Below are 112,641 nucleotides of genomic sequence, written 5' to 3' on the forward strand. Positions count from 1 at the left end.
GACGGACGTGCACCGATCCTGGCCGAGGTGGTCGGGTTTCGCCAGGGGCGCACCCAGCTGATGCCGTTCGGCGAGATCGACGGCCTGGCTCCGGGGCAGGAGATCCGTGCCTGCGAGCGTGCCCTGGAAGTGCCGGTCGGCGACGCCCTGCTTGGCCGCGTGGTGAATGCACTCTGCGAGCCGATCGACGGCCGTCCACTGCAGTGCGCGCAACGCTACGCGCTGCGCCGGACGCCGATCAATCCCTTGCACCGTGCGCCGATCGACACGCCGTTGCCCACGGGCATCCGTGCGGTCGACACCCTGTTGACCCTGGGCGAAGGCCAGCGGATCGGCATCTTCGCCGGCAGCGGTGTTGGTAAAAGCACGTTGCTGGGGGCACTTGCACGGGAGGTACAGGCCGACGTGACTGTGCTTGCCCTGATCGGCGAGCGGGGGCGCGAGGTGGGCGACTTCCTGCGCCACTCCCTGGGCGATACCGGACTGCGCCGGTCGGTGGTGATGGTGGCGACCGCCGATGAGACGGCCGTGACCCGCGTGCATGCGGCCCACGCCGCCCACGCAGTGGCAGAGTACTTCCGCGACAGCGGCCGTTCGGTGCTGCTGGTGGTCGATTCGATGACCCGCTTTGCGATGGCGCAGCGCGAGATCGGCCTAGCGGTCGGCGAGCCACCCACGTTCCGTGGCTATACGCCATCGGTGTTCGCGCAGCTGCCACGGATGCTCGAGCGCTGCGGAAAGCTGCAGGCGGGTGGCTCGATCACAGGCATCTACAGCGTGCTGGTGGAAGGCGATGACATGAATGAGCCGGTGACCGACCATATGCGCGCCATCCTCGACGGCCACGTCGTGCTGTCCCGGGACCTGGCCGCGCGCGGACACCATCCGGCCATCGATGTGCTGCACAGTGCCAGCCGGGTGATGGATGCGGTGGCCAGCAGCGATGAGCTGGCACTGGCACGTGAAGCGCGACGCCATCTGGCGCTGTATGAAGCGTCGCGCGACCTGATCGAGCTGGGGGCACACCAGAAGGGCGCCAATCCGGCACTGGACCGGGTCATCGAGCAGCGGCCGCATCTTGAAGCCGTGCTGCAACAACCGCCTAGCGAGGCGACCCCGCGCGAAGCGGCCTACCGCCGCCTGGCAGCCGCATTGCAGGGGGCGGCATGAGCATTCCGCGCAGCAAGGGCCTGCATGCGCTGCAGCGCTGGCGCAGTTTCGGTGAAGACCGCGCTGCGCTGGCCCGCCAGCTGGCACTGCGCGCGGTTGCGGAGGCGACCGCTGCGGTCGCGGCCGTGCAGGATCGTGCGCAGGCGGCCAGCGAGCAGCGCCTGAGGCTGCTGCAGAGTCCGCTGCTGGATCTGGCGCGCTTGACCGCGAGCGCGGGCATGGAGGAAGCCGCATGGCGGCAGGTACAGGCGTGCCAACAGCGCCTGAAGCACGCCGAGGATGATGCCCTGCTCGCGCGCGAACAGCACGAAACGGCGCACCGCATGGCCCGCGCGGTGGCGCACCGCGCAACGCGTGTGGTTGCGATCGAACGCGATGCGGCCGAGAAGCATGTCTTTGATTCGCTGGTGGAGTTGCGTGGCCGCCTGCGCGGAGGCCCGCATGATTGAACGCATGCCAGCGGGCATGGGGGCACGCGAACCCGACGCGGTGCCGCGCCTCGTCCGCCCCTCCGCGGCTGGCCCTGCGCGTGATTTCCGCGAGTCCGTGGACGCCAGTCCATCGCGTCCAGATCCTGAAATCACTGGGGACGCTGGGCCCATTGCGCGCGATGTCGCGGCTTCCGATGAGCATGGCGCTGGCCAGGCCATGCTGCTGGCGTGGCAGCTGCTGCCCAACAACGCCTTGTCGCAGATGCTGGCCGGCACACGAGTGGCTGCAGAAGCGATGCAGCCCTCGCGCATGCCTCTCGCGGCATACCCCGGTTCCTCTGCAGGCAACCCGGGCATGGCAGCTGCCAACGCCGCGCAGGCGGTGGCTGCCATGCCCGGCAAGAGCGCGACCGCGGCTGTCGCCGCTCCGAACGCGCGGGTCACCGCAGCCTCTACTGCTGCCGATGCAGTGGGCACCAGCGCTGCGCTGTCTGAACTGGGCGAGCGATGGCAGGCGCGCCTGCTGCGCTGGGGCAGGACCGCAGGCGAGGGGCTGAGCATCCGCATCCGCGATTACCGCCTGGATGCGCAGGATGCGCAGGCGCTTGCAGAGCGGTTGCTGGCGTTCGCCGGACAACACGGTCTGCAGCTGCAGCGGATCGTCATCAATGCGCGCGAGCTTTGGCGTGCAACCCCCACCTATCCTCAACCGACCGGAGATGTGCATGGCCGTTGATGCAATCGGAAGCTCACTGGGCACCCAGCAGAACTCCGCACTGGCACAGAGCAGTACGATCGACCAGGAAGATTTCATCCGCCTGTTCCTTGCACAGCTGCAGTTCCAGGACCCGCTGGAGCCGGTTGACAACCGCGAGTTCCTGGCCCAGCTGGCGCAGTTCTCCGCACTGGAACAATCCCGCCAACTCAGCGAGAACACCGCGTCGATGCTGGCGATGAGTGCCTCCGACCAGGCCGTAGGCCTGCTCAATCGCCAGGTGGACCTGACCAATCTGGGCGTGACCCGCTCGGGCACGGTGGTGGCGGTGCAGTTTGGCAGCGCCGGTCCGGAGCTGAGCGTGCGCGATGCCACCGGATCAGTCAGCACAGGCATCCGCTTGTCGCAGATCTCCCTCGTCAAACCCTGACCCAGGCGGACCTCCATGTTCCAAGCCCTGTTCAACAGTCTTTCCGGCATGTTCAGCTTCTCGCGAAGCCTGGATACGGTGTCCAACAACGTATCCAACATGAACACACCTGGGTTTCGTGGCAGTGATGCGTTCTTCACCAACGTGGAAGGTGGCTATGGCTCGCGCATCACCGGTGACGACATGCGAACCAACCCCGGTGACATCCGCCAGACGGAGAACGCCACCGACCTGGCGGTGAACGGCAACGGCTACTTCGTGCTGCGCGACCCCGCTGGCGACCTGCATTACACCCGCGCCGGCCAGTTCCGCTTCGACGAGCACAGCCTTCTGGTGGACAGCGTCAATGGCTACCAGGTGATGGGCCTGGATGGCAGCGGCAACATGGTCGCGATCGACCTGGACAGCTATCGCAACATTCCAGCTGTCGGGACCAGCCAGGTGCGCGTCACCGGCAACATCGCGCCGTCCTCGACCACCACCAACATCAATGCGGTGACTGTGTTCGACGCCTCCGGTGCATCACGCGTGCTCTCGGTCAAGTTCACCAACAACACCGCCAACACGCCGGGCAGCTTCCTGGTGACCGTGACCGATTCCTCGGGCAAGGCCGTGGGCAGCGGCGAAGTGCGCTTCCGTACCGACGGCACGCCATTGACCGGATACGCAGGGATGGACGTGGTACTGCAGGGGCCGGGGGGCGCGCAGGCGATCCGGCTGGATTTCGGTACCCCCGGAACATTGACCGGCATGACCTCGTTGAGCGGAACCACCAGCAGCTTGTCGGCCAAGGTGACCGACGGCCACGGCATTCTGGCCGTCAACGGCATCACCTTCGATGACAAGGGCGTGATGCAGTTGACCTACTCCGAAACGGAAAAGCGCAGTGGTCCGCAGGTCGCACTGGCGTTGTTCCCAAACGAAAGCGCATTGAACCTGGAGGGCGGGCGCCTGATCGCAGGCGCCAGCGTGCAGGAACGCGATATCGGGCGCCCGGGCGATACCGGCTTTGGTCGCATCCGCGGTTTCAGCCTGGAGATGTCCAATGTGGACCTGACCCGGGAGTTCGCCGACATGATCGTGATCCAACGCGGCTACCAGGCCAGCTCGCGGGTGATGACGGTCAGCAACGAAATGATTGAACAGCTGTACAACAGCACGCGGGGCGGGTGATGACGGTCCTTCCGTTCCGGCGGCACGGCGTGAGGCGCGTTGCGCAGATCGAAGCAGCATTGCAGCAGCGGCTGGACCATTGGCGCGCCCAGTGGGCCGCCGAGCCTGGCCATTGCGAGGTGCAGGCGGCGGACATTGCGCTGCCACCATCACCGGGGCAGTGGTGGCACTGCACGGGAACCAGCGCCTTCGCGATCCTTGGCAACAATGGCTTGGAGCGGATTGCAGCCGCTCTGGCCGCAGTTCCTGGCCGGGAGTCCAGCCCCATCGCGGCAGGAATCGGCCGCCGTGCCTTTGCCGATCTGTTGCGTGAACTGGTGCCCTCGGCTGCAGAGGCAATCGCCGACGCTGCGCCGATGGCGGCCTTGTGCGATGCGCGTCATGGCGTGTTGTGCTTCAGCGTGTCGCTGCCAGGCGCCGAGGCCCTGCTGTATCTGCCACTGGCTGCCTGCGACGCACTCGTGCCGATCCCGGTCGGTGTCTCCCGGCCCGTGCTGGCATCGCGTCGCAGCGCGTTGCTGGCATCCACCGTGAGCCTGTACGCCACCCTGGAACTGGGTAGTGCCGACCTGGATGTTGCCAGCACCCTCAGGCCCGGTGAAACCCTGCGTACCTCGCGTATCGCCGACGCCGTGGTCAAGCTGCAGTCGGCCGACGGCCATACCGTGTTCAGCGCGAGCCTGCATTCGTCCGAGGGCCGCAAGGCACTTCGCTGTATCAATGACACAACCCAGCCAGGAATGAAGTAATGGAACGTACATCGGTGTTGGAAGCGGTGCGCGCCGAGCCGGCGCAGGTGGAACAGGGCGATGCGGCTGAGCGTAGCATCGCGCTGATCCGGCATGTGCAGGTGGCGCTGAGCGCGCAGATCGGCACGGTCGATATGAGTGTGGACCGGCTGTTCGGCCTGAAGGCAGGGGATGAGGTGGTGTTGAACGAGCAACTGGAAGCACCGGTGACGCTGCTGCTCAATGGCAAGGCGGTCGCACGCGCGGAGCTGGTGGCGATTGATGACCACTTCGGCGTGCGGATCCTGGAGATCGCATGACCGCTGCGCTGTTCATTCTGGCCGCGGCGCCTATCCGCTTCAAGAGCGAGGCGGGCAGCGTTGGTACGACGCTGGTGGCGCCGCTGATCATCACAAGCCTGCTGCTTGCGCTTGCTATAGCGGCTCTCTACGTCGCGCGTCGGAAAGGTTGGTTGCAGCGTTGGAGCGTGGTGCCGGCCGCAACGGACATGCCAATGGGCCTGAGGGTGGAGCAGGTGGTGCGGCTCAGTCCGCGCACGCGGCTTTACCGGGTCAGCGACGGTGTAGCGGTCTTCACCGTGGTGGAGTCCACCGCGCATGCGCAGATTGTGCTCGGAACGGGACGCGCTGAGCCGGAGGCTACCGATGCAGCCTGACCGCCGCTGGCGCGTACTACCGCTGGTCGCTGTCCTGATGCTGGTGGCCGGGCAGGCGTGGGCGGGCCCGACCGAGGACGCCGTGGCGGAGGCGCTGAAGCAGGATTACTCACCCGCACTGCGCAACTTCGTGATCCTCACGATGTTGTCGCTGATTCCGGTGCTGATGATCGGCATGACCGCCTTCACCAGGATCATCATCGTGCTGTCCCTGCTGCGGCATGCGCTGGGTATTCCGCAGACGCCGCCCAACAGCGTGGTGATCACCCTGGCGATCTGCATGACCTACTTCACCATGTCGCCGGTACTCGATCGCATGAACCATGATGCGATCGCACCCTACATGAGTGAGCAGATCACCGCCCAGCAGGCCATCGAGCTGGGCAGCCGGCCGCTGCGTGAGTTCATGGTGTCGCAGACGCGCGAATCAGACCTGCGCACGGTGATCGAGATGGCCAAGGCGCCGGCGCCCAATACCATGGACGACATCCGCTTCGGCCATCTGGTCACTGCGTTCCTGCTGAGCGAGCTGAAGACCGCCTTCCAGATCGGCTTCGTGATCTTCCTGCCTTTCGTGCTCATCGACCTGGTGGTCGCTGCGGCGCTGATGGCGCTGGGCATGATCATGCTGCCACCGACCACCATCAGCCTGCCCTTGAAGATACTGCTGTTTGTACTGATCGATGGCTGGGTGTTGCTGTCCAAGGCGTTGCTGGGCAGCTACTGGAACTGACATGGACACGCATGCCACGGATGGCGAGGCGGCACTCTGGTCCCAGCTCAGGGAGCAGCGCTGCCCGCAGGCGCGTGATGCCCTCTATCTGCGCTACAGGCCGTGGGCGACTGCCATCGCGCGGCGGGTACATCGCCGCTTCCCACGGCTGGGCGCGGACCGGGACGACTTCATCCAGAACGCCAGCATAGGATTGCTGGAGGCGATTGATCGTTTTGATCCGGCACGCGGCATTGCCTTCCAGGCCTATGCAATGACCCGGGTACGCGGCTCTGTTTTCAATGGCCTTCGCGTGATCCTTGGGGGCGCATCGAGCGAGCGCTATCAGGAGCGGCTGGACACCCTGCAGGGCGGTTCCGATGACCCCTTCAATGAGCTGGTCGCTTCGATCGTCGGGTTGGGCCTGGGCTACATGCTGGACGATGCGGCCAATCCGCTGGCCATCGACAGTCACGATGCACTTCACTTCGCAGAGGATCAGCAAGTCGTTGGCCAGTTGCTGGCCGGAGTAGAGCAACTGCCGCCGAGGTTAAAAGCGATCATCGTGCGCCACTACTTCGAGTTCACACCCTTCATCGAGCTCGCCCAGCAATGGGGGCTGAGCAAGGGGCGCATATCGCAGTTGCACCGAACTGCCCTCAATTCATTACGACTCAGCATGCAGACGGCTCATTGAATAGCGCTCTCTTCACTGGAGCCGAAAAGCGGTCGGATGCGTAAGACCCACGTCGGCCTTCCATGCGCGATTAAATTCTCGAATGATGTTGTCACCAGATCCAAAGTCTGCTTTTGGCCGAAAGCGGACATCGATTGCCAGAGTGTTTAGCCAGACTGACGGATGTCGAAGCAAGAGTCGATTCATTGATCAAATGGGCGCGTTGCGGATACCAGCCCATTCAGGGCGGAGGCGGCAGGACGATCCCTCCGCTCCTACCTTTCAGGGCATCAGAGCCCGCGCTCTTTGTTACCGTAGTGACATCCAGCGGTAGTTGAGAGTACAAGATGCAACCGAACTCGAATTGAACGTCATGGACAGGACTCGGCGACTACTGGCAGTAGGCCACTTCCCAACCCAGCTACCCCAGGATTCCATACTGGTGACTTCTCGGACCACTACCAGAGCTTCTTGACTGGATGGAGAGGTTTGAAGGACCCAAATATCCAGGGGAGGCAGAATATTCAAACCCCCAAAAAGGCGCCGACGTCCAAGATTGAGACGTTCAGCGTCGCCCGTGCCGGACATCGCAGAAGGATGACGGGCATCACCAACCCGGTGGCCCAACTCTACCTGTCCGAGTACATTTCACAGCACTGGGGAAGCCTTCTCAAGCATTACAGAAAGAGCAAGTTGAGCGCTAGCCGACCCCGCATAAGACACGACTCTCCTCGAGGCGCGACGATACCGAGCATGAAACTTCACTCGGAGACGCTGCTTCATCGGTCGGCCGGCTACAAGTACGTACTAAGGACGGATATATCCCGTTTTTTCCCTACAATCTACACCCATTCCATCCCGTGGGCGCTGCACTCTAAGTCGGTCTCAAAGACAGAAAGGAGTCGTGCCCGTCTGTACGGGAATCTTCTCGATGAGACTTGCAGGCAGTTGCAGGATGGGCAGACGATCGGCCTTCCCATAGGACCCGATACGTCGCACATCATCGCCGAAGCAATCGCATCTGCGGTTGATGTTCAACTTTTCGACCAGTTCGCAGGGCTGAGTGGATTCCGGTTTGTCGATGACTACTACTTGTTCTTTCACACGCGTCAAGAGGCTGAATCCTGTCTGGCGTCGCTGGCTCAGGCACTGAGTCAATATGAGCTCCAGATCAACTTTGAGAAAACAAGGATCTGTGAAACGGTCGAGCTCTCTGACGATCTTTGGAGCCATCAGCTAAGAGCATTTCCAATCTCGAACCGGAGCAAAGCTCAGGCGAGAGACCTTCATCACTTATTCGAGCTCGCGAAACGCTTGGCGCGTGAAAACACAGACGAGAGTGTAATGCTCTATGCTTTAAAGCGAGCATCCTCGATCGTCGTCAGGCCTGAGAATTGGGCCACCTTTGTAGCCCATCTCTGCCATGTGGCAATTGCTTATCCAAATACGCTACAGCAGATTGAGACCATGATTTCGACATACGTCGACATCGGGTATCCGATCAAGAAGGAGCCATTGGGGCGGCTAGTCAACTCGATCATCAAGGAGCACGCACCGCTGAGCCACCACAGTGAAGTTGCGTGGTGCCTATGGATGTGCAAGAAGAATGAACTGATGCTCGATCATGAGAACGTCGCCCCTGTTACAAAGATGAAGAGCTCGGTCTGCAGTCTCATCTTGTTAGACATGGAGAAATGTGGATTGCTGCCTTGCAATATCGACTGCACTGTCTGGGATTTGTTGCGAGATCGTTCGAGCTTGTGGGGTGAACAATGGTTGCTTTGCTATGAAGCTGGTGTACGTGGCTGGGCCAACTTTTCACCAGACACGGTGGCGGCAGATCAGCATTTCAAACTGCTCGCGGACCTTACAGTGCGTTTTTACAATTCAGACGCTTCAAGCACCCCAATGTTCACCTTCGATCTAGACGCAATTCTCCGAGCGAAAGGAGAGATTCCAGAGAACCTACTGAAGCTATTGGAGGAAGATGAAGCGGAGGAGTATGTAACCTTCAAACAAGATCATGGCGCGTACCAGAGCACGGCATTCTTGGATTTCGCCAGTCTTCTTGAAGCATTGGTAGATGAGTCCCGTCCCAATGAAAGCGCGGGCGATGATTAGGATCAGGAAATCTGTAATCCCTATGTTGAATCGCCCAGGCCTTGTAGACAGCGTCGGCTGCTACGGACGTCCGGTTCTGGCCAAAAGCGGACGTCGATTGCGAGTAGCCCATTACGTCTGGGGGCGAATCATCTTGATCCGGGCTTATATAGATGGCGTAGAGCCCCTCAATGGCGATCGTTGGCTATTGCAGTAGCATCAGACGAGCCCTTAATACGTTCGTGCGAGGGGCTGTAACAGATAGATTTGACCGTAACCGGCACGTGTTACGGTCAAATATTAATGTTACGGTCGCTTGTATGAACGACCTCGACGCCACGGTTCGCTACCTCCAGGAACTGCTGCCCGATGTAGTGAGCTCGAACACTGGCCCAGTTCCACGGCGCGCTCCCGGCCCCGCTTCTGCCGCTGATCCCCCAAAGCCACATGAGGGCCTCTCCATTTGTTAAGGGTCCATTGTTGGACCCGCATCTGGAGGCCCCCCTGGGCCGCTGGCGAGGGCCAATGCGCTGTGGACGCCAAACTTACCTCTGGGTTCCTGCAACGAAAGGTTTTTCACCCGTTGCGCAACCATAGGTTGAGCACAAGTGCAAACCTATGGTTGCCCGTCTATACGCGCCGCATCGAGAGTTCCCTGAACAGGAACCTTATTCATGTACCGGTCAGTTCAATATTCAGGGCCGATTTCATCAACAAACGGATAATTCACACCTGTCGAACGCCTCTCCTCCCTCCCCTCCCGAGGGGCGTTCGACGAAACCAAAATAATGAAAGGTGTATCCCGATGATCAAGAATTCGCTGCTTGCCCTGGGTCTGTTGGCCGCGCTGCCGTTCGCCGCATCGGCTGCCGATGGCCTGTCGTACAACTACGTTGAAGGCGGCTACGTGAACACCGATGCCAAGGGCGGCGACGCTGATGGCTGGGGCGTGAAGGGCTCGGTTGCCGTGCACCCGAACTTCCACATCTTCGGTGATTACAGCAAGCAGGAAACCGACACCTTCAAGAACGATGTCGACCAGTGGCGCATCGGTGCCGGCTACAACTACGGCATCGCACCGAACACCGACCTGGTGGCTCGTGTTGCATACCAGAAGTTCGACATGAAGCACGGCCTGGACTTCAACGGCTACTCCACTGAAGTGGGCGTGCGCACCGCGTTCAACCCGTACCTGGAAGGCTATGCGCTGGCCGGTTACGAGGACTACAGCAAGAAGCACGGCATCAACCCGGACGGCGAGTTCTACGGCCGTGTCGGCGCCACCGCCAAGTTCAACCAGAACTGGGGCCTGAGTGGCGAAGTGAAGCTGGCCAAGGCCGGCGACCGCGAGTGGTTCGTGGGCCCGCGCTTCAGCTGGTAACAAACGCCTGTCGTTAGTGCGTGTAACTGGCGTGTGATCTCTCTCCCACACGCCAGCGAAGCCCGGCCTCGTGCCGGGCTTCTCTTTTTCCGAAGCCCGCAGCGCGCTTCACTCATTGCAGCTGCGCTTCCAGATCGGCAAGACGCGCCAACCGTCGCCGCCGCCGCCCCCCCGCCCAGGCACCGGCCACGGCCGTCATCAGCACAACTGCGGCATTCAGCCACAGGTTCAGTGCCCAGGTCTGTGGGGAAAGAGCGGTAGGTGCCTCGGGGCCGGCCTGCATCGCACTGCGTGCGATCAACACCAGCCCCGCCCACACGACCAGCGACAGCCAGATGTTGACCCGCCATATGAGCATCGAAATGCGCGCGCGCTGACGTTCGAAGGCCAGCAGCGCTGCTGGCGGCAAGCCCCGGCTGCGGCACTGCCGTCGCCGTTGCACGAAGACCCACCCGGTGACCACCAGCACGAGCGCCATCAGACTCCAGAGAACTTCATGGGCGATGAGCTTGCGCGGATCCAGCAGGACGCGAATGCAGTTGCCCAGAGCTGCCGTAGCGACCAGCAGCTCCAGCGCCGAGCGCAGGCGAATCCAGCGGCTGCGACGCTCGGCCTCGCGCTGCAGGGCGGTCCAGTCCATCACGGGCAGCGAGGACGTCTGCTGCCACAGCGCCTGCAGGTCGTTCCATCCGTCATTATCGGTTGCAGGGTTCATCGTGTACCTCCCATCCGTTCGCGCAGCTGCCGGCGCGCACGGCTCAGGCGCTGTGCGACGGTGTTCTCTTCCAGCGCCAGCGCCTGCCCGATCTCGCGCTGGGTGAATCCTTCCAGGCCCAGCATTACCACCTGGCGCAGCCCCAGGGGCAGCTGCCGCACCGCTTGCAGCAGGCCATCGTGCCGCTGGGCGTTTGCGGTGTGGTGCACTGGATCTGCGTCAGGGTCGGGCAGATGCTCGTGCAGGGCGCTGCTGTGATGGCGGCGTTCGCCAGCCAATGCATCCATTGCGCGGTTGTGCGCGACCCGCGCGATGAAGGCGCGCAACGTTCCTTCCTCGCCCCGCCAGCGCGGCAACGCCTGCCATAGTGCGATGCTGATTTCCTGCAGCAGGTCATCACGATGCGCGCGATCGGCTGCATAACTGCCGGCCATGCGCGCGAGCATCGGCCAGTGCGCCTGCAGCACTGTGGCTATGTCGATGGACGGCGTGGTGCCCAACCGTGCTGTTCCTCAGCCCAGCCGGTCCGCGAAGGCATCGCGGTAAATCCAATAGGATACGTAGCCCAGCAGCAGGATCGGCACGAGCAGCCAAGCCTGGTAGGGCATCGCTACCAGCAGCCCTGCGGTGAGCAGCAAGTAGGCGCCGAGCGGCCGCCATGCCTCGCGCAGCAGGCGAAGGTTGTCGCGCAGGCTCACCACAACTGGCACGTCGTCCAGCAGCGCGCGTGGGGAGGAGGTCAGCAACAGCATTCCCAGCGGCAGCCCGCTGGCCAGAACCAGTGAGATCTGTGGACGGCTGACCATCATGGCCAATGTGGCGCTGTCGCCCAGAGCGAAAGCCGCTGCTGCTTCAGGTCCGACAAGAACGCCAGCCGCAATCACCTGGCCCACGAACACCAAGGCCGAAAGCAGCGACAGCGCAATGGCCGTTGCCGGTCGGGCGCGCAGCCGCCGGCCCGCCTGCATCGGCGCGAAGCGGCCGGTGCGGTTGAACTGATCCAACATCAGCAGGGTCCACAGCGAGAAAAGTGGTACCACGAGTTTGGACAGCACCACCCCGGCCGCGGGAATGCCAAGCTGCAGCACGATCTCCACCAGCATAGGCACCAGAGCCAGCAGCAACAACCGCAAGGGGGCGTGCCGCAGCATGCGCCAGGTGAGGCCAAGCCAGTGCAGCAGACGGCGGGCGGGCCATTGCCGGGCGTTCCGGGTTGCAGTGCTTGGGATATCCGTGGCGTGCATGTGGTCTCCAGGGGCGGTATGTAAAAGTCATAGACGCCGCAGGCAAAAAAAACCTGACATCCACCTTGCGCCATACCGGCAGGTGGGTGCACCCGGGAACCGAGAACCGCTTCGTTGCCAGCACAGCAGGCGCACGGGCATTGCTCTGGTGCGCGGACCTTGCCGACGCGCAGCAGCGCATCCTCGCGGCTGGCGGCGAGATCGTGCAGGCGGTGTTCGCCTTTCCCGGCGGCCGTCGCTTCCATGTCCGCGATCTGGACGGCTACGTGCTGGCGGTGTGGAGCGACCAAGGCTGAGCCTTGGTCGCGCCCGTGCTAGCGGACCGGCCTGCCGTACATCTCTGCAAGCGTGGCCTTGTACTGCGCCAGCGGCTGCAGCCCCATCGCCTCGCGGCGCGCGTCCAGGCCTTCCAAGTCCTCGGTGGGGCGCAGTTCCATCGCGCCATCACCGGCCTGTGTGAACTGGCTGCCATAGCGCTGCGGTCTGCCCTGCGCCAACAGCACGCGATCCGTCAGCAGCGCCAGATCGGCTCGATCAGCTTGACCGGCTTTGGCAGCGCTCTCGATCAGCGGCAACATCTCGGCCTGGAACACGGGATCGTGATCGGCGTGCTGGACTAGCAGCCACGCGGCCTTGGCACCATCACGGCCTGCAAGGGCATAGGTCGGCCAACCCTTGTCGGCGACCACCGATCTCAGCCAATCGGTGTTGGCCTTGATCACTGGAGCCGCTGCCCTGAAGGCATCGCCGCCGCCAGCGTCGACGGCCGCGTGCTGCGCGGCCTGGTCGCGCTCGGCGCGCTCCAGCAGTTCCTTGCGCAAGGGCTCGTCCAGCAACGCCATGCGCTGCTGCTCGACGGCCATCACGCGCTTGCGCATGTCCGGCCAGGCTGGGCCGTTGCGTAGCGCATTCAATCCTGGCCGATCCGTGTGCAGCAGGTCATCCGTCGACAGCCGGCCGCTGGCGAGCAGGGTGGTCAGATGGTCCATCGCACTTCCACGGTCGCCGGCTGCCGCCGTACATTCGACCAGCAGCAGCTCGCCCCCCTCTGGGAAATGGCCTCCACGTTGCAACAAGTCATCCAGCAAACGCGCACAGCCGCTGAAATCATCGGCACCATAGCGCTCAAGTGCGTCGAAGAAGGACCCTTCGTCTGCGGCGCGCGCCTACAGCGGGGCAATCAGCAGCAGCGCCAGCGCTGCAGCAACGTGCACATGTTTCCATTGCATCGATGAGTAGAGCATCGATTGCTTCCTCCGTGAAGTGCGTGGATGACGAGCCTCTGCAGGCTGCACATCCGCAGGCTAGCAGTGTCATGGCCAGGCCTCAAATGAGCGATCGGCCAGCAGCCAGTGCGAGTGGGCTGGCGCTGCCTCTACAATCCGCCGATGGGAACGCATATCGATGCCTACGTAAGGCAGGCCGACGGCAACTGCATCAAGGTGATGCTGTTGAATGACCGTCCGCGGGCTGCGCTGAAGGCGCTGGGATTCAGCGCTGGCGAGGGAGACACCCTCACCCTGCCTGCCACCGACGATGCAGCCAAGGCCGCCGTCTTCACCCGCCTGCGTGATCTCGGCGTTGCCTTCTCGGCGGGCAGGGAGTGGTGTCCGGCCGACGTGTTCGAACACTTGCGCGACCGTGGCCTGCTGGCGGGTCCCTATCTCCGGCTTGGGTGGCACACGCCGCAGCAGCTCACCGTGGCCCAGGACTAGCCGCCGCGCTCGGTCACCGACAGCGGACGGCAGTGACTGGCGCTTGCTGGGTGACCGCACCGCGAACTGAGAACCGCTCCGTCGCCGGCAAGGTCGTTCCGCTATGATCGCCCGCACATTGCCGCAGGCGATGTGCCCGCCTCAAGCCAGCAGGAACCATCGTGAACGCCCAGCCCGCACCCATCACCGCCCTCAACCACACGCTCGACAACGAGCCGCAGCAGATCACCGCGCCGCTGACCCATTCGGCCGCGTTCCTGGTGCTGACGGTGAAGGACGATGCGGCATCGCTGGCGAAAGTGCGCGAGGTACTGGCCAGCACCGATGACCTGATCAAGAACACCGCCATCCGCGAGATCGAGCGCACCTTCACCTGCAACGTGGCCATCGGCCACCGCGTGTGGGCGCCGCTGGTGGGCAGTACGCCGCCGCGCGAGTTGAAGCCGTTCCAGGAAGTGAAGGGTGCGACCCACACGGCAGTGTCCACGCCGGGCGACCTGCTGTACCACATCCGTGCACGCACGATGGATCTGATCGTGGCCTTCGAGCGCAACCTGCTGATGGCCTTCGGTGACGCGGTGGAGGCGGTGGATGACGTGGCCGGTTTCCGCTACTTCGACGGCCGCGACCTGCTCGATTTCGTCGACGGTACCGCCAACCCCGAAGGCCTGTCATTGCCGGAGGCGACCCTCGTCGGCGACGAGGATCCCGACCATGCCGGTGGCAGCTACGTGGTGGTGCAGAAATACCTGCACAACCTCGATGCCTGGCGTGCGCAGAAGACCGAGGCGCAGGAAGCGATCATCGGCCGCACCAAGCACGACAACATCGAACTGGACGACGCGCCGGCCGATGCGCAGAAGTCGCACAAGACGCTGTGCACCATCGAGGATGCCGACGGCGAGCACGAGATCCTGCGCGACAACATGCCCTTCGCCAATCCGGGGCGCGGCGAGTACGGCACCTACTTCATCGGCTACACGCGCCGGCTGTGGGTGATCGAGAAGATGCTGGAGCGGATGTTCATCGGCAATCCCGCGCCGCTGCACGACCGCATCCTCGATTTCTCCATCGCGACCACCGGCGTCACCTTCTTCGCCCCCTCGCGCAAGGTGCTGGCCGACCTGGGCGACTGATCACGCCGGGTGGGGGCAGCCAGGTAGATCCACGCCATGCGTGGATGGATCAACCGGTTGCCCGGAACAGCCACGCATGGCCAGGCGCTACTGCGCCGCCATCTGCCTGTCATCTGCGGCGCCGACCATGAAGCGTTGGCATGGACGTGGAGATGTGGGTGATGGCTTCTGCAGGAAACAAGCGCACCTCGCGCCGCGGCTGGCGCCCGTTGGCATGGTTGCTGGGCCTGTTGGCGCTGGGCAGCGCCAGCGTTTCCGCACAGGACGCACCTGCGCATTGGATGGCCTATGCCGCCTCCGTCAGCGGCGAGTTGCAGCAGCGTCTGCAGCAGGAGCAGGATCCGCACGCGCAGCGCCTGCTGGCTTGGCTGCAGGAGCATCCCGATGCGCCGGCGCCGTTGGTGGTGAGTGTGTGGATCGCCGGCGATGGCGCCATCTCGAAACTGGAATTCGACAGCCTGGGTGATGCACAGGTCGATGCCGATCTGCGTGCGGCGCTGCAGGCCACGCCGTTGCCGGCGGCGCCGCCGAAGGACATGCGACAGCCACTGCGATTGGGGCTGACCCTTACCCAGTAGAGCCACGCCATGCCTGGCTGCCGGGCATCGGTAGACGCCAACCTTGGTTGGCGCTCACCTGCCGAGCAAGGTCGGCATCTACCAACGCAGCCACGCATGGCGTGGCTCTACTGCGCAGGTACTGCCTGCGGCTCGCGCGCGGCGGCGCGCCACGCACGCAGCCCGAACAGTGCCAGGCCCAGGAAGAACACGTACAACGCAGCAGTCACGTGCAGCGATTTGAACAGATAGGCGCCCACGTAGACCACGTCCACCACGATCCACACCCACCAGCAGGCCGTGTGCCGGCGCGCCTGCCACCATTGCCCGACCAGGCTCAGTGCGGTCAGCATCGCGTCCAGCCACGGCAACGCTGCATCGGTGAAGGTGTGCATGCCGGCGCCAAGCGCCACGCCGCCACACAGGCCGATGGCCAGGTCGCGCAGCAGCTTGCCGCGCGCCAGCGGCACGATGCGGATGCTGCCTTCATCGGCGGCGTGCTGGCGCCAGTTGATCCAGCCGTAGACCAGGAAACCACCAAAGGCGACCTGCAGCAGCGTGTCCGAGTACAGCTTGGCTTCGGCGAACACCGCGCCATACAGCGCGACCGACAGCAGGCCGACCGGCCACGCGGCCAGCCGTCGCTTTGCCATCAGCCACACCCCGAGGATGCTGAAGAGCGCGGCAGTCCACTCGAGCGCGACGCCGCTCACAGCGCGAACGTCACCGACAGGCGCGCCTGTCGCGGCGCACCCGGGAACAGGTAGTAGTCACCGCCGCTGCTGCCGGTGTCGCGCCAGTAGAAGCGGTTGAACAGGTTGTCCACCGACAGGTTCCAGCTGACCGCACGGTCGTGCAGGCGGTGCTGGAAGCGCAGGCCGGCGTCGAACACCGAGTAGTCCGGTGCGCGCACACCGCCGTCGGCGCGGGCCACGTTGGAGGAGGCATAGCGCCAGCCACCGGTCACATCCAGGCCTTCAACGAACGGCAGCGCGTAGGCCAGGTGCACGCTGGCGCGCACCTTGGGCACGTTCACCAGCTGATGGCCTTCATAGGCCGGGGTGCCGGTGTCGCGTGCGCGCGCCTGCAGCACGCTGGCGCTGGCGACGATCTGCAGCGCGTCGGTCAGCTGGCCGTTGGCGGTCAGTTCCAGGCCAGTATGGGTCTGCTGGCCTTCTTCGACGAAGGTGTAGCCGACGTCGCTGCCGTCGGGCTTTGCGTACTGGTAGGGCTGGGAGGTGCGGAACACGGCCGCGCCCAGGGTGAGGGCATCCACTGGCACGTACTTCACGCCCACTTCCAGCTGCCGCGACTGCATCGACGGCAGGAAGGTATCGGCGTTGGACGTCCAGAACGGTGCTTCCTGGCCCAGCGAAATGCCGCGCACGTAGCTGGCGTAGGCGTTGAGCTGGTCGGTGGCCTTCCACACCAGCGCGGTCTGCGGCAGGAAGCGCGACAGGCGGCTGTGGCGCTGCGGCGTGCCGCGCTTGTCGTAGGCGCGCTCGTCCAGGCGCACGAAGCGGCCGCCGGCCAGCCACTGCCAGTCATCGCCGAAGCTCATCCGGTCCAGCGCGAAGAACGCGGTCTGCCGGCTGTCCAGGCGCCGTGCCGATGCACCCGGCATCTTCGGGGAGGGCTCGAACACCGGCACCTGCACGTCGTGGATGTTGCTGGTGCCGACGTACTCGTTGACGCTCGGGCGCTTGTCGATGGTGCGGCGGAAGTAGTCGGCGCCGATGCTCAGCTGGTGGCCGACGCTGCCGGTCTCGAAACTACCGCGCAGTTCGGCACGGGCCTGCTGGTTGCGGCGGGTGTCATCCGGGCTGCGGTAATCGTAGATGTCGTAGTCGCCGTTGGGGGCGAAATAGTTGCCCGGCACGCTGCCGTCTGCGCACCCTGCGGTGTAGTAACAGCCGTAGGCGAAGGCGACGTTGTCATCGATCACCGAGCGGCTGTGGCCGACCGAGACGCGCGACTGCCACGCATCGTTGAAGTCATAGGTGTGCAGCGCGGTGATGTTGGTGCTGGCAATGTCCACCGGCCGCTGCCACGGCTGGTAGCCGAGCAGGCGTTCGCGGTCGACGCCGCGCGGCAGGTCGCGCGCGCCCAGCAGCTGGAAGCCGGACACCGAGCGCTGCGCGCTGGTCTGGTAGTTGGCATCCACTTCCAGCTTGCCGTGTTCGCCGATCAGCCAGTCGGTGGCCAGCGAATAGAAGTTGCGGCGACCGTCGGCATGCTCGACGTAGGAATCACTGGCATCCCAGGCGGCGTTCAGACGCACGCCGAAGCGCGGGGTCAGCCAGTGGCCGACATCCACGGCCGCATAGCGCGAGCCCTCCGAATCGGTGCCCAGGGTGACCGTGCGCACGTCCGCCGGGCGCTTGCCCACGTAGTTGATGATGCCGCCGGGTGCCATCACGCCAGCCGCTAGGCCGGCTTCGCCCTTGAGGATCTGCACTTCCTGGATGTTCTCCAGCGCCAGGCGCTGCTCGCCGGCGATGGACATGCCGTTGAAGCGGTAGCCGGTGGCTGCATCCAGCGCGAAGCCGCGGATGGCGATGTTCTGGTAGTAGCCCACCGGCGCATAGGCATCGCCCAGCGAGGCATCATTGCTGGCCAGCTCGGACAACGAACGCACCTGGCGGCGGTCGAGGTAGTCGCGCTCCAGCACGTTCACCGAGGCGGGGGTGTCCTTCCACGAGCCGCCGCCGAAGGCGTTGACGCGCGAGGTATCGGCCTTCGGTTTGCCGGCCTGCACGCGCACCGCCGCCAGTTCGGTAGGAGAGGACGGCGGAGCATCAACGGCGTCGGTGCCTGCCTCGCTGGCGTACAGCGGCAGGGCGGCGCACAGGGCGAGGGCGAGCAGTGTGGGGTGCAGGCAGCGGTTCATTCGATTCGTCTTCAGACAACAAGGGAGACGAAGCGACGGCGCGCAGGTGCACCGGCCCATGACGGGGGTGTGGCTGCGGCTCAAAGCTCCCTACGCCGGTGCAAACCGGATCAGGTTCCAAGGGACTCTCTCAGCCTGGCAGATCCAGGCACCCCCGCTTCAGGTGACCATTTCACTACAAATGGTACGGATTTGCGAGCTACCGCTCTTCAGCCGGGCTCAGATCCCTCTCCAGCGGAATGGGATCTGACCCCGGCCGAGCGCATCATCGACGCATGGTGTCGATCTACTGAGTACCCCGCGTGTTTGCTGGCTCGCAGCTCACGCGGCGGCGTGCAGGGCCGCCAGCAGGGCCTGGCCGGGGGCCGTGGCGAACCACGCCGGATGCCCGAGCATGAACGGCTGCCAGGCCACATCGGCGTTCGCGGTCGATCCGGTGACGCCCTCGAAATACTCCACTTCGGACAGAGCGAAGTCGAAATGCACCATCGGCAGCAGGTCGGCCAGCAGGTGCACGCGCGTGGGCGACAGCGGCAGCTCCTGCCGATAGCCGTCCAGCAGGGCCAGGGCGATGTCGATGCGAACAGCATCGGTGCCGCGCTCCAGTTGCAGCCAGGCCACCGCGTTGCGTTCGATCGCGGTGGCCAGGTCGAACAGCGCGCTGGTGGGCGAGGCCAGGCCGAAATCGAGCACCGTGGCAATCGTGCCGTCGTCGTTCCACAGCAGGTTGGAGACGTGCCAGTCGTTGTGCGCCCACAGCCGCGGTTCGTCCTGCAGGCGCGCGGCCAGGCCGTGGTGCCAGGGAAGCACATCGCGGCGCAGCTGTTCTTCCCAGGGAATGCGCGCCAGGTAGCGGCCCAACCCGGGGCGATTGTCGAGGTCGGCCTTCAGCGCGGCGATCGGGTCATCGGCGCGGATCAGGTCGTCGCGTGCCACCAGCAGATGGGTGCCGCGCTGCGGGGCGTGGTAGCTGGCGGCCGCGCGGTGCAGCGTGGCCAGCATTCTTCCTGCCTGGTGTGCCTGGGCGATGTCGGTCAGCGGTGACCATGACGGCAGCTCGCGATACAGGTCCTTGCCGGCGCCCACCGCATGCAGTTCGTAGGTCCACTGGCCGTGTTCGAGTGCGGTGCGGCCGTCGTTGCTGGCCAGCACCTGCACCACCGGCATGCCGGCAGTTGCCAGATGCGCGATGAAACGGTGTTCTTCTTCCAGGGTTCCAGCACTGCGCACGCTGTGGTGGTGGCGCTTGATGAAGACCGGACCGCCGGTGCCGTCGACGATGGCCGCGGCCGACAACGGACGCGGGCTGTGCCAGCGCAGCGTGCTGTCCGCGCCCAGCTGCGGAAAGTGGCCACGCAGCCAGGTGATCTCCTGCACGTCGATTGCCGGCCAGTCGGCGACGACCTCGTCGTTGTTGAGGCCCTGCACGCGATGGGGGGAAGAAGTCATGCCACGGCCGCTGGTGAGTAATGGAACATCCAAGGCTGCGCATTCAACGCCATGGACGCCACAGACGCAAACGGGCGGGTCATCGACCCGCCCGTCAGGGACGCCACGTGCGGCCTGTGGCCGGGGCGCTTACCAGCCGCGATGGCGGCCGCGGTCGTGGTAGTAGCGGTTGTCATGGCGACCGCGGTGCCAGCGACGGTCATCGCGGCGGTCGTAGCCATAGCCGCGGTTGTACCCACGGTCATAACGGCGATCGTAGCGACGATCGTAGCGGCCGTCGTAACGGCGATCATGGCGGTCGGAGGTGGTCAGGTTTCCGATGGCGCCGCCGGCAACCGCGCCGCCGACAGTGGCAGCCGGGTCGCCGTTGGAGATCAGGTGACCCGCCACGCCGCCGACGACGGCACCGACCACGGTGCGCTTGTCCTTCCTCGACATCGCGCTGGCATCACTGACCACGGCCACGCCGGCAAGAAGTGCCAGGGCCATCGCCAGACCACGGAAGCTGAGTGCGGAAGTGCTGAGCATGTTGGGTTCTCCTGTGAGGTGCATGCCACGGTGGGCAGGGAGGGCGCTGGGCACCCCGGCTGCCGTAGGGACCACGCTGGTGCCCGGACATTGCCGGAACATTGCGCGTGATCCCTGTGCGGCTTGCGCATTCATCTAGCGTCAGGCGGCATGAAGCGAGGCTGAAAGCGCGGCGGGCGCTCAGCTGGCAGAAAGGAAAGGGTCAATGCACGGCCTCGGTATCAGCCAGCGGCCGATTGCGTGGCGGGCAGGGGCCGCCGGCTTATGCAGAAGCACCGCGGGGCGAAGAATCTCAGATCCTGCCGTCGCGCAGGTAGTCGAACAGCTCGGCGTCGCCCTTCAGGCCCAGTTTGAGCATGGCATCCCCCTTCTGGCGGCTGATGGTGCTGACGCTCTTGTGCAGCTGCAGCGAGATTTCCTTGACCGTCATGCCGGTGCCGAGCAGGCGCAGCACCTCCACTTCGCGCGGCGACAACGGCTTGCCGTCACCCTCGCGCATGCGCCAGCTGCCCGCTTCCTCCACCCGTTCGCGCAGGCTGCGGCTGATGTAGGACTGGCCGCGATAGACCGCCTGGATCGCCTGCGGCAGTTCATCCATCGACGAACTCTTGTCGACCAGGCCGAGCACGCCGCTGTCGAGCACCATGCGCAGGATCGCCAGGTTGTTGGAGACGCTGAGCATGAGCACCGGCAGGTCGGGATGGCGGCGGCGGATCATGCCGATCATGGCGAAACCATCGGCCTGGGGGCTGCCGGGCATCGAATAGTCGGTGACCAGCAGATCACAGGGCTGGGTCGTCAGCAGGGTCATCAGCGCCTGGGCGTTGTCGGCCTCGCCAACGACTCTGCCAACGCCGCTGGACTCGATGACGGCGCGGGTACCGATGCGGACCACGGGGTGATCGTCTGCGATGATGATGCGCAAGGTCATGCTCTAGTATGGCCACCGGCACGCCGGACCGCGACCGTCGCGGTCCCTGGCAGGACTTCCAGGAGATCGTTGCAGATGCGCAGCTGGGCGGCCCGTGGACTGATCCTGTTGGCGACCCTGCTGGCGCTGCCGGCGCTGGCCCAGCCTGCGTCCACGCCGGGGCCGTTGCCACTCAGCCCCCTGCAGCGCGAGTACCTGGCCGCACATCCTGTTGTCGTTGTTGGACAGTATGACAGTGGCTGGCCTCCTTTTGAGTCGATCCAGGACGGGAAGCAGGTGGGCCTCGGACCGGACTACCTGACGCTTTTGGCCCGGCAGCTTGGCCTGAAGGTGGTAACGCGCCGGTTTGCGGACTGGCCCTCCGTGCTGGATGCGGCATGTCGTGGCGAGATTGACGTGGTGATGAACATCGCGCTCAGCGCCGAGCGTACCCGTTGCATGGTCTATACCGCTGCCTATGCCGAAGCACCATTGGCCCTGGTCGGGCGTCCACAGGACCTGCGTGCCTCGGAAGCACCTGACCTGGATGGGTTGCGCGTGGTGGTCGAGCAGGACTTCATGACCGGGGCGCAGGTGCGCGCGCGGTTCCCGAGGGCACGGCAACTTGTCGCAGACAACACGCTGACAGCCTTGCGTATGGTCAGAGACGACAAAGCCGACATTTTCATCGGCAATGCCTACGTGGCCACGGAACTGATCGCCGCCGCCGGACTGAAGGGAGTGGCCCTGCTGCGGCCCAGCGACCTGCCCCCGGAGCGGCTGCACTTCGGCGTGCCCAACAGCAAACAGCCGTTGTCTGAAGCACTGGATCTGGCGCTTGCCGCTGTCAGCGAAACCCAGCGCGATACCCTCGCCCAGCGCTGGCTGCCGCCGCCGCAGTGGTCGGCGTCGGCGCAGCTGGCGTTGAGCCAGGCCGAAAAACGCGTGCTGCAGCAACCGTTGAAGATCGGCTTTGCGCCCAACGCCGCTCCCCTGTCGTTCGCCGACAGGAATGGCAAGCCCAGTGGCCTGACCAATGAATACCTGCAGCGCCTGCTGCAGGCCGGCGCCAACCTGCAGGTTGAATACAGCCATGACTGGTACGAGGTGCGCGAGAAGGCGCGTCGCGGGGAACTGCAGGCGGTGATCGGCATTCCTGCCGATTCGAGCTATCTGGGGCCGGAATGGGTGTTCAGCCAACCCTTCATCACCGTGCCCAATGTGATCGTCACCCGCACTGACAGCCCGTCGATGCTGGGCCTGCCGGACCTGGACGGCAAACGCGTGCTGTTGTCCGATCCGGAGCGCATCCGTGGCTACCTGCAGCAGCAGGCGCCGTCGGTGAAGATCGTCGCCGCGCGCAGTGCCGAGCAGGCCCTGCAACGCCTGGCTGATGGCGAGGCCGATGCCTACGTGGGCAACCTGGCGCTGGTCGACCAGCTGCTGCGCAACCGCTTCCCGGGGCGCCTGCAACTGGCAGCGCCAGCTGGCTTCAACGACCAGCTGGCGCTGGCGGTGGAGCGCCGCCATGCGGCCTTGGCCACCACCTTCGACCGCCTGCTGCTGCAGTTGGGGCCGCGCCGGCGTGAGGCCCTGCGCGGCGATTGGCTGTCGGTGGAATACCGCGATGGGGTGGACTGGAGCACCCTCCTGCGCTGGGGCCTTCCGCTGCTGCTGGTGCTGACCACTGCCGTGGCGGTGCACGGCCTGGGGCATTGGCGGTTGCGCCGCGAAGTAGCCGGCCGCCGCGAGCTGGAGCAGCGCCTGGCCGAGGTGACCGACAACCTGCCTGCCATCGTCTACCAGGCCCGCCGCGAAGCGGACGGCACCTTGAGCTTCCCCTTCATTGCCGGCGATGTGCAGTCGATGTTCGGCATCAGCCGGCAGCAGGCGGAGTCGGATGGCCAGGCGCTGCTGGCATGCATCGATGCCGACGACCGCGAAAAGGTGCTGCGTGCGATGGAGCTGGCGGCGCGCAATTTTGCCCCGCTGTCCTTCGAGTTCCGTATCCATCGCGACGGAAGTGCGCCCTGCTGGGTGCGCAGCCAGGCGCACCCGTATTCAACCGAAGCAGGCGCGGTGACCTGGAGTGGTTACTGGGTGGACGTGAGCCAGGCGCGCGCGCAGGCCGACGCGTTGGCCGCGGCGAAGGTCGAAGCCGAGCAGGCTGCGGCAGCGAAATCGCGCTTCCTGGCCACCATGAGCCATGAAATCCGCACGCCGATGAGCGGTGTGCTGGGCATGCTGGAAGTGCTGGCGCATTCGCCGCTGGACGCCGAACAGCAACGCATCCTCGGCGTGATCGAAGACTCGGCGCAGATGCTGCGGCAGATCCTGGACGACATCCTCGACTATTCGCGGATGGAAGCGGGCGCGCTGCGCCTGGAGCCGGTGCCGCTGCCGGTGCGGCCACTGCTGGAGGGGGTGCATCGATTGTTGTTGCCGCAGGCCACGGCGCGGGGCCTGGACCTGCAGCTGGACATCGACGAACAGCTGGCACAGGCCCATGAGGTGGACGGCGTGCGCCTGCGCCAGATCGTGTTCAACCTGCTCAGCAATGCCATCAAGTTCACCGTGAAGGGCTCGGTGCGGCTGCAGCTGGAAGTGTTGGGGCCTACTGCCGAGGATGGCAGCCAGCCGCTGCGCCTGAGCGTCACCGACACCGGCATCGGCATCGCGCCGGAGCAGCTGCCGACCCTGTTTGAACCCTTCACCCAGGCCGGTGCGTACATCCAGCGAGACCATGGGGGCACCGGGCTGGGCTTGAGCATCTGCCGGCGCCTGGTGCAGAAGATGGACGGCGAACTGAAGCTGGAAAGCACGCTGGGCGAAGGGACGCGGGTGGAGGTGCTGCTGTCGCTGGTGGAAGCGCGCAGCGAGGATGTGATCGCGCTGCAGGCCGAGCACCAGCAGATCGCGCTGCTGCCCCCAGATCTGCGCCAGGCACGGGTGATGATCATTGAAGACCATCCCACCAACCAGGCGATGATGGCCTGGCGCCTGCAGCAGCTGGGCGTGCCGCATGTGCTGGTCGATGACGGGCAGCAGGCACTGGACCGGCTGGCGGAGGAATCCTTCGATCTGGTCATCACCGACTGCCGCATGCCGGTGCTGGATGGATTTGGTTTCACCCGCCTGCTGCGCGAGCGCGAGGGGCGCAACGGCCAGCCGCGGATGCCGGTGCTGGCGCTGACCGCCAGCGTGCTTGACGATGACGCACGCCGCTGCCGCGAAGCCGGCATGGACGACGTGCTGGCCAAGCCGTTGTCGCTGGCGACGCTGCGGCAGGCGCTGCTGCGCTGGTTGCCGCGCGCCGAGGGTGCTGAAGATGAGCAGGCCGCGGTGGACAGCGACGATGAGCCCGAGGGCGACGAGGGGCTACCCGACCTGGCGACTCTGCAACGGCGCTTCGGTTCGCGCGAGATTGCCCAGCAACTGCACGACAGCCTGGTCAAGGCCAGCAACGAGGACGTCGCGGCCCTGCAGCGCGCGCTGCACGAAGGCGACCGGGTGACGGCCGCGCTGCACCTGCATCGGCAGGCCGGTGCGCTGGGGGCGGTGGGTGCACGCGGCCTGGCCGATCGCGCCAACGCGCTGGTGGAACGGTTGCAGGCCGCGGGCGATGCAGAGGTCGCATCGGCGGTTGCCGACGCCGGGCAGTTCGTGGCGCATCTGCAGCACCAGCTGCAGCGCCTGGCTCACTGAGCCGCGTGCTCCTGCAGGTAAGCGATCACCAGCGCGCGACGCTCGGCGCTCGGGAAGGCGTTGTACATGCGCGTGCCGGGTACCAGATGGGTGGGCGACTGCAGGAAGGTGTCCAGGGTCTGCGCACTCCATACGAAGTCGGCGCGGCGCATGCCCTGCGAGTACCCGTAGTCGGGCAGGCTGCCCGCGCGGCGGCCGATCACCCCATGCAGGTTGGGACCGAAGCGGTGGATGCCGCCGGCATTGACGGTATGGCAGCCCGCGCACAGTTCGAACGCGCGCTGCATCGCCTGCTGGCGTGCTTGTTCGGGCGTGCTGGGCGCAGCGGGCGGGCGCTGGCACGCACTGGCGACCAGGATCGTGGCAACAGCGGGAAGCAGGCGAAGGGCACGCATGGGCGAGCAGGATAACGGGCGCACGCGCCGTGGGGCTGCGACCGGCCGTCGCAGCCCCATCGCCGGTCACATGCCGGAGTAGTTCGGTCCGCCGCCGCCCTGCGGGGTCACCCAGACGATGTTCTGGGTCGGATCCTTGATGTCGCAGGTCTTGCAGTGCACGCAGTTCTGCGCGTTGATCTGCAGCCGCGCATCGTTGCCGTCGCCGACGAATTCGTACACGCCCGCCGGGCAGTAGCGCGCTTCCGGACCGGCGTACTCGGCCAGGTTCACCTTCACCGGGATGCTCGCATCCTTCAGCGTCAGGTGGCTGGGCTGGTTCTCGTCGTGGTTGGTGCTGCTGAGGAACACCGAGCTGAGGCGGTCGAAGGTCAGCACGCCATCGGGCTTGGGATAGGCAATGCGCGTGTGCTTGGATGCCGGCTCCAGGCAGGCGTGGTCCGGGATGCTGTGGCGCAGGGTCCACGGCGGGTTGCGCACGCCCAGCTTGGGCAGCAGCCACTGCTCGATGCCGGTCATCAGCGTGGCCACCGTCTGGCCCTTCTTGAACCACTGCTTGAAGTTCTTGGACAGCTTCAGTTCGTCGTGCAGCCAGCTGGTTTCAAAGGCGGCCGGGTAGGCGCTGAGCTCATCGTGCTGGCGATCGGCCACCAGCGCGTCGAAGGCGGCATCGGCGCACAGCATGCCGGTCTTGATCGCAGCGTGGCTGCCCTTGATGCGGCTGACGTTGAGGTAGCCGGCTTCGCAGCCGACCAGTGCACCGCCCGGGAACACGGTCCTGGGCAGCGACATCAGGCCGCCCGCAGTGATCGCACGCGCGCCGTAGCCGATGCGGGTGCCGCCTTCCAGATGCTTGCGGATCGACGGATGGGTCTTGAAGCGCTGGAATTCCTCGAACGGGCTCAGCCAGGGGTTCTTGTAGTCCAGGCCGACCACGTAGCCGATGGCGACCTTGCCGCCGTCGGCGTGGTACAGGAAGGCACCACCGTAGGTGTCGGTATCCAGCGGCCAGCCGGCGGCGTGCACCACCAGGCCCGGCTCATGCTTGGCCGGGTCGATCTGCCACAGCTCCTTGATGCCGATGCCGTAGGCCTGCGGATCCTTGCCTTCGTCCAGCTTGAAACGGCTGATCAGCTGGCGGCCGAGGTGGCCGCGCGCGCCTTCGGCGAACACCGTGTACTTCGCATGCAGGGCCATGCCGCGTTCGAAGGCCGGGCCGATCGTGCCGTCCTTTTCGATGCCCATGTCGCCGGTGGCCACGCCGATCACCGCGCCGTCATCGCCGTACAGCACTTCGGCGGCGGCGAAGCCGGGGAAGATCGCCACTTCCAGCGCCTCGGCCTGCTGCGCCAGCCAGCGGGTGACCTCGCCCAGGCTGATGATGTAGTTGCCTTCGTTGTGGAAGCACTCGGGCAGCAGCGCGTGCGGGGTGGTGCGCGCGCCGGTCTCGCTGAGGAACAGGAACTCGTCGCGGGTGACCTTCTGCTTCAGCGGTGCGCCGCGCTCGGCCCAGTCCGGGAACAGTTCGGTCAGCGCGCGCGGGTCCATCACCGCGCCGGACAGCACGTGCGCGCCGGGTTCGGAGCCCTTCTCCAGCACGCATACCGACAGTTCGCGGCCGGCGTCGATTGCACGCTGGCGCAGGCGGATCGCGGTGGCCAGGCCGGCCGGGCCGGCACCGACGACGACCACGTCGAATTCCATGACTTCACGCGGGGGCAGGGCGTTGGCTTCAGCACTCATCGATTGCATGACTCGTGGGTAGTGCCGGCATCGGGGCCACCGGCGGTTGCCTGGGAATCGCGCGTGCAGCCACGGGCGAAACGGTTGTTTGAATGTGTCAGGGTACCGGGACGGGCGTGATCGAGCTAGATCGCCGATGTTCACATCGCAATTGCTGCAATGCAGCGTAATGCGCGTGGTCTGGCAGGTGCCAACCTTGGTTGGCGTGAGCGGAAACACCCGCGCCGACCAGGGTCGGCCTCTACCCGCACACCAACGCCGCCCGGATGGCCGACAATGGCGGCAGTCCCGACTGCGTGTGAGTGCCATGGCTTTGGATCCGTACGACCTGTTCGATGTCCGTTCCCTGCTCAGCGAGGAAGAGCGCGCGGTACAGGAGAGCGTGGCCCGCTTCACCAACGAGCGCGTGCTGCCGATCATCGGTGATGCCTTCGACCAGGCACGGTTCCCGTCGGAACTGGTGCCGGAGATCGCCGCGCTTGGGCTGCTCGGCGCCACGCTGCCGGCCGAGTACGGCGGCGGCGACCTTGGCGCGGTGAGTTACGGGCTGATCTGCCAGGAGCTGGAGCGCGGCGATTCGGGCCTGCGCAGCTTCGTGTCGGTGCAGAGCTCGCTGTGCATGTACCCGATCTTTGCCTACGGCAGCGAAGAACAGCGCCGGCAATGGCTGCCGGCGATGGCCCGCGGCGAATTGATCGGCTGCTTCGGCCTGACCGAGGCACATGGTGGTTCCGACCCGGCCAGCATGAAGACCCGTGCGGTGCGCGATGGCAGCGACTGGCGCATCAACGGCAGCAAGATGTGGATCACCAGCGGACCGGTGGCCGACCTGGCCATCGTCTGGGCACAGACCGAAGACGGCATCCAGGGCTTCGTGCTGGAGAAGGGCATGCCCGGCTTCACCACGCAGGAGATCAAGCACAAGATGAGCCTGCGCGCGTCGCTGACCGGCGCGCTGTTCTTCGACGACGTACGCGTGCCCGACAGCCACCGCCTGCCGAACGTGAAGGGGCTGAAGGGGCCGCTGGGCTGCCTGACCCAGGCGCGTTTCGGCATCAGCTGGGGCCCGATCGGCTCGGCCATCGCCTGCCTGGATGAAGCGCTGGGGTATGCCAAGGAGCGCGTGCTGTTCGGCCGCCCGCTGGCCGCGACCCAGAGCGCACAGATCAAGCTGGCCGACATGGCCCGGCGCATCACCATGGCGCAGCTGCTGGCGTTGCAGCTGGGCCGACTGAAGGAAGCCGGGCAGGTGCAACCGCAGCAGGTCAGCCTGGCCAAGTGGAACAACTGCCGCATGGCCATCGACATCGCCCGCGAATGCCGCGATCTGCTGGGCGGCGCCGGCATCACCACCGAGCACGTGGCGATCCGCCATGCGCTGAACCTGGAATCGGTGATCACCTATGAAGGCACCGAGACCGTGCACCAGCTGGTGATCGGCCGCGAGCTGACCGGCATCAACGCGTTCTGAGCGGGGCGGGGAACAGCCATCCACGCATGGCGTGGATCTACTGAGCGGCTGTTGGTTCCGCCTTGAAGCGAGCCGAGGAGCGCAGGGTACCGGTGCGCAGCACCGGCTCGCGGATGGCGGCGCGTTTCTTTTGGTTACTTTTCTTTCCGCGCGGAAAGAAAAGTAACGCCCATGAACGCATGCGCCCGCCACAGCAATCAGGCGGAAGAGAGACGCGTGGCGTTACGCCCCGCCGGCAAACCCATGCTGGCGCCACGCCTCGTACATCACCACCGCAACGGTGTTGGACAGGTTGAGGCTGCGGTTGTCCGGCCGCATCGGCAGGCGCAGGCGGCGGCCGTCGGGCAGGGCATCCAGCACGTCCTGCGGCAGGCCACGACTTTCCGGGCCGAACAGGAAGGCATCACCGTCGTCGAACGCCACGCTGTCATAGCGGACGCTGGCACGCGTACTCAGGGCGAACAACCGCTTCGGTGCGATCCGCGCCAGCGCGGTGTCCAGGTCCGGATGCACCTGCAGGCGCGAGTACTCGTGGTAGTCCAGGCCGGCGCGCTTGAGCTGCTTGTCTTCCAGTGCGAAGCCGAGCGGCTCGACCAGGTGCAGCTGCGCGCCGGTGTTGGCGCAGAGCCGGATCACATTGCCGGTGTTGGGCGGGATTTCCGGTTGGAACAGGATCACGTGGAACTGGGGCGCGGCATTCATCGGCGCAGTGTACCTGCGACGGCGGCCGCCTTTACGACGCACGCCCCGCGCGGGGCAGGGCGGACGTCGCTTACGGGCGCAGCAGGACCTGGGCGGTTTCGGCAGCGAAGGCCTGCAGCTGGGCGACGCTCGGACGCACCTGCAGGGCCGGCAGGTTGACGATCACCTGGTTGGCGACGCTGGTGGCGGCCGCTGCCAGGGTGGCGGCGTAGCGCTGGGCTTCCTGCTCGGCAGCCAGGGCGACACGCTGCTCCAGGCTCGGGCGCACTTCAACCGAGGCCAGGGTGGTGATCGGCAGCGCGGCGGCAACCGGGCTGGCGATGTAGCCGTCGCGCTCGGCCAGCTGGTCAACGCTGGGGCGCACTTCGACAGTGGCCAGGGTCGGGATGCCGCTGGCCTGTTCCCAGGCCTGCTGGATCAGCTGGTCGGCGGCCGGGCGGACCTGCACGGTGGACAGGGTCTTGATGGATTCGGAGGCCTGCACCGACGAAACAACCGCGGTGCCGGCGATCAGGGCGATGGCGATGGCAATGGTCTTGGCGTTCATGACGGGGCCTGTTTAGTGTTGGTGAGCAGTGGTGTGGTAGTAAGGTAGAACACCAGTTCTGGGGATGCAAGCGGAATTTTCGATTTCCTGCTTTTGTTCAGCCTTCAGTCAGCTTTCGTCTGAAGCCCTTCCTGGCGCAGGAAGTACAAAGCAATCCCCGTGCCAACTTTTAGCCGTTGATTCATAAGGGTTTTATGGCTCGCCGAAAGTGTCCGCAGGGCGGACACCTGTCCATTCGGGGGGCTGCGGACACTGTCCGGACGTGAATCACCGCCGTTCGTGACCCGGGAACGGCCAATCACGAAGGCCGATGGGGCCGATCACCCCCAGTGACTGGTGGCCGATACCGGTAGCCGCACGCCCGCGCTAGGATCGGGATTCACCTTCGTGACCAAGGACCCGGATATGTCGCTCACCCTGCGCCCGCGCGCCGCGCTGCTCGCTGTTGCTCTCAGTACTGCTCTCGGCACGCTCGCGCCGACCTACGCGCTGGCGGCCAAGCCGGCCGCGACCAGCAAGGTCGATATCCCGTTCGAGCAGTTCACCCTGCCCAACGGCCTGCGCGTGGTGGTGCATACCGATCGCAAGGCACCGATCGTTGCGGTCAACATCTGGTACCACGTCGGCAGCAAGGACGAGCCCGCCGGGCGCACCGGCTTCGCGCATCTGTTTGAACACCTGATGTTCCAGAGCAGCGAGAACCACGACGGCGAGTACTTCGAACCCTTCAAGCAGGTGGGTGCGACCGGCCAGAACGGCACCACCAATACCGACCGCACCAACTATTTCGAGAACGTGCCGACCACCGCGCTGGACATGGCGCTGTGGATGGAATCGGACCGCATGGGCCATCTGGTGGGTGCGATCGACCAGGCTGCGCTCGACGAACAGCGCGGCGTGGTGCAGAACGAGAAGCGCCAGGGCGAGAACCAGCCCTATGGCCAGGTGTGGGAACAGCTCAACCGCGCGCTGTATCCGGTGGGCCACCCGTACCACCACAGCGTGATCGGCTCGATGAACGATCTCAACGCCGCCTCGCTGGACGACGTCAAGACCTGGTTCCGCACCTGGTACGGCCCGAACAACGCGGTACTGGTGCTGGCCGGTGACATCGACCTGGCCACCGCCAAGGAAAAGGCGGCCAAGTACTTCGGCAGCATCCCGGCCGGCCCGACCATGGCGCAGCCGAAGGTGGACGTGGCCAAGCGGCCGGCCGACACCCGCGAGGTGATGACCGACAAGGTGCCGCAGGCACGCATCTACCGCGCCTGGAACGTGGCGCAGGTCGGCACCACCGACGTCGACCAGCTGCAGCTGCTGGCCTATGTGCTCGGCGGCGCCAAGTCTTCGCGCCTGAGCCAGCGCCTGCAGCACCAGGACAAGCTGGTGGACAACATCAGCGCCGGCGCCTACGCCTCGCAGCTGGGTTCCAACTTCATGGTGATGGCCACGGTGAAGCAGGGCCAGGATCCGGCCAAGGTCGAAAAGATCATCGATGAGGAAATCGAGCGCCTGCTCAAGGATGGCCCGACCGCTGAAGAACTGGCACGTGCCAAGACCGGCTCGCGCGCGGCGTTCATCCGTGGCATCGAGCGCATCGGCGGCTTCGGTGGCAAGGCCGATGCGCTGGCCGAGTGCACGGTCTACACCGGCGACCCGGGCTGCTTCCGCACCTCGCTGGCCAACATCGACAAGGCCACCGCTGCCGACCTCAAGCGCCTGGGCGCGCAGTGGCTGGACAAGGGCAGCCATACCCTGGTGGTCGAGCCGGGTGAACGCGTGGCGCTGAAGGAAGACCCCTCGCAGGCGCCGAAACCGTTCAACGTGCCGGCCGTGGACAGCAGGTACAGCACGCTGCCCGAGCAGGTGGACCGCAAGGCGGGCGTACCGCAGACCCGCGAATTCCCGCAGCTGAAGTTCCCGGCCCTGCAGCGCGCCACGCTGAAGAACGGCACCCAGGTGGTACTGGCCGAGCGCCATGAGATTCCGGTGGTGCAGTTCAGCTACCAGTTCCCGGGTGGCTTCACTGCCGACCAGGGCCGCAAGCCGGGCACCGCCAACTTCACCATGAACCTGATGACCGAAGGCGCCGGCAAGCTCGGCTCGCTGGCCTTCGCCGATGCAGCCGATGCGCTGGGTGCGGATCTCGATGCGTCCGCAGGCCTGGATTCGGTGGATGTGGAACTGTCCGCGCTGAAGGAGAACCTGGTGCCGTCGCTGGCGCTGTATGCCAGCCTGCTGCGCGAGCCGCGCTTCGAGCAGAGCGAGATCGACCGGGTCAAGGCGACCTGGATCGCCGGCATCCAGCAGGAGAAGGTCAACCCGAACGCAGTGGCCATGCGCGTGCTGCCGCCGCTGCTGTACGGCAAGGGCCACCCGTACGCGATCCCGTTCACCGGCAGCGGTGACGAAGCAGCGATCCGCAGCCTGGCCCGCGAGGACCTGGTCGACTTCCACCGCGACTGGCTGCGCCCGCAGGACGGCACCCTGATCGTGGTTGGCGATACCACCCTGGCCGAGATCGTGCCGCTGCTGGACAAGCAGCTGGGCGACTGGAAGGCCACCGGTGATGCGCCGACGATCAAGGCCACCACCGCCGTGGCGCTGCCGAAGAGCCCGCGCGTGTTCCTGATCGACCAGCCGGGCGCGGTGCAGGCCAACCTGTTCGCCGGCCAGGTCGTGCCGCCGTCCAGCGATCCCAGCTCGACCCGCTTCGACATCGCCAACGGCGTGATCGGTGGTGACTTCACTTCGCGCCTGAACATGAACCTGCGCGAGGACAAGCACTGGTCCTACGGTGCCCGCACCAGCGCCAGCAACACCGTGGGCCAGCGCCCGTGGATGGCGATGGCACCGGTGCAGATCGACAAGACCGGCCCGGCCATGGCGGAAATGCGCAAGGAGATCGCCGAGTTCGCCAACGGCAGCAAGCCGGCGACCGACGCGGAAGTGGCGCGCATCCGCAACATCCAGACGCTGAGCCTGCCCGGCGCCTACGAGACCGCCAGCGCGGTGGCCGCGACCATCGGCACGATCGTGCAGTTCAAGCGTCCGGACGACTACGTGCTGCGCCGCAAGGCCGAGATCGAAGCGATGACCCCGGCACAGGTGCAGCAGGCGGCAGCGGAGATCAAGCCGCAGGCGCTGACCTGGGTGGTGGTGGGTGACCTCAAGCAGACCGAAGCGGCCGTGCGCGCCTTGAACCTGGGCGAAGTGACCGTGATCGATGCCGAAGGCAACCCGGTCAAGAAGTAAGCGATGTGCCTGCCCGCTCCGGCGGGCAGGCCTCCGGTGGTAGCGCCGGGCCATGCCCGGCGGTTTTGCGGCGGTCAGCGATGCCGCGCTGCGCGCTCGCCGGGCATGGCCCGGCGCTACCGCAGCCTTCTTCGGCTATCCCTGATTCAGACGGTTCAGGCACACTCCTGACATTCCCTTCCAGGATCCTGCCCATGCGCGTTCTGCTGCTGTCGTCCCTGTTGCTCACCGTCACCGCCTGCACCTGGGTGCCGATCGAACCGGCCGGCAAGGCGACCCGCGTGCTGCCGGCAGGCCCGGTACCGGCTGGCTGCATCTCCAAGGGTGAAGTAGTGGTGACCGTGAAGAGCAAGGTCGGCTTCTACAACCGTAACCCGCTGCGCGTGCAGGAAGAGCTGGAAACCCTGGCCCGCAACGAGGCCCCGACCACCGGCGCCAACGCCGTGCAGGCCGCTGCGGCCCCTGCCGATGGCAGCCAGCGCTTTGCCGCTTTCCAGTGCCCGCCGCGCTGAATCCTTCACCATACGGCCAAGGCTGAATTCGTAAAGATGCGGTGAAGGCCCGGGGGGTTATAGAATAGCGCCCCCTTTGCCTGAGCCTTGGCGCTAACCTCGATGCTCTTCAAGAATGTCTCGATTGCCGGCCTGGCTCACGTTGATGCGCCGCACACGCTGACGACCAAGGAAATCAACGAACGCCTGCAGCCGACGCTGGATCGCCTTGGTATCCGTACCGACGTCCTCGGCGACATCGCCGGCATCCACGCGCGCCGCCTGTGGGACAACGGCGTCCTGGCGTCCGATGCGGCCACCATGGCTGGCCGCAAGGCGCTGGAAGACGCAGGCATCGATGCGACGCAGGTGGGCCTGTTGATCAATACCTCGGTCAGCCGTGACTACCTGGAGCCGTCCACCGCTTCCATCGTGTCCGGCAACCTCGGTGTCAGCGACGAGTGCATGACCTTCGACGTCGCCAATGCCTGCCTGGCCTTCATCAACGGCATGGACATCGCTGCGCGCATGCTTGAGCGCGGTGAGATCGACTATGCGCTGGTGGTGGATGGCGAGACCGCCAACCTGGTGTACGAAAAGACCCTGGAGCGGATGACCGCGCCGGACGTCACCGCCGACGACTTCCGCAACGAGCTGGCGGCGCTGACCACCGGTTCCGGTGCAGCCGCGATGGTGATGGCCCGTTCGGAGCTGGTGCCCGACGCGCCGCGCTACAAGGGTGGCGTGACCCGCTCGGCCACCGAGTGGAACCAGCTGTGCCTGGGCAACCTGGACCGCATGGTCACCGACACCCGCATGCTGCTGATCGAGGGCATCAAGCTGGCCCAGAAGACCTTCACCGCCGCCAAGATCGCACTGGGCTGGGCCGTGGAAGAGCTGGACCAGTTCGTCATCCACCAGGTCAGCCAGCCGCACACCGCGGCGTTCATCAAGAATTTCGGCATCGACCCGAAGAAGGTCATGACCATCTTCGGCGAGCACGGCAACATCGGTCCGGCCTCGGTGCCGATCGTGCTGAGCAAGCTCAAGCAGCTGGGCAAGCTGAAGAAGGGCGACCGCATCGCGCTTCTGGGCATCGGCTCGGGCCTGAACTGCTCGATGGCCGAAGTGGTCTGGTAAAAAAGTCACCGCTGACCTGCTGCGCGCCGTCCGCACCTGCCAGCCAATCGCTCGCGACGGACAGCGATGATGTTTCCAAGTGTCCAAGGGCCGGTTCTACCGGCCCTTTCTACAGGTGCGATCCGATGTCCCAGCTTCCCGGTTACCCCGCCCACCCGCAGCGTTTCGAGGTCCGCCCCGGCCTGTCGATGAACTATCTCGACGAAGGCCCGCGCGATGGCGAAGTGGTGGTGATGGTGCACGGCAACCCGTCGTGGAGCTATTACTGGCGCACGCTGGTGGCCGGCCTGTCGGACAGGTACCGCTGCATCGTGCCGGACCATATCGGCATGGGCCTGTCGGACAAGCCCGACGACAGCCGCTACGCGTACACGCTGCAGTCGCGGGTGGATGATCTGGATGCGCTGCTGAAGCATCTGGGCATCACCGGCCCGGTGACGCTGGCCGTGCACGACTGGGGCGGCATGATCGGCTTCGGCTGGGCGCTGTCGCACCACGACCAGGTCAAGCGGCTGGTGGTGCTCAACACCGCCGCGTTCCCGATGCCGGCGGCCAAGAAGATGCCGTGGCAGATCGCGCTGGGCCGGCACTGGAAGATCGGCGAGTGGATCATCCGCACCTTCAATGCGTTCTCCTCCGGTGCCTCGTGGCTGGGCGTGGAGCGGAAGATGCCCGCCGATGTGCGCCGCGCCTACGTGTCGCCGTACAACAGCTACGCCAACCGCATCAGCACCATCCGCTTCATGCAGGACATTCCGCTGTCGCCGGCCGACAAGGCGTGGTCACTGCTGGAGCGCGCCGGCAAGGCGCTGCCGTCGTTCGCCGATCGTCCGGCCTTCCTCGGCTGGGGCCTGCGTGATTTCGTGTTCGACCACCACTTCCTGAAGGGCTTCCAGGCGGCGTTGCCGAAGGCGCAGGTGCATGCCTTCGAGGATGCCGGCCACTACGTGCTGGAAGACAAGCATGAAGTGCTGGTGCCGGAGATCCGGGCGTTCCTGGACGCGAACCCGATCTGATCGGTTCCCGGGTCGGATCCCGGTAGTGCCGGCCGCTGGCCGGCAAGCGCGCAATGCGCGCCGGGTTCATGAGGTTGCCGGCCAGCGGCCGGCACTACCACTACGCCGCGATCGGCGCCTGTGGCGAGGGGCTGTTGCCGTTGTCGTCCGGGTGGTCGTCGTCGTTGTCCGCGCCATCGCGCCAGCGCCAGTCGGCCAGGGTCAGCGGATCCAGCCCATAGGCGATGCGGGCCTTGTCGCACTGCGGGCTGGCCTTGCCGTACTCCCACGATGCATCCACCTCGCGGCACACGCTGGGGCGGTTGGGGTGGATCGTGCAGCGCGAATAGACGCCGATCTGCGCGTCCAGCGCCACGCAGCGCACCGGCTTGGAATGGGTGCCGCGCATGCACAGGCGGTGCGGGTCAAGCACCTCGGTGAGCTGGTGCGGCACGCCGTCGGGGGTGACCTCGTCCGATTCCATCCAGTGGAAGGCCACGCGGTACTGGGTGCAGCAGGCGCCGCAGGTCATGCAGGGATGTTGCATGGGCAAGCCGCCTCGGGCGGCATCGGGAAAGGGACGAGGATGCGGATTTTCCACGCTGGCGGCCGCCGCGCAAGAAATTCCGTAAGCGGCGACAATGAACGGATGAACCGATCCTGCAACATCGCCGCGCGGCTGCCCGAGCTGGCGCGTGAACGCCCCGACCAGACCGCCATCCGCTGCCCCGGCCGCCGCAGCGCCGGCAACGGCATGGCCGCCTACGACGTGACCCTGGACTACCGCCAGCTGGACGCCCGCAGCGATGCGATGGCGGCCGGCCTGGCCGGTTACGGCATCGGCCGCGGGGTGCGCACGGTGGTGATGGTGCGGCCGTCGCCGGAGTTCTTCCTGTTGATGTTCGCCCTGTTCAAGCTGGGCGCGGTGCCGGTGCTGGTCGATCCGGGCATCGACAAGCGCGCGCTGAAGCAGTGCCTGGACGAGGCACAGCCGCAGGCCTTCATCGGCATCCCGCTGGCCCACGTGGCGCGGCTGGCGCTGCGCTGGGCGCCTTCGGCGACCCGTCTGGTGACGGTTGGCCGCCGCCTGGGCTGGGGCGGTACCACGCTGGCCGCGCTGGAGCGTGCCGGCGCCAACAGCGGCCCGATGCTGGCCGACACCGATGGCGAGGACACGGCGGCGATCCTGTTCACCAGCGGCTCCACCGGCGTGCCCAAGGGCGTGGTCTACCGCCACCGCCACTTCGTCGGCCAGATCGAGCTGCTGGGCAGCGCCTTCGGCATGGAGGCGGGCGGGGTGGACCTGCCGACCTTCCCGCCGTTTGCGCTGTTCGATCCGGCACTGGGCCTGACCTCGGTGATTCCGGACATGGACCCGACCCGGCCGGCCCAGGCCGACCCGGCGCGCCTGCATGACGCCATCCAGCGCTTCGGCGTGACCCAGCTGTTCGGCTCGCCCGCGCTGATGCGGGTGCTGGCGCGGCACGGGCGGCCGTTGCCGACGGTGACCCGGGTGACCTCGGCCGGTGCGCCGGTGCCGCCGGACGTGGTTGCCACCATCCGCAGCCTGCTGCCGGCCGATGCCCAGTTCTGGACGCCGTATGGCGCCACCGAGTGCCTGCCGGTGGCGGTGGTCGAGGGGCGCGAGCTGGAGCGTACGCGCGCGGCCACCGAGGGCGGTGCCGGCACCTGCGTCGGCAGCGTGGTCGCACCGAACGAGGTGCGCATCATCGCCATCGACGATGCGCCGCTGCCGGACTGGTCGCAGGCGCGCGTACTGGCCGTGGGCGAGATCGGTGAGATCACCGTGGCCGGGCCGACCGCCACCGACAGTTATTTCAACCGTCCGCAGGCGACGGCGGCGGCGAAGATCAGCGAAACCCTGGCCGATGGCAGCGTCCGCATCGTGCATCGCATGGGCGATGTCGGCTACTTCGATGCGCAGGGACGGCTGTGGTTCTGTGGCCGCAAGACCCATCGCGTGGAAACCGCCCACGGACCGCTGTACACCGAACAGGTCGAGCCGGTGTTCAACACCGTTCCCGGCGTGGCACGCACTGCGCTGGTGGGCGTCGGCGCGGCCGGTGCGCAGGTGCCGGTGCTGTGCGTGGAGCTGCAGCGTGGCCAGTCCGACAGCCCCGCTCTGCGCGAGGCGCTGCATGCCACGGCCGCGGCGCGTCTGCCCGAGATGAAGCTGGAACACGTGCTGATGCATCCGGCGTTCCCCGTCGATATCCGTCACAACGCCAAGATCGGCCGCGAGAAGCTCGCCGTCTGGGCCCGCGCCGAACTGGAGAAGCGCGCATGAAGATCCTGGTCACCGGTGGTGGTGGTTTCCTTGGCCAGGCGCTGTGCCGTGGTCTGGTCAAACGTGGCCACCAGGTGCTGGCGTTCAACCGCAGCCACTACCCGCAACTGCAGGCGCTGGGCGTGGGCCAGATCCGCGGTGACCTGGCTGATCCGCAGGCGGTGCTGCATGCGGTGGCCGGCGTCGATGCGGTGTTCCACAACGGTGCCAAGGCGGGTGCGTGGGGCAGCTATGACAGCTACCACCAGGCCAACGTGGTCGGCACCGACAACGTCATCGCCGCCTGCCGTGCGCATGGCATCGGCAGGCTGGTCTACACCTCCACGCCCAGCGTGACCCACCGCGCCACGCACCCGGTGGAAGGACTGGGTGCGGACGAAGTGCCGTATGGCGAGGATTTCCAGGCGCCGTACGCGGCGACCAAGGCGATTGCCGAACAGCGCGTGCTGGCGGCCAATGACGCGAGCCTGGCGACTGTGGCGTTGCGTCCGCGGTTGATCTGGGGCCCGGGCGACCAGCAGCTGGTGCCGCGTCTGGCCGATCGTGCACGCGCTGGCCGTTTGCGCCTGGTGGGCGATGGCAACAACAAGGTCGATACCACGTACATCGACAACGCCGCGCTGGCCCATTTCCTCGCCTTCGAGGCGCTGGCACCGGGCGCCGCGTGCGCCGGCAAGGCGTACTTCATTTCCAATGGCGAACCGCTGCCGATGCGCGAGCTGGTCAACAAGCTGCTGCAGGCGGTGGGCGCTCCAACCGTGGACAAGGCGCTCAGCTTCAAGACGGCGTATCGGATCGGCGCGATCTGCGAGCGGCTGTGGCCGCTGCTGCGCCTGCGTGGCGAGCCGCCGCTGACGCGCTTCCTGGCCGAGCAGCTGTGCACGCCGCACTGGTACAGCATGGAGCCGGCGCGCCGTGATTTCGGCTACGTGCCGCAGGTCAGCATCGAAGAAGGTCTGCGACGGCTGAAGGCCGCATCATGACGGCGGCATCACCGCGCTGAAGCCTTCATTACGCGCAGAGATCGCCATCACCGGTTGCACACCGGCAGATGCGCAGGATGGACACAACGCCACCCACGGCCGACCACCTGCGAGGAGCACCATGCTGCATTACGCCGTCATCTTCTTTGTCATCGCCATCATCGCCGCCGTGCTCGGTTTCTCCGGCATCGCCGGTGCCGCCAGCAACATCGCCTGGATCCTGTTCGTGGTGTTCCTGGTGCTGGCGGTGATCTCGATGTTCCGCAAGCGCACATGACCGCTTGAGCACTAGTGCCGGCCGCTGGCCGGCAACCTCGATTACCCGGGGTTGCCGGCCGGCGGCCGGCACTGCCGAAGCGCGGTCAGCGCACCGCACTGTGCAATCGGCGATCGGCGTCGTGCCGTTCCATCGCCAGTTCGATCAGGCGCGTGATCAGCGCCGTGTAGCCCACGCCACTGGCGCCCCACAGCTTCGGATACATGCTGATGCGGGTGAAGCCGGGCAGCGTGTTGACCTCGTTGATGACGACCCGGCCATCCGCGGTCAGGAACACATCCACGCGCGCCATGCCGGCGCATTCCAGTACCTGGTACGCCTGAAGCGCGATGTCCTGGACACGCGCCTGCGTCGCCGCGTCGATCGCGGCCGGCACCACCACTTCGGCGCCATCTTCGTTGATGTACTTGGTGTCGTAGGCGTAAAACTCGTCGTGCAGCACCACCTCGCCACAGATGCTGGCCTGCGGCCGCTCGTTGCCGAGCACCGCGCATTCGATCTCGCGGCCGACCACGGCCGATTCCACCAGAACCTTGTGGTCGTAGCGCAGCGCAGTCTGCAATGCCTCGGCGAAACCGTCGGCGTCCTTCACCTTGCTCACGCCCACCGATGAGCCCTGGTTGGCCGGCTTCACGAACAGCGGCAGGCCGAGTGCCGCGATCAGTGCATCGACATCGACCGAATCGGCTTCATGGCGGCGGATGCAGACCCACGGCGCCACCTGCAGGCCGGCATCGCGCAGCAGGCGCTTGGTTACATCCTTGTCCATGGCTACCGCCGAACCCAGTACCGGCGAGCCGACGAAGGGCAGGTTGGCCATGCGCAGCAGGCCCTGCAGCGCACCGTCCTCGCCCAGCGGACCGTGCACGATCGGCAGCACCACATCGATCTGCCCCAGCGCGCTGCCCGCATCGGTCGGTTGCAGCTGGGCCTGCTCGGTGCCGGGCAGAACCGCCAGCGCGGTACCGGAGGGATGCAGGGCGATGCGCGCCGGATCCTCGGCATTGAGCAGGAAGGTGTCCGGCTGGCTCAGGTGCCACTGCCCCTGCTTGTCGATGCCGATCAGCACCGGTTCGAAGCGCTCGCGGTCGAGCGCGTCGAGAATGTTCTTCGCCGACTGCAGCGAAACTTCGTGTTCGGAAGACCTGCCACCGAAAATGATGCCAACCCGTGTCCGTGCCATGGAAATGCGATGTCCTGTGCGTTGCGTGGCTCCATAGCATGAACCTTCATCGGCCTTCCGCGTGAGGCATAGATGAACCAGAAATCCCTTCGCGCGCGTCAATTGCGCATGCCCCTGATCTACCGTGTCGACCAAGGTCGACACCTACCAACCGACTGAGGTTGCCGGCCAGCGGCCGGCACTACCGCAAGCACCATGGCTACCGGAAACCTGTCGAAGGCGGGTGGGTCCGGTTGCGGGGTGTCCGCGGCATGGATGCCGCGGCCAAGCCCCAGGGATGGGTTTACGGCGTCCCCCGCAACCGGACCCACCCCGCCCCCACAGCAAGCCAGCGTTTGACGTTGACGTTGACGTTGCCGTTGCCGTTGCTCTGGCCGTTGCGTCTGCGGGTGCCGGGCGGCAGCCCGGCCCAAGCCCCCCACCCACGCAGGTAGAATGCGCACATGGCTCTTTCCCTGCTCAAGTCCCTCAAGCCGGTCGCTGGCCGCGCCCTGCAGATCGCCCTGAACCGCGCGCTGGCGCTGGATCCGGATACCCGCCACGCACTGGCCAGCCTCGACGGTCGCCATATCGACCTGACCCTGGACGCGCCGCCGCTGGCAATGCGCATCAGCGTCGACGGTGATCAGTTGCGTGTCGGCCCGGTGGATGCGCAGGAAGCCGACCTGGCCGTGCGCAGCAGCCTGGCCGGCGTGCTGGCACAGCTGCCGCTGCTGGCGCGTGCCCGCCAGGGCGCTGACAACGGCAAGGGGCGCGTACGTGTGGCCGGCGATGCCGAGCTGGCGCGCCGCCTGCAGCAGCTGGCCAAGGGCTTCGATCCGGACTGGCAGCAGCCGTTCGTCAGCGTGTTCGGCGACGTGCTGGGCGTGCAGGTGGCCAACACCCTGCGCAGCGCCCTGCAGCATGCCCGCCAGGGGGCGATCGACCTCGCCCATAGCGCCGCTGAATTCATCACCGAGGAATCGCGCGACGTGGTGCCACGTGCCGAGCTGGATGCCTTCCACGATGACGTGGACGTGCTGCGCGACGATGTCGAGCGCCTCGGCGCACGCGTGCAGCGCCTGCGGGGTGCCGCATGAAGGCGCTGCTGCGGGCCAGCCGCATCGGCCGGGTGATCCTGCGTTACCGCCTCGACGACCTGCTGCAGGGCACCCCGGCCGAGCGCTGGCTGCGCCTGGCCAAGCCGTTCGTGCCGCGCGCCTCGGCCGCCATCGCGGCACAGTCGCGGGGGGCTCGCCTGCGCCTGGCGCTGCAGGACCTGGGGCCGATCTTCGTCAAGTTCGGGCAGATCCTGTCCACCCGCCGCGACCTGGTGCCGCCGGACGTGGCCAATGAGCTGACCCTGCTGCAGGACCGGGTCAAGCCCTTCGATGGCGAGACCGCACGCCGCATCGTGGAGGAAGCGCTGGGCCTGCCGGTCAGCGAAGCCTTCGCCAGTTTCGATACCGAGCCGCTGGCCTCGGCGTCGATCGCGCAGGTGCACGCGGCCACCCTGGCCAATGGCCGCCAGGTGGTGGTCAAGGTGCTGCGCCCGGGCATCGAAAAGCAGATCGACGCCGACATCGCCCTGCTCAACTCGCTGGCGACGCTGGTCGAGCGCACCCATCCGCGCGCCGACAAGATCCGCCCGCGCGAAGTGGTGGCCGAGGTGGAGAACACCCTGGCCGCCGAGCTGGACCTGCAGCGCGAAGGCGCCAATGCCAGCGTGCTGCGCCGCTTCTGGGAGAACTCCGACGACCTGTACGTACCGGAAGTGATCTGGAGCCATACCGCCGAGCGCGCACTGACCCTGGAGCGCGTGTGGGGTATCCCCTCCGATGACATCGCCGCGCTGGACAAGGCCGGCATCGACCGCAAGGCGCTGGCCGCCAAAGGCGTGCGGGTGTTCTACACCCAGGTGTTCCGCGACAACTTCTTCCATGCCGACGCGCACGCCGGCAACATCTGGGTCGACATCGATCCGGCACGCCGCGACAACCCGCGCTTCATCGCGCTGGACTTCGGCATCATGGGCCAGCTCTCGCAGGAAGATCAGTACTACCTGGCCGAGAATTTCATGGCCATCTTCAACCGCGACTACCGCCGCATCGCCGAACTGCACGTGCAGGCGCGCTGGATGCCCGACAACGTGCGCATCGATGATCTGGAAGCGGCAGTGCGTTCGGTGTGCGAGCCGTACTTCACCCGTCCGCTGTCGCAGATCTCGCTGGCCGAAGTGCTGATGAAGCTGTTCCGCGTGGCCCAGCGCTACCAGCTGACCCTGCAGCCGCAGTTGATCCTGCTGCAGAAGACCCTGCTCAACATCGAGGGCGTCGGCCGCCAGCTGGACCCGCAGATCGATATCTGGGCCGTGGCCAAACCGGTGCTGGCGAAGATCCTGCGCGAGCGCTACAGCCCGCGCCGCGTGGTGCGCGAGATCGGCAAGCGCCTGCCGGAAATCATGACCCATGCGCCGGACATGCCGCGCCTGGTGCACGCCTGGCTGACCCAGCAGGTGGAAGGTCGCCATGAACTGGCGATGCGCTCGCGCGATCTGGTTGCGCTGGACGCCAGCGTGCAGCGCCTGCAGAAGCATGCGGTCGGTGCGATCACCGGCGTCGGCCTGCTGGCGATCGCCGCATTGATGTACGTGCTGCAGCCGCCGGGCTGGTACTGGGGCGACGTACCGGCGTGGAGCTGGGTGTCCGGTGCGGTGGGAGCGTTCGCACTGGCGCGTGCGTGGTGGCGATGATGGATGCGCTGAGCGCGCTCAAACAGGAGCTCGCGCAGTTCGGCAGCGACAACGATGCGTGCGAAACCGAGCGCGGTCGGCGCATGCTCAACATCACCGCCGACACCGGTGAACTGCTGTCGGTGCTGGTGCGTTTCGGCAACGCCCGCCGCGTGCTGGAGATCGGTACGTCCAACGGTTATTCCACGCTGTGGCTGGTCGAAGCGGCGGCCGCGATCGATGGCCAGGTGACCACGCTGGAGTTCGCTGCCGACAAGGTGGCGATGGCCCGCGCGAATTTCGCCCGCAGTGGATTGGGCGAGCGCATCAACCTGGTCCACGGTGATGCCGGGCAGTGGCTGGCGCAGGCCGAGCAGGGCTGCATCGACCTGCTGTTCCTGGATTCGGATCGCCAGCAGTACGCAGGCTGGTGGCCGCAACTGCGTCGGGTACTGCGCCCCGGCGGCCTGCTGGTGGTCGACAACGCCACCTCGCACGCCGGTGAGATGGCGCCGCTGCGCGCCCTGCTGGCCGCCGATGGGGCGTTCACCACCAGCCTGGTGCCGGTGGGCAATGGCGAACTGCTGGCGCTGCGCAACGCCTGACCGGGCATCACCCCGGTAGCGCGGGTCGCTGGCCTGGTGCGGTAGTGCCGGCCGCTGGCCGGCAACCGCAGTCATCGGGCGACCTCGACGTTGCCGGCCAGCGGCCGGCACTACCCTGTTCAGCGCGTCATCCGGATAATCGCGCGGTGAGTACCGAACCTGACACCCTCGCTGCGGTCGAGACTGAAACCGCGCCCCTGCAGCTGCTGCACCTGGATGAACGGCTGGCCGTGGTCAACAAGCCGGCCGGGCTGATGGTCCATGACAGCAAGCTGGCCCGTGGCGAAGATGATTTCCTCGCCGATCGCCTGCGCGAGCAGCTGGGCCGGCCGATCTTCCTGGTCCATCGCCTGGATCGCGCCACCAGCGGCTGCCTGTTGCTGGCCTTCGACCGTGATACGGCCAGTGCGCTGGGCAAGTCGTTGATGGGCGGCGAGGTGAGCAAGGATTACCTGGCCATCTGCCGCGGCTGGCCGGCCGAGGAGGCCTGGCAGGTCGACCACGATCTGGATGGCGGTCCCGGCAAGCCGGTGAAGAAGCCGGCGGTCACCGACTTCCAGCGCCTGGCTACCGGCGAACTGTCGGTACCGGTGGGCGAGTTCACCAGCTCGCGCTATGCACTGCTGCGCTGCCAGCCGCTGACCGGGCGCTTCCGGCAGATCCGCCGCCATCTCAAGCACCTGTCACATCACCTGATCGGCGATACCAGCCATGGTGATGGCCGGCACAACCGCAACTTCCGCATGCAGGGTGTGCACCGCATGCTGCTGCACGCCGAGCGCCTGCGCTTTCCGCATCCGGATGGTGGCACGGTGGATGTGCGCGCGCCGGTCGACGGTGAATTCCAGAAGGCGCTGGACCTGTTCGGTTGGCAGGTGCCGTAGCGGTAGCGCCGGGCCATGCCCGGCGGCTTCGTCGATGAAACGGCCGCGCTTCGCGCTCGCCGGGCATGGCCCGGCGCTACCGTCTTACTTCTTTTCCGGCTCGTTGACGATCGCTTCCAGATCCTTCTGCAGATCGGCGAACAGCGGCTGCATGCGCGTCTGGATCGCCACCATCACGTTCTGCATCAGCGCCGGGGTCTTGTCGAGCAGGCTCTGGCCGGCCGGGCTCTCGTAGAACTCGGCCATGGCCAGCACGTCTTCCTTGCTGAAGGTCTTCTTGTACAGGTCCACGTACATCGGCCGCAGCTGCTGCCACGACAGTGCCTGGCGCAGGGTCTGGCTGGTACGGGCCTGGATGCGCTGCAGCTGTTCCTGCTGCTGGGCGTTGAGCTTGCGCTGTGCGGCGACCTGCTGGAACTGCTGCTGCTGCATCGCTTCGATCTGCGGCAGCATGGTGTCGATCATGCTCTGCGCACGCGAGGCCGACAGCAGGCGGTTGATGTCGCCATCGGTGGGGGCTGCGGCCAGCACCGGCGCGCTTGCTGCGGCCAGCACCAGCAGCAGGGTCGCGCGGCGCAACAGGGAGGGAACGAAGCGGATCATGCGGAGCGTCCTGCAGTACACGGGATGGCAAGCATACCCCCGGCAAAGGCGAAGGCGGCGTGTTCGGTGCCTGATCGGCGGCATACGGGGCGCGATGGCAGCCACGGCAACGCGGCTGCCGCTACAATGCGCGGATGGGCAGTGGACCGGTCATCATCAGCGCGCAGCTTGAAATCCCCGACGGCGAGATCGTCGAGCGTTTCGTGCGTGCCAGTGGTGCCGGCGGCCAGAACGTCAACAAGGTCTCCACCGCGGTGGAACTGCGTTTCGACGTGGCCGGCTCGCCCTCGTTGCCCGAGCCGCTGCGCGAGCGCCTGTTGGCGCGGCGCGACCGGCGCATGACCGGCGAAGGCGTGCTGGTCATCGACGCGCAACGTTTCCGCACCCAGGATCGCAATCGCGAGGATGCGCGCGAGCGGCTGGCGGCCTTCATCCAGGCCGGGCTGAGCGTGCCCAAACCACGCAAGGCCACCAAGCCGACCTTCGGGTCGAAACTGCGTCGTCTGGACGCCAAACGCGGGCGCGCGCAGATCAAGCGCGGGCGCTCATCACGTGACTGGGAGTGATTGCTTGAACAACCCGACGCCGTTGCTGCCGGCCATTCCGCCGAACATGCCGCAGGTCAAGCCCAACCGTTTCCTGCGCTGGCTGGCGCGCTGCACGCTGCGCATGGGCGGCTGGAAAGTGACCGGTACGCTGCCGAACGTTCCCAGGCTGGTCTTCATCATCGCTCCGCATTCGTCCAACTGGGACGGGCTGTGGGGCATGGCCGCCAAGATCGCACTGGGCATGAAAGTGAAGGTGCTGGGCAAGGCCTCGCTGTTCTGGTGGCCACTGGGCCCGCTGCTGCACAAGCTGGGCGTGATCCCGCTGGATCGCAGCTCGCCGCAGGGCACTGTCGGCCAGGCCGTGGACCTGCTGCGCAACAACGAGAAGATGTGGTTCGCCATCACCCCCGAAGGCACCCGCAAGGCCGTGAAGGACTGGAAGGCCGGTTTCCTGAAGATTGCGCGGATGGCCGACGTGCCGATCCTGGCCGCGTATTTCCACTACCCGGAAAAGACCATCGGCATCGGCCCGCTGTTCACGCCGACCGGCGATGATGCCGCAGACATGGCGACCATCCGCGAGTTCTACCGGCCCTGGATCGGCAAGACCCGCGGCACGGTCTGAGCCAGCCGCCGCCGGCAGCGTAGACGCCACGTCCGGCACATGCCGGGCGCCCATGACAGGAGTAGGGTGGACGGCTGCCATCCCGTACCGTCTGCCCAAGGAGCGTTTTACATGTCGCGTACCGTAGTCCTGGCCGCCGCCATCAGCCTGGCGCTGGCGGCCTGTTCCGGCAAGGAGTCCACCCCCGTGTCCGAAGCCCAGAATGCACCGGCCCAGCAGCCGGCCGAAGCCTCCACCAATCCGCTGCTGACCGCCAGCAGCCTGCCGTTCCAGGCACCGCCGTTCGACAAGATCAAGGACAGCGATTACCTGCCGGCGTTCGAAGAAGGCATGCGCCAGCATCTGGCCGACGTGCGCAAGATCGCCGACAGCGCCGAGCCGGCCACCTTCGACAACACCATCGTGGCGATGGAGCGCAGCGGCGAGACCCTGACCCGCGTGTCGCGCATCTTCTTCGGCCTGGTCCAGGCCGACACCAACGATGCCCGCCAGAAGATCCAGGAAGAAGTGGCGCCGAAGCTGGCCGCGCACCAGGACGAGATCAACCTCGATCCGAAGCTGTTCGCGCGCGTGAAGTCGCTGTATGACCAGCGCGAGACGCTGGGCCTGGATCCGGTGCAGAAGCGCCTGGTCGAGCACTACTACGACGGCCTGGTGCGCGCCGGCGCGCAGCTGTCCGACGCCGACAAGGCGAGCCTGCGCAAGCTCAACGTGGAAGAAACCACGCTGTCCACCCAGTTCCACACCCGCTTGGTGGCTGCAACCGCCGCTGCTGCGGTCGTGGTGGACGACAAGGCCAAGCTGGCCGGCCTGGACGAGGGCGCGGTCAACAATGCCGCCGCCGCCGCCAAGGACCGCAAGCTGGATGGCAAGTTCCTGCTGCCGCTGCAGAACACCACCCAGCAGCCGGTGCTCGGTTCGCTGACCGACCGCGACCAGCGTGCCGCCGTGCTGAAGGCTTCGGAAACCCGTGCCGAGCGTGGCGATGCCAACGACACCCGGCAGACCGTGCAGCGCCTGGCCCAGCTGCGTGCGCAGAAGGCCAAGCTGCTCGGCTTCGACACCTTCGCCGACTACCAGCTGGGTGACCAGATGGCCAAGACCCCGGCGGCCGCACTGAAGCTGCTGACCGACACCGTGCCTGCCGCCACCGCCAAGGCGCGTGCCGAAGCCGGTGAGATCCAGAAGGTGATCGACGCCCAGAAGGGTGGTTTCCAGGTGGCCGCCTCGGATTGGGATTTCTACGCCGAGCAGGTGCGCAAGGCCAAGTACGATCTGGACGAGTCGCAGATCAAGCCGTACTTCGAGCTGGACAACGTGCTGCAGAACGGCGTCTTCTACGCCGCCACCCAGCTGTACGGCATCACCTTCAAGCCGCGCACCGACATCCCGACCTACAACCCGGACATGAAGGTGTACGAAGTGTTCGACAAGGACGGCACCTCGCTGGCCCTGTTCTACACCGACTACTTCAAGCGTGACAGCAAGTCCGGTGGCGCCTGGATGGACGTGTTCGTCGAACAGGACGGCCTCACCGGTGCCAAGCCGGTGGTCTACAACGTCTGCAACTTCACCAAGCCGGCCGCCGGCCAGCCTGCGCTGATCAGCTTCGACGACGTCACCACGATGTTCCATGAGTTCGGCCATGCACTGCATGGCATGTTCTCGAACGTGAAGTACCCGTCGATCGCCGGCACCGCCACCTCGCGCGATTTCGTCGAGTTCCCGTCGCAGTTCAACGAGCACTGGGCGTTGGACCCGAAGGTGTTCGCCAACTACGCCAAGCACTACAAGACCGGCGAAGCGATGCCGCAGGAACTGGTCGACAAGATCCTCAAGGCGCGCAGCTTCAACCAGGGCTATGCGACCACCGAGTACCTGTCGGCGGCACTGCTCGACCTGGCCTGGCACACGCAGAAGGCCGATGCCCCGCTGCAGGATGTCGGCGCCTTCGAAGCGAGCGCGCTGAAGAAGTTCAAGGTCGACCTGCCGCAGGTGCCGCCGCGTTACCGCACCACCTACTTCGACCACATCTGGGGTGGCGGTTACTCGGCCGGCTACTACGCCTACTTCTGGGCGGAAGTGCTGGACCATGACGCCTACCAGTGGTTCACCGAACACGGTGGCCTGACCGCCGCCAACGGCCAGGAATTCCGCGACAAGATCCTCTCGCGCGGCAACAGCGTGGAGCTGTCGACCCTGTACCGCGATTTCCGCGGCAAGGACCCGTCGGTGGAGCCGCTGCTGAAGTTCCGCGGCCTGAAGTAAGCGCGGCCTGAAGTACGAAAGAAAAAACGGCGGGGGCAACCCCGCCGTTTTTCGTTGTGTCGCTCATCCACGCATGGCGTGGATCCATGTGTCGACCAAGGTCGACACCCACCCAGAGCAGGCCATCCCATTCCGACAGGTCACGGAAATCTGTCGAAGGCGGGGCGGGTCCGGTTGCGGGGGCGTGAGCGCCATGGATGGCGCGACCGAGCTTACATGGACGTACTTGCAGCGTCCCCCGCAACCGGACCCACCCCGCCATCCCACGCAATGCCAGCCTCTGCTGTTGCTGTTGTTGCTGTTGTTGTTGAGGTTGCCGGCCAGCGGCCGGCACTACCGGGTGCCGGGCGCAGCCCGGCCATCACGTCCCTACATGCACCCGGTTCGCCTGCTCGGCCAACCCCAGGTGATCCAGCGCGATATCCAGCGCCAGTACATAGCTCTGCGCGCCGTACCCGGCGGCGATGCCCAAGCGCTGGCCAACACCGGCCGGCAGGCACGGCTCGGCCACCGCGCCATCGTCATGCACTTCCACGTACGCGTTGTGCAGGTAGGGCAGCAGCCGCTGCAGGCGCAGGCTGTCGGCACATGCGCCCGGATCCAGCAGCGTCACCTCGCCACGGCTGTGGTCGGCCACGCGCAGCGCGTCCAGCAGTTCCTGTTCCGAACCGCAGGCGCGGATCGCCACGCTGGTGCCCGCATCGATCGCACGGTGCACCAGTGATTTCAGTACCGGCGCCGGCAGCGGCGCGGCGGTGCGGATCAACGCGCCAGCCGCTTCCGGGCCACGGATGATGAAGATCGACATGGCTCAGCCCTCCCGTGCCAGGCGACGGCTGACGATGGCCAATGACAGCGGATAGCCCGCCTGCTGGCTGCGCTGGTCGACCACCACGGCGGCCGGGCCGTGCTGCAGGCGCAGGCGCGCTTCCAGACCGGGCTGGTGCGGCGACTGCAGTTCGATGTACTCCGCCGGCAGACCGTCCAGCGCCGCCTGCAGCGCACCGCCCTCGGCACACCATTGCGCCTCGTCGGCGACGCCGACATCAAGCAGCACCCAGTCCGCGGTGCGCGCCTGCGGCTGGCACAGACACTGGCGCACATCGGCCAGGCTGGCGCAGTCGGTGCACAGCACCGGATGGCCGGACAACTCGGCCGGCAGCAGCGGACGCGGCACCGACGGCGACGCATGCCGGATCACCAGGAGGGTCATACAACACCTTGCGCAAAGCGCCCTGCGGCGCGGTAGGCACACGATGCGCGTGGGGGCCGTAAAGGTGCGATGCCCAGTGCCCGGCCCGGGCGTAAAACCTTCATAACGACCGGCCGGAATGCACCCGGTGGCTGCCGACCGTTGATCGGCACGGGCATGGAGACCGGCATGATGCCCGGGAACCTCACGCCTGCCCTTGCGGTCTGACGCCCACCCACCACCCGGAGCCTCACATGGATGCTGTAGCCCGTCCGCCGTTCCCAGAGCGCGCGCTCACCTGGCTGAAGAAAGAGGCACTGCCGCTGCTGGTGATGCTGGGCCTGCTCGCTGCCGCCCGCGACACCCTCGCCAACCACTACGTCGTGCCCAGCGGTTCGATGCAGCCGACGCTGCAACCGGGTGACCGGGTGGTGGTGGACATGCGCGCCTATGGCCTGCGCCTGCCGTTCACCAGCCAGGAGCTGCTGGCTACCGGCACGCCGCAGCGGGGTGAGGTGGCCGTGTTCGATTCGCCGGCCGATGGCACCCGCCTGATCAAGCGCGTCGCCGCCGTGGCCGGCGACCACGTGCAGCTGCGCGATGGCCACCTGAGCATCAACGGCCAGCCGCTGCAGATCGCCGACCTGGCCGACACCGAAGCTTTCGGTGAGCGCCGCGCCAGCCTCGATCTGGACAGCGGCGGTGGCCCGGACATCGCGGATCTGCAGGTGCCCGCCGGCAAGGTGCTGGTGCTGGGCGACCATCGTGGCAACAGCTTCGACGGTCGCTTCTTCGGCTTTGTCGATGCGGACAAGATCTATGGCCGCGCAGTGGCGGTGTACTACCGCCGTGGCGACGGCTTCGAGTGGCAGCGGCTGTAAGCTTATCGATATGCCAGAAGTATCAATCATGACCTATCAGGTTATGGATCGACTGGATGGACGGGCCTAGTCTGGGGCCCGTTCCCTCCAATCCGGCCGCCCCCACGGCCCACCGCTCCCATGACTGGCGATACCCCGGCGGCCCTCGCCGACCGTCCCCGTACTGACCACGCTCCCGTCGACACCCGCATCCAGCAGGGAACGCCGGCCTTCCGCCGCACCGCGCTGGCGCTGTTCCTGGCTGGCTTTTCGACCTTCGGCCTGCTGTACACGGTGCAGCCACTGCTGCCCGAGTTCAGTCGCCACTTCGGCGTGTCCGCTGCCGGCAGCGCGATGTCGCTGTCGCTGACCACCGGCACCCTGGCCGTGGCCATGCTGCTGGCGGGCCTGCTGTCCGATGCGGTCGGCCGGCGCCCGCTGATGATCGTTGCGTTGTTGGCCTCGGCCACGCTGTCGCTGTGCACCGCACTGGTCGACGACTGGGCCACCCTGCTGGTGCTGCGCACCTTGCTGGGGCTGGCGTTGAGCGGCGTGCCAGCGGTGGCGATGACCTACCTGGTGGAAGAGATGGACAGCCGCGCGCTGGGCCTGGCGATGGGCCTGTACATCGGCGGCAACGCCATCGGTGGCATGAGCGGGCGCCTGCTGGCCGGCATCATCGCCGACCACTGGGGCTGGCGCTGGGGCATCGGCGTGGTCTCGATCATCGCCATGGCCAGCACCGTGCTGCTGTGGCTGCAGCTGCCGCCGTCGCGTCACTTCCAGGCCAGTCGCAGTGGCCTGCGCCAGCTGCCCGCGCGCTGGCGCACACTGTTCGCCGATCGCGGCCTGCCGTGGCTGTTCGCGACCTCGTTCGTGCTGATGGGGGTGTTCGTCACCCTCTACAACTACCTCGGCTACCACCTGCTGGCGCCGCCGTACCACCTCAGCCAGACCGTGGTCGGGTTGATCTTCAGCGTGTATCTGGTCGGCACCTTCAGTTCGGCGTGGATGGGCCAGCAGGCCACGCGCCATGGGCGCGGTCGCATCCTGGCGATCTCCTTCGGCCTGATCGCCGCCGGCATCGTGCTGCTGGCGATGCCGTGGCTGCCGACGATGGCAGTGGGCATCGCGCTGGTGACCTTCGGTTTCTTCGGTGGCCATTCGGTGGCCAGCAGCTGGGTCGGCAGCCGTGCCGGCTCCATGCGTGCGGAAGCGTCGGCGCTGTACCTGTTCGCCTATTACCTGGGTTCAAGCGTGCTGGGCGGCGTGGGGGGGCTGGCCTATGCCGCGTGGGACTGGCTGGGCGTGTGCGCGTTCGCCGCGCTGCTGACCCTCATCGGTGGTGGCATCGTGTGGGCGCTGCAGCAGCGCGCGCCGCAGCCGGTGACCGCCTGACGCCCGCCGGGCATGGCCCGGCGCTACCTGGGTAGGCCAGCGGTAGCGCCGGGCCGTGCCCGGCGAGCGCGCAGCGCGGCCCATCACCCCTCCGCAAACGCCTCGCGCAGCAGCCCGGCGAAATTGCGGATCAACGGTGTCACCCCCTCGCGGCGCCACGCCAACTGCACTTCCGAATGCGCGCCGGCATCGGCCAGCGGCACGAAGCGCGCCCCTTCCACCCGGATGTGGTCGCACGACGAAGGCAGGATCGCCGCACCCAGTCCCGCAGCGGCCAGGCTGATCAGCGTTGACGCCTCACCGGCTTCCTGCACGATGCGCGGGGTGAAACCTGCTGCCGCGCACAGCGCGATCATGTGGTCATGGATGCCCGCCCCGGCGCTGCGGCGGAAAGCCACGAACGGTTCCTGCGCCAGATCACGCAACGCCAGCGTCCCGCCTTTCGACAGTCGACGCAGGGCAGGGTGGTCGGCATGCACGATCAATGCCAGCGGGTCGACGAACAGGCTGTGCGCCACCAGCTCGGCCGGCAGCGTGCGCTTGCGGATGATGCCCACATCCAGGCTGCCATCGAGCAGCGCATCGATCTGCTGCAGGGTGTTCATCTCGCTCAGCTGCAGCCGCACCTGCGGATACTGCTGGCGGTACTGCAGGATCGAACGCGGAATCTGCGGTGACAACGGCGTGGCCCGGGTCAGGCCGATACGGAGCTCACCCTGCTCGCCACGCTGCGCGCGCTGCACTTCATCCACCGCAGATTCCACCTGCTGCACGATGCTGCGCGCACGTTCCTGCAGCAGTTCCCCCGCAGCGGTCAGCTGCACACGCCGATGGCTGCGCACGAACAGGCGCGCACCGATCAGTTCCTCCAGCTGCCGGATCTGCTGGCTGAGCGGCGGCTGCGACATCCCCAACCGCTCGGCCGCCTGGCCGAAGTGCAGGGTATCGGCAACGGCGAGGAAGTAGCGCAGGTGGCGAAGTTCGATGGACATGGATGCAGTCTATCCAGCCCGACGCCGGGAATCGTCATCCACGCATGGCGTGGATCAACCGTGTCGACCAAGGTCGACACCCACCAAGAGCAGGCCACACCGCCCCGCCATCCCACGGAATCCCCGCTGTTGCCTTTGCCGTTGCCGTTGATTCGGCAGGTGCAGGGCGCAGCCCTGCCGACAACCCCTCACCGCTCCGAATGCCCGCTCTGGTCGTAATCGCGCGGGCTGAACAACTCTGGCTGGATCAGCTCGATGAACGCCCGCGCCTGCGCCGACAGCGCCTTGCCACGCCGCACGATCACCCCGTAACTGCGCTCCGGGAACCAGCGCTTCATCGACCGTGCGGCCAACCGTTCGCGGTCGGCATCGTTCAGGCACAGCGCCGGCACGATGGAAATGCCCATGCCCATCGCCACGTACTGCTTGATCACCTCCCAGCCGCCCACTTCCAGCGCAACGGTGTAGGCGATGCGGTGACGCTGGAACACCTGGTCCACCAGCCGGTAGGTGATCTGCCGTTTCGGCGGCAGCACCAGCGGATAACGGGCGATGTCGGCCAGTTCCAGCTCGCCACCGCTGGCCAGCGGATGGTCATGCGGGGCGATCAGCACCTGTTCGAAACGGTAGGCCGGCGCATAACTGAGGTCGGCCGGCACATCGGTCATCGAGCCGATCGCCAGGTCGGCGGCATCCTCGCGCAGCAGGTCGGTGCCGTCGGCGCTGATGGCGTTGTGCAGGGTCAGGCGTACGTCGGGGTAATGCTGGCGGAAGCGTTCGACGATCTTCGGCAGCAGGTACAGGATGGTGGAACTGTTGGCAGCGATGTTCAGCTCGCCCGCGTCCAGCCCGCGCACCTTGTCGCGGAAGCGCGCTTCCAGGCCGTCCAGGCTCTCCACCAGCGGCTGCGCCATTTCATACAGCAGCTGGCCCTCGCGGCTGGGTACCAGGCGCCGGCCGCTGCGCTCGAACAGCGGTACTCCCAGTTCACGCTCCAGCGCCTGCAACTGCAGGCTGATGGCTGGTTGGCTGACGAAAAGTGCCTCAGCCGCCCGTGAGACCGAGCCCAGGCGCACCGTCTGGCAGAACGCGCGCAGCGGCTTCAGCCGATCGGATTTGTAGGAAAAACGGGGACTTGGCGGGCTACGCGTGGTCATGGCGTCACAAGTATTAGCACAATTTATGTAAAGCATTGCAAAAACTGTTTTGCCAAATACAGGGTTGCGGCCGCACGGTGGAGTCGTTCCCCCACGCTGGAGTTCTGCCATGTCCGCCGTCGCTTCCGCTGTTCCTTCCACCGCCGCCAAGGCCACGCCGGGCATCGCCCTGGCGACCCAGGTGGCGGGCCAGGCCACCGTGCTGCCGGCGCCGTTGCTGGCCCTGCTGGTGTCCCTGCACCGGGCAGTGGAACCCGGCCGGCAGGCACGGCTGCAGGCCCGCCGCGAGCGCCAGGCGTTCTTCGACCAGGGCGGCTTGCCGGACTTCCGCCAGGACACCACCGCGATCCGCAGCGGTGACTGGACCGTGGCGCCGCTGCCGGCCGCGCTGCAGGACCGTCGCGTCGAGATCACCGGCCCGACCGACCCGAAGATGGTCATCAACGCGCTGAACTCCGGCGCCAAGGTGTTCATGGCCGACTTCGAGGATTCGACCTCGCCGACCTGGCGCAACCTGCTGGCCGGTCAGCAGTCGCTGGCCGCTGCGGTGCGCGGCGACCTGCAGTACACCGCACCCAATGGCAAGCATTACGCACTGCGCCCCTACGATGAGCAGGCGGTGCTGATCGTGCGTCCGCGCGGCTGGCACCTGGACGAAAAGCATGTGCGCGTGGATGGCCAGTTCCTCGCCGGCGGCCTGTTCGATGCGGCGGTGTTTGCCTTCCACAATGCGCGCGCGCTGCAGTCCAGGGACCGCGGCCCGTATTTCTACCTGCCGAAGCTGCAGAGCATGGAAGAGGCAGCGCTGTGGGAGACCGCGCTGTCGCACATCGAAGGCATGCTCGGCCTGCCGCACGGGCAGATCAAGGTGACCGTGCTGATCGAAACGCTGCCGGCAGTGTTCGAGATGGATGAGATCCTGCACGCCCTGCGCGATCGCATCGTCGGCCTCAACTGCGGGCGCTGGGATTACATCTTCTCGTACCTGAAGACCTTCCGCCGCCACGCTGACCGCGTGCTGCCCGAGCGTGGCCAGGTGACCATGACCCAGCCGTTCCTGAAGGCGTATTCGGAACTGCTGATCCAGACCTGCCATCGCCGCGGCGCACATGCGATGGGTGGCATGGCCGCGCAGATTCCGATCAACAACGATGCCGCCGCCAACGAGCAGGCGATGGCGCGGGTGCGTGCCGACAAGCTGCGCGAAGTGAGCGCTGGCCACGATGGCACATGGGTCGCCCATCCGGCGCTGATTCCGGTGGCGATGGCGATCTTCGACGAGCACATGCCCACGCCCAACCAGCACCACGTGCTGCGCCAGGATGTGCGCGTGGGTCGCGATGAACTGATCGCGCGGCCGCCGGGCACGATCACCCGCGCTGGCTTCGAAGGCAATGTCGAAGTCTGCGTGCGCTACCTGGCCGCATGGCTGGATGGCAACGGCTGCGTGCCGATCCACCACCTGATGGAGGACGCGGCCACTGCCGAGATCAGCCGCAGCCAGCTGTGGCAGTGGCTGCATACCCCGGGCCAGCAGCTGGACGACGGCACTGCCATCGATCTGGCGCTGCTCGATACCACCCTGGCGCAGCTGCCGGCGCGCCTCGGCGATACCTCGGCGCTGCCTGGCGGCGGCCGCATCGAAGAAGCCATCACCCTGCTGGCCGAGTTGAGCCGCAGCAACGAACTGACCGACTTCCTGACCCTGCCGGCGTACGCGCGCATCGACTGACCGCTGCATGCCGGTTTTCCCGCCGCTTCCTTCCCCGCTGCATCCGCACGAACCGAACTGGAGATAGACATGAGCACGCTGCCCACTGCCGAACAGATCCAGCACGACTGGGACACCAATCCGCGCTGGGAAGGCATCCAGCGCAACTACAGCGCCGCCGACGTGGTGCGCCTGCGTGGCACCGTCCATATCGAGCATTCGCTGGCCCGGCTGGGCGCGGAAAAGCTGTGGAAGTCGCTGCATGAACGCGACTTCGTCAACGCGCTCGGCGCGCTGACCGGCAACCAGGCCATGCAGCAGGTGAAGGCCGGGCTGAAGGCGATCTACCTGTCCGGCTGGCAGGTGGCGGCCGATGCCAACCTGGCCGGGCAGATGTACCCGGACCAGTCGTTGTACCCGGCCGATTCGGTGCCAGCGGTGGTCAAGCGCATCAACAACACGCTGCTGCGTGCCGACCAGCTGCACCATGCCGAAGGCAAGGATGACATCGACTTCCTGCAGCCGATCGTGGCCGACGCCGAAGCCGGTTTCGGCGGCGTGCTCAACGCCTTCGAGCTGATGAAGGCGATGATCGAAGCCGGTGCTGCCGGCGTGCACTTCGAAGACCAGCTGGCCTCGGTGAAGAAGTGCGGGCACATGGGTGGCAAGGTGCTGGTGCCGACCCGCGAGGCGATCGAGAAGCTCAACGCCGCGCGGCTGGCCGCCGACGTGCTGGGCGTGCCGACCCTGCTGGTGGCGCGTACCGACGCCGAGGCGGCTGATCTGCTGACCAGCGACATCGATGGCAACGACAAGCCGTTCGCCACCGGCGAGCGCACCGTGGAGGGCTTCTACAAGACCCGCAACGGCCTGGACCAGGCCATCAGCCGCGGCCTGGCCTACGCACCGTATGCCGACCTGGTGTGGTGCGAGACCGGCAAGCCGGACCTGGAATTCGCGCGGAAGTTCGCCGAGGCGATCCATGCGAAGTTCCCCGGCAAGCTGCTGGCCTACAACTGCTCGCCCAGCTTCAACTGGAAGAAGAACCTGGACGACGCCACCATTGCCAGGTTCCAGAAGGAACTGGGCAGCTACGGCTACAAGTTCCAGTTCATCACCCTGGCCGGTTTCCACGCGCTGAACTACGGCATGTTCAATCTGGCCCACGGCTATGCGCGTCGTCAGATGAGCGCCTTCGTGGAGCTGCAGGAGGCCGAGTTCGAAGCGGCCGAGCGCGGCTTCACCGCGGTCAAGCACCAGCGCGAGGTCGGCACCGGCTACTTCGATGCGGTGACCCAGGCGATCCAGCAGGGGCAGTCCTCGACCACCGCGCTGACCGGTTCGACCGAGGAAGAGCAGTTCCATGGCGAGCGCAGCGAACGGGCTGCGTGATCCGGTCGTGCCGGCCGCTGGCCGGCAACCCTTTGTGTTCCCGCCGTCCTTGATGCTGTCGGCCAGCGGCCGGCACGACCAGGGCTCGGGCTGATCAGGGTGGCCAAGGAAGGGCCAGACGACGCCGGCAGATCGGGGGATCTGCCGGCGTCGTTGTATCTGCGGCTGCTGCGACAATCGGCGTCGCGGTCACTGCAAGCTGTTGATATGCTTTGTCTTCTCCCCGCGCTCAACGGGTATGAACAGGCAACCCTGCGGCATGCAGGGCGGGGCAACGCATCTTCACAAAACTGAGAAGCGGCGCACAGTTTGATTCACTGATATGCTCCGCGGCTCACCAGGGGACGCTGGCGGCGGGTGCAGGGAATGACCGGCAGGGGTGCGGCCGAGAACATCGACACGACAACCGGTATCGCCAAGGTGGCGATGGCCGAGATCGTGCATGCGCTGCTTTCCGACGAAGAGGTCGCCCTGTTTGCCCGGTTTGCCCAGCCCTGCCGGCTGCAGGCGGGCCAGTGGCTGTTCCACCGCGGCCATCGCGGCGAGTGCATGTACATCATCCTGGAAGGCCTGATCGAGCTGGATTTCGGCGAGGACCTGGTGCTCAAGACACTCGGCCGGCATGAGTTCTTCGGTGAGCTCGGCCTGTTGATGGGCGACCATCCGCGCAGCGCCAGCGCGCGGGTGATGGCCGACTGCCACGTGCTGGAACTGGGACCGGCTGATTTCCATCGCCTGGTCGAGTCCGACCCGGGGCTGGTGGCCTACTTCCTGCGGCGCACGATCCTGCGTGTGCTGACCAACGAGCAGGCCCTCATCAGCCAGCTGCGGCGGCGCAACCATGACCTGGAAGCCGCGCTGGACAACCTGTACATCACCACCCACCAGCTGACCCACACGCGTGAGCTGGTGCGCACCGACGAACTGACCGGCCTGCACAACCGCCGTGGCCTGGCCCTGTATCTGCAGGAATGCCGTACGCAGGAAGAGGGGCCGCCGCAGGCGCTGCTGCTGATCGACTGTGATCGCTTCAAGCAGATCAACGACCGCCACGGCCACCAGGCCGGCGACCGGGTGCTGCAGAGCATGGGCAACATCCTGCGCTCGATGGCCGGCGAACATGACCTGGCCTGCCGCCTGGGCGGCGACGAGTTCTGCCTGATCCTGCGCCGGGCCAATGTCGAGATCGTGCAGCACGCGGCTGAATTCATCCTCAGCGCGGTGCACGGCCTGCTCGAGCGCAGCCATGGCACCCCGCACGTCAGCCTGGCCAGCATCGGTGCCAGCCTGCTGGCCCCTGACGCGGACTGGAGCGAGTGGTACGCTCGCGCCGATCGTGCGCTGTACCAAGCCAAGCGCGCAGGCGGCAACTGCCTGCGGTGGACCGATGGTCCGGATGGACACTGAGCGGAGATCCTGGCGATGAATGGCGACAACGGAACGTCGGCCCCGCATAACGCCCAGCTGCGGGCGCTGCTGTTCACCGACCTGTGTGATTCGCTGCAACTGGTGGAGCGTATCGGCGACGCTGCCGCAGCCACCCTGTTCCAGGAGCACGACCGTCTGGTGCTGGTATTGCAGCATCGCTGGAATGGGCAGCTGATCGACCGTTCCGACGGTCTGTTCCTGCTGTTCGAACGCCCGGTGGATGCGCTCGGGTTTGCACTGGATTACCAGCGCGACCTGCAGGCACTGGGCGAACAACGCAGGGTCGAGCTGCGCGCACGAGCGGGCCTGCATGTGGGTGATGTGCTGACCTGGGAAAACAGTCCCGAAGCGGTCAAGGTCGGCGCCAAGTCGATGGAAGTCGAAGGCCTGGCCAAGCCGATGGCAGCGCGCCTGATGACCCTGGCGCGCCCAGGCCAGATCCTGATGTCGGCAGTTGCCGAGTCACTGACCCGACGTGCCACGGATGCCTTGGGCGAGCGTGGCCAACGCTTGCTATGGAAGTCGCACGGGCGTTGGCGGTTCAAGGGCATGCCGACCGTCCAGGAAGTGATTGAAGCTGGCGAGATCGGCTTTGCTCCGCTGCGCCCGCCGCGCGCCAACGCCAAGGCGCGGCGTGATCTGCCGTTGTGGCGGCAGCCGGTGGTATTGCTGGCGGAGAGCCTGATCCTGGCGTCTGTGGTGGTGGGTGGTTGGTTTCTGTTGCGCCCGGAGCCGGCCATCGCATTCTCAGAACGCGATTGGGTGGTGCTGGCCGACCTTGAGAATTTCACCGGCGAGCCGGTGTTCGATGAATCGACACGCCACGCGATACTGATCGCGCTGGAACAGTCGCGCTACGTGAATGTGCTGTCCGAAGGCAAGATCCGCGAAAGCCTGGAAATGGCGCGCTTGTCCGGCGATACCCGCTTGAACCGCGGTGCAGCCATCGATGTGGCCATGCGCGAAGGCGCACGAGCGGTCCTGCTGCCGACCGTACGCCCCAAGGCAGGGGGCTATCAGCTGGGAATCGATGTGGTGGCGCCCGGCAGCGGGCAGGTGGTGCGCAGCTTCACCGTCGCCGCTGACGGCCCTGACCAGATGATGTTCGCGGTCGACGATGTCGTCGGTCGTCTGCGCCGCGGTCTTGGCGAATCGGTGGCCAGCCTGGAACAGTCCCTGCCGCTGCCGAAGGCTTCCACCCGCGACCTGCGCGCCCTGCGCGCCTATGCCCTGGCCGAGAATGCCCTGGGCCAGCGCCGCTTCGAGGAAGCACGCAATCTCTACCAGGCGGCGATCGACATCGATCCCGGTTTCGCGCTGGCCTACATGGGCGTAGCCAAGCTGCTGGCCCGCACCGAAGAGGGGCGGCAGGCCCGCGAGGCGATGCAGCATGCGCTCGCCCAGCAGGAACGCCTGCCACCGCGCGAGCGCCTGTACCTGAAGGCCTGGCAGGAAGAACTGGAACCGGGCGGCTGGGCCCTGGAGCAATGGCGGACGCTGGCCAAGGTCTATCCCGATTCCTTCGCCGGGCTGTCCAATACGTCCTGGCTTCTGTTGCAGGACAATCGTTTCAGCGAAGCCGAATCCTACGCACATGCGGCGTCCGTACCGCAGGATCCGCTGCGGCTGTATCCGATGGTGCAGTTGGCACGCATCCAGATCGCCCACAACCAACCGCAGCTGGCCGCCGAAACGCTGATGCAGGCACAAGGGCTGCGCGGCCGCGATGATCCCGATGACACCGGCGTCGATGTATTTGTGGCGCAGCGCCGTTACGTACAAGCCGGCCAGCTGCTTGTGAAGCTGCGCACCGGAGATGCGCTGGCGCAGCGGATGCGGCTGCGTGCACAGCTGCTGCTGGCTGCCGACCAAGGTGATTGCGCGTCGATGCAGGCGGCCGTGCGCGCGGACGCACCGGCACCTGAGCTTGCGGACATGCAGGTACAGCAGCGATTGCAGCACGCCAGCGTGACCACGTTGTGCGCGGCGGGCGACAAAGCCGAACTGCAGGCCATCGCAGCGCAGCTGCAGCCGCTGCTGGAAGATCGCGACGATCCCATGCAGCAGGCCCGCAGCCTGCAGTGGCTGGCCCTTGTCTATCTGGCTCAGCGGCAGGGACAGACCGATGTTGCCGAAGCCTGGCTGCATGCCAACGAGGCGCTGCTGCGCGCTCAGCGCAGCCCGATGGTCGGTAAATGGATGCGCGTGGTTGCTGCGATGGGCGAACTGCAGGGGCAACGGCCGGACGCCGCACGCGCGCTGATCGAGCCGATGCTGGATGGCAGCGAACCGGTGCAGGCACACGTGGTGCTGCTGCATGCGTTACGTGCGCAGCGCGATGACGCCGGCGTGCGCCGCGAGCAGGAATGGCTGGCCCGTCACCGTGGTCAGGCCATTGCTGAGGTCACGGCGATGCAGGTCTGGCAGCCGCTGAACGTGCACGATGTATCGACCTGGGCCGCACCGTCCAAAGCGGTCGGCGCGCCCTGAGGCAGTAATCAGCCGCCGATGCGCTCGTCGACTTTGCCGGCTTCGAAGCAGAACACCACATTCATCGCGGTCAGCGAGCTGGCCAGGTGCTTCTGCAGGCCGTCACGAACGCGGGTGAGTTCTTCCACCGAGGCGAGCGAGTCGATCTTCATGCAGTCCTTCTCACCCAAGGCGGCGTCCAGGCCGATGCTGGAGAGGGCCTGAGACGGTGATTCGGCGAAGCGTTCGCGGAACGCGGCATCGTTGATGAGGTTGTCCAGCAGTACGCCGGCGTCTTCAGCGGAAAGGCGGGGGTCGGTAGCCATGTCGATCATCCAGAGTTGAACCTACGTTATCGGCCACCAGCGCCCGGCATTTAGGGGGACGTGTGCATTGCACAGAAGCGCCTCCACAGTACCGCGGCGGGTGTGGGCAACCCGCATACTACGGTTTCCACTGGTGGATGATGAAAGATGCAGATCCGACGTTGCGCTATCGTGATGTTTGAACCCCGCAGCGAGGTCTCGCTGGACCTCTCCCTGCTGCTGCAGGGTCAGGCGGGACTGGTAACGCGCATGCATTGGCAGGCCCTTGCCGCCCATCTGGACGCGCCCGTGGAGGTGAGCATCGAGGAAATCGATGTGCTGGGCCGCATCGAGCCGGATCGTTGGGTGGAACCTGCAGAGGTCGGCCTCGAAGGCGCCGCGCTGGCACGCCTGCTGGAGATCGGTCTGGTGATCAGCCAAGAGCCAGGTGAGGCTTCGCATCGTGACCGCGACCAGCGCGTGCGCGACGCCAACTGGTGGCCGCTGTCGGCGTTGCAGCACCGGATGGGACGCTGGGGCGGCATCAACAGCGCGCGTGAGATGCGTGAACACAAGCTGGTCACGGCGCAGGATCTGCATGCCAGGTTCGGTGCACCGCCCGCCGCAGTGGATGCGCCCGATACCGCCCCCTTGATGTTGCCCGATACACCTGACGATGCGCGCGACGAGCTGCTGCGAAAGCGTGCAACCTGCCGAAACTTCGACGCGCAGCGCACGTTGGCGCTGCCGCTGTTGGCGCAGGTACTCAAGCGGACCGTGCAGGCACACGCCGCATTGCGGCCGGGGGATGGCATGGAGTTCCTGAAGAAGAACATTCCTTCCGGCGGCGGCCTGCATCCGTTGGAAACCTATGTGGTCGCCCTGGCTGTCGACGGTCTTGCGCCGGGCGTCTATCACTACCATCCGCTGGAACACGCGTTGCGACCGGTCGCCGTTGCCACCGACGACCTGCGCACCTTGATGCTGGGTTTTGTTTCCGGGCAGGACTGGTTCGCCGACGCCCCGCTGCACATCATCCAGGTGGCACGCTTCCCACGCAGCTTCTGGAAATACCGCAGCCATCCAAAGGCCTACAGGGCCGTGCTGCTTGATGCGGGGCACCTGTCGCAACAGTGGATGCTGTCAGCCACCGAACTTGGGCTGGCCGCGTACGTGACTGCGGCGATCAACGAAATCAACGTGGAGAAGGCGCTGGGGCTGGATGGCATCGACGCCAGCCCGGTGATGATATGTGGCCTGGGGTGGCGCGCGGACGCCCAGGTCACCAGTGAATTCGACCCGCTGCAGCAGGTCTGGCGCGGGAATCCGGCTCCGCAACCTTGACCTCGTGGCAGCAGGTAGGCCGGGCAACGCCCGGCCCACCCCCATCACGCCGCTTCGAAATCCACCAGCACCGCGCCGTCGCCCACCTGGTCCCCGGCCTTGGCCCGGTAGCCCTTCACCGTGCCATCGGCCGGTGCCTGCAGGGTGTGCTCCATCTTCATCGCTTCCAGCACCACCAGCGGCGTGCCGCGCTTGACCTGCGTGCCCGCCGCCACCAGTGTTGCGACGATCCTGCCGGGCATCGGTGCCAGCAGGCTGCCGGCATCGGCGCTGGCCTGCTCGGATTCACCCACCGGGTCGTGCAGGGTGAAGCGGTGCTGGCCATCGCTGGCGAACAGGTACAGCTGATCGCCGTCGCGCTGCAGCTGCAGCCGCCAGCGGCGCTCGTCCCTCTGCACCGACAGGGTCTGGTCATCGGCATGGCCGACCACCTGTTTCGGCGCGGCGTCACCGCACTGCACGCGCCAGCCATCGGCAGTGGTCCACACCTTCAGCGTGTGTGCCCGCACTCCCTGCTGCAGCGGCACCGAGCGCGCGGCAGGCACGCCCAGCCGCCAGCCATCCTGTGCCTGCCACGGTGAATGCGGGTCGCGTGCATCGGCGGCAGCGGCAGGTGTGCTTGCTACGGCGGCGATCGCTGCCAGTTCCCACAGCGCCTGCTCACCGTCACCGGTGACCGCCAGTGCGGCCTGCTCGCGTTCGATCAGCGCGGTATCCAGCTTGGCGTTGGCGAACGAGTCGGTCTGCACCAGGCGCCGCAGGAAACCGGCATTGGTGGTCACGCCCACCACCTGGCAGTCGGCCAGGGCCTGGCGCATGCGCCGCAGCGCGGCGTCGCGGTCCAGGTCCCAGACGATCAGCTTGGCAATCATGGGATCGTAGTACGGGGTGATGCTGTCGCCTTCTTCCACACCGGTGTCCACCCGCACGTTGGCCGACGGGGTCGGCAGGCGCAGGCGGCGCAGGGTGCCGGTGGAGGGCAGGAAGCCGCGGTCGGCATCTTCGGCATACAGGCGCGCTTCGAGAGCGTGGCCGTGGATGGCCAGTTCGTCCTGGCGCTTGGGCAGCGGCTGGCCAGCGGCCACGCGCAGCTGCCACTCCACCAGGTCGGTGCCGGTGATGAACTCGGTGACCGGGTGTTCGACCTGCAGGCGGGTGTTCATTTCCATGAAGTAGAAATCGCCGTCCGGGCCGGCGATGAACTCCACCGTGCCGGCACCGACGTAGCCCACTGCGCGCGCGGCATCGACGGCGGCCTTGCCCATCGCGGCCCGGCGGTCGGCGCTCATGCCCGGGGCCGGTGCTTCTTCCAGCACCTTCTGGTGGCGGCGCTGTACCGAGCAGTCGCGCTCGAACAGATACACCGCCTCGCCCTGGCCACCGCCGAATACCTGGATTTCGATATGGCGCGGGCGCTCGACATACTTCTCGACCAGCACGTGGTCGTTGCCGAACGCCGAGGCCGCCTCGCGCTGGCAGCTGGCCAGCGCATCAACGAAGTCCTCGCTGCGCTCGACCTTGCGCATGCCCTTGCCGCCGCCGCCGGCGCTGGCCTTGATCAGCACCGGATAGCCGATGCCATCGGCCTGGGCGCGCAGGAACTCCGGCGCCTGCTGGTCGCCGTGGTAGCCCGGCGTCAACGGCACGCCGGCCTCGGCCATCAGGGCCTTGGCTGCACTCTTGTCGCCCATCGCGCGGATCGCACTGGCCGGCGGACCGATGAAGGCGATGCCGGCCGCCACGCAGGCGTCGGCGAAGTCGGCGTTCTCGGAAAGGAAGCCGTAGCCGGGATGGATGGCCTGCGCGCCGCTGCGGCGTGCGGCGTCGAGGATGGCATCGCTGCGCAGGTAGCTCTCGCGCGCGGCCGCCGGGCCGATGTGGATGGCTTCGTCGGCCAGCCGCACGTGGCGCGCATTGCGGTCGGCATCGGAATACACCGCCACGGTGGCGATGCCGAGGCGGCGGCAGGTGGCGATGACGCGGCAGGCGATCTCGCCGCGGTTGGCGATCAGGACTTTGCTGAACATGGCAACAGACTCGGTCATGGCACAGGTCACATGCGGAACACGCCGAAGCGCGTCTGCTGCGGGGGAGCGTTGAGGCTGGCCGACAGGGCCAGGGCCAGTACCCGGCGGGTATCGACCGGATCGATCACGCCGTCGTCCCACAGGCGCGCACTGGCGTAGTACGGGTGGCCCTGCTGCTCGAACTGGTCGCGGATCGGTGCCTTGAACGCTTCCTCTTCCTCGCCCGGCCACTGCCCGCCCTTGGCTTCAATGCCATCACGCTTGACCGTGGCCAGCACGCTGGCGGCCTGTTCGCCGCCCATCACGCCGATGCGTGCGTTCGGCCACATCCACAGGAAATTGGGCGAGTACGCACGGCCGCACATGCCGTAGTTGCCGGCACCGAACGAACCACCGATCACCACGGTGAACTTGGGTACCTTGGCGCAGGCCACCGCCATCACCAGCTTGGCCCCGTCCTTGGCGATGCCACCCTGTTCGTATTTGCGGCCGACCATGAAGCCGGTGATGTTCTGCAGGAACACCAGCGGAATGTTGCGCTGGGTGCACAGCTCGATGAAGTGCGCGCCCTTCAGCGCGGACTCGGAGAACAGGATGCCGTTGTTGGCGATGATGCCGATCGGATAGCCGTGCAGATGGGCGAAGCCGGTGACCAGCGTTGCGCCATAGCGCGGCTTGAACTCGTCAAAGCGCGAGCCGTCGACCAGTCGCGCGATCACTTCGCGCACGTCGTAGGGCTTGCGCGTATCAGCCGGGATCACCCCGTACAGTTCGTGCGCCGGCAGCAGTGGTTCTTCCACCGGCTGCAGCGCCATCGCCGCTTCGGGCTTGCGCCAGTTGAGCTGGGCGATGATCGCGCGCACCCGTGCCAACGCCTGCAGGTCGTTGTCGGCCATGTGGTCGGCCACACCGGAAATGCGCGTGTGCACGTCGGCACCGCCTAGTTCTTCGGCCGTCACCACTTCACCGGTGGCCGCCTTCACCAGCGGCGGGCCGCCGAGGAAGATGGTGCCCTGCTCGCGCACGATCACCGTCTCGTCGCTCATCGCCGGCACGTAGGCACCACCGGCGGTGCAGCTGCCCATCACGCAGGCGATCTGCGGGATGCCCTGCGCGGAGAGATTGGCCTGGTTGTAGAAGATGCGGCCGAAATGGTCGCGGTCCGGGAACACCTCGTCCTGCAGCGGCAGGAAGGCGCCACCGGAATCGACCAGGTAGATGCACGGCAGGTGGTTCTGCTCGGCGATCTCCTGCGCGCGCAGGTGTTTCTTCACTGTCACCGGGTAATAGGTGCCGCCCTTGACCGTGGCATCGTTGGCCACGATCACGCACTCCACGCCGCTCACCCGGCCGATGCCTGCGACCACGCCGGCGGCGGGCACGGCATCGTCATACATGCCGTGCGCGGCCAGCGGTGCGATCTCCAGGAACGCGCTGCCCGGGTCGAGCAGCGCATCGATGCGGTCACGCACCAGCAGCTTGCCGCGTGCGGTGTGCTTGGCGCGCGCCGCCTCGCTTCCACCCAGGGCGGTGCGGGCGAGGGTGGCGTGCAGGTCGTCGACTACGGCCTGCATCGCCGCGCGGTTGCTTTCAAACGTTTCGCTGCCCGGTTGCAGCTGGCTGCCTAGGATGCTCATGGGGTGCCTTACAGGGTGCGCTGGAACAGTTCGCGGCCGATCAGCATGCGGCGGATCTCCGAGGTGCCGGCGCCGATTTCATACAGCTTGGCGTCGCGCCACAAGCGCCCGGTCGGGTATTCATTGATGTAGCCGTTGCCGCCGAGGATCTGGATCGCCTGGCCGGTCAGCCACGTGGCCTTCTCGGCGGCGTACAGGATCGCGCCGGCCGCATCCTGGCGGGTGGTACGGCCCTGGTCGCAGGCGCGCGCCACGGCATACACATAGGCGCGGCAGGCTCCCAGGCCCACGTACATGTCGGCGATCTTGGCCTGGATCAGCTGGAAGCTGCCGATCGGCTCACCGAACTGGTGGCGTTCGTGCACGTACGGCATCACCACGTCCATGGCTGCAGCCATCAGGCCCAGCGGGCCGCCGGACAGCACCACGCGCTCGTAGTCCAGGCCGGACATCAGCACGCGCACGCCGCCGCCGACCGCGCCCAGCACGTTTTCTTCGGGAATCTCGCAGTCCTGGAACACCAGTTCGCAGGTGGGCGAGGAGCGCATGCCCAGCTTGTCCAGCTTCTGCGCGGTGGAGAAACCCTTCATGCCCTTCTCGACCAGGAACGCGGTGATGCCCTTGGCGCCGGCTTCGACATCGGTCTTGGCGTACACCACCAGCACGTCGGCGTCGGGGCCGTTGGTGATCCACATCTTGTTGCCGTTGAGCACGTAGCGGTCGCCGCGCTTGTCCGCGCGCAGCTTCATCGACACCACGTCCGAACCCGCACCCGGTTCGCTCATCGCCAGCGCGCCGACCTTGGCGCCGCTGCACAGGTCCGGCAGGAAGCGCTGCTTCTGCGCTTCGGTGCCGTTCTTGCGCAACTGGTTCACGCACAGGTTCGAGTGCGCGCCGTAGGACAGGGCGATGCCGCCGGAGGCGCGGGAGATTTCTTCCATCGCCACCACGTGGGCCAGGTAGCCCATGCCGGTGCCGCCGTATTCTTCTTCCACGGTCAGGCCCAGCAGGCCCTGTTCGCCCAACTTGGGCCATAGTGCCAACGGGAACTGGTTGGTTGCATCGGCCTCGGCCGCGAGCGGCGCGATCTCGGCAGCGGCAAAATGGGCCACGCTCTGGCGCAGCAGGTCGATATCTTCGCCGAGGTCGAAGTTCAGGGATGGCACGTGCATTGCGATGGCTCCACGAGGGAAGGTGGGGAATGGACGCACCCGGAAGGGGAAGCGGGCGGCTGTTCACAGCAGCAGCCCGCGCGGGCGATTGGACCCCAGCGTAGCGGGGTTCGGGTAAGAAGTGAATACAAATTCAAAAATTGAAACCAGACTCAGAACATGGCCTACAAACGCTCAGCATTGATGGAAGAACGCCTGGCCGGGGCCCGTGAACGGATCCTGCTGGCCACCCGCGAACTGGTCGCCACCGGCGGCTGGCGCAACGCGCCGGTAACCGCCGTGGCCACCCAGGCCGGGGTCTCCACCGGCCTGATCTACCGCCACTTCCCGTCCAAGGCCGAGTTGTTCGTGGAGGTGCTCAATGCTGCCGTCGCCCACGAGGTGGCGATCATGGAACGCATCGCCAGTGCGCCGCAGCCGGCAAGCGTGCGCCTGCGCCAGGCCATCACCGCCTTCGTCCGCCGTGCTCTGGCCGGCCCGGGCCTGGCCCATGCCTTCATCGTCGAACCGGTGGACCCGGACGTGGAAGCCGAGCGCATGCGCGGCCGCCGTGCCTTCGGTGACGTGTTCCTGCGCCTGGTGGAAGAGGGCGTGGCGGCCGGTGAACTGCCGGCACAGGACGCGCACGCTGCCGCCGCCTGCCTGGTGGGTGCCTTCACCGAAGCGATGGTGGGCCCGACCGCACCCAGCCGCGAAGCGCACCGCGACGAAGACGCGCTGGTCGAGGCCATCTGCAGTTTCTGCCTGCGGGCTGTTGGCGCAGGGTGATGCCGCCGTTGCGGGTGCCGGGCGGCTTCTACCGCGCTTCGCGCTCGCCGGGCGCGGTCCGGCGCCACCCGCACGCGGCCACGGCCGCATGCTGCGCCGCACCAGCCGTGATGCCTGTTGTCGTGCGCGGCGTGCGTTCTATACTCGGCCCATCACGCAGTCGCTCAGCCGTGGTCCAACGACTATCAGCCAGGGGTAACGAAGAGTGCGGAATTACGATCTGGAGTTCCTGAAACGCTTCTCCATGGTGATCGCGCTGTTGATGGCCATCACCCTCGGTCTGATCCTGCTGGCCGCGTTCATCCACACCCGGATTCCGCCCGAGGTGTCGCCCACCGCCGCCAAACGCACTGAACAGCGCATCTCGCCCACTGGCGCGGTATACGCCGGCAGCACCGGCGCCGCCGCGCAGGCCGCGGCCAAGGCCGCAGCGCTGGCCAAGGCCGCCTCGCAGGTAGCCTACGGCGGTACCAAGGACGGCAAGGTGATCTTCGACAACCTGTGCACCGCCTGCCATACCACTGGCGTGGGCATGGCGCCGACGCTGGACCACTCGCACTGGGACAAGCGCCTGGCGCAGGGCAAGGACACCCTCTACAAGCACGCCATCGAGGGCTACACCGGCCCCGACGGCGGCATCATGCCGCCCAAGGGCGGCAACCCGGCGCTCACCGAGGAGCAGATCCACGCCACCGTGGACTGGATGCTGGGCAATCTGAAATAGCGGACGCCGCCGCGTCCACTGGTAGTGCCGGCCGCTGGCCGGCAGCCTCATGATCTTTGGTAGTGCCGGCCGCTGGCCGGCAACCACGCATCGCATGAAGGTCATGAGGTTGCCGGCCAGCGGCCGGCACTACCCCGGCTTTGCCCACCAAGGCCGGAACCCCGCTGCGCAGGCGGGTTTCGCATTTCAGGGTTAGTCTGTGCGCCTCTTCCGTGGAGTCGTCTGTCGATGCGTCGCCGTTCCCTCGCCCTTGCCCTGTCCCTGCTGATGCCGGCATCCGCTTTCGCCCAGGCCCAGCCACAGGTTGCGCCGACCTCGGCACCTGCGCCACGCAGCCCAGCCACTGTCACCCTGGCCGCCGCGCCGGCCGACTGGCGTGTACTGGATGGGCAGCACGTGCGCATCGCCGCGCCGCTCACCCTGGCCGGCACCGATGGCCTGGAACGCTTCGGCCAGCTCACCGTCGCCTTCGATGGCCGCCTGTGGCAGCCGACCGAAGTGGCCGCGCCCGGCAGTGCCGGGATCGAACAGGTGATGGCCGACAACCAGCGCCGCCGCCTGCTGCTGGACGATGGCAGCAATGTGCGTGATCCGGCCAGCGTCGCCTACCTGCCGGGCAACCCGGTGCTGCGTACCGGCATGCAGCTGCGCAACGTGGAAGGCACCGTGCGCGTGGACGCGCAGGGCCGGCCCAGCCTGCAGGTGGATGGTGTACTGAAGCTGCCGGACCTGCAGCGCCCGGCCGTGCCGAGCGTGCCCGGCCGCCTGCACATCGCTGCGTTCAACCTGGAGAATTTCTTCAATGGTGACGGCAAGGGCGGTGGGTACCCGACCCTGCGCGGCGCGCGCACGCTGGACGAGCACAAGGCGCAGGTCGGCAAGCTGGTCGCCACCGTCAACGCGCTGGGCGCCGACATCGCCGCGCTGATGGAACTGGAGAACGACGGTTACGGCCCGCAGTCGGCCATCGCCGAACTGGTGGATGCGCTCAATGCCGGCCTCGCCGCAGACAAACAGTGGGCGTTCGTCGATGCCGGCCAAGGCCCCGGCAGCAATCCGATCCGCGTCGGCATCATCTACCGCAAGAGCGAATTCAAGCCGCTCGGCACGCCGCTGACCAAGCTCGACGGCCCCTTCGTCGAACACAGCCGTGCGCCGCTGGCACAGGCCTTCCAGGGCAAGGGCGGGCCGTTCATGGTGGTTGCCAACCACTTCAAGTCCAAGGGATGCCGCGATGCCAGCGGCGCCGACGCCGACCGCAATGACGGGCAGGGCTGCTGGAACGCCACCCGCGTGGAATCGGCCAGGCAGCTCAACTCCTGGGTGCAGGCCGAAGCCGCGCGCCTGAAGGTGAAGGACGTGGTGCTGATGGGCGATTTCAACGCCTACGCCATGGAAGATCCGATCCGCGCCCTGCACGACCTTGGCTGGCAGGATGCCTTCAAGGTGGCCAAGGTCGAACAGCCCTACAGCTACGTCTACAACGGCTACACCGGCCGCCTCGATCATGCGCTGCTCAGCCCGACCATGGCCAAGCGCCTCGCCGGCGCCGCCGAGTGGCACAGCAATGCCGACGAGCAGGACGCCAGCGGTTACCAGGGCCGCAACGTGCAGGGCCCGTGGCGCAGCTCCGACCACGACCCGCTGCTGCTGGGCTTCGATCGCTGAGTGGGGGCCCGGCCGGCCCTGTGCGGACCGGCCGGACGGCCTGCTGCTCATCGCCAGTAGTAGCGCTCGATGCGGAAGGTTGCACGGCAGCCGTTGTCGACCCAGATCGTGCCGCGGTCCACGCCCCAGTCGCGTCCCTGCAGGCAGGAGGCACGTGACTCGCGGTTGATCAGGTACACGCTGTCCTTCTGTGAGACCTGTACATGGCAATGCGCGCGACGCTGGTCGCGGCTGCTGCAGCTCACCACTTCCGAGCTTGCATCGCCGCGATGGGTTTGTACGGGGGGCGGATAGGCGGGATAGCGAGGATAGGCCGGTTCATGTGATGGATAGCCGATCCCGCCGCTGAAATCGGGATAGCCTCCGATGCTGCTGCAACCGGTCAGGGTGGCGGTCAGCAGCATGAAAGCGCACACGTGTTTCATCACCGTCTCTCCAGATGCAGGTCCGTTCGAGTCTAGGCAGCGGAGTGCCCATCACGGCGGAACGGCACTGGGAGCGGCGTCAACGTATCAATCGAAATGCGCAGCAGGATCGGAATCTTCTGCACCGGCTATCGGCCACGGCGCGAACTGTGCGCATCACCCCAGTGCGATCAGGGTGATCGCGACTACCGCCAGTGCCAGTCCGAGTCGGTTCCACCGGCTCATAGGCTCGCCGAAGGCGAATACGCCAATCAGCGCACCCAGCACCACCACGCCGATGTTCATGCCGGCGAACACGGTGGCCGGGCTGTCCGGCATCGACTGGTGCGCATGCACATAGAAAAGAATGTTGCCGCCGTTGAGCAGGCCCAGCAGTGCACCCGCACCCAGGTTGCGCCAGGCCAGGCGGCTGCGCCCACTGAAATGCCGCCACGACTGCAGCGCCAGCATCAGCACGAAGGCCACGCTGAAGCTGGCCAGCACCGCCGCCATCGACGGCGTGCCCGACAGCGCCACCTGCTTGAGCAGCACGTCGACCACCGCGAAGCCGGCCCACACGCCCAGCAGCCAGCCCCAGCCGCCGGCGGAAGCGGCCACTGCCGGGCCGCGCGGGCGCAGGCTGATGGCCACCATCGCCAGCAGGCCCAGGCCCAGGCCCACCAGCTTCCACGTGCTGGCGCTCTGGCCAAAGAACAGGAACGCCGCCGCCAGCGACAGCAGCAGCGACAACCGTTGCGCCACATCACTGCGCACGATGCCGGCCACCGCCACTGCGCGGCCCAGCACCAGGAAGATCGACGGCAGCACCACCGCCAGCGCCAGCAGCGACAGCCACGGGGCATGCGGCGCGCGCAGTGCATCCAGCGGCGGTTGCAGCACCACGGCCGTCATCGTCGCCGCCACCAGATAGTTCCAGGTCACCATCTGTGCAACATCCAGTTGGCGACGGCCAGCCAGCTTCAACAACACCGAAACCAGCACACTGCAGATCACGGCCAGGGACAGGTAGAGCATGGGGCGGGCACAGGGCAGCGGCGGGGGACGCTATCATGGTGCCATGCACACGCCCTCGTTCCCCGTCGCCCCCGGCGAAACCGCCTGCATTGCACTGGAGGGCCCGGTTGGCCCGCTGGAAGTGCTCGTCGACCTGCCCAAGGCCGATGTGCCGGTGCAGCCGATCGTGGCCATCCTCTGCCATCCGCTGTCCACCGAAGGCGGCACCCTGCACAACAAGGTGGTCACCATGACCGCCACCACCCTGCGCGAGCTGGGCATTGCCACGGTGCGCTTCAACTTCCGCAGCGTCGGCGGCTCTGCCGGTGAATTCGACCATGGCGTGGGCGAGCAGGAGGACCTCAAGGCCGTCACCGCCTGGGTCCGCCAGCAGCGCCCGGACGACCGCCTGTGGCTGGCCGGTTTCAGCTTCGGCGCGTTCGTTTCGCTGAAGGCTGCCGCCGAGTTGCAGCCCGAAGCGCTGATCTCGATCGCGCCGCCGGCGGGCCGTTGGGACTTCGATGGCATCACGCCGCCGGCCCGCTGGCTGGTGATCCAGGGCGAGCAGGATGAAATCGTCGACCCGCAGGCCGTGTACCAGTGGCTGGACACCCTCGATGCCCCGCATGAACTGGTGCGCATGCCCGAAACCAGCCACTTCTTCCACCGCAAGCTGATCGACCTGCGCGGCGCGCTCACCCACGGCGTCAAGCATTGGCTGGGCACGGCGGCATGAGCGAGGCGGAACTGACCCCGACGCAGCGCTACGCGGCCGGGGTGGAACGAGGCGATTGGCAGAACGACCCGGCCCAGCATGCGGCCCTGGCCGAGCTGGACCGGATCCATCTGGCCCTGGTGGACAGCGCCGAGGACGGCTGGCTGGACCGCCTGTCCTCGTTCTGGAAGAAACCCGAGCCGGTCAAGGGCCTGTACTTCTGGGGCGGCGTCGGCCGCGGCAAGACCTTCCTGGTCGACCTGTTCTACGACGGCCTGCCGATCAAGCAGAAGTACCGCACCCACTTCCATCGGTTCATGCGCAGCGTCCACGAGCGCCTGCGCGAGCACCAGGGCCAGAGCGATCCACTGGCGAAGATCGCCCAGGAATGGCGCAGCAACCTGCGCGTGCTGGTGCTGGACGAATTCTTCGTCACCGACATCGGCGATGCCATGCTGCTGGCGCGCCTGCTGGAGCGGATGTTCGCCGAGGGCGTGACCCTGGTCACCACCTCCAACACGGCGGTGGAAAACCTGTACCTCAACGGCCTGCAGCGCGAGAGCTTCATGCCGGCCATCGGCCTGCTGCAGCGCTACTGCGTGGAGCTTTACGCCGAAGGCACCGAGGACTACCGCATGCGCGCGCTGACCCGTTCGCCGGTGTACCGCGCGCCGCTGGCCGCCGACAGTGACACCTGGCTGGCTACGCGCTGGGGCGAGTTGAGTGGTGGCCAGCCGGCCAAGGCGGGCAACATCGAAATCGAGAGCCGCAAGATTCCGGTGCGCGCGCGCGGCAAGAGCATTGCCTGGTTCGACTTCGCCGCCCTGTGCGAAGGCCCGCGCGGGCCGTCGGACTACATCGAGATCGCGCACGAATTCAACACCGTGCTGCTGGGGGGCATTCCGGCCTTCGATCGCCTGAACGAGGATGCCGCGCGCCGCTTCGTCAACCTGATCGACGAGCTGTACGACCGCCACGTCAACCTGGTCTGCACCGCCAGCACCTCGCCGGTCGAGCTGTACACCGGTACCCGGCTGCAGGGCGCGTTCGAGCGTACGGCCTCGCGCCTGATCGAAATGCAGAGCGCCGAGTACCTGGGTACCCCGCACCGGGCGTGACAACCGGGGCGGATGCCGGCCGCTGGCCGGCATCCGCCTGGTGCTTCCGCAGGTCATGGGCTGCCGGCCAGCGGCCGGCACTACCTGATGCTGCCCCGTCCACCGGCTGCCCACTGTCTGCCCACCACCTATCCACAGACTTGTCCCTCGCCTGCGTGGTCCTGTCATGTGAAGCTGTCATCGTTCCGCTGGTGGGGCGCTGATTGCCACCGCGATGACGTGTTTCGGGCTTGACTGCGCAGCCCGTTCCAGCAGGTCCAAAGCGTCCAAACCGGGCGCCGATGGCACGATCCTTGCGGCGCAAGGGATTGCCGAATTTCACTACATTTGGCGTTGACGGACCCCACTACCCCCACTATCTTGTGGCTGTCGGTTGCGGCGACCCCCAGGTCGCCAAGTCCACGGACAGGATCGTACGGCCCCCCGGCCGCCCCGATCCGCGTCCACGCAGGTACCGCCAGCAACCGTCAGCAGTAGCGGCAGGCGCAGGGTCTCAACTCCTGCGACACCGGTCTGCCACCCTGGGCTGTCACGTCCCGGGCCGCGTCACCCGATGCTCCGAGCCACCATCCATCACGCCAAGAGGACACACGCCGTGACCACCGAGACCAGCGCCACCATCGAGAAGGAAAGCGAATTCCTGTTGACGTCGCCGCCGACGTCCAACGCGATGAGTGTGACCAAGCGCAATGGCACGACCGAGCTGGTGGATCTGAACAAGATCGTCCGCGCGGTGCAGCGTTCCTCCGAGGGCCTGCACGCCGTCGATCCGATGCGTGTGGCCACCCGCACCATTTCCGGCCTGTACAACGGCGCCACCACCCAGGAGCTGGACGAACTGTCCATCCGCACCGCGGCGCTGCTGATCGGCGAAGAACCCGAATACGGCCGCCTGGCCGCGCGCCTGCTGGCCAACTTCATCGCCAAGGAAGTGTCCAACCAGGAAATCCACGCGTTCTCGCAGTCGGTGGGTCGTGGCCACGAAGTGGGCCTGATCAACGACCGCCTGCTGAACTTCGTGCAGACCAACGCACGTAAGCTCAACGATGCCATCGACAGCTCGCTGGACCTGAACTTCGATTACTTCGGCCTGCGTACCCTGTACGACCGCTACCTGCTGCGCCACCCGCACACCCGCAAGGTGATCGAGACCCCGCAGCAGTTCTTCCTGCGCATCGCCAGCGCGCTGAGCGAGGACGTGCCGGAAACCCTGGCGCTGTACAAGCGCATGGGCAACCTGGACTACCTGCCGTCCAGCCCGACCCTGTTCAACTCCGGCACCACCCACGAGCAGCTGTCCTCGTGCTTCCTGCTGGACTCGCCGCAGGATTCGCTGGAATCGATCTACGCCAAGTACGGCGACATCGCCCAGCTGTCCAAGTTCTCCGGCGGCATCGGCGTCAGCTACACCCGCGTGCGTTCGCGCGGCTCGCTCATCAAGTCCACCAACGGCCATTCCAACGGCATCGTGCCGTGGCTGAAGACCATGGATTCGTCGGTGGCTGCGGTGAACCAGGGTGGCAAGCGCAAGGGCGCGGCCTGTGTGTACCTGGAAACCTGGCACGCCGACATCGAGGACTTCCTCGAGCTGCGTGACAACACCGGCGACGAATCGCGCCGTGCGCACAACCTGAACCTGGCCAACTGGATCCCGGACCTGTTCATGAAGCGCGTGGAGGCCGACCAGGAATGGTCGCTGTTCGATCCGCGCGTGGTGCCCGAGTTCACCGACCTGTTCGGCGAAGCCTTCGAGGCCGCCTACCTGCAGGCCGAAGCACAGGGCAAGGCCAACCGCACCATCTCCGCGCGCAAGCTGTACTCGCGGATGATGCGCACCCTGGCCGAGACCGGCAACGGCTGGATGACCTTCAAGGACAAGTGCAACCGCGCCAGCAACCAGACCCTGCGCGCCGGCAACGTGATCCACCTGTCCAACCTGTGCACCGAGATCCTGGAAGTCACCTCGGCTGAAGAAACCGCGGTGTGCAACCTGGGTTCGATCAACCTGGGCAACCACTTCGACGGCAACGGCGAGTTCGATTTCGACAAGCTGGCCGACACCGTGCGCTTGGCCGTGCGCCAGCTGGACCGCGTGATCGACCTGAACTTCTACCCGATCGAATCGGCGCGTCGCGGCAACCTGCGCTGGCGTCCGGTCGGCCTGGGCTGCATGGGCCTGCAGGACGTGTTCTTCCGCAAGCGCCTGCCGTTCGATGGCGCCGAAGCCCGCGCGCTGTCGAAGAAGATTGCCGAGACCATCTACTTCCACGCGCTGGAAACCTCGGTCGAACTGGCCCAGGAACGCGGCAAGCACCCGTCCTTCGCCGACACCCGTGCGGCCAGCGGCGAGCTGCAGTTCGACGCCTGGAACGTGGTGCCGGAAGATGCCGCGCGCTGGGATGCCCTGCGTGAACGCATCAAGGAACACGGCCTGCGCAACTCGCTGATGATCGCGATCGCCCCGACCGCCACCATCGCCTCCATCGCCGGCTGCTACGAGTGCGTGGAACCGCAGGTGTCCAACCTGTTCAAGCGCGAGACCCTGTCCGGTGACTTCCTGCAGGTGAACCGCTATCTGGTGAACGAGCTGAAGAAGCTGGGCCACTGGACTCCGGAAATGCGCGATGCAATCAAGCTGGCCGACGGTTCGATCCAGGCCATCACCCAGATTCCGGAAACGCTGCGCCACGTCTACCGCACCGCATGGGAACTGCCGATGCGTTCGCTGATCGACATGGCCGCCGACCGTGGTGCCTTCATCGACCAGTCCGCCTCGCTCAACCTGTTCATGGAAAGCCCGAGCATCGGCGCGATGTCCTCCATGTACATGTACGCCTGGAAGCAGGGCATCAAGACCACCTACTACCTGCGTTCGCGTCCTGCCACCAAGATCGCCAAGACCACTGTCAGCCACACGGCCAGCGCTGCGCCGGAAAAGGTGTTCAGCCCGGAGGAGGCCATCGCCTGCTCGCTGGAGAACCCGGAAGCCTGCGAAGCCTGCCAGTAACACCGCGGTGGATTAACGCGCGGTGGGTGCCGACCGTTGGTCGGCACTGCTGATCGACTACGGAAACAACAAGGTAGCGCCGGGCCATGCCCGGCGTTTTGACCCGAGAAGACAAGGAAACACCCATGGCCGACAAGCCCAAGCAGATGCTGCTCGATCCCGGTTTTGAACTGACCCTGCGCCCGATGCGCTACCCGCAGTTCTATGACATGTACCGGAATGCGATCAAGAACACCTGGACGGTGGAAGAGATCAACTTCCAGATCGACATCAGCGACCTGCACAGCAAGATGTCGCCGGGCGAGCGCCACCTGATCCACCGCCTGGTCGCCTTCTTCGCCACCGGCGATTCGATCGTGTCCAACAACCTGGTGCTGAACCTGTACCAGCACTTGAACGCGCCCGAAGCGCGCATGTACCTGTCGCGCCAGCTGTATGAAGAAGCGCTGCACGTGCAGTTCTACCTGACCCTGCTGGACAACTACCTGCCGGATCCGGACGAGCGCGTCAAAGCCTTCGCCGCGGTGGAGAACATCGACTCGATCAAGAAGAAGGCCGATTTCTGCTTCAAGTGGATCGATTCGATCCAGGACCTGAAGCGCATCGAGACCCGCGAAGAGCGTCGTCAGTTCCTGCTCAACCAGATCTGCTTCGCGGCGTGCATCGAAGGCCTGTTCTTCTTCGCCGCCTTCGCCTACGTGTACTACTTCCGTTCGCGCGGCCTGCTCAATGGCTTGGCTTCGGGCACCAACTGGGTGTTCCGCGACGAAAGCGCGCACATGGAGTTCGCCTTCGAGTGCGTGGACGTGATCCGCGAGGAAGAGCCGGACCTGTTCGACGACAAGATGAAGCAGGATGTCTATGACATGCTGGCCGAGGCCATCGAGTGCGAAGTGCAGTTCGCCGAGGACGTGCTGTCCGGTGGCGTGGCAGGCATTTCCACCCGTGACATGCGCCAGTACCTGCAGCACTGCGCCGACAACCATTTCCATCGCCTGGGCATGGAGCGCAAGTACAACGTGCGCAACCCGCTGAGCTTCATGGAACTGCAGGACGTGCAGGAACTGACCAACTTCTTCGAACGCCGCGCCTCGGCCTACCAGGTGGGCGTGAAGGGCGAAGTCGCCTTCGACATGAACTTCTGATCGATCCAATCAGGCCTGTCGCGAAAACCCGGCCAACGCCGGGTTTTTCGTTTTTACGGTAGCGCCGGGCCACGCCCGGCGAGCGCGCAGCGCGGAAGGTTATTCATGGTGCCGCGCGCATTCCGCGGGCATGGCTCGGCGCTACCGCCGTCCGTCCACCGCCATGCGCACGGCCAGGCCTGCCAGCACCGTGCCCATGAACCACCGTTGCACCGCCTGCCAGGTGGGGCGGGCCGCCAGGAAGCCGGCGATGCTGCCGGCCATTATCGCGATCACCGCGTTCACGCTCACGCTGACCAGCAGCTGGGTGGAGCCCAGCACCAGCGACTGCATCAGCACGCTGCCCTCGCTGTCCGGGTGCAGGAACTGCGGCAGCAGGGACAGGTACATCACCGCGACCTTGGGGTTCAGCACGTTGGTCAGGAAACCCATCGCGAACAGCTTGCGTGGGCGGTCCACCGGCAGGTCACGCACCGCGAACGGCGAGCGGCCGCTGGGCTTCAGCGCCTGCCACGCCAGGTACAGCAGGTACAGCGCGCCGCCGATGCGCAGCGCGTCGTAGGCAAACGGCACGGTCATCAGCAGCGCGGTGATGCCCAGCGCCGCGCACAGCATGTAGAACACGAAGCCCAGCGCCACCCCGCCCAGCGAGATCAGCCCGGCCATGCGGCCCTGGCAGATCGAGCGCGAGATCACGTAGATCATGTTCGGCCCGGGCGTCAGCACCATGGCCAGTGAGACAAGGGCGAAGGCCAGCAGGTCGGACGTGGCGGGCATGGTGGGTTCACGCAGTGGGGGTGCCGAAGTGTAGCGCCGCCTGCACACCACCTGCCTTAAAATCCGTCTCACCCCACACCCGAACCGCCCCATGACCCCCATCCCCGAGACCGTGCCGCCGACCGAAGTGCGCATGGCCGAAATCGTCTTTCCCAACCACACCAACCACATGGGCACCCTGTTCGGTGGCCAGGCACTGGCATGGATGGACAAGGCCGCCTTCCTCGCCGCCGCCCGCTATTCGCGCCGCACCGTGGTGACCGCGCGCAGCGACCAGGTCGATTTCAAGCTGCCGATCCGCATCGGCCAGATGGTGGAAACGGTCGGCCGCATCGTCGAGGTCGGCCGCAGCTCGATGAAGGTCGAGGTGGAGCTGATCGCCGAGGACCTGCACAGCGGCGAGCGCAAGCTGTGCACCCGTGGCCACTTCGTGATGATCGCTCTGGGCGACGATGGCCACCCGGTGACCGTGCCGCAGCTGCCCGGCGCGCCGGCGGCCTGAGCCGATGCTTGCGGGGGCGCCCACGCGCCCCCATCTGGCTGCCATGACCCCGCCGCTCACCGAATTCATCGACCGCGCCCAGCGCCTGTTCGTGCTGACCGGCGCCGGCTGCAGCACCGCCTCGGGCATCCCCGATTACCGCGATGCCGATGGCCAGTGGAAGCGCACGCCGCCGGTGACCTACCAGGCCTTCATGGGCGAGGCCGCCACCCGCCAGCGCTACTGGGCGCGCAGCCTGCTGGGCTGGCCGCGCTTCGGCCAGGCCCGGCCCAACGGCACCCACCAGGCGCTGGCCGCACTGGAGGACAGCGGCAAGCTGCAGGTGCTGCTGACCCAGAACGTGGATGGCCTGCACCAGCGCGCGGGCAGCCAGAACGTGATCGACCTGCATGGCCGCCTGGACCTGGTGCGCTGCATGGGCTGCGAACGCCGCAGCGAGCGTGAGGCGTTCCAGCAGCGGCTGCTGCAGGCCAACCCCGGCTGGGAACTGCTGCAGGCCGGTATCGCGCCCGACGGTGACGCCGATCTGGAAACCGACTTCTCCGCATTTGCGGTGCCCGACTGCCCGCACTGCGGTGGCCTGCTGAAGCCGGACGTAGTGTTCTTCGGCGAAAACGTGCCGCGTGAACGCGTGGCTGCGGTGCATGAGCACCTGCAGCAGGCGGATGCAGTACTGGTGGTGGGTTCCTCGCTGATGGTCTATTCCGGCTTCCGCTTCGTGCAGGCCGCGGCCAAGGCGGGTCTGCCGGTGGCCGCGCTGAACCGTGGCCGCACCCGTGCCGACGACCTGCTGCAGTTCAAGGACGAGCGCGACTGCGCCGAGGCGCTGGCCGGGTTCGTCATCGGGTAGCGCCGGGCCATGCCCGGCGGAAACGGGCTGCCGCGCTGTGCGCTCGCCGGGCGTGGCCCGGCGCTACCCACAACGCGCCCCCACGAAACAGCGATCCACCCACACGGTTGATCTATCGGCCGCACAGCGGTGCAATACGCACCCCCTTTGGTACACCCCCACTGCCGTGAGCCAGCTGTTTTCGCCGATCTCCTTCGGCCCCCTGACCCTGTCCAACCGCATCGTCGTCGCGCCGATGTGCCAGTACTCCGCCGAAGACGGCCGCGCCAGCGACTGGCATGCCATGCATCTGGGCAACCTGGCGCAGTCCGGCGCGGGCCTGCTGATCCTGGAGGCCACCGCAGTCGAAGCGCGCGGCCGCATCAGCTGGGCCGATCTGGGCCTGTGGGATGACGGCACCGAAGCGGCCCTGGCGCAGGTGCTGGCCAGCGTGCGCCGCTGGTCGCCGATGCCGCTGGGCGTGCAGCTGGGCCATGCGGGCCGCAAGGCGTCGGTGAATCGTCCCTGGGACGGCGGTGGCCAGCTGCCGGCCGATGATGCCCGGGGCTGGGCGACCGTGGCCCCCTCACCGCTGCCGTTCCATGCCGCCGATCCGGCACCGCAGGAACTGGACGAGGCCGGTATCGCCGAAGTCGTTGCCGCTTTCGCCGCCAGTGCGGTGCGCGCCGAGCGCTTGGGCTTCGAGCTGATCGAGATCCACGCCGCGCACGGTTATCTGCTGCATCAGTTCCTGTCGCCGCTGAGCAACCGCCGCACCGATGGCTACGGTGGCTCGCTGCCGAACCGCCTGCGGATGTTGGTGGAAGTGTTCGACGCGGTGCGTGCCGCAGTGTCGGACAAGGTCGCCGTAGGCGTGCGCATCTCCGCCAGCGACTGGGTCGAGGGGGGTTGGGACATCGTGCAGAGCGAGGCGCTGGCACAGGTGCTGGACGCGCGCGGCTGCAATTTCCTGCATGTGTCCAGCGGTGGCCTGCACGAGCGCCAGAAGATCAGTGTCGGCCCGGGCTACCAGGTGCCGTTCGCGGCGGCGATCAAGGCCAAGAAGGTGCGCATGCCGGTGATCGCGGTGGGCATGATCACCGAGCCGGAGCAGGCCGAATCGATCCTGCGCCACAACCAGGCCGATGCCATCGCGCTGGCCCGCGGCATCCTGTACGACCCGCGCTGGCCGTGGCATGCCGCTGCTGCACTGGGCGACAGCGTGGTGCCGGCACCGCAGTACCTGCGCTGCGAACCGCGCGACGCACGCGGCGTGTTCAGCCCGCGCTGAGCACTACACCTGCCAGGCCGGCGGCAGGCCGGCCTGCAGGTGCTCGAACAGCGCGCGGATCTTGGCGGTGAAATCGCGGCGGTCGCTCACGCAGAAGTAGACGTCCATCGGTTCCGGCTGCCAGTCGGTGTCGCAACCGAACACGCATTGCAGGCGACCATCGCGCAGGTAGGGCTCGGCCACGAACGCCGCCAGCCGGGTGATGCCGGCACCGGCGGCGGCCAGCTCGGCCAGCGCATCGATGTCATCGCAGACCATGCTCGGCGGCAGCGCGGCATCCACCCGCTCGCCGTTCTTCAGCAGGCCCCAGCGCAGCGGCCGGCCATCGGTCGGAAAGCGATGCAGCAGGCCGCGATGGGCGGCCAGCTGCGCCGGTTGCAGCGGCATGCCGTGTGCCATCAGGTACGCCGGCGAGGCGCAGAACACGAACGGGATGCGTGCCAGCGGACGTGCCACCAGCCCGTCCTCCAGCTGCGCGCCGATGCGGATGCTGGCATCCACCGCCTCGGCACCGTGCTGCACGGCACGATCGGTCAGGCGCAGCTCCAGCTGCAGCTGCGGGTACCGCTGCTGCAACGAGGGCAGCAGCGGTGCCAGCACGTGCCGGCCGAACGCGCTGCTGCTGGCGATGCGCAGGGGCCCGGCCGGTTCCACGTCGCCGGCGGTCACCATCGCCTGCGCGCGCGCCAGGTCGGCTTCGATATGCCGCACCTGCGCCAGGTACACCGTGCCGGCCTCGCTCAGCGCCAGCTGGCGCGTGCTGCGGTTCAGCAGGCGCACGCCCAGGTGGGCTTCCAGCCGGTTGATGTTCTGGCCCACGGCGGTGGCGCTGATGCCAAGAGTGCGCGCCGCAGCGGCAATGCTGCCGGTCTCTGCGGTGCGGGTGAAGCTGCGGATGAGCTGCAACAGGTTCATGACCGACCAGCTTGCCATGCGGAAGGCCAAGTATCGCTTGGGTCTGTCCCAAGCACCGCTTTGCCCGCGAACCCCGGCGGCCGGTGGCATAGGAATTGTTGCAATGCAGGCGTTGCGAGACCGGACGCACAATCCTGCCGCAACGTCCCGCACTACGCTGACCACGGCACGTTCGCCGCATACAGGAGTTCATCATGCAGAACTGCACGCGCGTCTCTTTGTTTGCACTGGTGCTTGCCTACTCTGCTGCCGCTGCCGCTGCCGCTGCCGCCCAGACGGGCTATGGTGTGCGGGAATCAGTACGCGAGCAGGTGCTCGTCGCGCAGAAGAACGCGCAGATATCCAGCGCAGCGCGCCTGGACAGCTACCTCGCCGCCATCCCCGTGGATTCGCCGCTGACGCTCCTGTCCGTGGACGGGCTGGAGCAGTTCCTGACCTCGCTGTCATTCAACGAGAACGGCTTGGTTGGCTACTCGACGGACGCCATCGCCAGCGAGCTGAGCTACAGTCAAGCCCACCGGCTGCTGTCGCTGTTCGGTGCCGAACGCACACTCCGGCTGATGCCAGGGTTGCGTGTCGAGAATGAGGTTGATCTCGATATCCACCGCTCGTATGTCCAATCCGGTGAGCTCGTGGAGGATCACATGGGATATCGATGTGTCGCCCGTGCCACGTGCAGAGAGTCCACAGAGTTCGTCTGCATGTCGGGTTGTTGAGCGCGCATGCTGCTCCTCGAATGGATGCTTGTTCTAGGAGCTGCGTCCAGTATCAGCCCTGTATCCATATGTAAGGACGATACCTACACACAGCTGTTGAAGGCGGAGGCGACAACGCTGGATGCATCTGCACGTGATCGCATCGAGGCGCTGTCGCACATCTACGTTGCGGGTCGAAGGGCATCACGTGCGGTCGGCTGCAGAAACAAGGACCGCGTCATCGAGGACCAGTTCAAGGCTGCAGCGCTGTTCGCCAACTACGTACCGGATGCCGAACCACTGCGCCGTGCGTTGGCACAGTACGGCCTGTTGGTCGAGCGCGGCACCGCCGGCGCTGAGCATCATCGCAGGCTGATAGGACTACATGTGGCAAGGGGCGATTTTGCCCAAGCAGAACGGTTGCGTCGCCAGTGGCTCAGCAATGTCCCGGCGTTTCCGCGGGTTTTTCCGGGCCGCTTCCCGCCCGGCCTGCCCGTGTACGCTGTCCAGGCTGACGGTTCCCTCGTTCGTGATTCGATACGGCTGAGCGGAGACCAGGTTGTTGCCATCGTTCATCCGCGTTGTGGCCACTCACGAAGAGCCCTGCAGAACATTGTCGCCCAACCTGCCTATCAGGGGCTCCGCGCCAAGCTGGTGTTGGTAGTGCCCAATGGCCCGCACTGGGCCGGCGATAGCATCGCCGAATGGAATGGACTTCATCCTGAGCTGCCGATGAGCGTGATGTACATGGACAAGAGGTGGGCGGCTTTCGACCGTCAGCAGACTCCGGTCTTTCACCTTGTTCGCGAGGGTCGGGTCATTGAAACTGGAACCGGTTGGCGAGGTGCGGGGGAGGAAGTTGCTCCAATCATGCGCGCTCTGCGCCTTGCCTCTGACTGATGGTTGCATTTGACAGCATCGTGCACCACGGGAGTGGGCTGGCCTACACTCCGGCGATGCGCCCCGATTCCATCCTCACTCTCTCCTGTCCCGACCGTACCGGCATCGTCTACCGCGTGTCGGGCCTGTTGTTCGACCACGGCTGCAACATCCTCGACGCCCAGCAGTTCGGCGACGAGGAGAGCGGTCGCTTCTTCCTGCGCGTGCACTTCGACCGCGATGCGGGCCTGCCGCTGGACACCGTGCACGCCGCGATGGCCGCACTGGCCGCGGACTTCGGCATGGACTGGCAGCTGCATGATGGCCGCCGCCGGCCGCGCCTGCTGGTGCTGGTCAGCAAGCAGGGCCACTGCCTGAACGACCTGCTGTTCCGTGCGCACAGCGGCCAGTTGAAGGTGGATATCGCTGCGGTGGCGTCCAACCATGCCGACTTCGCAGCCCTGGCAGCGTCCTACCAGGTGCCGTTCCACCACCTGCCGGTGAACGCCGACACGCGCGCGGCACAGGAAGAGCAGATCATCGATCTGGTCGAGCGCGAGCGCATCGACCTGGTGGTGCTGGCGCGCTACATGCAGATTCTCTCGCCCACGCTGTGCCGTGCGCTGGCGGGCAGGGCGATCAACATCCACCACAGCTTCCTGCCCAGCTTCAAGGGCGCGCAGCCGTACCATCAGGCGCACGCGCGCGGGGTCAAGATCATCGGCGCCACCGCGCACTACGTCACCGAAGACCTGGACGAAGGCCCCATCATCGAACAGGACGTGGCCCGCGTAGACCACGCGATGACCCCGCGCGAGCTGGTGCGGCTGGGCAGCGATACCGAGTCGCAGGTGCTGGCGCGGGCGGTGCGCCGGCATGTGGAGCACCGCATCCTGCTCAACGGGCACCGCACGGTAGTGTTCAGGTAACGGCCGCGTCGCCCGCTCGCCGGGCATGGCCCGGCGCTACCAGGATCGGACGACGGGTAGCGCCGGGCCATGCCCGGCGGAAGCGGGTCAGAGGATCGCGATCCTCGCCTTCGCCAGGGCTTCGCGCACCATGCCGTCATTGGCCTCGGTCACCGGGCGGGTCAGCTCCCACAGGAATTTCACCCGGAAACCCGACTTCACCGCGTCCTGCGCGCTCCACAGCACGCAGTAGTCGCGGGCCAGCCCGCACACGTGCACCTCACGAATGCCGCGTTCGTGCAGCCAGCCGGCCAGTCCGGTGGCCGGGCGCGTGCCGTCCGGGCCGTGGTTCTCGCGGAAGGCACTGTAGGAATCCACCTGTTGGCGGCTGCCCTTGCGCAGGATCAGGTCGGCCACGGTCCAGTCCACGCCGGGGTGCAGGGCGGCGCCGGTGCTGCCCTGCACGCAGTGGTCCGGCCACAGGGTCTGTGGCTGTGCATGCAGCAGGATGGCTTCAAAAGGCAGGTGGCCCGGGTGCTGGCTGGCAAACGAGGCGTGGTTGGCCGGGTGCCAGTCCTGGGTGGCCACCACGGTGCGGTAGCGGCGCTCGGCCAGCAGCGCGTTGATCGGTGGCACCAGCGCATCGCCCTGTTCGCAGGCGAGGGCGCCACCGGGCATGAAGTCCGGCTGCAGGTCGATCACCAGCAGGGCGACATCAGCGGGCAGGGCGGTCATGGCAGGTCCAGCACAACGGAAGATGGGCGGCCAGCGTGGCCGCCCCTCGCGCGCACGTCAATCGCCGCTGGCGGTGTCGTTGTCCTGCCCGTAATACAGCAGGCCGATCCTGATGCGCTCGCGGCCGTTCTCGCGACGATGGCGGTTGGCATCGCGCAGCGAGTAGACGCAGCCACAGTACTCCTGCTGGTAGAACTGCTCGCGCTTGCTGATCTCGATCATGCGGCTGGCACCACCGCCCTTGCGCCAGTTGTAGTCCCAGTACTGCAGGCCTTCGTAGCGCGAGGCGGCGCGAATACCACAGTCGTTGATCTGCGCCATGTTCTTCCAGCGCGAGATGCCCAGCGAGGAGCTGATGGTGTCGTAGCCGTGCTCGTGCGCGTACAGCGCGGTGCGCTCGAAGCGCATGTCGAAGCACATGGTGCAGCGGATGCCACGCTCGGGTTCGTTCTCCATGCCACGCGCACGGCTGAACCAGTTGTCGGTGTCGTAGTCGCAGTCGATGAAGGGGATGCCGTGCTGTTCGGCGAAGCGGATGTTCTCCTGCTTGCGCAGCTCGTATTCCTTCACCGGATGGATGTTGGGGTTGTAGAAGAAGATCGCGTAGTCGATCCCGGAGGCGGTGATCGCCTCCATCACTTCGCCCGAGCATGGCGCACAGCACGAGTGCAGCAACAGGCGCTGGCCGTTGTCGGGAAGGGTCAGGGTGGGGCGTTGGAGCTCGGTCATCGTCGGGTGCATCTGGGCGTGGGCAGCAGGTCTGGACGGAAACCGTGAACAGGACGCGCGCGGCCACATCGCCTGCACGCGCAGGACGACGACGGCCCCGGCAACCTCCCCGCGGAGATTCCAGGTCGAGTCAGGGGGACGGTCGTGTCCCCCGGCCGGGGCCGGTATTCGGGCTGATGGACACGGGCCGGCTGGCCCACCTACTACCTGCCGCTTCCCAGGCGCGAGCCCAGTGCTGTTGGCAGGATTCGTTTCCATTCACCGCTGCGGGGCAGCTCCGGAATGGGCGCGTGAGGCGCCTTCACCGGATTCCCGTTCAAATCCCTGCCGCCATCGAAGCCACGGCAGGGATACCTTCGGCGTGCCCACGGTGGACGCGTTGGCGGCAATGGTCAAGGGCCGATGAAAACGCAGGGCTGTGTCGCGTTTCTCAGGCTGTGAGAGTGCCTCTTGCCATACTGGGCACCGACAGACGGGAGGTGGCTCGTGGCGGCGAAGTACTGCGATCTGGTCATGAAAGGCGGCATCACCAGCGGTATCGTGTATCCCAACGCGGTGCTCGCACTGGCCCGCGAATACCGCTTCAAGAGCATCGGTGGCACCTCGGCCGGCGCGATCGCCGCTGCCGTGGCGGCCGCTGCGGCATACGGTGACAGGCGCCAGCAACGGGGCGAACAGCTGCCTGGCGACGCCGGCTATGGCGGCCTGTCGGCGGTGTCGGCGCAGCTGTCGCGGCGCGGTTTCATCTACAGACTGTTCCAGCCCGCCGCCGGCGCGCGCGCTGCGTATCGGCTGCTGGTGGTGCTGACCGGCAACGCCGGCTGGCCACGCAAGCTGCTGTGCCTGGCCATCGCGGTGTTCCAGATCGCGCCGCTGGAAGTGCTGGTGTCGCTGGCACTGCTGCTCGGCCTGGGCTGGTGGGGCGGTGGCTGGAGCGGCGTGGCCGCGACCCTGCTGCCGTCGCTGCTGTGCGCCTACGGCGCGGGCGTGGCCGCCGCTGCGCTGCGCGTGGCCCGGGTGGCGCGGCGCAACCTGCTGGGCCTGTGCAGCGGGCTTAGCCGGAATGCAGGCAGGCCGGCGCTGACCGAGTGGCTGCATGAAAGCCTGCAACAGCTGTCGGGCAAGCCGATGGATGCACCGCTGACCTTCGCCGACCTGCACGACGCGCCGCGCTATGCAGGCGAACCGGACAGCCCGCATGCGATCACCCTGCAGATGATCACCACCTGCGTATCGCATAACGAACCGCGCACGCTGCCGTTGGGTGGGGCGCAGTTCTGGTTCCTGCGCGAGGAGTTCGAGCAGCTGTTCCCGGCCAGTGTGGTGCAGTGGATGGTCGACCGTGCCGGCCCACCGCGCGAGGTTGAAGGCCGCAACTACTACCATCTGCCGCAGGGTGCGTCGCTGCCGGTACTGGTGGCCACGCGCATGAGCCTCAGCTTCCCGCTGCTGATCAGCGCGGTGCCGCTGCATGAGCCCTCGCGTCGCGAACGTCGCTGCGAGCCGACGTCGACGGCTGCAGATGAGGGCGGGCAGAACGTGGCCGACAGCATGGAAGGGCTGACAAGTGCCGGCCAGTCCTGCGGCCCCGTCATCACCGCCTTCCGCATCTGCTGGTTTTCCGATGGCGGCATCAGCAGCAATTTCCCCATCCACCTGTTCGACGCGGCGATGCCGCGCTGGCCGACCTTTGCCATCAACCTGGTCTATCCGCAACGCCCCGAACCGGTGGAGCGCGAGGGCGACAGCCGCCAGGCGCTGGAACGCTCGGTGTTCCTGCCCACCGAGAACCGGCATGGATGGCAGCGGCATTACCAGTCCATCGCCACGCCGCTGGCGGCCGGTGAGCTGGGCCGTTTCCTGTTCGCGGTGGTGGCCACCATGCAGAACTGGCGCGACCTGCTGCAGGCGCGTGCGCCGGGGTATCGCGACCGCATCGTGCATGTGAGCCTGCAGGGCGACGAGGGTGGCATGAACCTGGACATGCCACAGGAGGTGCTGACCCGCATCGCCGACAAGGGCAGCCTGGCCGGTGCGCGCTTCTGTTCGTTCTCGTTCGAGAACCATTACTGGATCCGTTGGCGCAACCTGGCCTCGGCTTACCAGCGCTACACGCTGGAAATAGCGCGCACCGATGATCCGGCGCAGCAGGTGCTGGCCTATCGCGCGGCCTATGCGATGGTGGCCACCGGCACGCCGCCGCCGCCGTCGTACAAGCTGGGTTCGGAAGACAAGCGTCGTGGGTCGCAGCAGCTGTGGGCGCAGATGGTGGAGCAGGGGCGCAGCTGGGAAGACCTCGGCCCGGACCTGACCGATGGCGCACCACGCCCGCTGCCGCAGATGAAGGTCACGCCGATCTACTGACCGTGGTGGATACAATCGCTGCCCCCCACTGCAAGGAACGCCCCATGTCCGCCCGTCAGCAACTGCTGGACCTGCTTGAACGACTCGACGCCCGTGATCCGGAGCACCTGCCGGTGGTGCCGCTGGCCGCGTATTTCGAAGGCAATGATTTCGAAGAATGCATCGCACCGAACCAGTGGGGGTACGGCCGCCCGCCGATTGCCGAGCTGTATGCACGACTGGCCGTGATTGCCGAAAAGCCCGAAGTGGAAGGTGTCTACGTGGGCCTGCACCAGGACTGGGGCAGTGCATTGGAAGACGACAGTGAATGGCCTGCCGCAGAGAACGTGCACGTGCTGACCCGCGCCGACGCCGCAACCGTGGAAGGCTGGCTGCGGGGTCTGGAATGCGACGGCGTCGGCGAAGGCTGGCCGTACGGCAAACACATCGACGCACCCATGCCCTCGGAAGGCCATCGCGTGCTGACCGTGTTCTGGGACTAGTAGAGCCACGCCACGCGTGGATGCATTTCGCGCACGGCCAGAGCGTGCCAACCAAGGTTGGCACCTACCAGAGCGGATATCCAGATGGGGTCAGAGCCCGTTGCGTCGCAACGGGCTCTGACCCCGGTGCCGACCAACCGGTCGGCACCCACCATCAGCAGCAGGTTCCAACAGTCGCGGGAACCTGTCGAAGGCGGGGTGGGTTCGGTTGCGGGGGCGTGAGCCGCATGGATGCGGCGACCGAGCTTACATGGGTGAGGGCGCTTTGCTTGCGAAGCACTGCTTCGCAAGCGCCCGAACGCCCAGCCGCCAGCGGCTGGGCTGGGCCCCGGCGGGGGACTTGCAGCGTCCCCCGCAATCGGACCCACCCCGCCATCCCACGGAATGCCCGCTGTTGCTTTTGCTGTTGCCTTGGATTGAAGCAGGTGCAGGGCGCAGCCCTGCCGGACCGCCCCCTACCGCCCCGGCAACTGGGTAAACGCGCGCTGCATGCAGTCCTCGCGCGGGCACACCCGGCAGCCCGGCCCGATCGACACCGAATTGCCCGGGCTCTGCACGTCCAACCCCAGCGAATACACCAGCCGATCGGCATGCTGCAGGTCACACCCCAGTGCCACCGCGAAGGTCTTGCGTGGCTGGCCGTGGCCGACCGGGCCGCTGCTGACCTGTCGTGCCAGCCAGAAATGGCGGCGACCATCGGGCATGCGCGCGGTCTGGGTAAGGATGCGTCCGGGCTGGTTGAAGGCCTCGTAGACGATCCACAAAGGGCAGGAACCGCCCACCTGCGAGAAGTGGAAATCGGTGGCCGAGTGGCGTTTGGACACGTTGCCGGCGCGGTCCACGCGGATGAAGAAGAACGGCAGCCCCGGCGCACTGCGGCGTGCCAGCGTACTCAACCGATGGCAGACCGCCTCGAATCCCACACCGAACTGATGCGCCAGCAGCTCGATGTCATAACCGCTGGCCTCGGCCGCGCGCAGGAAACGCATGTACGGCATCACCAGCGCACCGGCGAAATAGTTGGACAGGCCGATACGCGCCTGTGCGATGCGGGCCTCGTCGGTGAAGCCGGTGCGCGCGATCACCGCATCGATCTGCGGCAGGTAGCCGCGCAGCGCCAGCTCGACCGCCATCTGGAACGCCTGCTGGCCCGGCTCCAGGTAGTCGGGCAGCCACAGCGTACGGCTGCCGGCATCGTACTGGCGCTTCTCGCGCCCGGCCTGCAGCGCAGCCACTTCCACCAGCACCCCGTGACGGTCGGCCAGCAGCTGGCGCAGCCGTGGCGCCACGTGTCCCGGCGCCAGCCCCCATTCGGCGAACAACTGCTCGGCCAGTTCGTCCAGCTCGGGGATGTGGTTGTGCATGCGGTTGAAGAACTCGCGCACCTGGTCGCCGGCCGGCAACGTGCTGCCCGCGCCCGGCTCGCCCAACTGGAACTCCAGCGCGGCGGCATGCTCGCGCAATGCCAGGTGGCGGCGATGCAGGTCCAGCAGCGCGCGGCTGACCTGCGGCAGGTTGCCGGCCAGCGCGCGCAGTTCGGTGGCGCTGACGTCAGCCAGGCCCAGATCGCGCAGGGTCTCGCCCAGCGACTCCTGTAGCGCGGCGGGCTCATCGTCGTCGAACAGGGTGGAAACATCGCCCAACACCTCGCCCAGCTTCTTCTGCACCGCAGGCGTCAGCGGGCGCTTGTTGCGCTCGATCTGGTTCAGGTAGCTGGCCGACAGCCCCAGGGCGCGGGCAAGGTCGGCCTGGCTGTAGCCGCGCTGCTCGCGCAGGCGCAGCAGACGCAGGCCGAGCTGGCGCTGGGGGGCTGAATAATTCACAGGATTAACAGGAATCGTGGCGGGCATTGGCCAGATTAAGCGGATTCAGGCCGGAAATCGAGGCGTGGCCTGTGAATAATGCCAAGTATCTTTCGCACCCCGTGGATTGTCGTCATGACTGTTGCAGCGCCCCGTATCCGCATGCTGATCGATGGCCAGTTCGTTGAATCGGCCACCTCCCACTGGCAGGACGTGATCAACCCGGCCACCCAGGACGTGCTGGCCCAGGTGCCGTTCGCCACCACGGGTGAAGTCGATGCCGCCGTGGCTGCCGCCAAGGAAGCCTTCAAGACCTGGCGCAAGACCCCGATCGGTACCCGCGCGCGCATCTTCCTGAAGTATCAGCAGCTGATCCGCGAAAACATGAGCGAGCTGGCGCACATCCTCACCGCCGAACAGGGCAAGACCCTGCCGGACGCCGAAGGCGATGTGTTCCGCGGCCTGGAAGTGGTCGAGCACGCGGCCGCCATCGGCAACCTGCAGCTGGGCGAACTGGCCAACAACGTGGCCAACGGCGTGGACACCTACTCGATCATGCAGCCGCTGGGCGTGTGCGCAGGCATCACCCCGTTCAACTTCCCGGCGATGATTCCGCTGTGGATGTTCCCGATGGCCATTGCCACCGGCAACACCTTCATCCTCAAGCCGTCCGAGCAGGACCCGATGGTCACCATGCGCCTGGTCGAACTGGCGCTGGAAGCGGGCATTCCCAAGGGCGTGCTGAACGTCGTGCACGGTGGCGAGGAAGTGGTCAACGCCATCTGCGACCACCCGGACATCAAGGCGGTGTCGTTCGTCGGTTCCACCCGCGTCGGTACCCACGTGTACAACCGCGCCTCGCTGGCCGGCAAGCGCGTGCAGTGCATGATGGGCGCCAAGAACCACGCCGTGGTGCTGCCGGACGCCAACAAGGAGCAGACCCTCAATGCGATGGTCGGCGCGGCCTTCGGTGCGGCGGGCCAGCGCTGCATGGCCGCCTCTACCCTGGTGCTGGTCGGCGAAGCACGCGATTGGGTGCAGGACCTGGTCGAAAAGGCCAAGACCCTGAAGGTCAGCGGTGGCACGGTCGCCGGCACCGACGTCGGCCCGGTCATTTCCTGCAGCGCGCGTGAGCGTGTCGAAGGCCTGATCGCGTCGGGCGTGGAGCAGGGCGCCAAGCTGGTGCTCGATGGCCGCAAGCCGCAGGTCGATGGCTTCGAGAAGGGCAACTTCGTCGGCCCGACCATCTTTGCCGGTGTCACCACCGACATGCGCATCTACCAGGAAGAAATCTTCGGGCCGGTGCTGGTCATCCTCGAAGCGGAAACGCTGGATGAGGCCATCGCCTTGGTCAACAGCAACCCGAACGGCAACGGCACCGCGCTGTTCACCCAGTCCGGCGCCGCAGCACGCCGCTTCCAGGAAGACATCGACGTCGGCCAGGTCGGCATCAACGTGCCGATTCCGGTGCCGGTGCCGCTGTTCTCGTTCACCGGTTCGCGCGCCTCCAAGCTGGGCGATCTGGGTCCGTACGGCAAGCAGGTGGTGCTGTTCTACACGCAGACCAAGACCGTCACCGCGCGCTGGTTCGATGACGAGACGCTGAGCCACGGCGTCAACACCACGATCAGCCTGAAGTAACCGCAGGGAGCAGCCATGAGCCACTCGATGACGACGGAACAGGAAGAAGCGCAGCAGGCGTACCGCGAAGCGGCGCGTGACTTCGCACAGGCCGAACTGGCGCCGCACGCCGCGCGATGGGATGCGGAGGGCATCTTTCCGCGCGAGGCGATCGCCAAGGCCGGTGAACTGGGCTTCTGCGGTCTGTACATGGACCCGGAAGTGGGCGGCAGCGGCCTGAGCCGACTGGACGCCGCCGTCGTCATCGAGGAGCTCGCCAACGTCGACCCGTCGACTGCGGCCTATATCAGCATCCACAACATGGCTTCGTGGATGGTCTCCACGTGGGGCCAGCCGGCGCTGCGCGACGCGTGGGGCAATGACCTGTCTTCTGGCAGCAAGCTGGCCTCGTACTGCTTGACCGAGCCGGGCGCCGGTTCGGACGCGGCCTCGCTGAAGACCACCGCCGTGCGCGATGGCGATTTCTACGTGTTGAATGGCGCCAAGGCCTTCATTTCCGGCGCCGGTGCCACCGAGCTGCTGGTGGTGATGGCACGTACCGGCGGTGCCGGTGCAGGCGGGGTCAGCGCGATCGCGGTGCCGGCCGACCTGCCGGGCATCAGCTATGGCCGCAAGGAAGAGAAGATGGGCTGGAACAGCCAGCCCACCCGCGGCATCACCTTCGAAAACGTCCGCGTACCGGTCAGCCACCTTCTGGGAGAGGAAGGCGGCGGCTTCAAGCTGGCGATGAAGGGGCTCGATGGTGGCCGCATCAACATCGCCGCGTGCTCGCTGGGTGCTGCGCAGGGCGCGCTGGATGCCGCACGCCGCTACATGGGCGAGCGCCGCCAGTTCGGCAAGGCGTTGTCCGAATTCCAGGCGCTGCAGTTCAAGCTGGCCGACATGGTCACCCAGCTGGTTGCCGCGCGGCAGATGGTGCATACCGCTGCGCGCAAGCTCGATGCCGGTGCCAGCGATGCCAACGTGTGGTGCGCGATGGCCAAGCGTTTTGCCACCGATGCCGGCTTCAACATCTGCAACGAAGCCCTGCAGATCCACGGCGGCTACGGCTACATCCGTGAATATCCGATCGAGCGCCTGCTGCGCGACAGCCGCGTGCACCAGATCCTGGAAGGCACCAACGAGATCATGCGGGTGATCGTTGCCCGTCACCTGCTCAACACCGAAGAGGAACTGCGATGAAGGATTGGCGTACCCAGGAGCACGTGGGCCTGAAGGTCGAGGCCGATGGCCACACCGCCGTGGTCACCCTGCACAACCCGCCGGCGCATACCTGGACCGTGCACAGCCTGTCGGCGCTGCGCGACCTGGTGGGCGCGCTCAATGCAGACCGCGACATCTACGCGCTGGTGATCACCGGCGACGGCGAGAAGTTCTTCTCCGCCGGTGCCGACCTCAACCAGTTCGCCTCCGGCGACAAGGCTGCCGCACGCGAAGCAGCACGCCGTTTCGGCGAAGCCTTCGAAGCGCTGTCCGGTTTCCGTGGCGTGTCGATCGCTGCGATCAACGGCTATGCCATGGGTGGCGGCCTGGAATGCGCGCTGGCCTGCGACCTGCGCATCATCGAAGACCATGCCCAGGTTGCGCTGCCGGAGGCCACCGTCGGCCTGCTGCCGTGCGCCGGTGGCACCCAGAACCTGCCGCGCCTGGTCGGCGAGGGTTGGGCCAAGCGCATGATCCTGCTCGGCGAGCGCATCAACGCCGAAACCGCCGTGCGGATTGGCCTTGCCGAGGAAAAGGTCGGCAAGGGCGAAGCCAAGGTGCTGGCACTGGAATGGGCGAAGAAGGCCGGCAAGCAGAGCCCGACCAGCATTGCCGCCTGCAAGACGTTGGTGCAGTCCACGCGCACCGGCACCCATGCGTCGGCGCTGGTGGCCGAGCGCGAGGCCTTCGTCGATCTGTTCGACACCGCCGACCAGGTCGAGGGAGTGAGTGCCTTCCTTGAAAAGCGCGCCGCGCAGTGGAAAAACGCATGACCACCGACACCGTTGCCGAGCAAGCACCGGTGCTGTTCGAAGAGCGGGTGGCCGGTAACGGCACGCGCATCGGCATCGCCACGCTGAACGCCCCGCGCACGCTCAATGGTTTCTCGCTGCCGATGGCGCACCTGCTGTTGCAGCAGTTGAACGCCTGGGCCGACGATGATGCCATCGCCATGGTGGTGCTGCAGGGCGCCGGTGAGAAGGCGTTCTGCGCCGGCGGTGACCTGCACAGCCTGTACCAGAGCATGCGTGCCTACCGCGACGCCGGCCAAAGCGATATCCGCGGGAACGACTACGCCGCCGAGTTCTTCGACGTCGAGTACCGCGTCGACTACCTGATCCATACCTACGCCAAGCCGATCCTGTGCTGGGGCCACGGCATCGTGATGGGCGGCGGCATCGGCCTGATGTCCGGCGCCAGCCATCGCGTTGTCAGCGAGCGCTCCAAGCTGGCCTTCCCGGAAATCACCGTGGGCCTGTTCCCTGACGTGGGTGGCAGCTGGCTGCTGCCGCGCGTGCCGGGCAACGGTGGCCTGTTCCTTGCCCTGACCGGTGCGCTGCTCAACCCGGGCGATGCGATCTATGCCGGCCTGGCTGACGTGCATGTGGCCGAGGAACGCCGCAGTGCGGTGTTCGACGCGCTGCTGCAGGTCGCGTGGTCGACCGATGCCGCACGCAACCACGAGCGCCTGTCACAGCTGCTGCTGTCGTTTGCCAGCGATGCGGCTACCGGCCCGCTGCTGGCCAACGCTACGCAGGTCGATGCGCTGTGCGCAGGCGATGATCTGGCCGCCATCGTCGAACGCATCAGCACCCTGCAGACCGATGACGCGTGGCTGCAGGCCGCACAGAAGACCCTTGCCGCCGGTGCGCCGGGTTCGGCACGGCTGGCCTTCGAACTGCAGCGCCGCAGCGCTGGCCAGGATCTGGCCAGCGTGTACCGGCTGGAATACATCACCGCCCTGCATTGCGCTGCGCATGGTGATTTTGCTGAAGGCATCCGCGCGCTGCTGATCGACAAGGACCGCAATCCCTCGTGGAACCCGGCCACGCTGGCCGAGGCCGACCGCGCATGGGCCGATACGTTCTTCGCTTCTCCCTGGGCCGATGCCGCACATCCGCTGGCCGACCTGGGTACCCCTGTCGCTGAAAGGAGCCTTGCATGAGCCGCGTTGCATTCATTGGTTTGGGCAACATGGGTGGCCCGATGGCCGCCAATCTGGTCAAGAACGGCCACACCGTACGTGTGTTCGATCTGGTGCCTGCCGCGGTGCAGGCGGCGGTCGACGCGGGTGCCAGCGCCGCGGCATCGGCACGCGAGACCCTGGCCGAGGCCGAGGTGGTGATCTCGATGCTGCCGGCCAGCCGCCACGTTGAAAGTGTGTACCTGGGGGATGACGGCATCCTTGCCGCGATTCCCGCCGGTGCGCTGGTCATCGACTGCAGCACGATTGCCCCGGCCAGTGCGCGCAAGGTCTCCGAAGCGGCCGCCGCACGTGGCCTGCAGATGATCGACGCACCGGTGTCCGGTGGCACTGCCGGCGCACAGGCCGGCACGCTGACCTTCATCGTCGGTGGCGAAGAGGACGCGCTTGAACGCGCCCGCCCGGTGCTGCAGGCGATGGGCAAGAACATCTTCCATGTGGGCGCCAGTGGCGCCGGCCAGGTCGCCAAGCTGTGCAACAACATGGCGCTGGGCGTGATCATGGCCGTCACCGGCGAAGCCATCGCCCTGGGCGTGGCGCACGGGCTGGACCCGAAAGTGCTGTCGCAGATGATGGCGGTCAGCACCGGCCGCAGCTGGGCCACCGAAGTGTGCAACCCGTGGCCGGGCGTGCTGGAAAACGCGCCGGCGTCGCGCGGTTACAGCGGCGGCTTCGGCAGCGATCTGATGCTGAAGGACATGGGCCTGGCGGTGGAGGCGGCGATGAGCGTCGGCGCCTCGATCCCGCTGGGCGAAGTGGCCCGCAACCTGTACTCGATGAACCACCAGGCCGGCCGCGGCAAGCTGGACTTCTCCAGCGTCGTGCAGCTCATCACCAGCGACCGGTAACTGGTCGCCGGTCCGCGCATTCCACGTTATCCCCGCGCCGTTGGCGCACCCCCTTGAACAACAAGGGGGCTCTCCTCCAGAAGGATGGATGCGCGCCGACCGTGTAGTGCCGAGCCCATGCTCGGCACTACAGAAAGCGAATGCGTCCCCGGCCACGTGCCGGGGCCCACCCGAGGTGGGATGGGCGGATGCCCGGTTGCGACCGGCATCCGCCCATTTTTTTGCCCAGCCGCTTGGTAGTGCCGGCCGCTGGCCGGCATCACCGCATCAGGCAACGACCAGCGTCACGTCGATGTTGCCGCGGGTTGCGTTGGAGTACGGGCAGACGATGTGCGCCTTCTGCACCAGTTCTTCCACCTGCTCGCGCGGCACGCCCGGCACGTTGATGGTCAGCTCGGCTTCGATGCCGAAACCGGTCGGGATCTGGCCGATGCCAACCTTGCCGGTCACGGTGGTGTCGGCCGGCAGCGCGACCTTGGCCTGGCCGGCGACGAATTTCAGTGCGCCCAGGAAGCAGGCCGAATAGCCGGCAGCAAACAGCTGTTCCGGGTTGGTGCCGGGGCCGCCAGCGCCACCCAGCTCGCGCGGGGTCGACAGCTGGATGTCCAGCACGTTGTCGGACGAGACGGAACGGCCTTCACGGCCGCCGGTGGAGGTGGCCTGGGCGGTGTACAGAACCTTTTCGATGGACATCGGGATGCTCCTGGTCAGTGGGTGGGTAGTACGTTGGAGCCTACTTTGCCCGGATCCTGCACACGTTTGGTTGCAAAAAATCCGAAAAACTTGATTGATCGTCCTGTCAGCCTAGATCGTCCATTCCCGGTCGGTAGTGAACATGATGGTCAGCCAGCGGTCCGGCGACGATTCGCCCAGCGCATCGCCGATCTCGTCACGCAGGTGATCCCATTCCAGCAGGGGCCGCGGCGGGTCGTCCTCGCGCACCACGAAGAACAGCTCGATCTGCTCGCCCCGGCCCACCTGCGCCACGTAGCTGCGGTGTTCGACGAAGCCATGCTTTGCAACGATTGCCCGCGCCACCGCATCCACATGCGCCTGCAGCTCGGGCGGGGTGACCAGCAGGATCCCGGCCAGCGCGCGCCGCACCGTGCCCAATGGCGCGATCATCACCAGCACGCAGACGAAGGCGAGGATGGCCGGATCGATGTACGGCCCCACCCAGGCCCATGAGGTGCCGTGGACCAGTACGCCGCCGAGGAAGGCCGCCAGGTAGCAGGCCGACATGCTCGCGGCGATCACCCAGTTCTTCGCATCCAGCGCGATGAACTCCGAGCCGATGCGCCGGTTGGCACGCAGCACGAACCAGGCCAGCGCGCTTTCGGCCACGATCGACAGTGCCGCAAAGATGATCGCAGGGCCAAGTGCGATCTGCCGCCCACCTGACATCAGTGCATCGACTGCATTGACCAGGGCATACAGCGCTGCGCCGATCATCAGCGTACCGCTCACTCCCAGCACGATCGGTTCCAGGTGCCAGAAGCCCATGGTGAAGCGTTGGTTGAGGCGTGACTGCAACGCATCGGTCTGGGTGGACAGTGCGATCAACCGTGCAACCAGCAGCGACAGCCACGTCATCACCACGTCGATCAGGCCGTAGATGCCATCGAAGATGATCAGCGATGAATTGGCCAGCAGGCCAAACACCACTGCGGCAGCCGCCAGCAGCAGCGAAGCGGCAATGGACAGCCGCAGCACACCCTGCTCGGTTGCCGGGTTGAAGAAGTGCGGTCGGTCAGTGGTCATGCCGCGATTGTAGAGCGCAGCCATGCTCCGCTGCTTCCAGAAGGCGCCTTCGCTACCCCGGCGGCGGATGTTCCCGTAGACTGCGGCCCTTCCACGCTCCCCCGACGACGCACTGCAGTGATCACGCCACCCTGACCCTTGCCGCCTCTCGGCAGCCGGCCCAACCGGCGCAGGAACCCGCGTCTTTCCACTGCAGCGCCACGTGGCCTCGCCCGCGTGTGCGCGGAGTTTTCCCATGCAAACGTCTTACCCCCTGCGCCAGCAATGGCTCGGCAACCTCCGTGGTGATCTGCTGTCCGGCACCGTCGTCGCCCTGGCGCTGATTCCCGAAGCCATCGCGTTCTCGCTGATCGCCGGCGTCGACCCCAAGGTCGGCCTGTACGCTGCATTCTCCATTGCCGTCATCACTGCGATTGCAGGCGGCCGCCCTGGCATGATCTCTGCCGCCACCGGCGCGATGGCGCTGGTGATGGTCGACCTGGTCAAGGACCACGGCCTGCAGTACCTGTTTGCCGCCAGCATCCTGGCCGGCCTGCTGCAGGTGCTGGCCGGCGTGTTCAAGCTGGGCTCGCTGATGCGCTTCGTCTCGCGCTCGGTCATCACCGGCTTCGTCAACGCGTTGGCGATCCTGATCTTCCTGGCGCAGATGCCCGAGCTGATCGGCCGCGGCCCCACCGTGTACGTGCTGTGCGCTGCCGCGTTGGCGATCATCTACCTGTTGCCGCGCATCACCCGCGCAGTGCCTTCGCCGCTGGTGGCGATCATCGTGCTCACCGCCGTGGTCATCGGCTTCGGCATCGATGTGCGCAGCGTGGGCGACATGGGCCAGCTGCCCGACAGCCTGCCGCACTTTTTCATCCCTGAGGTGCCCTTCACCTGGGAAACGCTGCGCATCCTGCTGCCGGTGTCAGCCACGCTGGCGGTGGTCGGCCTGCTCGAATCGATGATGACCCTGCAGATCGTCGAGGACATCACCGAGACGCCCAGTGAGCGCAACCGCGAGTGCGTCGGCCAGGGCCTGGCCAACACGGTCACCGGCTTCCTCGGTGGCATGGCCGGCTGCGCGATGATCGGCCAGTCGGTGATCAACGTGACCTCCGGTGGGCGAGGCCGCCTGTCCTGCCTGGTGGCCGGCGTGCTGCTGCTGGTGCTGGTGGTGTACGGCAGCGATCTGGTGCGGCAGATTCCGATGGCGGCGCTGGTGGCGGTGATGATCATGGTCAGCATCGGTACCTTCAGTTGGCGCTCGCTGCGCGACCTGCGCACGCATCCACGCAGCTCGTCGGCGGTGATGCTGTTGACCGTGGTGGTTACCGTGGCCACCCACGACCTGGCCAAGGGCGTGCTCAGTGGCGTGCTGCTGTCGGCGCTGTTCTTTGCGCGCAAGGTAGGGCGCATGCTGGATGTGCAGCGGGAAGATACGGGCGATGCGCAGGTCTACCGCGTGCGCGGCCAGGTATTCTTCGCCTCCGCCGGGCAGCTGGGTGCGGCATTTGATTACCAGCACGTAGCAGCGAAGGTGCAGATTGATCTACGCGACGCCCATCTGTGGGACCTGACCGCCGTGGCCGCGCTGGAGCGGGCGCAGGAAAAGCTGGCCGCGCACGGCGCCGAGGTGACGGTGGTGGGCCTCAATGCGGCCAGCCAGACGTTGATCGAGCAGGTGGGTGGCAAGGGCGGGGGGCATTGAGGCTGCCGCGTGTAGAACTGCAACTTTCCTGATGGAGCGATGTCCTTGACCCGCAGATGCTGGCCGTGTGCATTGGCGCATACCATCAAGGAACGAACAGTGGCAGCATGCAACAAAGAATCTCTTCTCCTCGTACTTCTGCTGGCCCTCGGCTTGGCCGCAATGCCGGAAGTTGCCGGTGCTGGGCCTTCGGCGGCGTTCGTCGAGCGCGTGTCACATCATCCGGCGGGCACACACGAAGCTGCGGCGATCATCCGTTGGCTGGACGGCCTGCCCGACGCCGACCGTCGGGTGATGGAGCCGGGAACCCTGACCGTGCGCCAGCGCCGGGTCGGAAACGGCGCCCTGGCTCGAGCGGCCGCGATGCCTCCCGTCCCGCTGCCTGCGTCGGGTGCGCCCGGCGAGAGAATCACCATTACCAACCAATTGCCTGGCGGCTTCATCGAGACTTGGACTTTTCAGTGGGTGTCGGGGAGCGGCGGCGGTGGCTGGAAGCAGACAGACTATGAGATGCATGCCCCGGTGGTTGAACCCGAACGCCCGCAGGAGCTTTGAAGGTAGGTAGTCAGTTGGCACGGAGAGGAGGCAGTCCTATCCGGGCCAGCGCGGGCGCATTCAGCCGAGCGGTGTAAACTATTGATCTCACTGGCAATGCCAGTCTCCACGATCAACCGCCCGATGACGTCCGCCACCGCCCGTTACGCTGATTCCCTGCGCCTGTCCGTCGCCCCCATGATGGACTGGACGGACCGCCATTGCCGGGTGTTCCACCGCCTGCTGGCGCCGGGTGCGCGGCTGTACACCGAAATGGTGCACGCCAATGCGGTCATCCATGGCGATCGCCAGCGCCTGCTCGGTTTCGATGCCAGCGAACAGCCGCTGGCACTGCAGCTCGGTGGCAGCGATCCGGCCCTGCTGGCGCAGGCCGCGCGCATCGCCGCCGACTGGGGCTACGACGAGGTCAACCTCAACTGCGGCTGCCCGTCCGACCGCGTGCAGGCCGGGCGTTTCGGTGCCTGCCTGATGCGCGAGCCGGTGCTGGTGGCCGAATGCGTGTCGGCCATGGTCGAGGCGGTGGACATCCCGGTAACGGTGAAATGCCGCCTGGGCGTGGACGAGGACGACAACTACGAGGTATTCGCCAGTTTCGTCGACCGCCAGGTCAAGGCCGGCGCCGCGATGGTGGTGGTGCACGCCCGTAACGCCTGGCTGAAGGGCCTGTCGCCGAAGGAGAACCGCGAGGTTCCGCCGTTGAAGTACGACTGGGCCTACCGGCTGAAGCAGGAGCGCCCGGCACTGCCGGTGGTGCTCAATGGTGGCCTGGCCAGCATCGAGGCGGTGCAGGCGCAGGCCGCGCACGTCGATGGCGTGATGCTGGGCCGCGCGGCCTACCACGACCCTTACCTGCTGCATCAGCTGGAAGCGCTGCAGACCGGCGCGCCGCTGCGTCCGCGCGGCGAGCTGCTGCGCGCCCTGCGCCCGTACATCGAAGCCCGCTTGGGCGAGGGCCTGGCCCTCAAGCACATCACCCGCCACATCCTCGGCCTGTTCCACGGACAGCCCGGTGGCCGCGCATTCCGCCAGGTGCTGAGCGAGGGCGCCCATCGCCCCGGTGCCGATTGGAGGCTGGTCGAGCAGGCGCTGTCCGTCACCGAACGCGAAGCCGATCGCGCCGCCGCGTGACGTCAGTCACATTCCTGACTTGACAAGGGCGGTGGTTTGGTCCCGAATGTTCACTTAGCTGAACAACGGCCTGGAACATCTGGAAAAGTTCAGACCGGATTCACTGCCCGAAACCAAGAATTTGCAAAAGATTTGTAAAGATCTGTAAAACGCCGGGTTCCATTCCGGTGCCCGGATTTACGACTTTTGAACGAATCGCCGTGCTCGGCTAGGATCGCATCGATGTCTTCCGCTCCCTTCCACCGCTGTATTGCCCTGGCCACCTGCGTGGTCCTGGCGGCTGCCCCGCTGTCTTCAGCGCTGGCGCAGGACCCGCAGCGGGAACAGGGGCGCGCAGAAATGATGGAGCGCGGAGGCCGTGGCGCCAGCAACGAGCGGTCGCTGTCCGATGCCGTGCGCCGCGTGCAGCGCACCACCGGTGGCCACATCCTGGGTGCCGAGCGTGTGCCGTTCGATGGTCGTGACATCAACCGGGTCAAATACATGGACGACCGCGGTCGGGTCCGCTACATGGACGACCCCGCCCCTGCACGTTCACAACCGCGCACGCCGCGGTCGGATATGTCATCACTACGCGGCGATAACCCCTGAACAGGGATAGTTGTCGCTATCAACCCGTACCCACAGGCCTCCGGGCCGCACCCAGCACACTAGGGAGAGTTCATGCGTATCCTTCTGGTCGAAGACGAAGCCCCGCTGCGTGAGACCCTGGCAGCCCGGCTCAAGCGCGAAGGTTTTGCCGTCGATGCAGCGCAGGACGGCGAAGAAGGCCTGTACATGGGCCGCGAAGTGCCGTTCGACGTCGGCATCATCGACCTCGGCTTGCCCAAGATGTCGGGCATGGAGCTGATCAAGGCCCTGCGCGACGAAGGCAAGAAGTTCCCGGTGCTGATCCTGACCGCGCGTTCGAGCTGGCAGGACAAGGTCGAGGGCCTGAAGCAGGGCGCCGACGATTACCTGGTCAAGCCGTTCCATGTGGAAGAGTTGCTGGCCCGCGTCAACGCGCTGCTGCGCCGCGCCGCCGGCTGGAGCAAGCCGACCCTGGAATGCGGCCCGGTGGCCCTGGATCTGGCAGCGCAGACCGTCAGCGTGGCCGGCAGCAATGTCGACCTCACCAGCTACGAGTACAAGGTGCTGGAGTACCTGATGATGCATGCCGGTGAACTGGTCTCCAAGGCCGACCTCACCGAGCACATCTACCAGCAGGACTTCGATCGTGACTCGAACGTGCTGGAAGTGTTCATCGGCCGCCTGCGCAAGAAGCTGGACCCGGATGGCGAACTGAAGCCGATCGAGACCGTACGCGGTCGTGGCTACCGCTTCGCGATTCCGCGCAACGAGGGCTGAGGCCTTCAGCAGGCGATAAACGATGTCCGGCCGTCTGTGGTTCTTCCGACGCTGGCGGCCGCGCTCTCTGCAGGCGCGCCAGATGTTCGCCGCGTCCGTGGGCCTGGTCGCGTTCCTGGCCTTGGCCGGTTACGCGCTTGATGCCGCCTTCGCCGATACGGCGAAGGCGAACCTGCGCGAGCGCCTGAAGAACTATGCCACCGCCTATGCGGCCGGCATCGACTTCACCCGCGACCGCTCGCTGTACATCCGCGAGCAGCCGCCGGATCCGCGTTTCGACGTGCCCGGCAGCGGCCTGTACCTGCAGGTCGTCATGCCCGACGGCAAGGGCAATTCGATGTCCGCCGAAGGCCCGATGCTGCCCACCGTCGGCGGTGGCCTGCTGGCCCCGCGCCAGGAAGTCTTCGAGGGCCCGCTGCCGATGATCCAGATCGACGGCAGCCAAGGCTCGGTGTATCGCTATGGTCTGGGCCTGGTGTGGGATGCCGACGCCGACCCGGCCACCGAATTCCCGTACACCATCTACGTAATGGAAGACTCGCGCGCGCTGGGTGCGCAGCTGCGCGTGTTCCGCAGCCGGGTCTGGTTCTACCTGGGCGGCATCGGCCTGATCCTGCTGCTGCTGCAGACGGTCATCCTGCAGTGGAGCCTGCGCCCGTTGCGGCGGGTGATCACCGAACTGACCAAGGTCCAGCGCGGCGAGACCGAGCGCATGAGCGAGCGCCACCCGCGAGAGCTGGAGCCGTTGACCGACAGCATCAATGCCTTCATCGAGGGCGAGCGTGAGAACCTCGAACGCCAGCGCAATACCCTGGCCGACCTGGCGCACAGCCTGAAGACGCCGATTGCGGTGCTGCGTACGCAGATGGACAGCGGCGCCGGCGATGGCGCCCTGCGCGAAGAGCTGGACGTGCAGCTGCAGCGCATGAACAACCTGGTGTCCTACCAGCTGGCACGCGCGGCCTCGTCGGGGCACAAGCTGTTCTCGGCACCGCTGCCGATCGAATCCAACGCCGAGGAAATCGTGCGCGGCCTGGAGAAGGTCTACGCGTCCAAGGGCGTGCTGTGCGAATTCGACATCGACCCGGCCGCGCGCTTCCACGGCGAACCGGGTGACCTGCAGGAACTGCTGGGCAACCTGCTGGAGAACGCGTTCAAGTGGGCCAAGCGCCGCGTGCTGCTGACCGCGCAACCGTTGCCGGCGCCGAATGCGCGTCGCGCCGGCCTGCTGCTGGCAGTGGATGACGATGGCCCGGGTATTGCTCCGGAGGACATCGGCAAGGTGCTGCAGCGTGGCGTGCGCGGCGATGAGCGCGTACAGGGCCACGGCATCGGCCTGTCGATCGTGCAGGACCTGATCAAGGATTACCGCGGCGAGCTGCAGGTGTCCCGTTCCAGCGAACTGGGCGGCGCCCGGTTCGAAGTGCGGCTGCCGCCGGGGCCGTAACGATCCGTTGCAACCCGATCCGGTCGACGTGGACCCTCGGGTAGCGCCGGGCCATGCCCGGCGGACGGATGAATCACCCGACCATTGCCGGCGGCTCACCATAGAACCGCCGCAGATGCGCAGCCACCTCCGGCAACGCTTCGGCCAGCAGGTCCGGCGCAGAGAAGTGGTACTCGCTGGCCACCGCGAAGAACTCTTCCGGCGCCTCGGCCGCATACGGATCGATCAGTGTTTCCACGCCGGCATCCACCTGCGCACAGAACGCGTCGTACGATCTCTGGAAGTCAGCAGCCCACTCGCGTTGCCACGCACGCGGCAACGGCGGCGTGCCGTCCATCGCACCGTCGAGCGCATCCAGCTTGTGCACCATTTCATGCACGGCCACGCAGTAACCCTCATGCGGTGCCGCCAGGTCGGCCTGCACATCGGCCCACGAAAGAATCAACGGACCGCTGTCCCACGACTCGCCGATCAGCTCGTCATCCCACTCGTGCAGTACGCCGGCAGCGTCCATATGGCTGCGATGCACGCGGAACGCATCGGGGTAGACGATCAGCTGCGACCAGCCTTCCAGCCCCACCTCGCCGAACTCCAGCAGCGGCAGGCAGCACAGTGCAGCCAGCAGCACGCCATCGGCCGGCTGCAGCTGCAGGTAACCGATCGGGGAAATGGTCTTCTCATGCAGGAAGCGCGTGGTCAGCGCGCGCAGGCGTGCATGCCGTTCGTCGTCCAGGCCGCGCAACCACGCTGCGCGGTGGCAGGCATCGTTCCAGTGTGCGTCTTCGATCGGTCGCGGCGCGGGCCGCAACCACTGCAGCAACGACTTGATCAGCGGAACATACCCGGAAGGTAGCTGTGCCACTTCGGCGCCCGGATGCGCTGCAGTACATCGTCGTCGCCGCCACCGCCGCTGCTGGTCGCGGCGGCCGGACGTACCGGTGCCGGCTTGGCGGCCGTCGCTGTCGGCGCGTTGGTCGGTGTGCGCTGCGAGGCTGCATCGCTGGCCGAGTAGACGCAGGCGCCACGGCTGTCATCAAGCGCTGCTGTGGCAGATGCCGCGAAGGGCATCGTCAGCAGGATCAGGCAATGGGCATAACGGCGCATTGACGACATCCACGTTAAGGGAAGGTGAGTTCCCGATTCTAGCCCGAACCCGGCGCCAGATTGGAAGCCCGCCGGAACCGGGGCCGGCGGGCGCCGCTGGCGGGTTTCCCGCATAATTCCGTCCTGACCTTGTGGAAGCTGCCGTGGACGATCGCCAATTGCTGGCCAAACTCGCTGCCGGTCGCCTGTCCGGCGACGCCCTGGCCCGTGAGCTGGGCCAGACCCGGGCCGCCATTTGGAAGCGAATTCAAGGGCTTAGGGCCGCCGGCGTCGAGGTTGAAGGGCGCGCAGGCGAGGGTTACGGCCTGACCCGGCCGGTCGACCTGCTGGACGCCGGGGCCATCCGCGCCGGCCTGCCCAAGGAGGCCGCAGCACTGCTGCACGACCTGCAGGTGGCCTGGACGGTGGACTCCACCAACGCCGAATTGCTGCGCTGCAGCGCGCCCCAGCGCGGTGTAAGCGTCCTGTTGGCCGAGCGCCAGACTGGTGGCCGTGGCCGTCGCGGGCGCACCTGGGCGTCGCCGCTGGCCGCGCATGTGTATCTGTCGGTGCTGCGCCTGTTCGAGGGTGGCCTGGGCCGCTTGGCAGGGTTGAGCCTGGTTGCCGGCGTCGCCGTGGCCGAAGCCCTGCACGACCTGGGCTATACGCAGGCGCAGCTGAAGTGGCCGAACGATGTGCTGGTCGATGGCCGCAAGCTGGTGGGCCTGCTCGCCGAGGGTGGTGGCGAATACGCCGGCCCGGCGCGTGCAGTGATCGGCATCGGCATCAACGTGCACATGCCGCCGGCCTTCGCCGAGCAGATCACCCAGCCGTGGGTGGACCTGGACACACTGGCCGGCGCATCGGTGGATCGCAACACGGTGGTGGCCGCGGTGCTGGCACGCCTGCTGCCGGCGCTGGAGGAATTCGACCGGGAGGGGCTGGCGCCGTTCCTGCCGCGTTACGCAGCGTTCGACATGCTGGCCGGGCGCGAAGTGCGCGTGCAGCTGGATGGCGAATGGCAGCACGGTACCGCGCTCGGCCTGGCTGACGATGGCGCGCTGCGCGTGCGTATCGATGGCCGCGAGCGCCTGCTGCATGCCGGCGAAGTCAGTGTGAGAAAAGCATGAGCGACTGGTTGTTCGATCTGGGCAATTCGCGCTTCAAGTTCGCGCCGTTGCAGGATGACCGTGCCGGTGATGTGCAGGCCTGGGCGCATGGCGCCGAAGGCATGGCCGGGCAACCGCCGCACAGCCTGCCCAGTGGCGGCACCGCGTTCGTGGCCAGCGTCGCCGCGCCGTCGCTGACCAGCGCGATGCTCGATCAGCTGCAGCGCCGCTTCGAGCACGTGCATGTGGTGCGTACCAGCGCCCAGTGTGCGGGTGTACGCATTGCCTACGCCAAGCCGGAAAAATTCGGTGTCGACCGCTTCCTGGCGCTGCTGGCTGCCGCCAAGGCACAGCGGCCGGTACTGGTGGTCGGTGTCGGCACCGCGCTGACCATCGACCTGCTGGATGCCAACGGCCAGCATCACGGTGGACGCATTTCCGCCTCGCCGACCACCATGCGCGAGGCGCTGCACGCGCGCGCGGTGCAGCTGCCGGCCAGCGGCGGTGACTACAGCGAATTCGCCAACGACACCGCCGATGCGCTGGCCTCCGGCTGCGATGGTGCCGCCGTGGCGCTGGTTGAACGCAGCGCCCGCCAGGCACAGGCGCTGTTGGGCGTCATGCCGTCGCTGCTGGTGCATGGCGGTGGTGCACCCGCGCTGATGCCGCTGCTGGACGGCGCCGACTACCACCCCTCGCTGGTGCTGGATGGCCTCGCCCGCTGGGCGGTGCACCAGCCCGCAGGCTAGTATCGGCGCATGCTGACCCGTGCCCTGATCGTCGTGCTGGCGATCCTCAATCTTGGTGTTGCCACCTGGTGGCTGCTGCGCGATGAACCCGCGCGCGCGCCGTTGCCACCGCCCCCGACCGGCGTGGCCGAGCTGCGCTGGTTGCCCGGTGGCACCGATGCGGCCGTGGCCGCGCAGGCCTCGGCAGCGGCACCCACTGAAGCACTGGTGGAGCGTGAGGCGGCGCCGGCTACCGCAGTGACCGCTGCACCTGCGCCGGCAGCGGCGTTGCCTCCGGCACCCAGCAAGCCCGCCGAACCAGTGAAGGCGCCTGAGCCGCTGGCCGCCGTCGCCAAGCCAGCGCCCGAACCGGTGGCCGAGAAACCCGCAGCCCCGGCCTTACCGCCGCGTTGCCTGGCGCTGGGCCCGTTCGCCGACCGCGCCGCTGCCACCGCCGCACAGGGCCGTGCGGGCAACCTGCTGAGCCAGGTGCGCCTGCGCGAGCAGCCCGCCGCCAGCGGCAGTGCCCGTTACCGCGTGCTGCTGCCCGCTGCCGCCAGCCGCGATGACGCGCAGGCCACGGTCAAGCGCATCGTCGCCGCCGGCTTGAGCGACTACTACATCATCAGCCAGGGCGACGAGACCAACGCCATTGCGCTGGGCCAGTACCGCAACCGCGAGGGCGCCGAACGGCGCATGGCCGCGGTGCAGGCCGCCGGCTTCCAGCCGCGCCTGGTGGCCAGTGGTGATGCCGGCCAATGGTGGCTGGAAGGGCAGCTGGCCACCGGCAGCGAACCGGCCCAGGCACAGCAGCGCAGTGGCGCCGCGCAGCAACGGTCGCTGGAATGCACGCGACTGCGCTAGAATTCCCAAACCACGGCGCTGCCGTCGGCGTTTCACCCCGTGCCGCTTTAGCTCAGTTGGTAGAGCAACTGTCTTGTAAACAGTAGGTCATCCGTTCGATTCGGATAAGCGGCACCACTTCGGAAGCGCCGAAACCCATTGAAAACAGGGGTTTCAACGAAGAAGGCCAGCGCGGTGCGCTGGCCTTTTTGCGTCTACCGGGAAAATTAGCGGCTCTTTTTGGGTTTCACGGCCGCTTTGACCACCGGCACGGAATGGTCGTACAGCTGACGCATGGCCTCCGTTACGTGGCCACCAGCACCCTTGTCTTCGCTGTCGGTGATTCCCCGATGTTTCAGGCCGTGGAGCGCAAAGCGAGTTCCTTCTCGATCACGCCCTCAGCAATCGCACGGCGGACCATGCGTTGCCAGGCGCTGTCGAGGGCGGATTTCGTGAGCGGGGTGCCGGACTCCGAAACCAGAAGGCGTCGTTGCTCAGGTTTGATCGGTACCGGCCGCCCATGGATCCGCATCCGTTCGTCCCGGTAGGACTGTAGCCACTTCACGGCCGCGCGCAGATCTTTGGTCCACAGCGTCACCTTGTCACGCGAGCCCTTTCGGCGATTGCTGCGAATGCCCTCCGTCTGCAGATGGGCGTCGGTGAGAGTGTCCACCTCAATGCCGCGCAGGCGAACCGCGTAGGCCAGCACCATCACTGCAGGGAGATACGGGGGGCAGCTGCCTGCGGTATGCGCTTGCCGGCTGGCGCATGCGCGGGCGAATCGCAGCACCGCGTCAAACGAATCGTGGTCAGGCATGCGTGCGTCGCGCTTCTCACGAACCTTGCGGATACCGTCGGCGGGATTGGTAGTGCAGTGGCCGTGTCGGATACCCCACGCAAAGAGGCGTCGTAGATAACTGGCGACGCGGTTCGCCGCTGCCGGGGTCGCTGGGATCCCCGGCAGCTTTCCGCAGGCCGGTCGGCCGGTGGCCAGCGTCTCCACTACGCGCTGCAGTACCGGCACCGATAGATGCTCTACGCGCTGTTGGCCGAGCATGCGGCCATCGCGCAACAGATATCCGCATGCTTTCGTTGCGCAGTAGTCGTAACCCTCCCTCGACTTGGCGGAGAGGTCCAGATACTCGCTGGACTTCTTGAAAATCCCGGTCAGGTGATCGAGCGAACCACATCACCTTCGGCATGGCCTACGTTGAGCGCCGCCGCGCCATGTCGGGCGCCAATCACTCTCTGGCCGTGCCGCTGGCGAAGTACGTGCGTCGGGGGGTGGAACCGGGCGAGTTCTTCCAGATCCGCGCCGGCCATATCGAGCATGAGTTCGCTCGCGGCGATGTCCTCCAGCTGCGCGAGGCCGATGTTGACCAGGAGATTTACGGGCTACCGGAATGGATGCCGGCTGTTCAGTCGGCCCTGGTGAACGAATCGGCGACGCTGTTCCGCCGGAAGTACTACAACAACGGTTCGCACGCCGGGTTCATCTTGTACCTGACCGACTTGCTGACCGAGAAGGATGATGTGGACGGCATCCGAAACGCGCTTCGCGAGTCGCGCGGACCGGGCAATTTCCGCAACCTGTTCCTGCACTCGCCGGGCGGGAGCAAGGACGGGTTGAAACTGATTCCCGTCAGCGAGGTTGCTGCGAAGGATGAGTTCACCGGCATCAAGAGCGTGACTCGTGACGACATGCTGGCGTCCCTTCGGACACCGCCGCAGCTGCTGGGCATCGTGCCGCAGAACAGCGGTGGCTTTGGCTCGATCCGCGAGGCGGCGACCGTGTGGACTGCGATGGAACTGTCGCCCCTGCAGACGCGGCTGACCGCGCTCAATGAGTGGCTGGGCGATGAAGTAATCCGATTCAATCCCTTCGAGTTGGGGCCGACTACCTGAGCCTTATGCGACGCAGCTCACATCGGCAGCGGGCGCTGACCGTCAGTCGGATTCGTGTATGCCTGCCAGCGGCTCTGAAACGCGGTAATCAATCCGTGGAGCTTGGCCGCAGTTGGCTCCAGCTCCTCCCTGGGGCGGTGCTGGGCGGACACGATCAGTCCCGTCATACCGACTGCGCGACGACGTTGGCAAGATCACGGTCTGCCAGGTCTGAGCCAGTTATATCTATCGAAGATTCGCTATTTCTCTTTGAATCTGCTGGCACCTCAGCAGCATCAGCTCGCCACTCCTTGATCCTATTTGAATGATCCCGTTCTCCAAGAAGGGATAAGTTTCTAGGCGGACCCGATACGCCGATTGCGAGGAATCGACTACCGCATGATCGTCTGAGGCGAGGGGAGCTCCCGGTAAGCTCTCTTCCATGACGATGCCATTGATTTCAAGTTGCGCGCAGAGCCCCGCGTAGTAGGCGCTTCTTTCGTCCAAAGCTCGCGGATGTCCTGTTGAGTGGCCTAGTGCATGAAGGGTCTCGTGAGCAACCAGATCAACCAAATTGGCGAAGGTCTTGTCTCGATCCGCGTGGACCGGTACGGCGAGTGCCAGAGTTCTGCCGGTTGAATACCAGCCGAAAGATCTTGCCCGCACGGTTGTCGCGATACCTTCAGGCGCTAGAAGGATTCGATATTTGTTGGAACTGGCCGGTATCCAAGATTCGGCGAACCTTGCCGCCGCATCGACCCGCGTGCAGAGCTTCTGGACGTCGATTGACGGCTCATCTGTGAGCCTCAAGGTAATTTCTCGCTCAGTACCTGTGCATTGAACGGTTCGCGGGGAGCTAGTGGCGTGTCGGCCGGGGACAATGGACCGAGTATAGAAATAGCGGAATGGCCCTAGGGGTATGGAAACAACTTCGGTGTATCCAGTGGGTGGCAACCCTTTGGGCAGGTGTCCATTGGCTGCGCAGCCAGAAAGGCAGGCGGCGCAAAAATAGAATAGAAGGCGTGCGACCTGATGCATCTCATCCCAACATGAAAGCGGGCGCGATACGCGCCCGCTCAAGGCGACGGATACTACATTTCCATGCAAAGATGTGGCGAGGGATGATTAACACAGTCGCGCCCTTCGAACTCCAGATAGTAACTCGCCTTGGTGACGCCCTCTTGCTTAGCTTGGCCGGCTATTACCTGCAGGCCACTCCCATAGGCAGAGTCGAATGGTACGAGATCGTAGGACAAGGAGTCCCCATTGCCAACATTGGCATAGATCCACGCATTCACAGCGTTTGGATCCGCAACTCGGATCACTGTCCCTGTTCGCACCCATGAGAACGTTTGCGATGCACTGATTGCACCGGTTGCCGAATTCTTCACACGAAGGACGGCACTGCCAGCTGATGGATAGGGAATCGTGGAGCCAGAAGTATCCAACTCGAACGTTGCCGCATCAGGAAGCACATCTAGAGTGGACAAAAGAGAGTTGTAGAGTGACTTTTTGCCGTCGCCGCCACCCTCCCAGATCACCTCCACGCCAGCCTTGCACTCACCGCCTCCGGCTTGCTTTCCACTGCATTCGCCATAGGCCCTTACACTTTTCATGGCGCATCCGCTCAAGATCAGCGCCGAGCTCAGTGCCATTGCAGAAAGGGCTAAAACCTTCGAAATTTTCACGACCATGCTAGATCTCTCCGTAGTCTAGGGATTCGCGCAATTATCGTGACGGAATCGACGCCGTCTTCACATATCTAACACGATGGTGAGCGGATGGCTGTGATGAATATCTCGTTTAGCATTGGCGATTGTATATGCAGTGTCTGAACGACTTAGTACGTGACGCGGGCTAGCGCTAATGTCTCGACTCCCAGCGAGTGGGCCAGGCCGGGGGCCATCCTCGAGGGCCCGTTGTGTGCGTTTTCCACGCGCCGTGGTCCACGGTGCCGCTCACGCGCTGGAAGGCCACCGGGAAAAATTGTCTCGCTCCCTAGCAACCGCCTGAGTTTCACGAACGCTGACCGGGAAAAAAGAACCGTCTAGGCAATTGATT

Annotated in this window: 105 protein-coding genes, 1 tRNA gene, 2 pseudogenes and 2 riboswitches (1 of these 110 running past the window's edge); of the genes and pseudogenes, 71 read left to right on the plus strand and 37 right to left on the minus strand. The window is 66.3% G+C overall.

Annotation, left to right across the window (positions count from 1 at the left end):
- The 12 genes from D0Y85_RS00965 to D0Y85_RS01020 form a co-directional block, all read left to right on the plus strand.
- Window positions 1-1,170 carry the 3' portion of a FliI/YscN family ATPase gene (locus D0Y85_RS00965; protein WP_117309236.1) on the plus strand. 147 nt of this gene lie to the left of the window's left edge, so the window shows 1,170 of its 1,317 coding nt (coding positions 148-1,317); its start codon lies off the left edge, out of view; it ends in the stop codon at window positions 1,168-1,170.
- Window positions 1,167-1,619 (plus strand): hypothetical protein, encoded by a 453-nt coding sequence (locus tag D0Y85_RS00970; RefSeq protein ID WP_117309237.1) that lies wholly within the window; start codon window positions 1,167-1,169, stop codon window positions 1,617-1,619. Before D0Y85_RS00965 ends, D0Y85_RS00970 begins: the two co-directional genes overlap by 4 nt.
- A gap of 337 nt (window positions 1,620-1,956) precedes the next feature.
- Complete coding sequence (locus tag D0Y85_RS20495; protein WP_162887595.1) at window positions 1,957-2,337, plus strand: hypothetical protein; 381 nt, start codon at window positions 1,957-1,959, stop codon at window positions 2,335-2,337.
- Window positions 2,327-2,746 (plus strand): flagellar hook capping FlgD N-terminal domain-containing protein, encoded by a 420-nt coding sequence (locus D0Y85_RS00980; protein ID WP_057499756.1) that lies wholly within the window; start codon window positions 2,327-2,329, stop codon window positions 2,744-2,746. The genes D0Y85_RS20495 and D0Y85_RS00980 overlap by 11 nt, the downstream gene beginning before the upstream one ends.
- A gap of 15 nt (window positions 2,747-2,761) precedes the next feature.
- Window positions 2,762-3,919: a flagellar basal-body rod protein FlgF gene (gene flgF, locus D0Y85_RS00985; protein ID WP_117309239.1), complete on the plus strand. Its 1,158-nt coding sequence runs from the start codon at window positions 2,762-2,764 to the stop codon at window positions 3,917-3,919.
- A 29-nt stretch (window positions 3,920-3,948) separates the two neighbouring features.
- Window positions 3,949-4,668: a hypothetical protein gene (locus D0Y85_RS00990; protein WP_162887596.1), complete on the plus strand. Its 720-nt coding sequence runs from the start codon at window positions 3,949-3,951 to the stop codon at window positions 4,666-4,668.
- On the plus strand, window positions 4,668-4,967 hold the full coding sequence (locus tag D0Y85_RS00995; RefSeq protein ID WP_117309241.1) for a FliM/FliN family flagellar motor C-terminal domain-containing protein: 300 nt from the start codon (window positions 4,668-4,670) through the stop codon (window positions 4,965-4,967). The genes D0Y85_RS00990 and D0Y85_RS00995 overlap by 1 nt, the downstream gene beginning before the upstream one ends.
- A complete protein-coding gene (locus tag D0Y85_RS01000; RefSeq protein WP_117309242.1) occupies window positions 4,964-5,323 on the plus strand; it encodes a hypothetical protein in 360 nt (119 codons plus the stop codon). The genes D0Y85_RS00995 and D0Y85_RS01000 overlap by 4 nt, the downstream gene beginning before the upstream one ends.
- Window positions 5,313-6,056 (plus strand): flagellar type III secretion system pore protein FliP, encoded by a 744-nt coding sequence (gene fliP, locus D0Y85_RS01005; protein WP_117309243.1) that lies wholly within the window; start codon window positions 5,313-5,315, stop codon window positions 6,054-6,056. The genes D0Y85_RS01000 and fliP overlap by 11 nt, the downstream gene beginning before the upstream one ends.
- A gap of 1 nt (window position 6,057) precedes the next feature.
- Window positions 6,058-6,732 (plus strand): sigma-70 family RNA polymerase sigma factor, encoded by a 675-nt coding sequence (locus tag D0Y85_RS01010; RefSeq protein WP_162887597.1) that lies wholly within the window; start codon window positions 6,058-6,060, stop codon window positions 6,730-6,732.
- A gap of 732 nt (window positions 6,733-7,464) precedes the next feature.
- Entirely contained in the window at window positions 7,465-8,832 is a 1,368-nt protein-coding gene (locus tag D0Y85_RS01015) for a reverse transcriptase domain-containing protein (RefSeq protein ID WP_162887598.1), read from the plus strand.
- Between the two features lie 787 nt (window positions 8,833-9,619).
- A complete protein-coding gene (locus tag D0Y85_RS01020; RefSeq protein ID WP_025875896.1) occupies window positions 9,620-10,192 on the plus strand; it encodes an Ax21 family protein in 573 nt (190 codons plus the stop codon).
- A 112-nt stretch (window positions 10,193-10,304) separates the two neighbouring features.
- Here the strand turns inward: D0Y85_RS01020 and D0Y85_RS01025 are convergent, their stop codons facing one another.
- From D0Y85_RS01025 to D0Y85_RS01035, 3 genes are read right to left on the minus strand one after another with little or no spacing between them, the layout of a single operon-like run.
- The gene (locus D0Y85_RS01025; RefSeq protein ID WP_117309246.1) at window positions 10,305-10,907 is read right to left on the minus strand and encodes a hypothetical protein; all 603 of its coding nucleotides are present in this window, start codon (window positions 10,905-10,907) and stop codon (window positions 10,305-10,307) included.
- Window positions 10,904-11,407 carry a sigma-70 family RNA polymerase sigma factor gene (locus tag D0Y85_RS01030; protein ID WP_240329306.1) on the minus strand — a complete coding sequence of 168 codons (504 nt, stop codon included), beginning with the start codon at window positions 11,405-11,407 and terminating at the stop codon, window positions 10,904-10,906. The genes D0Y85_RS01025 and D0Y85_RS01030 overlap by 4 nt, the downstream gene beginning before the upstream one ends.
- Before the next feature lie 12 nt (window positions 11,408-11,419).
- Complete coding sequence (locus D0Y85_RS01035) at window positions 11,420-12,151, minus strand: hypothetical protein (protein WP_162887599.1); 732 nt, start codon at window positions 12,149-12,151, stop codon at window positions 11,420-11,422.
- 155 nt (window positions 12,152-12,306) lie between these two features.
- Between D0Y85_RS01035 and D0Y85_RS01040 the strand changes: the two are divergent.
- A pseudogene (locus D0Y85_RS01040) lies at window positions 12,307-12,447 on the plus strand (VOC family protein); the annotation flags it as partial.
- Window positions 12,448-12,465: 18 nt separating this feature from the next.
- On the opposite strand, the gene D0Y85_RS01045 reads toward D0Y85_RS01040, so the two are convergent.
- Window positions 12,466-13,140, minus strand: coding sequence for a DUF6624 domain-containing protein (locus D0Y85_RS01045; protein ID WP_117309248.1), 675 nt, complete (start codon window positions 13,138-13,140; stop codon window positions 12,466-12,468).
- On the opposite strand from D0Y85_RS01045, the gene D0Y85_RS20825 reads away from it, so the two are divergent.
- The 4 genes from D0Y85_RS20825 (at window position 13,132) to D0Y85_RS01065 (ending at window position 15,580) form a co-directional block, all read left to right on the plus strand.
- The gene (locus D0Y85_RS20825) at window positions 13,132-13,386 is read left to right on the plus strand and encodes a hypothetical protein (RefSeq protein ID WP_240329308.1); all 255 of its coding nucleotides are present in this window, start codon (window positions 13,132-13,134) and stop codon (window positions 13,384-13,386) included. The genes D0Y85_RS01045 and D0Y85_RS20825 overlap by 9 nt on opposite strands.
- Window positions 13,387-13,539: 153 nt before the next feature.
- Entirely contained in the window at window positions 13,540-13,866 is a 327-nt protein-coding gene (locus D0Y85_RS01055) for a hypothetical protein (RefSeq protein ID WP_117311820.1), read from the plus strand.
- 161 nt (window positions 13,867-14,027) lie between these two features.
- Window positions 14,028-15,002 (plus strand): Dyp-type peroxidase, encoded by a 975-nt coding sequence (locus tag D0Y85_RS01060; protein WP_117309250.1) that lies wholly within the window; start codon window positions 14,028-14,030, stop codon window positions 15,000-15,002.
- A gap of 161 nt (window positions 15,003-15,163) precedes the next feature.
- A complete protein-coding gene (locus tag D0Y85_RS01065; RefSeq protein ID WP_032978314.1) occupies window positions 15,164-15,580 on the plus strand; it encodes a TonB C-terminal domain-containing protein in 417 nt (138 codons plus the stop codon).
- 107 nt (window positions 15,581-15,687) lie between these two features.
- Here D0Y85_RS01065 and pnuC read toward each other — a convergent pair whose 3' ends face one another.
- The 5 genes from pnuC to D0Y85_RS01090 all read right to left on the minus strand — a co-directional run bounded on the left by pnuC (window position 15,688) and on the right by D0Y85_RS01090 (window position 21,357).
- Entirely contained in the window at window positions 15,688-16,212 is a 525-nt protein-coding gene (gene pnuC, locus D0Y85_RS01070) for a nicotinamide riboside transporter PnuC (RefSeq protein ID WP_051562400.1), read from the minus strand.
- Between the two features lie 56 nt (window positions 16,213-16,268).
- Window positions 16,269-18,449, minus strand: coding sequence for a TonB-dependent siderophore receptor (locus D0Y85_RS01075; protein ID WP_117309251.1), 2,181 nt, complete (start codon window positions 18,447-18,449; stop codon window positions 16,269-16,271).
- Window positions 18,450-18,519: 70 nt separating this feature from the next.
- Window positions 18,520-18,615: riboswitch (TPP riboswitch) on the minus strand.
- Window positions 18,616-18,770: 155 nt separating this feature from the next.
- On the minus strand, window positions 18,771-19,898 hold the full coding sequence (locus D0Y85_RS01080) for a phosphotransferase (protein WP_117309252.1): 1,128 nt from the start codon (window positions 19,896-19,898) through the stop codon (window positions 18,771-18,773).
- A 129-nt stretch (window positions 19,899-20,027) separates the two neighbouring features.
- Window positions 20,028-20,426 (minus strand): glycine zipper 2TM domain-containing protein, encoded by a 399-nt coding sequence (locus tag D0Y85_RS01085; protein ID WP_117309253.1) that lies wholly within the window; start codon window positions 20,424-20,426, stop codon window positions 20,028-20,030.
- 292 nt (window positions 20,427-20,718) lie between these two features.
- Window positions 20,719-21,357 (minus strand): response regulator transcription factor, encoded by a 639-nt coding sequence (locus D0Y85_RS01090; RefSeq protein WP_025875871.1) that lies wholly within the window; start codon window positions 21,355-21,357, stop codon window positions 20,719-20,721.
- Between the two features lie 75 nt (window positions 21,358-21,432).
- On the opposite strand from D0Y85_RS01090, the gene D0Y85_RS01095 reads away from it, so the two are divergent.
- The gene (locus D0Y85_RS01095; RefSeq protein WP_117309254.1) at window positions 21,433-25,041 is read left to right on the plus strand and encodes a transporter substrate-binding domain-containing protein; all 3,609 of its coding nucleotides are present in this window, start codon (window positions 21,433-21,435) and stop codon (window positions 25,039-25,041) included.
- Here the strand turns inward: D0Y85_RS01095 and D0Y85_RS01100 are convergent.
- Both D0Y85_RS01100 and D0Y85_RS01105 read right to left on the minus strand, forming a co-directional pair.
- Window positions 25,035-25,436: a c-type cytochrome gene (locus D0Y85_RS01100; RefSeq protein ID WP_033832730.1), complete on the minus strand. Its 402-nt coding sequence runs from the start codon at window positions 25,434-25,436 to the stop codon at window positions 25,035-25,037. The two genes, D0Y85_RS01095 and D0Y85_RS01100, sit on opposite strands and share 7 nt — an antisense overlap.
- 66 nt (window positions 25,437-25,502) lie before the next feature.
- Window positions 25,503-27,179 carry an electron transfer flavoprotein-ubiquinone oxidoreductase gene (locus D0Y85_RS01105; protein ID WP_117309255.1) on the minus strand — a complete coding sequence of 559 codons (1,677 nt, stop codon included), beginning with the start codon at window positions 27,177-27,179 and terminating at the stop codon, window positions 25,503-25,505.
- Window positions 27,180-27,486: 307 nt separating this feature from the next.
- Here D0Y85_RS01105 and D0Y85_RS01110 point away from each other — a divergent pair, with 307 nt between their 5' ends.
- On the plus strand, window positions 27,487-28,650 hold the full coding sequence (locus tag D0Y85_RS01110; protein WP_093820839.1) for an acyl-CoA dehydrogenase family protein: 1,164 nt from the start codon (window positions 27,487-27,489) through the stop codon (window positions 28,648-28,650).
- A 222-nt stretch (window positions 28,651-28,872) separates the two neighbouring features.
- Here D0Y85_RS01110 and D0Y85_RS01115 read toward each other — a convergent pair whose 3' ends face one another.
- Together D0Y85_RS01115 and D0Y85_RS01120 are read right to left on the minus strand one after the other, a co-directional pair.
- Window positions 28,873-29,352, minus strand: coding sequence for a tRNA (cytidine(34)-2'-O)-methyltransferase (locus tag D0Y85_RS01115; RefSeq protein WP_032978095.1), 480 nt, complete (start codon window positions 29,350-29,352; stop codon window positions 28,873-28,875).
- Window positions 29,353-29,422: 70 nt separating this feature from the next.
- Entirely contained in the window at window positions 29,423-29,899 is a 477-nt protein-coding gene (locus D0Y85_RS01120; protein WP_117309256.1) for a hypothetical protein, read from the minus strand.
- 405 nt (window positions 29,900-30,304) lie between these two features.
- Between D0Y85_RS01120 and D0Y85_RS01125 the strand changes: the two genes are divergently transcribed.
- From D0Y85_RS01125 to D0Y85_RS01140, 4 genes are all read left to right on the plus strand, one after another.
- On the plus strand, window positions 30,305-33,154 hold the full coding sequence (locus tag D0Y85_RS01125; RefSeq protein ID WP_117309257.1) for a pitrilysin family protein: 2,850 nt from the start codon (window positions 30,305-30,307) through the stop codon (window positions 33,152-33,154).
- Between the two features lie 194 nt (window positions 33,155-33,348).
- The gene (locus D0Y85_RS01130) at window positions 33,349-33,666 is read left to right on the plus strand and encodes a DUF4156 domain-containing protein (protein WP_025875855.1); all 318 of its coding nucleotides are present in this window, start codon (window positions 33,349-33,351) and stop codon (window positions 33,664-33,666) included.
- A 102-nt stretch (window positions 33,667-33,768) separates the two neighbouring features.
- A complete protein-coding gene (locus D0Y85_RS01135) occupies window positions 33,769-34,785 on the plus strand; it encodes a 3-oxoacyl-ACP synthase III (RefSeq protein WP_025875853.1) in 1,017 nt (338 codons plus the stop codon).
- Window positions 34,786-34,910: 125 nt separating this feature from the next.
- Window positions 34,911-35,801 carry an alpha/beta fold hydrolase gene (locus D0Y85_RS01140; protein ID WP_117309258.1) on the plus strand — a complete coding sequence of 297 codons (891 nt, stop codon included), beginning with the start codon at window positions 34,911-34,913 and terminating at the stop codon, window positions 35,799-35,801.
- A gap of 100 nt (window positions 35,802-35,901) precedes the next feature.
- Here D0Y85_RS01140 and D0Y85_RS01145 read toward each other — a convergent pair whose 3' ends face one another.
- Window positions 35,902-36,327, minus strand: coding sequence for a YkgJ family cysteine cluster protein (locus D0Y85_RS01145; RefSeq protein ID WP_117309259.1), 426 nt, complete (start codon window positions 36,325-36,327; stop codon window positions 35,902-35,904).
- Between the two features lie 102 nt (window positions 36,328-36,429).
- Between D0Y85_RS01145 and oleC the strand changes: the two genes are divergently transcribed.
- From oleC to D0Y85_RS01160, 3 genes are all read left to right on the plus strand, one after another.
- A complete protein-coding gene (gene oleC, locus D0Y85_RS01150; RefSeq protein ID WP_117309260.1) occupies window positions 36,430-38,088 on the plus strand; it encodes an olefin beta-lactone synthetase in 1,659 nt (552 codons plus the stop codon).
- Window positions 38,085-39,071, plus strand: a complete 987-nt coding sequence (gene oleD, locus D0Y85_RS01155) for a 2-alkyl-3-oxoalkanoate reductase (protein ID WP_117309261.1) — start codon at window positions 38,085-38,087, stop codon at window positions 39,069-39,071. Before oleC ends, oleD begins: the two co-directional genes overlap by 4 nt.
- Before the next feature lie 121 nt (window positions 39,072-39,192).
- Entirely contained in the window at window positions 39,193-39,348 is a 156-nt protein-coding gene (locus D0Y85_RS01160) for a DUF1328 domain-containing protein (RefSeq protein WP_025875842.1), read from the plus strand.
- Between the two features lie 85 nt (window positions 39,349-39,433).
- On the opposite strand, the gene ddlA is transcribed toward D0Y85_RS01160, so the two are convergent.
- A complete protein-coding gene (gene ddlA, locus D0Y85_RS01165; protein ID WP_117309262.1) occupies window positions 39,434-40,531 on the minus strand; it encodes a D-alanine--D-alanine ligase in 1,098 nt (365 codons plus the stop codon).
- A gap of 443 nt (window positions 40,532-40,974) precedes the next feature.
- On the opposite strand from ddlA, the gene D0Y85_RS01170 reads away from it, so the two are divergent.
- The 4 genes from D0Y85_RS01170 to D0Y85_RS01185 all read left to right on the plus strand — a co-directional run bounded on the left by D0Y85_RS01170 (window position 40,975) and on the right by D0Y85_RS01185 (window position 44,730).
- The gene (locus tag D0Y85_RS01170) at window positions 40,975-41,610 is read left to right on the plus strand and encodes an SCP2 sterol-binding domain-containing protein (protein ID WP_025875838.1); all 636 of its coding nucleotides are present in this window, start codon (window positions 40,975-40,977) and stop codon (window positions 41,608-41,610) included.
- The gene (gene ubiB, locus D0Y85_RS01175) at window positions 41,607-43,262 is read left to right on the plus strand and encodes a ubiquinone biosynthesis regulatory protein kinase UbiB (protein ID WP_117309263.1); all 1,656 of its coding nucleotides are present in this window, start codon (window positions 41,607-41,609) and stop codon (window positions 43,260-43,262) included. The genes D0Y85_RS01170 and ubiB overlap by 4 nt, the downstream gene beginning before the upstream one ends.
- Window positions 43,259-43,846, plus strand: coding sequence for a class I SAM-dependent methyltransferase (locus D0Y85_RS01180; protein WP_117311821.1), 588 nt, complete (start codon window positions 43,259-43,261; stop codon window positions 43,844-43,846). The genes ubiB and D0Y85_RS01180 overlap by 4 nt, the downstream gene beginning before the upstream one ends.
- A 146-nt stretch (window positions 43,847-43,992) precedes the next feature.
- On the plus strand, window positions 43,993-44,730 hold the full coding sequence (locus tag D0Y85_RS01185) for a pseudouridine synthase (RefSeq protein ID WP_059064002.1): 738 nt from the start codon (window positions 43,993-43,995) through the stop codon (window positions 44,728-44,730).
- Between the two features lie 84 nt (window positions 44,731-44,814).
- Here D0Y85_RS01185 and D0Y85_RS01190 read toward each other — a convergent pair whose 3' ends face one another.
- Window positions 44,815-45,333, minus strand: a complete 519-nt coding sequence (locus D0Y85_RS01190; RefSeq protein ID WP_032978115.1) for a DUF2059 domain-containing protein — start codon at window positions 45,331-45,333, stop codon at window positions 44,815-44,817.
- A gap of 134 nt (window positions 45,334-45,467) precedes the next feature.
- Between D0Y85_RS01190 and arfB the strand changes: the two genes are divergently transcribed.
- From arfB to dcp, 3 genes are all read left to right on the plus strand, one after another.
- Window positions 45,468-45,899, plus strand: coding sequence for an alternative ribosome rescue aminoacyl-tRNA hydrolase ArfB (arfB, locus tag D0Y85_RS01195; protein ID WP_025875829.1), 432 nt, complete (start codon window positions 45,468-45,470; stop codon window positions 45,897-45,899).
- A 4-nt stretch (window positions 45,900-45,903) separates the two neighbouring features.
- Window positions 45,904-46,506: a lysophospholipid acyltransferase family protein gene (locus D0Y85_RS01200; protein ID WP_025875827.1), complete on the plus strand. Its 603-nt coding sequence runs from the start codon at window positions 45,904-45,906 to the stop codon at window positions 46,504-46,506.
- A gap of 111 nt (window positions 46,507-46,617) precedes the next feature.
- Window positions 46,618-48,774 carry a peptidyl-dipeptidase Dcp gene (dcp, locus tag D0Y85_RS01205; RefSeq protein ID WP_025875824.1) on the plus strand — a complete coding sequence of 719 codons (2,157 nt, stop codon included), beginning with the start codon at window positions 46,618-46,620 and terminating at the stop codon, window positions 48,772-48,774.
- A 361-nt stretch (window positions 48,775-49,135) separates the two neighbouring features.
- Here the strand turns inward: dcp and D0Y85_RS01215 are convergent, their stop codons facing one another.
- The gene (locus tag D0Y85_RS01215; RefSeq protein ID WP_025875822.1) at window positions 49,136-49,582 is read right to left on the minus strand and encodes a hypothetical protein; all 447 of its coding nucleotides are present in this window, start codon (window positions 49,580-49,582) and stop codon (window positions 49,136-49,138) included.
- Between the two features lie 3 nt (window positions 49,583-49,585).
- Window positions 49,586-49,987, minus strand: coding sequence for a hypothetical protein (locus D0Y85_RS01220; protein ID WP_032978120.1), 402 nt, complete (start codon window positions 49,985-49,987; stop codon window positions 49,586-49,588).
- Window positions 49,988-50,220: 233 nt separating this feature from the next.
- Between D0Y85_RS01220 and lepB the strand changes: the two genes are divergently transcribed.
- Window positions 50,221-50,847: a signal peptidase I gene (gene lepB / locus D0Y85_RS01225; RefSeq protein WP_025875818.1), complete on the plus strand. Its 627-nt coding sequence runs from the start codon at window positions 50,221-50,223 to the stop codon at window positions 50,845-50,847.
- Between the two features lie 120 nt (window positions 50,848-50,967).
- Window positions 50,968-52,224, plus strand: a complete 1,257-nt coding sequence (locus tag D0Y85_RS01230; RefSeq protein ID WP_117309264.1) for an MFS transporter — start codon at window positions 50,968-50,970, stop codon at window positions 52,222-52,224.
- Between the two features lie 83 nt (window positions 52,225-52,307).
- Here the strand turns inward: D0Y85_RS01230 and D0Y85_RS01235 are convergent, their stop codons facing one another.
- Window positions 52,308-53,216, minus strand: a complete 909-nt coding sequence (locus D0Y85_RS01235) for a LysR family transcriptional regulator (protein WP_117309265.1) — start codon at window positions 53,214-53,216, stop codon at window positions 52,308-52,310.
- A 188-nt stretch (window positions 53,217-53,404) separates the two neighbouring features.
- The gene (locus tag D0Y85_RS01240; protein ID WP_025875812.1) at window positions 53,405-54,373 is read right to left on the minus strand and encodes a LysR substrate-binding domain-containing protein; all 969 of its coding nucleotides are present in this window, start codon (window positions 54,371-54,373) and stop codon (window positions 53,405-53,407) included.
- A 109-nt stretch (window positions 54,374-54,482) separates the two neighbouring features.
- Between D0Y85_RS01240 and aceB the strand changes: the two genes are divergently transcribed.
- The 4 genes from aceB to D0Y85_RS01260 all read left to right on the plus strand — a co-directional run bounded on the left by aceB (window position 54,483) and on the right by D0Y85_RS01260 (window position 61,394).
- Window positions 54,483-56,105, plus strand: coding sequence for a malate synthase A (aceB, locus tag D0Y85_RS01245; protein WP_117309266.1), 1,623 nt, complete (start codon window positions 54,483-54,485; stop codon window positions 56,103-56,105).
- 69 nt (window positions 56,106-56,174) lie between these two features.
- Window positions 56,175-57,476, plus strand: coding sequence for an isocitrate lyase (gene aceA / locus D0Y85_RS01250; protein ID WP_025875808.1), 1,302 nt, complete (start codon window positions 56,175-56,177; stop codon window positions 57,474-57,476).
- A 366-nt stretch (window positions 57,477-57,842) separates the two neighbouring features.
- A complete protein-coding gene (locus tag D0Y85_RS01255) occupies window positions 57,843-58,883 on the plus strand; it encodes a GGDEF domain-containing protein (RefSeq protein ID WP_117309267.1) in 1,041 nt (346 codons plus the stop codon).
- A gap of 15 nt (window positions 58,884-58,898) precedes the next feature.
- Window positions 58,899-61,394 (plus strand): putative peptide modification system cyclase, encoded by a 2,496-nt coding sequence (locus D0Y85_RS01260; RefSeq protein ID WP_205420718.1) that lies wholly within the window; start codon window positions 58,899-58,901, stop codon window positions 61,392-61,394.
- A gap of 8 nt (window positions 61,395-61,402) precedes the next feature.
- Here the strand turns inward: D0Y85_RS01260 and D0Y85_RS01265 are convergent, their stop codons facing one another.
- Window positions 61,403-61,699: an NHLP-related RiPP peptide gene (locus D0Y85_RS01265; protein WP_117311822.1), complete on the minus strand. Its 297-nt coding sequence runs from the start codon at window positions 61,697-61,699 to the stop codon at window positions 61,403-61,405.
- Between the two features lie 174 nt (window positions 61,700-61,873).
- Here D0Y85_RS01265 and D0Y85_RS01270 point away from each other — a divergent pair, with 174 nt between their 5' ends.
- Window positions 61,874-63,022 carry a putative peptide maturation dehydrogenase gene (locus D0Y85_RS01270; protein WP_240329311.1) on the plus strand — a complete coding sequence of 383 codons (1,149 nt, stop codon included), beginning with the start codon at window positions 61,874-61,876 and terminating at the stop codon, window positions 63,020-63,022.
- Window positions 63,023-63,066: 44 nt separating this feature from the next.
- Here the strand turns inward: D0Y85_RS01270 and D0Y85_RS01275 are convergent, their stop codons facing one another.
- The 3 genes from D0Y85_RS01275 to D0Y85_RS01285 are packed head-to-tail and all read right to left on the minus strand — an operon-like array spanning window position 63,067 to window position 67,858.
- Window positions 63,067-65,049, minus strand: a complete 1,983-nt coding sequence (locus D0Y85_RS01275) for an acetyl/propionyl/methylcrotonyl-CoA carboxylase subunit alpha (RefSeq protein WP_117309270.1) — start codon at window positions 65,047-65,049, stop codon at window positions 63,067-63,069.
- 26 nt (window positions 65,050-65,075) lie between these two features.
- Complete coding sequence (locus D0Y85_RS01280; RefSeq protein ID WP_117309271.1) at window positions 65,076-66,686, minus strand: carboxyl transferase domain-containing protein; 1,611 nt, start codon at window positions 66,684-66,686, stop codon at window positions 65,076-65,078.
- A gap of 8 nt (window positions 66,687-66,694) precedes the next feature.
- A complete protein-coding gene (locus D0Y85_RS01285; protein ID WP_025875795.1) occupies window positions 66,695-67,858 on the minus strand; it encodes an isovaleryl-CoA dehydrogenase in 1,164 nt (387 codons plus the stop codon).
- A 159-nt stretch (window positions 67,859-68,017) separates the two neighbouring features.
- Here D0Y85_RS01285 and D0Y85_RS01290 point away from each other — a divergent pair, with 159 nt between their 5' ends.
- From D0Y85_RS01290 to D0Y85_RS01300, 3 genes are all read left to right on the plus strand, one after another.
- A complete protein-coding gene (locus D0Y85_RS01290; protein WP_025875794.1) occupies window positions 68,018-68,626 on the plus strand; it encodes a TetR/AcrR family transcriptional regulator in 609 nt (202 codons plus the stop codon).
- 205 nt (window positions 68,627-68,831) lie between these two features.
- A complete protein-coding gene (locus tag D0Y85_RS01295) occupies window positions 68,832-69,350 on the plus strand; it encodes a c-type cytochrome (RefSeq protein ID WP_025875793.1) in 519 nt (172 codons plus the stop codon).
- A gap of 228 nt (window positions 69,351-69,578) precedes the next feature.
- Complete coding sequence (locus D0Y85_RS01300) at window positions 69,579-71,018, plus strand: ExeM/NucH family extracellular endonuclease (RefSeq protein WP_117309272.1); 1,440 nt, start codon at window positions 69,579-69,581, stop codon at window positions 71,016-71,018.
- Between the two features lie 47 nt (window positions 71,019-71,065).
- Here D0Y85_RS01300 and D0Y85_RS01305 read toward each other — a convergent pair whose 3' ends face one another.
- Together D0Y85_RS01305 and D0Y85_RS01310 are read right to left on the minus strand one after the other, a co-directional pair.
- Complete coding sequence (locus D0Y85_RS01305) at window positions 71,066-71,443, minus strand: DUF3011 domain-containing protein (protein WP_117309273.1); 378 nt, start codon at window positions 71,441-71,443, stop codon at window positions 71,066-71,068.
- Window positions 71,444-71,599: 156 nt separating this feature from the next.
- Window positions 71,600-72,457, minus strand: a complete 858-nt coding sequence (locus tag D0Y85_RS01310) for an EamA/RhaT family transporter (RefSeq protein ID WP_117309274.1) — start codon at window positions 72,455-72,457, stop codon at window positions 71,600-71,602.
- 43 nt (window positions 72,458-72,500) lie between these two features.
- On the opposite strand from D0Y85_RS01310, the gene D0Y85_RS01315 reads away from it, so the two are divergent.
- The 4 genes from D0Y85_RS01315 (at window position 72,501) to D0Y85_RS01330 (ending at window position 78,421) form a co-directional block, all read left to right on the plus strand.
- The gene (locus D0Y85_RS01315; RefSeq protein ID WP_117311823.1) at window positions 72,501-73,172 is read left to right on the plus strand and encodes an alpha/beta fold hydrolase; all 672 of its coding nucleotides are present in this window, start codon (window positions 72,501-72,503) and stop codon (window positions 73,170-73,172) included.
- A complete protein-coding gene (gene zapE, locus D0Y85_RS01320) occupies window positions 73,169-74,269 on the plus strand; it encodes a cell division protein ZapE (protein WP_032978151.1) in 1,101 nt (366 codons plus the stop codon). The genes D0Y85_RS01315 and zapE overlap by 4 nt, the downstream gene beginning before the upstream one ends.
- A gap of 595 nt (window positions 74,270-74,864) precedes the next feature.
- On the plus strand, window positions 74,865-77,276 hold the full coding sequence (locus D0Y85_RS01325) for a ribonucleoside-diphosphate reductase subunit alpha (protein WP_117309275.1): 2,412 nt from the start codon (window positions 74,865-74,867) through the stop codon (window positions 77,274-77,276).
- A gap of 125 nt (window positions 77,277-77,401) precedes the next feature.
- The gene (locus D0Y85_RS01330; protein ID WP_025875781.1) at window positions 77,402-78,421 is read left to right on the plus strand and encodes a ribonucleotide-diphosphate reductase subunit beta; all 1,020 of its coding nucleotides are present in this window, start codon (window positions 77,402-77,404) and stop codon (window positions 78,419-78,421) included.
- Between the two features lie 141 nt (window positions 78,422-78,562).
- Here D0Y85_RS01330 and D0Y85_RS01335 read toward each other — a convergent pair whose 3' ends face one another.
- On the minus strand, window positions 78,563-79,198 hold the full coding sequence (locus D0Y85_RS01335; RefSeq protein WP_117309276.1) for a LysE family translocator: 636 nt from the start codon (window positions 79,196-79,198) through the stop codon (window positions 78,563-78,565).
- A gap of 91 nt (window positions 79,199-79,289) precedes the next feature.
- Here D0Y85_RS01335 and D0Y85_RS01340 point away from each other — a divergent pair, with 91 nt between their 5' ends.
- From D0Y85_RS01340 to D0Y85_RS01350, 3 genes are all read left to right on the plus strand, one after another.
- The gene (locus D0Y85_RS01340; RefSeq protein WP_117309277.1) at window positions 79,290-79,700 is read left to right on the plus strand and encodes an acyl-CoA thioesterase; all 411 of its coding nucleotides are present in this window, start codon (window positions 79,290-79,292) and stop codon (window positions 79,698-79,700) included.
- Between the two features lie 43 nt (window positions 79,701-79,743).
- Complete coding sequence (locus tag D0Y85_RS01345; RefSeq protein WP_117309278.1) at window positions 79,744-80,550, plus strand: NAD-dependent protein deacetylase; 807 nt, start codon at window positions 79,744-79,746, stop codon at window positions 80,548-80,550.
- 166 nt (window positions 80,551-80,716) lie between these two features.
- The gene (locus tag D0Y85_RS01350; protein WP_105163262.1) at window positions 80,717-81,820 is read left to right on the plus strand and encodes an NADH:flavin oxidoreductase/NADH oxidase; all 1,104 of its coding nucleotides are present in this window, start codon (window positions 80,717-80,719) and stop codon (window positions 81,818-81,820) included.
- 3 nt (window positions 81,821-81,823) lie between these two features.
- Here the strand turns inward: D0Y85_RS01350 and D0Y85_RS01355 are convergent, their stop codons facing one another.
- Window positions 81,824-82,735, minus strand: a complete 912-nt coding sequence (locus tag D0Y85_RS01355) for a LysR family transcriptional regulator (RefSeq protein WP_117309279.1) — start codon at window positions 82,733-82,735, stop codon at window positions 81,824-81,826.
- A 194-nt stretch (window positions 82,736-82,929) separates the two neighbouring features.
- On the opposite strand from D0Y85_RS01355, the gene D0Y85_RS01360 reads away from it, so the two are divergent.
- From D0Y85_RS01360 to purU, 3 genes are read left to right on the plus strand one after another with little or no spacing between them, the layout of a single operon-like run.
- A complete protein-coding gene (locus tag D0Y85_RS01360) occupies window positions 82,930-83,451 on the plus strand; it encodes a hypothetical protein (RefSeq protein WP_117309280.1) in 522 nt (173 codons plus the stop codon).
- A 6-nt stretch (window positions 83,452-83,457) separates the two neighbouring features.
- A complete protein-coding gene (locus D0Y85_RS01365) occupies window positions 83,458-84,330 on the plus strand; it encodes a hypothetical protein (protein WP_117309281.1) in 873 nt (290 codons plus the stop codon).
- A 56-nt stretch (window positions 84,331-84,386) separates the two neighbouring features.
- Window positions 84,387-85,238 (plus strand): formyltetrahydrofolate deformylase, encoded by an 852-nt coding sequence (gene purU, locus D0Y85_RS01370; protein WP_117311824.1) that lies wholly within the window; start codon window positions 84,387-84,389, stop codon window positions 85,236-85,238.
- An 87-nt stretch (window positions 85,239-85,325) separates the two neighbouring features.
- Here purU and pncA read toward each other — a convergent pair whose 3' ends face one another.
- Together pncA and D0Y85_RS01380 are read right to left on the minus strand one after the other, a co-directional pair.
- The gene (gene pncA / locus D0Y85_RS01375; RefSeq protein ID WP_117309282.1) at window positions 85,326-85,952 is read right to left on the minus strand and encodes a bifunctional nicotinamidase/pyrazinamidase; all 627 of its coding nucleotides are present in this window, start codon (window positions 85,950-85,952) and stop codon (window positions 85,326-85,328) included.
- Window positions 85,953-86,009: 57 nt separating this feature from the next.
- Complete coding sequence (locus tag D0Y85_RS01380; protein WP_117309283.1) at window positions 86,010-86,681, minus strand: epoxyqueuosine reductase QueH; 672 nt, start codon at window positions 86,679-86,681, stop codon at window positions 86,010-86,012.
- A 141-nt stretch (window positions 86,682-86,822) separates the two neighbouring features.
- A riboswitch (cobalamin riboswitch) is annotated at window positions 86,823-87,040 on the minus strand.
- A 127-nt stretch (window positions 87,041-87,167) separates the two neighbouring features.
- Here D0Y85_RS01380 and D0Y85_RS01385 point away from each other — a divergent pair.
- Entirely contained in the window at window positions 87,168-89,045 is a 1,878-nt protein-coding gene (locus D0Y85_RS01385; RefSeq protein ID WP_117309284.1) for a patatin-like phospholipase family protein, read from the plus strand.
- Window positions 89,046-89,089: 44 nt separating this feature from the next.
- A complete protein-coding gene (locus D0Y85_RS01390) occupies window positions 89,090-89,527 on the plus strand; it encodes a hypothetical protein (RefSeq protein WP_117309285.1) in 438 nt (145 codons plus the stop codon).
- 455 nt (window positions 89,528-89,982) lie between these two features.
- Here D0Y85_RS01390 and D0Y85_RS01395 read toward each other — a convergent pair whose 3' ends face one another.
- Window positions 89,983-91,377, minus strand: a complete 1,395-nt coding sequence (locus tag D0Y85_RS01395; RefSeq protein ID WP_177177078.1) for a short-chain fatty acyl-CoA regulator family protein — start codon at window positions 91,375-91,377, stop codon at window positions 89,983-89,985.
- An 87-nt stretch (window positions 91,378-91,464) separates the two neighbouring features.
- On the opposite strand from D0Y85_RS01395, the gene D0Y85_RS01400 reads away from it, so the two are divergent.
- The 5 genes from D0Y85_RS01400 to mmsB are packed head-to-tail and all read left to right on the plus strand — an operon-like array spanning window position 91,465 to window position 97,005.
- Window positions 91,465-92,970 carry a CoA-acylating methylmalonate-semialdehyde dehydrogenase gene (locus tag D0Y85_RS01400; protein ID WP_117309286.1) on the plus strand — a complete coding sequence of 502 codons (1,506 nt, stop codon included), beginning with the start codon at window positions 91,465-91,467 and terminating at the stop codon, window positions 92,968-92,970.
- Between the two features lie 15 nt (window positions 92,971-92,985).
- Window positions 92,986-94,152 (plus strand): acyl-CoA dehydrogenase family protein, encoded by a 1,167-nt coding sequence (locus D0Y85_RS01405; RefSeq protein WP_117309287.1) that lies wholly within the window; start codon window positions 92,986-92,988, stop codon window positions 94,150-94,152.
- Window positions 94,149-94,946: an enoyl-CoA hydratase gene (locus D0Y85_RS01410; protein ID WP_117309288.1), complete on the plus strand. Its 798-nt coding sequence runs from the start codon at window positions 94,149-94,151 to the stop codon at window positions 94,944-94,946. Before D0Y85_RS01405 ends, D0Y85_RS01410 begins: the two co-directional genes overlap by 4 nt.
- Window positions 94,943-96,118, plus strand: a complete 1,176-nt coding sequence (locus tag D0Y85_RS01415) for an enoyl-CoA hydratase/isomerase family protein (RefSeq protein ID WP_117309289.1) — start codon at window positions 94,943-94,945, stop codon at window positions 96,116-96,118. The genes D0Y85_RS01410 and D0Y85_RS01415 overlap by 4 nt, the downstream gene beginning before the upstream one ends.
- On the plus strand, window positions 96,115-97,005 hold the full coding sequence (mmsB, locus tag D0Y85_RS01420; RefSeq protein ID WP_117309290.1) for a 3-hydroxyisobutyrate dehydrogenase: 891 nt from the start codon (window positions 96,115-96,117) through the stop codon (window positions 97,003-97,005). Before D0Y85_RS01415 ends, mmsB begins: the two co-directional genes overlap by 4 nt.
- Window positions 97,006-97,272: 267 nt before the next feature.
- On the opposite strand, the gene D0Y85_RS01425 is transcribed toward mmsB, so the two are convergent.
- Together D0Y85_RS01425 and D0Y85_RS01430 are read right to left on the minus strand one after the other, a co-directional pair.
- A complete protein-coding gene (locus D0Y85_RS01425) occupies window positions 97,273-97,698 on the minus strand; it encodes an organic hydroperoxide resistance protein (RefSeq protein ID WP_005411948.1) in 426 nt (141 codons plus the stop codon).
- A 111-nt stretch (window positions 97,699-97,809) separates the two neighbouring features.
- Window positions 97,810-98,790, minus strand: coding sequence for a cation transporter (locus D0Y85_RS01430; RefSeq protein WP_117309291.1), 981 nt, complete (start codon window positions 98,788-98,790; stop codon window positions 97,810-97,812).
- Between the two features lie 211 nt (window positions 98,791-99,001).
- Here D0Y85_RS01430 and D0Y85_RS01435 point away from each other — a divergent pair, with 211 nt between their 5' ends.
- The 6 genes from D0Y85_RS01435 (at window position 99,002) to D0Y85_RS01460 (ending at window position 104,933) form a co-directional block, all read left to right on the plus strand.
- Window positions 99,002-100,456, plus strand: a complete 1,455-nt coding sequence (locus D0Y85_RS01435) for a SulP family inorganic anion transporter (protein WP_117309292.1) — start codon at window positions 99,002-99,004, stop codon at window positions 100,454-100,456.
- Window positions 100,457-100,555: 99 nt separating this feature from the next.
- On the plus strand, window positions 100,556-101,011 hold the full coding sequence (locus D0Y85_RS01440) for a hypothetical protein (protein ID WP_117309293.1): 456 nt from the start codon (window positions 100,556-100,558) through the stop codon (window positions 101,009-101,011).
- Between the two features lie 96 nt (window positions 101,012-101,107).
- On the plus strand, window positions 101,108-102,139 hold the full coding sequence (dusA, locus tag D0Y85_RS01445; RefSeq protein ID WP_117309294.1) for a tRNA dihydrouridine(20/20a) synthase DusA: 1,032 nt from the start codon (window positions 101,108-101,110) through the stop codon (window positions 102,137-102,139).
- Window positions 102,140-102,361: 222 nt separating this feature from the next.
- Window positions 102,362-102,730, plus strand: a complete 369-nt coding sequence (locus tag D0Y85_RS01450) for a hypothetical protein (RefSeq protein WP_025878314.1) — start codon at window positions 102,362-102,364, stop codon at window positions 102,728-102,730.
- Between the two features lie 72 nt (window positions 102,731-102,802).
- The gene (locus D0Y85_RS01455) at window positions 102,803-103,486 is read left to right on the plus strand and encodes a response regulator transcription factor (protein WP_004136763.1); all 684 of its coding nucleotides are present in this window, start codon (window positions 102,803-102,805) and stop codon (window positions 103,484-103,486) included.
- A 22-nt stretch (window positions 103,487-103,508) separates the two neighbouring features.
- Window positions 103,509-104,933 carry a sensor histidine kinase gene (locus D0Y85_RS01460; RefSeq protein WP_032978238.1) on the plus strand — a complete coding sequence of 475 codons (1,425 nt, stop codon included), beginning with the start codon at window positions 103,509-103,511 and terminating at the stop codon, window positions 104,931-104,933.
- A 73-nt stretch (window positions 104,934-105,006) separates the two neighbouring features.
- Here the strand turns inward: D0Y85_RS01460 and D0Y85_RS01465 are convergent, their stop codons facing one another.
- Both D0Y85_RS01465 and D0Y85_RS01470 read right to left on the minus strand, forming a co-directional pair.
- Window positions 105,007-105,795: a M90 family metallopeptidase gene (locus D0Y85_RS01465; RefSeq protein WP_162887601.1), complete on the minus strand. Its 789-nt coding sequence runs from the start codon at window positions 105,793-105,795 to the stop codon at window positions 105,007-105,009.
- Entirely contained in the window at window positions 105,762-106,037 is a 276-nt protein-coding gene (locus D0Y85_RS01470) for a hypothetical protein (protein ID WP_025878320.1), read from the minus strand. Before D0Y85_RS01470 ends, D0Y85_RS01465 begins: the two co-directional genes overlap by 34 nt.
- 143 nt (window positions 106,038-106,180) lie before the next feature.
- Between D0Y85_RS01470 and birA the strand changes: the two genes are divergently transcribed.
- The 4 genes from birA to D0Y85_RS01490 all read left to right on the plus strand — a co-directional run bounded on the left by birA (window position 106,181) and on the right by D0Y85_RS01490 (window position 108,834).
- The gene (gene birA, locus D0Y85_RS01475; RefSeq protein ID WP_093820899.1) at window positions 106,181-107,146 is read left to right on the plus strand and encodes a bifunctional biotin--[acetyl-CoA-carboxylase] ligase/biotin operon repressor BirA; all 966 of its coding nucleotides are present in this window, start codon (window positions 106,181-106,183) and stop codon (window positions 107,144-107,146) included.
- On the plus strand, window positions 107,143-107,874 hold the full coding sequence (locus D0Y85_RS01480; RefSeq protein WP_117309296.1) for a type III pantothenate kinase: 732 nt from the start codon (window positions 107,143-107,145) through the stop codon (window positions 107,872-107,874). Before birA ends, D0Y85_RS01480 begins: the two co-directional genes overlap by 4 nt.
- A gap of 9 nt (window positions 107,875-107,883) precedes the next feature.
- On the plus strand, window positions 107,884-108,717 hold the full coding sequence (locus D0Y85_RS01485) for an SPOR domain-containing protein (RefSeq protein WP_117309297.1): 834 nt from the start codon (window positions 107,884-107,886) through the stop codon (window positions 108,715-108,717).
- Between the two features lie 41 nt (window positions 108,718-108,758).
- Window positions 108,759-108,834 (plus strand) — tRNA-Thr (locus D0Y85_RS01490).
- Between the two features lie 217 nt (window positions 108,835-109,051).
- Here D0Y85_RS01490 and D0Y85_RS20735 read toward each other — a convergent pair.
- Complete coding sequence (locus D0Y85_RS20735; protein WP_240329313.1) at window positions 109,052-109,768, minus strand: integrase; 717 nt, start codon at window positions 109,766-109,768, stop codon at window positions 109,052-109,054.
- A gap of 110 nt (window positions 109,769-109,878) precedes the next feature.
- Between D0Y85_RS20735 and D0Y85_RS01500 the strand changes: the two are divergent.
- Window positions 109,879-110,601, plus strand: a pseudogene (locus D0Y85_RS01500) (Presumed portal vertex protein); the annotation flags it as partial.
- Between the two features lie 1,070 nt (window positions 110,602-111,671).
- Here D0Y85_RS01500 and D0Y85_RS20500 read toward each other — a convergent pair.
- Window positions 111,672-112,274, minus strand: coding sequence for a hypothetical protein (locus tag D0Y85_RS20500; RefSeq protein WP_162887602.1), 603 nt, complete (start codon window positions 112,272-112,274; stop codon window positions 111,672-111,674).
- Window positions 112,275-112,641 lie beyond the last annotated feature (367 nt).

This window comes from Stenotrophomonas sp. G4, assembly GCF_003428825.1.
Taxonomy (GTDB): Bacteria; Pseudomonadota; Gammaproteobacteria; order Xanthomonadales; family Xanthomonadaceae; genus Stenotrophomonas; species Stenotrophomonas indicatrix.

Coding starts and splice junctions, on each gene's coding strand:
- D0Y85_RS01300 (WP_117309272.1), top strand. CDS start 69,579: ATGCGTCGCCGTTCCCTCGCCCTTGCCCTGTCCCTGCTGATGCCGGCA.
- D0Y85_RS01190 (WP_032978115.1), bottom strand. CDS start 45,333: ATGATCCGCTTCGTTCCCTCCCTGTTGCGCCGCGCGACCCTGCTGCTG.
- D0Y85_RS01025 (WP_117309246.1), bottom strand. CDS start 10,907: ATGAACCCTGCAACCGATAATGACGGATGGAACGACCTGCAGGCGCTG.
- D0Y85_RS01105 (WP_117309255.1), bottom strand. CDS start 27,179: ATGAGTGCTGAAGCCAACGCCCTGCCCCCGCGTGAAGTCATGGAATTC.
- D0Y85_RS20500 (WP_162887602.1), bottom strand. CDS start 112,274: ATGGTCGTGAAAATTTCGAAGGTTTTAGCCCTTTCTGCAATGGCACTG.
- D0Y85_RS01345 (WP_117309278.1), top strand. CDS start 79,744: ATGACCCCGCCGCTCACCGAATTCATCGACCGCGCCCAGCGCCTGTTC.
- zapE (WP_032978151.1), top strand. CDS start 73,169: ATGAGCGAGGCGGAACTGACCCCGACGCAGCGCTACGCGGCCGGGGTG.
- D0Y85_RS01120 (WP_117309256.1), bottom strand. CDS start 29,899: ATGAACGCCAAGACCATTGCCATCGCCATCGCCCTGATCGCCGGCACC.
- D0Y85_RS01480 (WP_117309296.1), top strand. CDS start 107,143: ATGAGCGACTGGTTGTTCGATCTGGGCAATTCGCGCTTCAAGTTCGCG.
- D0Y85_RS01170 (WP_025875838.1), top strand. CDS start 40,975: ATGGCTCTTTCCCTGCTCAAGTCCCTCAAGCCGGTCGCTGGCCGCGCC.
- D0Y85_RS01315 (WP_117311823.1), top strand. CDS start 72,501: ATGCACACGCCCTCGTTCCCCGTCGCCCCCGGCGAAACCGCCTGCATT.
- D0Y85_RS01460 (WP_032978238.1), top strand. CDS start 103,509: ATGTCCGGCCGTCTGTGGTTCTTCCGACGCTGGCGGCCGCGCTCTCTG.
- D0Y85_RS01310 (WP_117309274.1), bottom strand. CDS start 72,457: ATGCTCTACCTGTCCCTGGCCGTGATCTGCAGTGTGCTGGTTTCGGTG.
- D0Y85_RS01215 (WP_025875822.1), bottom strand. CDS start 49,582: ATGTCGATCTTCATCATCCGTGGCCCGGAAGCGGCTGGCGCGTTGATC.
- D0Y85_RS01405 (WP_117309287.1), top strand. CDS start 92,986: ATGAGCCACTCGATGACGACGGAACAGGAAGAAGCGCAGCAGGCGTAC.
- D0Y85_RS01415 (WP_117309289.1), top strand. CDS start 94,943: ATGACCACCGACACCGTTGCCGAGCAAGCACCGGTGCTGTTCGAAGAG.
- D0Y85_RS01360 (WP_117309280.1), top strand. CDS start 82,930: ATGCAGAACTGCACGCGCGTCTCTTTGTTTGCACTGGTGCTTGCCTAC.
- dusA (WP_117309294.1), top strand. CDS start 101,108: ATGCCAGTCTCCACGATCAACCGCCCGATGACGTCCGCCACCGCCCGT.
- D0Y85_RS01450 (WP_025878314.1), top strand. CDS start 102,362: ATGTCTTCCGCTCCCTTCCACCGCTGTATTGCCCTGGCCACCTGCGTG.
- D0Y85_RS01280 (WP_117309271.1), bottom strand. CDS start 66,686: ATGAGCATCCTAGGCAGCCAGCTGCAACCGGGCAGCGAAACGTTTGAA.
- D0Y85_RS01125 (WP_117309257.1), top strand. CDS start 30,305: ATGTCGCTCACCCTGCGCCCGCGCGCCGCGCTGCTCGCTGTTGCTCTC.
- D0Y85_RS01270 (WP_240329311.1), top strand. CDS start 61,874: ATGTTTGAACCCCGCAGCGAGGTCTCGCTGGACCTCTCCCTGCTGCTG.
- D0Y85_RS01180 (WP_117311821.1), top strand. CDS start 43,259: ATGATGGATGCGCTGAGCGCGCTCAAACAGGAGCTCGCGCAGTTCGGC.
- D0Y85_RS01285 (WP_025875795.1), bottom strand. CDS start 67,858: ATGCACGTGCCATCCCTGAACTTCGACCTCGGCGAAGATATCGACCTG.
- D0Y85_RS01145 (WP_117309259.1), bottom strand. CDS start 36,327: ATGCAACATCCCTGCATGACCTGCGGCGCCTGCTGCACCCAGTACCGC.
- D0Y85_RS01100 (WP_033832730.1), bottom strand. CDS start 25,436: ATGCGTGCCCTTCGCCTGCTTCCCGCTGTTGCCACGATCCTGGTCGCC.
- flgF (WP_117309239.1), top strand. CDS start 2,762: ATGTTCCAAGCCCTGTTCAACAGTCTTTCCGGCATGTTCAGCTTCTCG.
- D0Y85_RS01065 (WP_032978314.1), top strand. CDS start 15,164: ATGGCTTCTGCAGGAAACAAGCGCACCTCGCGCCGCGGCTGGCGCCCG.
- D0Y85_RS00995 (WP_117309241.1), top strand. CDS start 4,668: ATGGAACGTACATCGGTGTTGGAAGCGGTGCGCGCCGAGCCGGCGCAG.
- D0Y85_RS01265 (WP_117311822.1), bottom strand. CDS start 61,699: ATGGCTACCGACCCCCGCCTTTCCGCTGAAGACGCCGGCGTACTGCTG.
- arfB (WP_025875829.1), top strand. CDS start 45,468: ATGGGCAGTGGACCGGTCATCATCAGCGCGCAGCTTGAAATCCCCGAC.
- D0Y85_RS01355 (WP_117309279.1), bottom strand. CDS start 82,735: ATGAACCTGTTGCAGCTCATCCGCAGCTTCACCCGCACCGCAGAGACC.
- D0Y85_RS01240 (WP_025875812.1), bottom strand. CDS start 54,373: ATGACCACGCGTAGCCCGCCAAGTCCCCGTTTTTCCTACAAATCCGAT.
- D0Y85_RS20495 (WP_162887595.1), top strand. CDS start 1,957: ATGGCAGCTGCCAACGCCGCGCAGGCGGTGGCTGCCATGCCCGGCAAG.
- D0Y85_RS01400 (WP_117309286.1), top strand. CDS start 91,465: ATGACTGTTGCAGCGCCCCGTATCCGCATGCTGATCGATGGCCAGTTC.
- D0Y85_RS01340 (WP_117309277.1), top strand. CDS start 79,290: ATGACCCCCATCCCCGAGACCGTGCCGCCGACCGAAGTGCGCATGGCC.
- D0Y85_RS01380 (WP_117309283.1), bottom strand. CDS start 86,681: ATGACCGAGCTCCAACGCCCCACCCTGACCCTTCCCGACAACGGCCAG.
- D0Y85_RS01160 (WP_025875842.1), top strand. CDS start 39,193: ATGCTGCATTACGCCGTCATCTTCTTTGTCATCGCCATCATCGCCGCC.
- D0Y85_RS01290 (WP_025875794.1), top strand. CDS start 68,018: ATGGCCTACAAACGCTCAGCATTGATGGAAGAACGCCTGGCCGGGGCC.
- D0Y85_RS01435 (WP_117309292.1), top strand. CDS start 99,002: ATGCAAACGTCTTACCCCCTGCGCCAGCAATGGCTCGGCAACCTCCGT.
- D0Y85_RS01275 (WP_117309270.1), bottom strand. CDS start 65,049: ATGTTCAGCAAAGTCCTGATCGCCAACCGCGGCGAGATCGCCTGCCGC.
- D0Y85_RS01235 (WP_117309265.1), bottom strand. CDS start 53,216: ATGTCCATCGAACTTCGCCACCTGCGCTACTTCCTCGCCGTTGCCGAT.
- oleC (WP_117309260.1), top strand. CDS start 36,430: ATGAACCGATCCTGCAACATCGCCGCGCGGCTGCCCGAGCTGGCGCGT.
- D0Y85_RS01015 (WP_162887598.1), top strand. CDS start 7,465: ATGAAACTTCACTCGGAGACGCTGCTTCATCGGTCGGCCGGCTACAAG.
- D0Y85_RS01230 (WP_117309264.1), top strand. CDS start 50,968: ATGACTGGCGATACCCCGGCGGCCCTCGCCGACCGTCCCCGTACTGAC.
- aceB (WP_117309266.1), top strand. CDS start 54,483: ATGTCCGCCGTCGCTTCCGCTGTTCCTTCCACCGCCGCCAAGGCCACG.
- lepB (WP_025875818.1), top strand. CDS start 50,221: ATGGATGCTGTAGCCCGTCCGCCGTTCCCAGAGCGCGCGCTCACCTGG.
- D0Y85_RS01330 (WP_025875781.1), top strand. CDS start 77,402: ATGGCCGACAAGCCCAAGCAGATGCTGCTCGATCCCGGTTTTGAACTG.
- D0Y85_RS00980 (WP_057499756.1), top strand. CDS start 2,327: ATGGCCGTTGATGCAATCGGAAGCTCACTGGGCACCCAGCAGAACTCC.
- D0Y85_RS01455 (WP_004136763.1), top strand. CDS start 102,803: ATGCGTATCCTTCTGGTCGAAGACGAAGCCCCGCTGCGTGAGACCCTG.
- D0Y85_RS01470 (WP_025878320.1), bottom strand. CDS start 106,037: ATGCGCCGTTATGCCCATTGCCTGATCCTGCTGACGATGCCCTTCGCG.
- D0Y85_RS01035 (WP_162887599.1), bottom strand. CDS start 12,151: ATGCACGCCACGGATATCCCAAGCACTGCAACCCGGAACGCCCGGCAA.
- D0Y85_RS01110 (WP_093820839.1), top strand. CDS start 27,487: ATGGCTTTGGATCCGTACGACCTGTTCGATGTCCGTTCCCTGCTCAGC.
- fliP (WP_117309243.1), top strand. CDS start 5,313: ATGCAGCCTGACCGCCGCTGGCGCGTACTACCGCTGGTCGCTGTCCTG.
- D0Y85_RS01485 (WP_117309297.1), top strand. CDS start 107,884: ATGCTGACCCGTGCCCTGATCGTCGTGCTGGCGATCCTCAATCTTGGT.
- D0Y85_RS01045 (WP_117309248.1), bottom strand. CDS start 13,140: ATGGACCATCTGACCACCCTGCTCGCCAGCGGCCGGCTGTCGACGGAT.
- aceA (WP_025875808.1), top strand. CDS start 56,175: ATGAGCACGCTGCCCACTGCCGAACAGATCCAGCACGACTGGGACACC.
- D0Y85_RS01390 (WP_117309285.1), top strand. CDS start 89,090: ATGTCCGCCCGTCAGCAACTGCTGGACCTGCTTGAACGACTCGACGCC.
- D0Y85_RS01075 (WP_117309251.1), bottom strand. CDS start 18,449: ATGAACCGCTGCCTGCACCCCACACTGCTCGCCCTCGCCCTGTGCGCC.
- D0Y85_RS01220 (WP_032978120.1), bottom strand. CDS start 49,987: ATGACCCTCCTGGTGATCCGGCATGCGTCGCCGTCGGTGCCGCGTCCG.
- pnuC (WP_051562400.1), bottom strand. CDS start 16,212: ATGGCAAAGCGACGGCTGGCCGCGTGGCCGGTCGGCCTGCTGTCGGTC.
- ubiB (WP_117309263.1), top strand. CDS start 41,607: ATGAAGGCGCTGCTGCGGGCCAGCCGCATCGGCCGGGTGATCCTGCGT.
- D0Y85_RS01090 (WP_025875871.1), bottom strand. CDS start 21,357: ATGACCTTGCGCATCATCATCGCAGACGATCACCCCGTGGTCCGCATC.
- pncA (WP_117309282.1), bottom strand. CDS start 85,952: ATGACCGCCCTGCCCGCTGATGTCGCCCTGCTGGTGATCGACCTGCAG.
- D0Y85_RS01410 (WP_117309288.1), top strand. CDS start 94,149: ATGAAGGATTGGCGTACCCAGGAGCACGTGGGCCTGAAGGTCGAGGCC.
- D0Y85_RS01425 (WP_005411948.1), bottom strand. CDS start 97,698: ATGTCCATCGAAAAGGTTCTGTACACCGCCCAGGCCACCTCCACCGGC.
- D0Y85_RS01055 (WP_117311820.1), top strand. CDS start 13,540: ATGGGAACGCATATCGATGCCTACGTAAGGCAGGCCGACGGCAACTGC.
- D0Y85_RS20825 (WP_240329308.1), top strand. CDS start 13,132: ATGGTCCATCGCACTTCCACGGTCGCCGGCTGCCGCCGTACATTCGAC.
- D0Y85_RS01135 (WP_025875853.1), top strand. CDS start 33,769: ATGCTCTTCAAGAATGTCTCGATTGCCGGCCTGGCTCACGTTGATGCG.
- D0Y85_RS01335 (WP_117309276.1), bottom strand. CDS start 79,198: ATGCCCGCCACGTCCGACCTGCTGGCCTTCGCCCTTGTCTCACTGGCC.
- ddlA (WP_117309262.1), bottom strand. CDS start 40,531: ATGGCACGGACACGGGTTGGCATCATTTTCGGTGGCAGGTCTTCCGAA.
- D0Y85_RS01365 (WP_117309281.1), top strand. CDS start 83,458: ATGCTGCTCCTCGAATGGATGCTTGTTCTAGGAGCTGCGTCCAGTATC.
- D0Y85_RS01260 (WP_205420718.1), top strand. CDS start 58,899: ATGAATGGCGACAACGGAACGTCGGCCCCGCATAACGCCCAGCTGCGG.
- D0Y85_RS01140 (WP_117309258.1), top strand. CDS start 34,911: ATGTCCCAGCTTCCCGGTTACCCCGCCCACCCGCAGCGTTTCGAGGTC.
- D0Y85_RS01085 (WP_117309253.1), bottom strand. CDS start 20,426: ATGCTCAGCACTTCCGCACTCAGCTTCCGTGGTCTGGCGATGGCCCTG.
- D0Y85_RS01305 (WP_117309273.1), bottom strand. CDS start 71,443: ATGAAACACGTGTGCGCTTTCATGCTGCTGACCGCCACCCTGACCGGT.
- D0Y85_RS01395 (WP_177177078.1), bottom strand. CDS start 91,377: ATGCCCGCCACGATTCCTGTTAATCCTGTGAATTATTCAGCCCCCCAG.
- D0Y85_RS00970 (WP_117309237.1), top strand. CDS start 1,167: ATGAGCATTCCGCGCAGCAAGGGCCTGCATGCGCTGCAGCGCTGGCGC.
- purU (WP_117311824.1), top strand. CDS start 84,387: ATGCGCCCCGATTCCATCCTCACTCTCTCCTGTCCCGACCGTACCGGC.
- dcp (WP_025875824.1), top strand. CDS start 46,618: ATGTCGCGTACCGTAGTCCTGGCCGCCGCCATCAGCCTGGCGCTGGCG.
- D0Y85_RS01255 (WP_117309267.1), top strand. CDS start 57,843: ATGACCGGCAGGGGTGCGGCCGAGAACATCGACACGACAACCGGTATC.
- D0Y85_RS01080 (WP_117309252.1), bottom strand. CDS start 19,898: ATGACTTCTTCCCCCCATCGCGTGCAGGGCCTCAACAACGACGAGGTC.
- D0Y85_RS01115 (WP_032978095.1), bottom strand. CDS start 29,352: ATGAATGCCGCGCCCCAGTTCCACGTGATCCTGTTCCAACCGGAAATC.
- D0Y85_RS01130 (WP_025875855.1), top strand. CDS start 33,349: ATGCGCGTTCTGCTGCTGTCGTCCCTGTTGCTCACCGTCACCGCCTGC.
- D0Y85_RS01430 (WP_117309291.1), bottom strand. CDS start 98,790: ATGGCTGCGCTCTACAATCGCGGCATGACCACTGACCGACCGCACTTC.
- D0Y85_RS01000 (WP_117309242.1), top strand. CDS start 4,964: ATGACCGCTGCGCTGTTCATTCTGGCCGCGGCGCCTATCCGCTTCAAG.
- mmsB (WP_117309290.1), top strand. CDS start 96,115: ATGAGCCGCGTTGCATTCATTGGTTTGGGCAACATGGGTGGCCCGATG.
- oleD (WP_117309261.1), top strand. CDS start 38,085: ATGAAGATCCTGGTCACCGGTGGTGGTGGTTTCCTTGGCCAGGCGCTG.
- D0Y85_RS01010 (WP_162887597.1), top strand. CDS start 6,058: ATGGACACGCATGCCACGGATGGCGAGGCGGCACTCTGGTCCCAGCTC.
- D0Y85_RS01095 (WP_117309254.1), top strand. CDS start 21,433: ATGCGCAGCTGGGCGGCCCGTGGACTGATCCTGTTGGCGACCCTGCTG.